This is a genomic window from Enterobacter sp. BNK-14, from assembly GCF_047456095.1.
Lineage (GTDB): Bacteria > Pseudomonadota > Gammaproteobacteria > Enterobacterales > Enterobacteriaceae > Enterobacter > Enterobacter kobei.
The window spans coordinates 114066-228915 of sequence record NZ_CP179897.1 but is presented as its reverse complement, the minus strand read 5'-3'; the positions used below and the strand labels follow the sequence as shown (position 1 = coordinate 228915).

At 55.4% G+C, this 114850-nt stretch carries 108 protein-coding genes and 3 pseudogenes (1 of these 111 running past the window's edge); 70 read left to right on the top strand and 41 right to left on the bottom strand.

Annotated elements, in window-relative coordinates:
- The first annotated feature begins 187 nt into the window (after window positions 1–187).
- Window positions 188–391 carry a putative selenium delivery protein YdfZ gene (gene ydfZ / locus ACMGGM_RS01150; protein WP_014883679.1) on the top strand — a complete coding sequence of 68 codons (204 nt, stop codon included), beginning with the start codon at window positions 188–190 and terminating at the stop codon, window positions 389–391.
- A 43-nt stretch (window positions 392–434) separates the two neighbouring features.
- Here ydfZ and ACMGGM_RS01145 read toward each other — a convergent pair whose 3' ends face one another.
- The 5 genes from ACMGGM_RS01145 to ACMGGM_RS01125 form a co-directional block, all read right to left on the bottom strand.
- The gene (locus tag ACMGGM_RS01145) at window positions 435–1898 is read right to left on the bottom strand and encodes a mannitol dehydrogenase family protein (protein WP_179120815.1); all 1464 of its coding nucleotides are present in this window, start codon (window positions 1896–1898) and stop codon (window positions 435–437) included.
- Window positions 1899–2117: 219 nt separating this feature from the next.
- A complete protein-coding gene (locus ACMGGM_RS01140; RefSeq protein WP_395291704.1) occupies window positions 2118–3485 on the bottom strand; it encodes an MFS transporter in 1368 nt (455 codons plus the stop codon).
- A gap of 70 nt (window positions 3486–3555) precedes the next feature.
- On the bottom strand, window positions 3556–4578 hold the full coding sequence (locus ACMGGM_RS01135; protein WP_047626285.1) for a Zn-dependent oxidoreductase: 1023 nt from the start codon (window positions 4576–4578) through the stop codon (window positions 3556–3558).
- Window positions 4579–4592: 14 nt separating this feature from the next.
- Window positions 4593–5807: a starvation-sensing protein RspA gene (gene rspA / locus ACMGGM_RS01130; protein WP_014883675.1), complete on the bottom strand. Its 1215-nt coding sequence runs from the start codon at window positions 5805–5807 to the stop codon at window positions 4593–4595.
- 110 nt (window positions 5808–5917) lie between these two features.
- The gene (locus ACMGGM_RS01125; protein ID WP_088126814.1) at window positions 5918–6244 is read right to left on the bottom strand and encodes a YnfA family protein; all 327 of its coding nucleotides are present in this window, start codon (window positions 6242–6244) and stop codon (window positions 5918–5920) included.
- A gap of 152 nt (window positions 6245–6396) precedes the next feature.
- Here ACMGGM_RS01125 and ACMGGM_RS01120 point away from each other — a divergent pair, with 152 nt between their 5' ends.
- A complete protein-coding gene (locus ACMGGM_RS01120) occupies window positions 6397–6735 on the top strand; it encodes a DUF1283 family protein (RefSeq protein ID WP_008502414.1) in 339 nt (112 codons plus the stop codon).
- Window positions 6735–7295, top strand: coding sequence for a spermidine N1-acetyltransferase (gene speG / locus ACMGGM_RS01115; RefSeq protein WP_014883673.1), 561 nt, complete (start codon window positions 6735–6737; stop codon window positions 7293–7295). Before ACMGGM_RS01120 ends, speG begins: the two co-directional genes overlap by 1 nt.
- Before the next feature lie 100 nt (window positions 7296–7395).
- Here the strand turns inward: speG and ACMGGM_RS01110 are convergent, their stop codons facing one another.
- Window positions 7396–8106: a YnfC family lipoprotein gene (locus ACMGGM_RS01110; protein WP_014883672.1), complete on the bottom strand. Its 711-nt coding sequence runs from the start codon at window positions 8104–8106 to the stop codon at window positions 7396–7398.
- A gap of 106 nt (window positions 8107–8212) precedes the next feature.
- On the opposite strand from ACMGGM_RS01110, the gene ACMGGM_RS01105 reads away from it, so the two are divergent.
- From ACMGGM_RS01105 to ACMGGM_RS01085, 5 genes are all read left to right on the top strand, one after another.
- The gene (locus ACMGGM_RS01105; protein WP_023330302.1) at window positions 8213–8506 is read left to right on the top strand and encodes a DUF1161 domain-containing protein; all 294 of its coding nucleotides are present in this window, start codon (window positions 8213–8215) and stop codon (window positions 8504–8506) included.
- 131 nt (window positions 8507–8637) lie between these two features.
- A complete protein-coding gene (gene ynfE / locus ACMGGM_RS01100) occupies window positions 8638–11076 on the top strand; it encodes a selenate/tellurate reductase subunit YnfE (RefSeq protein ID WP_014883670.1) in 2439 nt (812 codons plus the stop codon).
- Between the two features lie 93 nt (window positions 11077–11169).
- Complete coding sequence (dmsD, locus tag ACMGGM_RS01095; RefSeq protein WP_014883669.1) at window positions 11170–11784, top strand: Tat proofreading chaperone DmsD; 615 nt, start codon at window positions 11170–11172, stop codon at window positions 11782–11784.
- Between the two features lie 438 nt (window positions 11785–12222).
- Window positions 12223–13341, top strand: a complete 1119-nt coding sequence (gene asd / locus ACMGGM_RS01090; protein ID WP_023338279.1) for an aspartate-semialdehyde dehydrogenase — start codon at window positions 12223–12225, stop codon at window positions 13339–13341.
- Between the two features lie 149 nt (window positions 13342–13490).
- A complete protein-coding gene (locus tag ACMGGM_RS01085) occupies window positions 13491–13715 on the top strand; it encodes a hypothetical protein (RefSeq protein ID WP_045135000.1) in 225 nt (74 codons plus the stop codon).
- A gap of 1 nt (window position 13716) precedes the next feature.
- Here the strand turns inward: ACMGGM_RS01085 and ACMGGM_RS01080 are convergent.
- Window positions 13717–13986, bottom strand: a pseudogene (locus ACMGGM_RS01080) (MipA/OmpV family protein); the annotation flags it as partial.
- 56 nt (window positions 13987–14042) lie between these two features.
- Between ACMGGM_RS01080 and ACMGGM_RS01075 the strand changes: the two are divergent.
- Window positions 14043–14255 (top strand): annotated as a pseudogene (locus tag ACMGGM_RS01075) (sensor histidine kinase); the annotation flags it as partial.
- Between the two features lie 198 nt (window positions 14256–14453).
- Window positions 14454–14933 (top strand): RrF2 family transcriptional regulator, encoded by a 480-nt coding sequence (locus ACMGGM_RS01070; RefSeq protein ID WP_023330297.1) that lies wholly within the window; start codon window positions 14454–14456, stop codon window positions 14931–14933.
- Between the two features lie 66 nt (window positions 14934–14999).
- On the opposite strand, the gene oqxB is transcribed toward ACMGGM_RS01070, so the two are convergent.
- Entirely contained in the window at window positions 15000–18152 is a 3153-nt protein-coding gene (gene oqxB / locus ACMGGM_RS01065; protein WP_032636717.1) for a multidrug efflux RND transporter permease subunit OqxB, read from the bottom strand.
- A 24-nt stretch (window positions 18153–18176) separates the two neighbouring features.
- The gene (locus tag ACMGGM_RS01060; protein WP_045269516.1) at window positions 18177–19352 is read right to left on the bottom strand and encodes an efflux RND transporter periplasmic adaptor subunit; all 1176 of its coding nucleotides are present in this window, start codon (window positions 19350–19352) and stop codon (window positions 18177–18179) included.
- A 336-nt stretch (window positions 19353–19688) separates the two neighbouring features.
- Between ACMGGM_RS01060 and ACMGGM_RS01055 the strand changes: the two genes are divergently transcribed.
- A complete protein-coding gene (locus ACMGGM_RS01055) occupies window positions 19689–20042 on the top strand; it encodes a helix-turn-helix domain-containing protein (protein ID WP_014883647.1) in 354 nt (117 codons plus the stop codon).
- 69 nt (window positions 20043–20111) lie between these two features.
- Window positions 20112–20426: a YebG family protein gene (locus ACMGGM_RS01050; protein WP_014883646.1), complete on the top strand. Its 315-nt coding sequence runs from the start codon at window positions 20112–20114 to the stop codon at window positions 20424–20426.
- An 11-nt stretch (window positions 20427–20437) separates the two neighbouring features.
- Here the strand turns inward: ACMGGM_RS01050 and catA are convergent, their stop codons facing one another.
- Window positions 20438–21112: a type A chloramphenicol O-acetyltransferase gene (gene catA / locus ACMGGM_RS01045; RefSeq protein WP_045134998.1), complete on the bottom strand. Its 675-nt coding sequence runs from the start codon at window positions 21110–21112 to the stop codon at window positions 20438–20440.
- Window positions 21113–21224: 112 nt separating this feature from the next.
- Window positions 21225–22109, bottom strand: coding sequence for a LysR family transcriptional regulator (locus ACMGGM_RS01040; protein ID WP_032636721.1), 885 nt, complete (start codon window positions 22107–22109; stop codon window positions 21225–21227).
- 114 nt (window positions 22110–22223) lie between these two features.
- Between ACMGGM_RS01040 and ACMGGM_RS01035 the strand changes: the two genes are divergently transcribed.
- The 8 genes from ACMGGM_RS01035 (at window position 22224) to clcB (ending at window position 30633) form a co-directional block, all read left to right on the top strand.
- Window positions 22224–23351, top strand: a complete 1128-nt coding sequence (locus ACMGGM_RS01035; protein ID WP_045134997.1) for an alpha/beta hydrolase — start codon at window positions 22224–22226, stop codon at window positions 23349–23351.
- A 50-nt stretch (window positions 23352–23401) separates the two neighbouring features.
- Complete coding sequence (locus tag ACMGGM_RS01030; protein WP_047626300.1) at window positions 23402–24601, top strand: MFS transporter; 1200 nt, start codon at window positions 23402–23404, stop codon at window positions 24599–24601.
- A gap of 169 nt (window positions 24602–24770) precedes the next feature.
- A complete protein-coding gene (locus tag ACMGGM_RS01025) occupies window positions 24771–25514 on the top strand; it encodes a YoaK family protein (protein ID WP_014883641.1) in 744 nt (247 codons plus the stop codon).
- Window positions 25515–25787: 273 nt separating this feature from the next.
- Window positions 25788–26498, top strand: a complete 711-nt coding sequence (osmY, locus tag ACMGGM_RS01020) for an osmoprotectant ABC transporter permease OsmY (protein WP_045134995.1) — start codon at window positions 25788–25790, stop codon at window positions 26496–26498.
- A gap of 18 nt (window positions 26499–26516) precedes the next feature.
- Entirely contained in the window at window positions 26517–27416 is a 900-nt protein-coding gene (gene osmX, locus ACMGGM_RS01015) for an osmoprotectant ABC transporter substrate-binding protein OsmX (RefSeq protein WP_414149083.1), read from the top strand.
- An 8-nt stretch (window positions 27417–27424) separates the two neighbouring features.
- Window positions 27425–28072 carry an osmoprotectant ABC transporter permease OsmW gene (gene osmW, locus ACMGGM_RS01010; RefSeq protein ID WP_014883638.1) on the top strand — a complete coding sequence of 216 codons (648 nt, stop codon included), beginning with the start codon at window positions 27425–27427 and terminating at the stop codon, window positions 28070–28072.
- Window positions 28072–29220, top strand: a complete 1149-nt coding sequence (osmV, locus tag ACMGGM_RS01005) for an osmoprotectant ABC transporter ATP-binding protein OsmV (RefSeq protein WP_014883637.1) — start codon at window positions 28072–28074, stop codon at window positions 29218–29220. Before osmW ends, osmV begins: the two co-directional genes overlap by 1 nt.
- A gap of 102 nt (window positions 29221–29322) precedes the next feature.
- Window positions 29323–30633 carry a voltage-gated ClC-type chloride channel ClcB gene (gene clcB / locus ACMGGM_RS01000; RefSeq protein ID WP_059287935.1) on the top strand — a complete coding sequence of 437 codons (1311 nt, stop codon included), beginning with the start codon at window positions 29323–29325 and terminating at the stop codon, window positions 30631–30633.
- On the opposite strand, the gene bioD is transcribed toward clcB, so the two are convergent.
- The 3 genes from bioD to ACMGGM_RS00985 all read right to left on the bottom strand — a co-directional run bounded on the left by bioD (window position 30568) and on the right by ACMGGM_RS00985 (window position 33640).
- Window positions 30568–31263 carry a dethiobiotin synthase gene (gene bioD / locus ACMGGM_RS00995; protein WP_014883635.1) on the bottom strand — a complete coding sequence of 232 codons (696 nt, stop codon included), beginning with the start codon at window positions 31261–31263 and terminating at the stop codon, window positions 30568–30570. The genes clcB and bioD overlap by 66 nt on opposite strands.
- 130 nt (window positions 31264–31393) lie before the next feature.
- Entirely contained in the window at window positions 31394–32614 is a 1221-nt protein-coding gene (gene mlc / locus ACMGGM_RS00990) for a sugar metabolism global transcriptional regulator Mlc (RefSeq protein ID WP_023330287.1), read from the bottom strand.
- Between the two features lie 120 nt (window positions 32615–32734).
- Entirely contained in the window at window positions 32735–33640 is a 906-nt protein-coding gene (locus ACMGGM_RS00985) for a LysR family transcriptional regulator (RefSeq protein WP_014883633.1), read from the bottom strand.
- A 121-nt stretch (window positions 33641–33761) separates the two neighbouring features.
- Between ACMGGM_RS00985 and ACMGGM_RS00980 the strand changes: the two genes are divergently transcribed.
- Window positions 33762–35015 (top strand): MFS transporter, encoded by a 1254-nt coding sequence (locus tag ACMGGM_RS00980; protein WP_014883632.1) that lies wholly within the window; start codon window positions 33762–33764, stop codon window positions 35013–35015.
- 75 nt (window positions 35016–35090) lie between these two features.
- Here the strand turns inward: ACMGGM_RS00980 and ACMGGM_RS00975 are convergent, their stop codons facing one another.
- Complete coding sequence (locus ACMGGM_RS00975; protein WP_014883631.1) at window positions 35091–36482, bottom strand: APC family permease; 1392 nt, start codon at window positions 36480–36482, stop codon at window positions 35091–35093.
- Window positions 36483–36838: 356 nt separating this feature from the next.
- Window positions 36839–38257 carry a glutamine synthetase family protein gene (locus tag ACMGGM_RS00970; RefSeq protein ID WP_045282043.1) on the bottom strand — a complete coding sequence of 473 codons (1419 nt, stop codon included), beginning with the start codon at window positions 38255–38257 and terminating at the stop codon, window positions 36839–36841.
- Between the two features lie 226 nt (window positions 38258–38483).
- Here ACMGGM_RS00970 and puuD point away from each other — a divergent pair, with 226 nt between their 5' ends.
- From puuD to ACMGGM_RS00930, 8 genes are all read left to right on the top strand, one after another.
- Window positions 38484–39236: a gamma-glutamyl-gamma-aminobutyrate hydrolase gene (gene puuD / locus ACMGGM_RS00965; protein ID WP_197061808.1), complete on the top strand. Its 753-nt coding sequence runs from the start codon at window positions 38484–38486 to the stop codon at window positions 39234–39236.
- Window positions 39237–39261: 25 nt separating this feature from the next.
- A complete protein-coding gene (puuR, locus tag ACMGGM_RS00960) occupies window positions 39262–39819 on the top strand; it encodes an HTH-type transcriptional regulator PuuR (RefSeq protein ID WP_013096835.1) in 558 nt (185 codons plus the stop codon).
- Between the two features lie 155 nt (window positions 39820–39974).
- A complete protein-coding gene (puuC, locus tag ACMGGM_RS00955; protein WP_047626306.1) occupies window positions 39975–41468 on the top strand; it encodes an aldehyde dehydrogenase PuuC in 1494 nt (497 codons plus the stop codon).
- Complete coding sequence (locus tag ACMGGM_RS00950; protein WP_014883627.1) at window positions 41465–42745, top strand: NAD(P)/FAD-dependent oxidoreductase; 1281 nt, start codon at window positions 41465–41467, stop codon at window positions 42743–42745. The genes puuC and ACMGGM_RS00950 overlap by 4 nt, the downstream gene beginning before the upstream one ends.
- Before the next feature lie 25 nt (window positions 42746–42770).
- Window positions 42771–44042 carry a 4-aminobutyrate transaminase gene (gene puuE, locus ACMGGM_RS00945; RefSeq protein WP_063943078.1) on the top strand — a complete coding sequence of 424 codons (1272 nt, stop codon included), beginning with the start codon at window positions 42771–42773 and terminating at the stop codon, window positions 44040–44042.
- A 123-nt stretch (window positions 44043–44165) separates the two neighbouring features.
- Entirely contained in the window at window positions 44166–45653 is a 1488-nt protein-coding gene (locus ACMGGM_RS00940) for a carboxypeptidase M32 (RefSeq protein WP_063943076.1), read from the top strand.
- Window positions 45654–45801: 148 nt separating this feature from the next.
- Window positions 45802–46176, top strand: coding sequence for an acid resistance repetitive basic protein Asr (gene asr / locus ACMGGM_RS00935; RefSeq protein WP_014883624.1), 375 nt, complete (start codon window positions 45802–45804; stop codon window positions 46174–46176).
- Between the two features lie 277 nt (window positions 46177–46453).
- Window positions 46454–47275 carry a trypsin-like serine peptidase gene (locus ACMGGM_RS00930; protein ID WP_014883623.1) on the top strand — a complete coding sequence of 274 codons (822 nt, stop codon included), beginning with the start codon at window positions 46454–46456 and terminating at the stop codon, window positions 47273–47275.
- Between the two features lie 38 nt (window positions 47276–47313).
- Here ACMGGM_RS00930 and mdtI read toward each other — a convergent pair whose 3' ends face one another.
- Together mdtI and mdtJ are read right to left on the bottom strand one after the other, a co-directional pair.
- Entirely contained in the window at window positions 47314–47643 is a 330-nt protein-coding gene (gene mdtI, locus ACMGGM_RS00925) for a multidrug/spermidine efflux SMR transporter subunit MdtI (RefSeq protein WP_014883622.1), read from the bottom strand.
- Window positions 47630–47992, bottom strand: coding sequence for a multidrug/spermidine efflux SMR transporter subunit MdtJ (gene mdtJ / locus ACMGGM_RS00920; RefSeq protein WP_014883621.1), 363 nt, complete (start codon window positions 47990–47992; stop codon window positions 47630–47632). Before mdtJ ends, mdtI begins: the two co-directional genes overlap by 14 nt.
- 423 nt (window positions 47993–48415) lie before the next feature.
- Here mdtJ and ACMGGM_RS00915 point away from each other — a divergent pair, with 423 nt between their 5' ends.
- Window positions 48416–49450, top strand: coding sequence for an AI-2E family transporter (locus tag ACMGGM_RS00915; RefSeq protein WP_063943074.1), 1035 nt, complete (start codon window positions 48416–48418; stop codon window positions 49448–49450).
- 110 nt (window positions 49451–49560) lie between these two features.
- Here the strand turns inward: ACMGGM_RS00915 and ACMGGM_RS00910 are convergent, their stop codons facing one another.
- The gene (locus ACMGGM_RS00910; RefSeq protein WP_014883619.1) at window positions 49561–50586 is read right to left on the bottom strand and encodes an LLM class flavin-dependent oxidoreductase; all 1026 of its coding nucleotides are present in this window, start codon (window positions 50584–50586) and stop codon (window positions 49561–49563) included.
- 195 nt (window positions 50587–50781) lie between these two features.
- On the opposite strand from ACMGGM_RS00910, the gene ACMGGM_RS00905 reads away from it, so the two are divergent.
- Both ACMGGM_RS00905 and yajD read left to right on the top strand, forming a co-directional pair.
- A complete protein-coding gene (locus ACMGGM_RS00905; protein ID WP_014883618.1) occupies window positions 50782–51675 on the top strand; it encodes a PhzF family phenazine biosynthesis protein in 894 nt (297 codons plus the stop codon).
- A 77-nt stretch (window positions 51676–51752) separates the two neighbouring features.
- Entirely contained in the window at window positions 51753–52100 is a 348-nt protein-coding gene (yajD, locus tag ACMGGM_RS00900; RefSeq protein WP_006808895.1) for an HNH nuclease YajD, read from the top strand.
- A gap of 50 nt (window positions 52101–52150) precedes the next feature.
- Here yajD and ACMGGM_RS00895 read toward each other — a convergent pair whose 3' ends face one another.
- Window positions 52151–52918, bottom strand: a complete 768-nt coding sequence (locus tag ACMGGM_RS00895) for an arylamine N-acetyltransferase family protein (protein WP_063943072.1) — start codon at window positions 52916–52918, stop codon at window positions 52151–52153.
- 95 nt (window positions 52919–53013) lie between these two features.
- Between ACMGGM_RS00895 and ACMGGM_RS00890 the strand changes: the two genes are divergently transcribed.
- Entirely contained in the window at window positions 53014–54450 is a 1437-nt protein-coding gene (locus ACMGGM_RS00890) for a PLP-dependent aminotransferase family protein (protein ID WP_063943070.1), read from the top strand.
- A 17-nt stretch (window positions 54451–54467) separates the two neighbouring features.
- Here the strand turns inward: ACMGGM_RS00890 and ACMGGM_RS00885 are convergent, their stop codons facing one another.
- The 4 genes from ACMGGM_RS00885 to ACMGGM_RS00870 form a co-directional block, all read right to left on the bottom strand.
- Window positions 54468–54914, bottom strand: coding sequence for a hypothetical protein (locus ACMGGM_RS00885; RefSeq protein WP_063943068.1), 447 nt, complete (start codon window positions 54912–54914; stop codon window positions 54468–54470).
- Between the two features lie 68 nt (window positions 54915–54982).
- Window positions 54983–56245: a translesion error-prone DNA polymerase V subunit UmuC gene (gene umuC, locus ACMGGM_RS00880; protein ID WP_063943066.1), complete on the bottom strand. Its 1263-nt coding sequence runs from the start codon at window positions 56243–56245 to the stop codon at window positions 54983–54985.
- Window positions 56229–56663, bottom strand: coding sequence for a translesion error-prone DNA polymerase V autoproteolytic subunit (umuD, locus tag ACMGGM_RS00875; protein WP_014883613.1), 435 nt, complete (start codon window positions 56661–56663; stop codon window positions 56229–56231). The genes umuC and umuD overlap by 17 nt, the downstream gene beginning before the upstream one ends.
- Window positions 56664–56772: 109 nt before the next feature.
- Window positions 56773–57651 (bottom strand): aldo/keto reductase family oxidoreductase, encoded by an 879-nt coding sequence (locus ACMGGM_RS00870; protein WP_023337208.1) that lies wholly within the window; start codon window positions 57649–57651, stop codon window positions 56773–56775.
- Between the two features lie 144 nt (window positions 57652–57795).
- Between ACMGGM_RS00870 and tcp the strand changes: the two genes are divergently transcribed.
- On the top strand, window positions 57796–59457 hold the full coding sequence (tcp, locus tag ACMGGM_RS00865; protein ID WP_023337207.1) for a methyl-accepting chemotaxis citrate transducer: 1662 nt from the start codon (window positions 57796–57798) through the stop codon (window positions 59455–59457).
- 43 nt (window positions 59458–59500) lie between these two features.
- Here tcp and smrA read toward each other — a convergent pair whose 3' ends face one another.
- Together smrA and ACMGGM_RS00855 are read right to left on the bottom strand one after the other, a co-directional pair.
- Window positions 59501–60064 carry a DNA endonuclease SmrA gene (gene smrA, locus ACMGGM_RS00860; protein ID WP_014883610.1) on the bottom strand — a complete coding sequence of 188 codons (564 nt, stop codon included), beginning with the start codon at window positions 60062–60064 and terminating at the stop codon, window positions 59501–59503.
- A gap of 340 nt (window positions 60065–60404) precedes the next feature.
- Window positions 60405–61328 carry a LysR family transcriptional regulator gene (locus tag ACMGGM_RS00855; RefSeq protein ID WP_063943064.1) on the bottom strand — a complete coding sequence of 308 codons (924 nt, stop codon included), beginning with the start codon at window positions 61326–61328 and terminating at the stop codon, window positions 60405–60407.
- 175 nt (window positions 61329–61503) lie between these two features.
- Here ACMGGM_RS00855 and ACMGGM_RS00850 point away from each other — a divergent pair, with 175 nt between their 5' ends.
- The 7 genes from ACMGGM_RS00850 to uspE all read left to right on the top strand — a co-directional run bounded on the left by ACMGGM_RS00850 (window position 61504) and on the right by uspE (window position 68678).
- Entirely contained in the window at window positions 61504–62814 is a 1311-nt protein-coding gene (locus ACMGGM_RS00850) for a M20 family metallo-hydrolase (RefSeq protein WP_045134983.1), read from the top strand.
- Complete coding sequence (locus ACMGGM_RS00845) at window positions 62814–64259, top strand: M20 family metallopeptidase (RefSeq protein WP_045134982.1); 1446 nt, start codon at window positions 62814–62816, stop codon at window positions 64257–64259. The genes ACMGGM_RS00850 and ACMGGM_RS00845 overlap by 1 nt, the downstream gene beginning before the upstream one ends.
- A gap of 41 nt (window positions 64260–64300) precedes the next feature.
- Window positions 64301–65827 carry a p-aminobenzoyl-glutamate transporter gene (gene abgT / locus ACMGGM_RS00840; protein ID WP_023330270.1) on the top strand — a complete coding sequence of 509 codons (1527 nt, stop codon included), beginning with the start codon at window positions 64301–64303 and terminating at the stop codon, window positions 65825–65827.
- Between the two features lie 10 nt (window positions 65828–65837).
- Window positions 65838–66353 carry a methylated-DNA--[protein]-cysteine S-methyltransferase gene (ogt, locus tag ACMGGM_RS00835; protein ID WP_014883605.1) on the top strand — a complete coding sequence of 172 codons (516 nt, stop codon included), beginning with the start codon at window positions 65838–65840 and terminating at the stop codon, window positions 66351–66353.
- Between the two features lie 183 nt (window positions 66354–66536).
- Window positions 66537–67289, top strand: coding sequence for a fumarate/nitrate reduction transcriptional regulator Fnr (fnr, locus tag ACMGGM_RS00830; protein ID WP_006174991.1), 753 nt, complete (start codon window positions 66537–66539; stop codon window positions 67287–67289).
- 146 nt (window positions 67290–67435) lie between these two features.
- On the top strand, window positions 67436–67618 hold the full coding sequence (locus ACMGGM_RS00825; RefSeq protein WP_014883604.1) for a hypothetical protein: 183 nt from the start codon (window positions 67436–67438) through the stop codon (window positions 67616–67618).
- A 109-nt stretch (window positions 67619–67727) separates the two neighbouring features.
- On the top strand, window positions 67728–68678 hold the full coding sequence (gene uspE, locus ACMGGM_RS00820) for a universal stress protein UspE (RefSeq protein WP_014883603.1): 951 nt from the start codon (window positions 67728–67730) through the stop codon (window positions 68676–68678).
- Window positions 68679–68717: 39 nt separating this feature from the next.
- Here the strand turns inward: uspE and ACMGGM_RS00815 are convergent, their stop codons facing one another.
- The 3 genes from ACMGGM_RS00815 to pntA all read right to left on the bottom strand — a co-directional run bounded on the left by ACMGGM_RS00815 (window position 68718) and on the right by pntA (window position 72863).
- The gene (locus tag ACMGGM_RS00815) at window positions 68718–69827 is read right to left on the bottom strand and encodes a mechanosensitive ion channel family protein (RefSeq protein WP_045269495.1); all 1110 of its coding nucleotides are present in this window, start codon (window positions 69825–69827) and stop codon (window positions 68718–68720) included.
- Window positions 69828–69934: 107 nt separating this feature from the next.
- The gene (pntB, locus tag ACMGGM_RS00810) at window positions 69935–71323 is read right to left on the bottom strand and encodes a Re/Si-specific NAD(P)(+) transhydrogenase subunit beta (protein WP_023330269.1); all 1389 of its coding nucleotides are present in this window, start codon (window positions 71321–71323) and stop codon (window positions 69935–69937) included.
- A 10-nt stretch (window positions 71324–71333) separates the two neighbouring features.
- Entirely contained in the window at window positions 71334–72863 is a 1530-nt protein-coding gene (gene pntA / locus ACMGGM_RS00805) for a Re/Si-specific NAD(P)(+) transhydrogenase subunit alpha (protein ID WP_023330268.1), read from the bottom strand.
- A gap of 535 nt (window positions 72864–73398) precedes the next feature.
- Here pntA and ydgH point away from each other — a divergent pair.
- From ydgH to folM, 3 genes are all read left to right on the top strand, one after another.
- Window positions 73399–74343, top strand: a complete 945-nt coding sequence (ydgH, locus tag ACMGGM_RS00800; RefSeq protein ID WP_014883599.1) for a DUF1471 family protein YdgH — start codon at window positions 73399–73401, stop codon at window positions 74341–74343.
- Window positions 74344–74528: 185 nt separating this feature from the next.
- On the top strand, window positions 74529–75911 hold the full coding sequence (locus ACMGGM_RS00795; RefSeq protein ID WP_023330267.1) for an amino acid permease: 1383 nt from the start codon (window positions 74529–74531) through the stop codon (window positions 75909–75911).
- Between the two features lie 40 nt (window positions 75912–75951).
- Entirely contained in the window at window positions 75952–76674 is a 723-nt protein-coding gene (folM, locus tag ACMGGM_RS00790) for a dihydromonapterin reductase (protein WP_014883597.1), read from the top strand.
- On the opposite strand, the gene ACMGGM_RS00785 is transcribed toward folM, so the two are convergent.
- Entirely contained in the window at window positions 76671–77006 is a 336-nt protein-coding gene (locus ACMGGM_RS00785) for a GlpM family protein (RefSeq protein WP_014883596.1), read from the bottom strand. The two genes, folM and ACMGGM_RS00785, sit on opposite strands and share 4 nt — an antisense overlap.
- A gap of 128 nt (window positions 77007–77134) precedes the next feature.
- Here ACMGGM_RS00785 and rstA point away from each other — a divergent pair, with 128 nt between their 5' ends.
- From rstA to tus, 4 genes are all read left to right on the top strand, one after another.
- On the top strand, window positions 77135–77851 hold the full coding sequence (gene rstA / locus ACMGGM_RS00780) for a two-component system response regulator RstA (protein ID WP_032636775.1): 717 nt from the start codon (window positions 77135–77137) through the stop codon (window positions 77849–77851).
- A 237-nt stretch (window positions 77852–78088) separates the two neighbouring features.
- The gene (locus tag ACMGGM_RS00775; RefSeq protein ID WP_045134981.1) at window positions 78089–78349 is read left to right on the top strand and encodes a hypothetical protein; all 261 of its coding nucleotides are present in this window, start codon (window positions 78089–78091) and stop codon (window positions 78347–78349) included.
- Window positions 78350–78424: 75 nt separating this feature from the next.
- On the top strand, window positions 78425–79723 hold the full coding sequence (gene rstB / locus ACMGGM_RS00770) for a two-component system sensor histidine kinase RstB (protein WP_063943061.1): 1299 nt from the start codon (window positions 78425–78427) through the stop codon (window positions 79721–79723).
- Between the two features lie 73 nt (window positions 79724–79796).
- A complete protein-coding gene (gene tus / locus ACMGGM_RS00765; RefSeq protein WP_063943059.1) occupies window positions 79797–80726 on the top strand; it encodes a DNA replication terminus site-binding protein in 930 nt (309 codons plus the stop codon).
- Here the strand turns inward: tus and fumC are convergent, their stop codons facing one another.
- Complete coding sequence (gene fumC / locus ACMGGM_RS00760; RefSeq protein WP_414149082.1) at window positions 80727–82121, bottom strand: class II fumarate hydratase; 1395 nt, start codon at window positions 82119–82121, stop codon at window positions 80727–80729.
- A gap of 139 nt (window positions 82122–82260) precedes the next feature.
- Window positions 82261–83907, bottom strand: a complete 1647-nt coding sequence (gene fumA, locus ACMGGM_RS00755) for a class I fumarate hydratase FumA (RefSeq protein WP_014883590.1) — start codon at window positions 83905–83907, stop codon at window positions 82261–82263.
- A 199-nt stretch (window positions 83908–84106) separates the two neighbouring features.
- Here fumA and manA point away from each other — a divergent pair, with 199 nt between their 5' ends.
- The gene (gene manA, locus ACMGGM_RS00750) at window positions 84107–85282 is read left to right on the top strand and encodes a mannose-6-phosphate isomerase (RefSeq protein WP_014883589.1); all 1176 of its coding nucleotides are present in this window, start codon (window positions 84107–84109) and stop codon (window positions 85280–85282) included.
- A gap of 99 nt (window positions 85283–85381) precedes the next feature.
- Window positions 85382–86914 carry a YdgA family protein gene (locus tag ACMGGM_RS00745; protein ID WP_063943056.1) on the top strand — a complete coding sequence of 511 codons (1533 nt, stop codon included), beginning with the start codon at window positions 85382–85384 and terminating at the stop codon, window positions 86912–86914.
- A 104-nt stretch (window positions 86915–87018) separates the two neighbouring features.
- Here the strand turns inward: ACMGGM_RS00745 and ACMGGM_RS00740 are convergent, their stop codons facing one another.
- Entirely contained in the window at window positions 87019–88047 is a 1029-nt protein-coding gene (locus tag ACMGGM_RS00740) for a Mal regulon transcriptional regulator MalI (protein ID WP_014883587.1), read from the bottom strand.
- Window positions 88048–88224: 177 nt separating this feature from the next.
- Between ACMGGM_RS00740 and malX the strand changes: the two genes are divergently transcribed.
- The 3 genes from malX (at window position 88225) to add (ending at window position 92136) form a co-directional block, all read left to right on the top strand.
- Window positions 88225–89817: a maltose/glucose-specific PTS transporter subunit IIBC gene (gene malX / locus ACMGGM_RS00735; protein WP_045269488.1), complete on the top strand. Its 1593-nt coding sequence runs from the start codon at window positions 88225–88227 to the stop codon at window positions 89815–89817.
- 48 nt (window positions 89818–89865) lie between these two features.
- Window positions 89866–91038 carry a MalY/PatB family protein gene (locus ACMGGM_RS00730; RefSeq protein WP_063943054.1) on the top strand — a complete coding sequence of 391 codons (1173 nt, stop codon included), beginning with the start codon at window positions 89866–89868 and terminating at the stop codon, window positions 91036–91038.
- Between the two features lie 96 nt (window positions 91039–91134).
- The gene (gene add / locus ACMGGM_RS00725; RefSeq protein ID WP_014883584.1) at window positions 91135–92136 is read left to right on the top strand and encodes an adenosine deaminase; all 1002 of its coding nucleotides are present in this window, start codon (window positions 91135–91137) and stop codon (window positions 92134–92136) included.
- A 52-nt stretch (window positions 92137–92188) separates the two neighbouring features.
- Here the strand turns inward: add and ACMGGM_RS00720 are convergent, their stop codons facing one another.
- Window positions 92189–93229, bottom strand: a complete 1041-nt coding sequence (locus ACMGGM_RS00720; RefSeq protein WP_048996078.1) for an oxidoreductase — start codon at window positions 93227–93229, stop codon at window positions 92189–92191.
- 243 nt (window positions 93230–93472) lie between these two features.
- Between ACMGGM_RS00720 and blr the strand changes: the two genes are divergently transcribed.
- From blr to gstA, 12 genes are all read left to right on the top strand, one after another.
- Complete coding sequence (gene blr / locus ACMGGM_RS00715) at window positions 93473–93598, top strand: division septum protein Blr (RefSeq protein ID WP_168112406.1); 126 nt, start codon at window positions 93473–93475, stop codon at window positions 93596–93598.
- A gap of 231 nt (window positions 93599–93829) precedes the next feature.
- Entirely contained in the window at window positions 93830–94045 is a 216-nt protein-coding gene (gene ydgT, locus ACMGGM_RS00710; protein ID WP_013096896.1) for a transcription modulator YdgT, read from the top strand.
- An 86-nt stretch (window positions 94046–94131) separates the two neighbouring features.
- Entirely contained in the window at window positions 94132–94572 is a 441-nt protein-coding gene (locus tag ACMGGM_RS00705) for a DUF2569 domain-containing protein (RefSeq protein WP_014883582.1), read from the top strand.
- 76 nt (window positions 94573–94648) lie between these two features.
- The gene (gene rsxA, locus ACMGGM_RS00700) at window positions 94649–95230 is read left to right on the top strand and encodes an electron transport complex subunit RsxA (protein WP_014883581.1); all 582 of its coding nucleotides are present in this window, start codon (window positions 94649–94651) and stop codon (window positions 95228–95230) included.
- Complete coding sequence (rsxB, locus tag ACMGGM_RS00695; RefSeq protein ID WP_023337191.1) at window positions 95230–95808, top strand: electron transport complex subunit RsxB; 579 nt, start codon at window positions 95230–95232, stop codon at window positions 95806–95808. The genes rsxA and rsxB overlap by 1 nt, the downstream gene beginning before the upstream one ends.
- Entirely contained in the window at window positions 95801–97918 is a 2118-nt protein-coding gene (gene rsxC, locus ACMGGM_RS00690; RefSeq protein ID WP_045134975.1) for an electron transport complex subunit RsxC, read from the top strand. The genes rsxB and rsxC overlap by 8 nt, the downstream gene beginning before the upstream one ends.
- A complete protein-coding gene (rsxD, locus tag ACMGGM_RS00685) occupies window positions 97919–98971 on the top strand; it encodes an electron transport complex subunit RsxD (RefSeq protein WP_045134974.1) in 1053 nt (350 codons plus the stop codon). It begins immediately after the preceding gene.
- A gap of 10 nt (window positions 98972–98981) precedes the next feature.
- On the top strand, window positions 98982–99602 hold the full coding sequence (gene rsxG, locus ACMGGM_RS00680; RefSeq protein ID WP_058690708.1) for an electron transport complex subunit RsxG: 621 nt from the start codon (window positions 98982–98984) through the stop codon (window positions 99600–99602).
- A gap of 2 nt (window positions 99603–99604) precedes the next feature.
- Window positions 99605–100291, top strand: coding sequence for an electron transport complex subunit E (locus tag ACMGGM_RS00675; RefSeq protein WP_045134972.1), 687 nt, complete (start codon window positions 99605–99607; stop codon window positions 100289–100291).
- Window positions 100288–100923, top strand: coding sequence for an endonuclease III (nth, locus tag ACMGGM_RS00670; RefSeq protein WP_008500570.1), 636 nt, complete (start codon window positions 100288–100290; stop codon window positions 100921–100923). The genes ACMGGM_RS00675 and nth overlap by 4 nt, the downstream gene beginning before the upstream one ends.
- A gap of 605 nt (window positions 100924–101528) precedes the next feature.
- Window positions 101529–103037, top strand: coding sequence for a dipeptide/tripeptide permease DtpA (gene dtpA, locus ACMGGM_RS00665; RefSeq protein ID WP_045134971.1), 1509 nt, complete (start codon window positions 101529–101531; stop codon window positions 103035–103037).
- Window positions 103038–103142: 105 nt separating this feature from the next.
- Window positions 103143–103748, top strand: coding sequence for a glutathione transferase GstA (gene gstA, locus ACMGGM_RS00660; protein ID WP_014883574.1), 606 nt, complete (start codon window positions 103143–103145; stop codon window positions 103746–103748).
- Between the two features lie 77 nt (window positions 103749–103825).
- Here gstA and pdxY read toward each other — a convergent pair whose 3' ends face one another.
- The 5 genes and pseudogenes from pdxY to anmK all read right to left on the bottom strand — a co-directional run bounded on the left by pdxY (window position 103826) and on the right by anmK (window position 108407).
- The gene (pdxY, locus tag ACMGGM_RS00655) at window positions 103826–104686 is read right to left on the bottom strand and encodes a pyridoxal kinase PdxY (protein WP_045134970.1); all 861 of its coding nucleotides are present in this window, start codon (window positions 104684–104686) and stop codon (window positions 103826–103828) included.
- Between the two features lie 66 nt (window positions 104687–104752).
- Window positions 104753–106026, bottom strand: a pseudogene (gene tyrS, locus ACMGGM_RS00650) (tyrosine--tRNA ligase).
- A gap of 125 nt (window positions 106027–106151) precedes the next feature.
- Window positions 106152–106808 carry a pyridoxamine 5'-phosphate oxidase gene (gene pdxH / locus ACMGGM_RS00645; protein WP_008500575.1) on the bottom strand — a complete coding sequence of 219 codons (657 nt, stop codon included), beginning with the start codon at window positions 106806–106808 and terminating at the stop codon, window positions 106152–106154.
- A gap of 57 nt (window positions 106809–106865) precedes the next feature.
- Complete coding sequence (gene mliC, locus ACMGGM_RS00640) at window positions 106866–107189, bottom strand: C-type lysozyme inhibitor (RefSeq protein WP_023338270.1); 324 nt, start codon at window positions 107187–107189, stop codon at window positions 106866–106868.
- Window positions 107190–107282: 93 nt separating this feature from the next.
- The gene (gene anmK, locus ACMGGM_RS00635; RefSeq protein WP_045134969.1) at window positions 107283–108407 is read right to left on the bottom strand and encodes an anhydro-N-acetylmuramic acid kinase; all 1125 of its coding nucleotides are present in this window, start codon (window positions 108405–108407) and stop codon (window positions 107283–107285) included.
- Between the two features lie 255 nt (window positions 108408–108662).
- Between anmK and slyB the strand changes: the two genes are divergently transcribed.
- Both slyB and ACMGGM_RS00625 read left to right on the top strand, forming a co-directional pair.
- The gene (gene slyB / locus ACMGGM_RS00630; protein ID WP_014883569.1) at window positions 108663–109130 is read left to right on the top strand and encodes an outer membrane lipoprotein SlyB; all 468 of its coding nucleotides are present in this window, start codon (window positions 108663–108665) and stop codon (window positions 109128–109130) included.
- Window positions 109131–109330: 200 nt separating this feature from the next.
- Window positions 109331–110692: a GGDEF domain-containing protein gene (locus tag ACMGGM_RS00625; RefSeq protein ID WP_063943052.1), complete on the top strand. Its 1362-nt coding sequence runs from the start codon at window positions 109331–109333 to the stop codon at window positions 110690–110692.
- A 37-nt stretch (window positions 110693–110729) separates the two neighbouring features.
- Here the strand turns inward: ACMGGM_RS00625 and slyA are convergent, their stop codons facing one another.
- A complete protein-coding gene (gene slyA, locus ACMGGM_RS00620) occupies window positions 110730–111170 on the bottom strand; it encodes a transcriptional regulator SlyA (protein ID WP_021241135.1) in 441 nt (146 codons plus the stop codon).
- A 186-nt stretch (window positions 111171–111356) separates the two neighbouring features.
- Between slyA and ACMGGM_RS00615 the strand changes: the two genes are divergently transcribed.
- Genes ACMGGM_RS00615 through ACMGGM_RS00605 form a run of 3 tightly spaced genes read left to right on the top strand, consistent with a single transcriptional unit; the run spans window position 111357 to window position 114489 of the window.
- The gene (locus ACMGGM_RS00615) at window positions 111357–111593 is read left to right on the top strand and encodes a DUF1656 domain-containing protein (protein WP_014883567.1); all 237 of its coding nucleotides are present in this window, start codon (window positions 111357–111359) and stop codon (window positions 111591–111593) included.
- 2 nt (window positions 111594–111595) lie between these two features.
- The gene (locus tag ACMGGM_RS00610) at window positions 111596–112456 is read left to right on the top strand and encodes an HlyD family secretion protein (RefSeq protein WP_014883566.1); all 861 of its coding nucleotides are present in this window, start codon (window positions 111596–111598) and stop codon (window positions 112454–112456) included.
- A complete protein-coding gene (locus ACMGGM_RS00605; protein ID WP_014883565.1) occupies window positions 112456–114489 on the top strand; it encodes an FUSC family protein in 2034 nt (677 codons plus the stop codon). Before ACMGGM_RS00610 ends, ACMGGM_RS00605 begins: the two co-directional genes overlap by 1 nt.
- Here ACMGGM_RS00605 and sodC read toward each other — a convergent pair.
- On the bottom strand, window positions 114468–114850 hold the 3' portion of the coding sequence (gene sodC / locus ACMGGM_RS00600; RefSeq protein WP_045282018.1) for a superoxide dismutase [Cu-Zn] SodC. It continues 136 nt past the right edge of the window; 383 of the gene's 519 nt are visible here — the last part of the coding sequence; its start codon lies off the right edge, out of view; the stop codon is at window positions 114468–114470. The genes ACMGGM_RS00605 and sodC overlap by 22 nt on opposite strands.

Below are 114850 nucleotides of genomic sequence, written 5' to 3'. Positions count from 1 at the left end.
AAATGAAAATAACGGTCTGCTTTGTAAATTGCTGTCGCGAACCGTCAGCACCTCATGTCATTAAGAAAAAAGTGTGACTTTGATCAAAAACAAAAACATCACTTGCAGACAGGCGTATTTATATGCCCCGTGGACGGTGAAACCTGAAATACCGCCGTAACGGATAAGTTAGAGAGGAGAAAATACCATGATGACATACGACCGTAACCGCAATGCAATTACCACTGGCAGCCGCGTGATGATTAGCGGCACAGGCAAAACTGGCGTGATTAAAGCGATCCACAGCGACGGGCTGGATGCCGCGCAGGTGCGCCGCAGCAAAACGGTGGAAGTGGAAGGATGCGAAGGTAAGTTCGAGCCGATTGAGCTGATTCGTCTGGGTATGCACTAAGTTGTGCGCTGACATGCCGCCGCGCACGGCGGCATGTACTGAATTACCGTTGAGACGCGTACTGCGCCACGGTAGCTTTCGCGCCCTTTTGCACCAAAGACTGGTACGCGGTCATCACCGCATCAACAAAGACCGTCTCACGCGGTAATTCTTTGCCAAAGATAGACTCAATGCCGAGCAGCGCACGCACGCGGCTTTCCCCTTCAGCACTTCCCTTCACTGCCGCCTGAATCACCGCCAGCTGCGGATCGCTCACCTCGATGGCATTACCCTGCTCATCCACTCCGCCGACATAGCGCATCCAGCCCGCCACGCCCAGCGCCAGCAGGGGGAAAGGTTTCTGATGCACCAGATGCCAGCGCACGGAATCTAACATGCGTTGCGGGAGCTTCTGGCTGCCGTCCATCGCGATTTGCCAGGTGCGATGACGCAGAGCCGGGTTGCTGTAGCGGGCAATCAGCAGATCGGCGTAATGTCCTAAATCGACGCCTTTCACCTTCAGGGTCGGCGCCTGCTCGTGGAGCATCAGCGCGTGAGCCGCAACGCGGTAATTCTCATCTTCCATGCAGTCGTTGATATGCTGATAACCGGCCAGATACCCCAGGTAAGCCAGGAAGGAGTGGCTGCCGTTAAGCATGCGCAGCTTCATCTCTTCAAACGGAATGACGTCTGATACCAGCTCGGCCCCGGCTTTTTCCCACGCAGGACGCCCCGCCACAAAGTTATCTTCGATCACCCACTGGCGGAAGGGTTCACAGGCCACGCCCGCCGGATCACGCACGCCAGTGAGCTGTTCGATTTTATCCAGCGTATCAGGCGTGACCGCAGGTACGATGCGATCCACCATGGTTGACGGGAACGTGACGTTAGCCTCGATCCAGTCCGCCAGCTCGCCGTCTACCGCCCGGGCATAGGAGCAGGTTACGTTGCGCATCACATGACCGTTTTCCGGCATGTTGTCGCAGGACATCACGCTAAAAGCCGGTAACCCCGCCGCTTTGCGACGCGCCAGCGCTTCCACCACCACACCCGGCGCGGACGTCGGCTGATGCGGGTTTTGCAGGTCGGCGGCGATGAATGGATGATCGAGCATCAGTTGCCCGGTTGCGGGAGAGTGACAGTAGCCCTTCTCGGTAATGGTCAGTGAAACAATCGCCACCTGCGGTTCGCACATCGCTGCCAGTACGGTCTCCAGCCCGTCAACCTGCGCATGCAGGGCCTTTTTGACCACGCCCACCACGCGGGATGTCCACGCATCGGCGGACATCTCCGCTACGGTATAGAGGTTATCCTGCGCCTTCAGGTCGGCAATCTGCTGCTCGCCGCCAATCAGGTTGACCTCACAGTAGCCCCAGTCGCTGCCATAATCAGACGCGAGGATGTCGGCATACACCGCCTGATGCGCGCGGTGAAAGGCGCCAAATCCTAAATGAACAATGCGTGCTTTAAGGCTGTCGCGATTGTACTGAGGCAGCGTCGCTTTGGCCTGTAATAACGTGTTTTCCATGATTAAGACTCGTTAATTAGAAAGCTGTGGATCGCTGCCGCTTGTTATAAAGCGGCAGCGCCTGCTGACTACACCAACTAGAATGGCAGTTGGGGTAAAAAATCTCTGCCATCCACCATACTGATACTGCCATTTGAGATTTTGATTTATATTAACTTTTGTTCAGGTGGTGTGACACAAAGACAAAGTTGTGTGACAAGTCACGCAGGCTGTGTACCATTACCGCCGTGACGATACCGTGCCGTAGGCCACAGGCTCTTTTGGCGTGGCCTCCGCAGCATCTTCCGCTGCGCTCAAATCACGATCCCGCACTTCGGGCATCAGGCAGGCCGAGACCAGACCAATCACAGAGTAAGCCACCAGCATGGCCACAATCGGCCACCAGGAACCGGTCATGTTACAGAAGATCCCCGCCAGCACCGGACCAAACCCCACTGCCACCAGACCGCCCGCCTCTTTGGAGATAGCCATCCGGGTAAAGCGATTTCGCGAGCCAAACATCTCCGCCATGGTGATATTTTCCAGCGCAAACAGCCCCAGTACCGCGAAATTATGGATAACGATGATCGAGAGCATAATGGTTCCCGGCGCATAGCTTTTATCGACGATGATCGACAGCATCGGGTAGGCCAGAATAATGGCGGAAATATTAAGGATAATGTACAACAGACGGCGTCCCACTTTATCGGACAGCCAGCCCAGCAGCGGGATAGAGATAAACCCAAGAATGGAGCTTATCATCAGCGCGTCGGTGGGAATGGCTTTATCGAACAGCAACGTCTGGACCAGATAACCGGCCAGAAACGTCTGAATCAGACCCGAATTGCCCGCCTGACCGAAACGCAGACCGGTCGCCAGCCAGAAAGATTTACTTTTCACCATGGCACCTAACGATGTGTCCGGCTGCGCGGTTTGAGCATCGTTCACTTTCTCAAAGACCGGGCTTTCCTTAAGGTTCATACGCAGCCAGATGGCAAAGATCATCACCACGACGCTGGCGAGGAACGGCACGCGCCAGCCCCAGGCGAGCAGCTGTTCGCGGTCGAGGGCAAAGAACATAACGGCCCAGATAGCGGTCGCGCTCAGCGTCCCGCAGTTAGTCCCCATCGCCACCAGCGAGGAGATGATGCCGCGTTTACCTTTCGGTGCGTACTCCGCCAGCATGGTCCCGGCCCCGGAGATCTCTGCCCCTGCCCCGAGTCCCTGAATGATGCGCAGCGTCACCAGCAGTACGGGCGCGAAAATCCCGATCTGTGCATAGGTGGGCAGCACGCCAATCAGCGTGGTGCAGATCCCCATCATGGTGATGGTGATAAACAGTACCTTTTTACGGCCAATGCTGTCGCCCATGCGACCAAAAATAAAGGCGCCGACGATACGCGCGATATAGCCTGCACCGTAGGTTCCCATCGCCAGGATCAGTGCCATCGCAGCGGACTGTTCCGGGAAGAAGATTTCATGAAATACCAGGGCGGCACCCAGCGAGTAGAGCTGGAAATCCATGAACTCCAGCGCGGTGCCCAGCCAGCCTGAAACGGCGGCTTTCACCAGATCGGAGGTGGTTCTTTGAGGTTGTGCTTGCGTCATAATGGCTATCTCTGAAAGGTAAGATGCGTACCACATAGAGCCCGTCTTCGCGGGCTCTTCACCGCGTGAATTATTCTGGGTTGAACGTGAGCAGGACCTTGCAGCACTGCCTCTGGTCTTTCTCAAACAGTTCAATGGCGTCTGTTACATGGTGATAGTCAAAGGTATGGGTGATCAGTTTTTCCGGGTCGATCAGTCCTTTTGTCAGCCAGTCGATGACGACCGGGAATTTATTGGCGTTCAGGCGCGAGGAGAAAATCGCCAGCTCTTTGCCGGTGATGCCCTGCTGAACAATCTGGCTCGGTTCGCTGGAGAAGCCCATCAGCACGATGCGCGCCGCCGGCGAGGCCAGGGTTATCGCTTCCTGTAAAATGGACGGATGACAGGCGGCATCAATGATTAACGTCGGTTTGATGCCTTTTTCGTCCAGCGCGGCCTGCAACGACTGCTCGCCGTTATTAAAGACCCAGTCCGCGCCGCTGCGCTGGGCCATTGCCAGGCGTTCGTCTATGCGGTCAACCACAATCACCTGTTTCACCTTATAGACGCCCTTCAGCGCCTGCACGGTGACCAGCCCCATCGGGCCTGCGCCGTAGATCAGCGCCACGTCCTGTTCACCAGGGTTGGCCTGTCCCGTCACGTTGGCGGCAATGGTAAATGGCTCAACCATGACGGCGTGTTTATCCGGGATCGCATCCGGGATGCGCCAGGCATTTTTTGCGGGTACCGTTGCATATTCGCTGAAACCGCCGTCGCGGTGAACGCCCAGCACCACCAGCGAGGTGCAGACGTTTGGTTTCCCGACGGAGCACGGGTAGCAGTGTCCGCAGCTGATCACCGGGTCAACCGACACCCGTTCTCCTGACCGGGACGGATCCACGCCCTCGCCAACGGCATCGATCACGCCAAAAAACTCGTGGCCAATCACGCGCGGATACTTCGCAAACGGGTTATGGCCGCGATAAATGTGGCTGTCCGAACCGCAGATCCCGGCGAGTGTGATTTTGACGCGCACTTCGCCTGCGCCTGGCTGCGGGCGTGGACGCGCTTCAATGACCAGCTGGTTCGGCTGTTGAATGACTATGCTTTTCATCGTTCGCTCCTCGTTTACCAGTTCCACAGCGTACCGTCTTCAAGACGTGCCACCGGCAGGTACGCCGGATCGTACGGATATTTCGCCGCCAGCTTCTCGTCAAACTCAATGCCCAGCCCTGGCTTGTCACCCGGGTGCATATAGCCGTTATCAAAGCGCCAGCTGTGCGGGAAGACGTCGAGCATTTGTTCGGAATAGCCCATATATTCCTGCACGCCAAAGTTCGGTACCCACAGGTCAAAATGCAGCGCGGCGGCATGACACACCGGCGACAGATCCGACGGGCCGTGCGAACCGGTACGCACCTGGTAGAGCGACGCAAAGTCAGCGATGCGACGCATGCCGGTGATGCCGCCCGCATGCGTGATTGTGGTGCGGATATAGTCGATAAGCTGCTCTTCGATAAGCTGCTTGCAGTCCCAGATGCTGTTAAACACCTCGCCCACCGCAATGGGCGTGACGGTGTGCTGGCGAATAAGACGGAAGCAGGCCTGGTTTTCGGCAGGCGTGGGATCTTCCATCCAGAACATGCGGAAGTCTTCGATGCTCTTACCGAAGCGCGCCGCCTCAATGGGCGTCAGACGGTGGTGCATATCGTGCAGGAGGTGTTCATTGAAGCCAAATTTACTGCGCACCGCGTCGAACAGTTTGGGTGTGAAATCGAGGTATTTCTCGGTCGACCAGAGCTGCTCTTCCGGCCAGTCGCCTTTGGTGGCAGGCTCGTAGGCCAGCCCTTTTCCTTTCGACATGCCGTAGGTAGTTTTCATACCCGGCACACCGCACTGCACGCGGATCGCCTTGAAGCCCATCTCTTTATGACGCGCGTAATCTTCCAGCACGTCGTCAATGGTGTGACCGGTCGTGTGGCAGTAGACCATGACGCCTTCACGGGAGGCGCCGCCCAGCAGCTGGTAGAGCGGCATATTGGCCGCTTTGGCTTTGATGTCCCACAGCGCCATATCCACGGCGGAGATGGCCGACATAGTGACCGGTCCGCGACGCCAGTAGGCGCCTTTATAGAAGAATTGCCAGATATCTTCGATACGGTGCGCATCGCGGCCAATTAACTGCGGGCAGAGGTGATCCTTCAGGTACGAAGCGACGGAAAGCTCGCGTCCGTTCAGCGTAGCGTCACCGAGGCCGACAATCCCGTCATCGGTGGTGATTTTAAGGGTGACAAAGTTCCGCCCCGGGCAGGTAACAAACACGTCAGCCGCGACAATCTTCATAATTCCTTTCCTTACATCGTTCGTTGTGATGTCGGAAATTTACTCAATTGCAATACTACCATACAAGTATAATGATCATAAAATCAGCTGGCGATCACAAAACCGGGGGCTCAGGCCCGCCCCCATCCCGCCACGATAATCAGCATCCCGCACAGGGCAATTAGCGCGCCGGCCCAGTCATATGCGCTAAGCCTGACGCCGTCCACCACGCGTAACCACAGTAGCGCGGTACAGACATATACACCGCCGTAGGCCGCGTAGACGCGCCCACTTGCTGCCGGATGCAGCGTTAAGAGCCAGACAAACAGGGCCAGCGCGACGCCCGCCGGGATTAGCAATAATGCGCTACCTCCCTTCTTCAGCCAGAGCCAGGGCAGGAAGCAACCGATGATTTCGCAGAGCGCGGTGGCCAAAAAAAGCAGCGTGGTTTTGAGCATATTTCACTTCAGGTGAGGATTTATTTAAACATCATACCCGATGATGGCGTTAACTTTTCCATACCTGCGCTGCGGGTATGCCGTCTTTTCTCTTTGGTGTAGAATCTGTAAGGGGTTACTTGATTATCTGCACCCATTTAAAAGGAAACGCTATGACAACATTAAGCAAACGCCTTTGTCTGACAGCCCTGCTGGCGCTGTCATCGTTCGCTTTTGCCGCCTCTGCGACAGCCGAAACCAGCAAACTCATTATTGAGTCTGGTGACAGCGCGCAAAGCCGCCAGAACGCCGCCATGGACAAAGAACAATGGAATGACACCCGTAGCCTTCGTCAGAAGGTCAACAAACGTGCTGAAAAAGAGTGGGATAAAGAAGATGTCGCTTTTGACGCACGCGATAAGTGTCAGCAAAGTGCAAACGTCAATGCCTACTGGGAGCCTAACACCCTGCGCTGCCTGGACCGCCGCACTGGCCGTACGGTAGCCCCATAATGTCGGCTTCGTGTGACGTTAAGCTCCGTCCGCTGGAGCGTGAAGACCTGCGCTTTGTCCATCAGCTCGACAACAACGCCAGCGTGATGCGCTACTGGTTCGAAGAGCCTTACGAGGCCTTTGTCGAGCTGTCGGATCTGTACGACAAACACATTCACGATCAGAGCGAACGTCGTTTTGTGGTGGAGTGTGGCGGCGAAAAAGCCGGGCTGGTGGAGCTGGTTGAAATCAACCACGTTCACCGTCGGGCAGAGTTCCAGATCATCATTTCGCCTGAGCACCAGGGGAAAGGCCTGGCCTCACGCGCGGCGAAGCTGGCGATGGATTACGGATTCAACGTTCTGAATCTCTACAAGCTGTACCTGATTGTGGACAAAGAGAACGAGAAAGCGATCCATATCTACCGCAAGCTGGGCTTTATGGTGGAAGGCGAGCTGATTCACGAGTTCTTTATCAACGGTGAATACCGCAATACCATCCGCATGTGCATCTTCCAGCATCAGCACCTGGCCGGGCATAAACCCTCAGGCGCCAGCCTGCTGAAACCAACCGCGCAGTGAGTTTGATGATACCCCCTGTCATCAACAATTGCGCCGTCTTTCTTGCCGGGTGGCGCTGCGCTTACCCGGCCTACATTGTGCAATAATATCAATACATTGCTCAGTAGTATTCAATCGTGTTTTTGATGGTGTACTTGCGCTCAACGGCGGGCTTGACGCTGTCATCGGTGATGATCAGATCGCAGCTCACCGGATTGTTGTGTCGATCGTAGTCGCAGCTCTGCTTCACGTTACCCAGCGGCTTGTCGTTTAACAAACTCACTGCCGAGTAATCCATCCTTTTGCGTACGTCTTTAGACGGTGTCGACTGGACAGACAGATGCTGATCCCCGGAGACGGTGGTTTTGCCCAACGGGTAACCATCGGCATCATAGCGGTATTTCACTTCCATCTCTTTGCCGTGCGCCGCCACCACGAAACCGTTATCGTCGGTATCCCACGTCACCCCGGCTGACGGCAGTTCGGCCAGCTGGCATTTCCCCTGCAGCTTCACTTTGCGCTGCTGGGTTTCGGCATCAATGTAGTAATTCGCATCCAGCACCAGCGCCACGCCGGTGTTGGCCTCCAGGTCGTGCAGTTCCAGCGTATCGAAACACCCTTCTGTCGACACGGTGCCCGTCACCCGTTTAGACACTTCGCCCTTCTCGTTGAACAGCGTCTGGGTAAAGTCTTTAACCGGGCCGCGCAGGGGGTCAAAATCAAATTCGTTCGAGAAACTCGCCATCTCCGGCGTAAACGACAGCGGTGCGGAGTTGTTGTCACACCCCACGAGAGTGGCTGCCAGGAGCGTTATCGCTGCATATTTCTTCACATTGATTACCGTACAGAGAGATTATTCCCAATCATATTAGCAAATACAGTTGTTTACACGAAGCCTGCTAAAATTAATGTCTACACACAGAGAAAAGGAGCGACAGATGAAACGGTTACCCTGGATTACCGCCCTGCTGTTAATGAGTGCTTCAACGGCCGCCCTGGCGGCACCCGATTCCTGCGAGCGCGTGAAAAGCGATATTCAGCAGAAGATCATCAACAACGGCGTGCCGGAGTCAGGATTCACGCTGAACATTGTGCCGAACGATCAGGCCGATCAGCCGGACGCACAGGTGGTAGGCCATTGTGCCAACGACACCTTTAAAATTCTGTACACCCGCACAGGGAGCGGAGCGGCATCCGCCAGTCAGGATAATGCGCCAACTGAACCGCAGTAATTTCCCCTCAATCCCCTTTGATTTGATAAGGATTAATATTTACTACCCCTAAATCAGTAACACTCACCCCACCATTAGCCCGGTTATCATTTCGGGAAAAATAATACGCAATTACATTGGTGGGGTGAGCCATGTCCGATATCGAACATCACGGCGGGATTAGCCGTCGAACACTCGTGAAATCTACGGCGATAGGATCGCTGGCGTTCGCCGCCGGTAGCGTCTCATTGCCTTTTGGCGTGAAACGCGTTGCCGCCGCAGTGCAAAGCGCCACGAAACCTGCTGACGATAAAGTCGTCTGGGGCGCCTGCTCGGTTAACTGTGGCAGCCGCTGCGCATTGCGTCTGCACGTCCGCGACGATGAGGTGTACTGGGTCGAAACGGATAACACCGGCGAGGATATCTACGGCAATCACCAGGTTCGCGCCTGCCTGCGCGGACGTTCTATTCGCCGTCGCATCAACCACCCTGACCGTCTGAACTACCCGATGAAGCGCGTGGGCAAACGCGGTGAAGGCAAGTTCGAGCGTATCAGCTGGGATGAAGCGCTCAACACCATCACCGCCAGCCTGAAAGACGTGGTCGCCAGATACGGCAATGAAGCGGTGTACATCAACTACTCCTCCGGGATTGTCGGCGGCAATATTACCCGCTCCTCCCCTTACGCGTCGCTGGTGGCGCGCCTGATGAACTGCTACGGCGGTTTCCTGAGCCACTACGGCACCTACAGCACGGCGCAAATCGCCTGTGCAATGCCTTACACCTACGGCAGCAATGACGGTAACAGCACCTCGGATATCGAAAACACCAAACTGGTGGTGATGTTCGGCAACAACCCGGCGGAAACGCGCATGAGCGGGGGCGGGATTACCTATTATCTTGAGCAGGCTCGCGAGCGGTCCAACGCGCGTATGATTGTCATCGATCCGCGCTATACCGACACGGCAGCCGGACGTGAAGATGAATGGATCCCGATTCGTCCAGGGACCGATGCCGCGCTGGTGGCCGGTCTGGCATGGGTAATGATTAACGAAAATCTGGTCGACCAGTCTTTCCTCGACAAGTACTGCGTCGGCTACGACGAAAAAACGCTGCCGGAAGGCGCGCCGGCTAACGCGCACTACAAAGCGTATATTCTCGGCCAGGGCGATGACGGAACGGCGAAAACCCCGGAGTGGGCCTCGCGCATTACGGGCATACCGGCCAATCGCATCGTTAAGCTTGCCCGGGAAATCGGTTCTGCGAAGCCAGCCTATATCTGCCAGGGCTGGGGTCCACAGCGTCAGGCGAACGGCGAATTGACGTCCCGCGCCATCGCGATGCTGCCGATCCTGACCGGCAACGTAGGGATCAACGGCGGTAACAGCGGCGCGCGTGAGTCGACGTACACCATCACCATCGAACGGATGCCGCTGCCGGAAAACCCGGTCAAAACGCAGATCTCCTGCTTTAGCTGGACGGACGCCATCGCCCGCGGACCGGAAATGACTGCCCTGCGCGACGGGGTGCGCGGTAAAGATAAGCTGGATGTGCCGATTAAGTTCATCTGGAACTACGCGGGTAATACCATCATCAACCAGCACTCCGATATCAATAAAACCCACGATATCCTGCAGGATGAGAGCAAGTGCGAAATGATTGTCGTCATCGATAATTTCATGACGTCGTCAGCGAAGTATGCCGATATCGTGTTGCCGGATTTAATGACCGTCGAGCAGGAAGATATTATTCCTAACGATTACGCCGGGAACATGGGTTACCTGATTTTTCTCCAGCCCGTCACCGCACCGAAGTTTGAACGCAAGCCCATCTACTGGATCATGAGTGAAGTGGCGAAACGTCTTGGGCCGGATATCCATCAGAAATTCACCGAAGGACGGACGCAAGCGCAATGGCTGCAGTATCTGTATGCCAAAATGCTCGAAAAAGACCCTCAACTGCCGTCCTATGATGAGCTGAAGAAAATGGGCATTTATAAGCGCAAAGATCCGAACGGACACTTTGTGGCGTATAAAAAGTTCCGCGAAAACCCGGAAGCCAATCCGCTGAAAACGCCATCGGGTAAGATTGAAATTTACTCGAGTAAGCTGGCTGAAATTGCAGCGACCTGGGAACTGGCAAAAGACGAAACCATCAGCCCTCTTCCCGTCTATGCCTCAACATTTGACGGTTGGGATGCCCCCGCGCGCGCGCAGTATCCTCTGCAGCTGTTTGGCTTCCATTTCAAAGCCCGTACCCACTCTAGCTACGGTAACGTTGACGTGCTGAAAGCGGCCTGCCGCCAGGAGGTCTGGCTTAATCCTCTCGATGCCGAAAAACGCGGCATTAAGAACGGCGATACGGTGCGCGTGTTTAACGATCGCGGTGAGGTGAGAATTGAAGCGAAAGTCACGCCTCGCATCATGCCCGGCGTGAGTGCCATGGGCCAGGGCGCCTGGCATGACGCCAATATGAATGGCGATCGTATCGACCACGGCTCCTGCATCAACACCCTGACGACCCATCGCCCGTCTCCGCTGGCCAAGGGCAACCCGCAGCACACCAACCTGGTACAGATTGAGAAGGTATAAGGGGTGAAACGGATGGCCGTGGTTTATTCTATGGTGTGTATTACTGATTAACACAGTCGCGCGGGCGTGCCCCGCGCAAGCAAGGAAGGTTTAATGAAAGACGTCTTACAGCGTGAATCGTTCGCGTTCAGCGCCCGGGTGCTGGGCGCGCTGTTTTATTTCGCTCCTGACAGCGAGCAGACTGCGCCCTTAGTACAGGCTCTTATCGCTGGCGAATGGGTTCAGGACTGGCCCCTGTCTCCGGAAACGCTGCAGCCCGTTGCCGATACCTTTGCCACGTCTTCCGATGAGCCGCTGACGGACGCCTGGCAACGGTTGTTTATTGGCCCTTATGCCCTGCCCGCGCCGCCGTGGGGTTCCGTATGGCTGGATCGCGAATCCGTGCTGTTTGGTGACTCAACCCTTGCGCTGCGCCAGTGGATGCGTGAAAACGGCATCGCTTTTGAGATGCAGCAGAACGAACCGGAAGATCATTTCGGTACCCTGCTGCTGCTGGCGGCGTGGCTGATTGAGAATGGCCGCGATTCGGAGTGCGACCAGCTCCTGGCGTGGCACCTGCTGCCGTGGAGTACCCGCTTCCTGTCGGTATTTGTCGACAATGCGGGTCATCCGTTTTACACCGCGCTGGGCAGGCTTGCGCAGCTGACGCTGGCGGACTGGCGATCCGCGCTGGTTATCCCTGTTGCGGAAAAGACGCTGTATCGCTAAGGGATGTGATGAGGTGTTGAGATTGTCCGCTTGCGGTCTTGCTTGTGCCGGAAGCGGATTTTTAAAAAAAGATAACAGATAAACCTCTTCATCCAGGCAGGTGAATTCCTCATTTTTATTTCCTCAACCTTAACCATTCAGAGCCCTTCTTAGCCCTTAATGAAAGCGACGTAATATGTGTGGCTCGTATGTCCGCAATTGTTCTAAATGCTTAACGCTCATTACTTATGTATGACGCGCCAGCCCATGATTATTTATTTAATACCCGGTGAATGTGAATTTTTTGTCTGATTTAGCTATAAAAATCACTGATGCCGTATGAAACATTTTAATAATGATTAAATCTGATGCCATACGTAATGACCTTCAACTTTAGATGCGATATAACGTCCCCCGAACACAAGTTAACAATATCATAACATTACAAAGGTTAAGCAAATGAAGCAGGTTGGCATCGTCGGTTGGCGAGGAATGGTAGGTTCTGTTTTGTTACAGCGAATGGTCGAAGAGAACGACTTCGACGGTATTTCTGTGCATTTTTACAGTACTTCAAGTGCAGGTGTCGCCGGTCCTGTCATTGGTGGCGTCGGCTATACGCTAAAAGATGCTAATTCAATCAATGCCCTGTCCGAAATGGATATCATTATAACCTGTCAGGGCGGTGATTATACTAAAGCAATATATCCTGATTTGATTGATCATGGCTGGAAAGGCTACTGGATTGATGCGGCCTCAGCGTTACGGATGGATGAGAAAGCCTGTATTATTCTCGACCCCGTCAATCGTTCTAATATTGATCGTGCAATCAAAGAAGGAATTAAACTTTTTGTTGGTGGCAACTGCTCCATCACCCTGAGTCTTATGGGGCTTGCTGGACTGATAAAGGCTGACTTAATCGAATGGATGAGCGTAATGACGTATCAGTCTGCATCAGGTGCAGGGGCTAAATATGTTAGAGAATTAATCGCTCAAAGCGCATATATCAGTCAGCATTTATCCTCAGATGAACTCATGTCATCAGGATCGGTGCTTCCTTTAGTCAATAAAGTTAGTGAGCTTATTAACAGTGCTGACATGCCCATCCAGAATTTCGGCGTACCTCTTATGGGCAGCATCATTCCATGGATTGATAGCGATTTAGGCGATGGGAATAGCCGCGAAGAGTGGAAAGGTGAGGCAGAAACGAACAAGATTCTTGGGCTTTCTCCAGGTACAATCCCGGTAAACGGTTTGTGTATTCGTGTCGGCGTGATCCGGTGCCATAGTGCTGCCATCACCCTGAAGCTCAAGCGTGAAGTCAGCGAAAAAGAATTCGCAAGCTTAGTAACGCATTCCCACCCCTGGGTTAACTACGTACCCAATAACAAGGATGAAAGTGTCAGTCGATTGACCCCAGCTTACATCAGCGGTTCGCTGCAAGTTAGCGTTGGCCGTTACAAAAAAATGTCCCTGAATAATGACCCTATTTACTCGGTTCTGACGGTGGGCGATCAGCTATTATGGGGGGCGGCAGAACCGTTGCGCCGGATGTTGAATATTTTGCTTGGCAAAATATAAGTCGAATTTTACGAGTAAAACATCTCGTGACGGAATCACTGCAAATCCACCAGAGCGAAAATGAATATTACCCCTACATTTAGTGGTTGCTATGTGAAGGTAGTTCATCCATCCTGCTTGTAACCGCGGGCAGGACGGAGTCACATTTTGTGGGTAATCCAATCCTTGAGAAAACCATCGTCATCTTTCTTCTCATCTTGTGGATAATCAGTGCATTCAGGGCCAGGAAAAGAAAATGTTCTGACCCCGCTATTGAAGCAGCTGATGCCAGAGAACGCCATGAATGGCGCTATTTCAGATGGGGGTTACGGACGATACAAGTGGCAGCGACAATATATATCTTTGTTCAGCTGTTTCAGGTATTAATGAGATAAGATACGTCACTTTCAAACTCCCCGTGGGTGACGTTTTTCGTTGCACAATCGGGTTATCGCCTGCCTCTCCCGTCAACTGCGTTACGCCCGCTGCGGCAAGCACGCTCCAGCGGGCGGTGAGCTTGTGGTTCCAGTCAAGATCCATCGACCAGGCGTAAATCCCTGCGCCGGCGTCATGTCGGGCAAACCCCGATGCCGCCGACTGGGCATCGCTCACGCCGTAATACGTTTGCATATACTTGCTGGAGCCCCAACTGCCGGTCAGCGCCAGCGCTCCGCATTTTACGCACATCTGACGATCTCTCCCCCTTAAAAGCCGTACCGCAGCATAGTGAGGCGCGCATTGACGCCGCGAAGGAGTCCGTGCCGCTAACGTCGCTCATACCGGAGCGAATGGCCGAGCTGGAACCGTTAGCCTCAGCGCGCAGAATTGAACTGGAATTCTTCGCCGAGGAGAACATCCGGATTAGCGGCGTCAGGCAAAGTTTGATATCGCTGATAGACAATCTGATTGAAAATGCCGTGAAGTACAGCCCTGAGTGCGTCCGCAGAAGGTGGCCTCCTGGTGACGGCTGCCTTCCCGAACCGCACGTTTAGCTAAAACAGAACAGGGTGTTTGATCGCAAATGCCGCAGATTGCTTCAAAAAAATTACCCTGTTTGTTATATTGTTGTTTATTGCTTATTCACCTCTGCGGTGCCAAAAAGAACAAGATTCACCGCGACCCAGGACAGAGAAATGTTAGATTACCGCTTCCCGACAGCTTTGCAGATGGTCCTCAGCGTAGCGATGGCGGAGCAATTAGGTAAACGTTCGACGAGTGGCGTTCTGGCCTACGGCCTGGAAGCCAACCCGAGCTTTATCCGCAAATTGATGGTTCCCCTTACGCGTGACGGAATTATCGTCTCCACGCTTGGCCGCAACGGCTCCATTCATCTTGGGCGCCCGCCGGAAGAGATCACCCTGCGTGACATCTACCTTTCGGTCACTGAAGATAAAAAGTTGTGGGCGTCGCGTCCTGACGTACCGGCTCGCTGTGTGGTCAGCGCTAACGCCTGCTGGTACTTTAAATCGGTATCCGAAGAAGCTGAGCAGGCTTCGCTGGCGGTATTAGCCCGACACACCGTGGCAAGCGCGCTGGAAGAGGTCAAAAAAGCCGATAGCAGCGGCTGCGATCCGGTACCTGAGCTTATGGCCCAGTATAAAGAAACGTTTTAACGGTTGATCTGATGTGAAAAAAAAGCGCCTTACTGTGAAGGCGCTTTTTTGTTTTCTGCAACATCCCTATGCAGGCAGAACCTCCCTTTCCTCTTTACCACGCGTAACGAATTTACGCAGCGTCACGTAAAACACCGGCGTCAGGAACAGACCAAACAACGTGACGCCCAGCATCCCGGAGAAGACCGTAATCCCGGTGACACCGCGCACTTCTGCGCCTGCGCCGTGGCCAAGGATCAGCGGAATGGTTCCGGCGATGAAGGCAATGGAGGTCATCACAATCGGGCGTAAACGCAGGCGGCAGGCCTCCAGCGCGGCTTCCATGATACCTTTGCCCTGAATTTCCAGCTCGCGGGCAAACTCCACAATAAGAATCGCGTTTTTACACGCCAGCCCCATCAGTACCACCAGCCCTACCTGCACGAACACATTGTTATCGCCACCGGTCAGCCAGACGCCAAACAGCGCGGACAACATTGTCATCGGCACGATAAGGATCACCGCCAGCGGCAGCGTCCAGCTTTCATACAGTGCCGCCAGCACCAGGAAGGCCAGCAGCACCGCGACCGGGAAGACGATCAGCGCCGTATTACCTTGTGTCGCCTGCTGGAAGCTCAGATCCGTCCATTCAATATTCATTCCGTTCGGCAATATCTGCTTCGACATACCTTCCAGCTGCGTCATCGCCTGGGCGGAGGAGAGTACGCGCGGGTCGGCATCGCCAATCAGGTCAGCCGCCGGGTAGCCATTGTAGCGGATCACCGGATCCGGCCCGTAGGTGGTGCTGATCTTAACCATACTGCCAATCGGCACCATTTCCCCCTGATTATTACGGGTACGTAAGTTCGCAATATCCTCCACGCTCTCGCGGTACGGTCCGTCGGCCTGCGCCATTACACGCCAGGTACGCCCGAACTGGTTGAAGTCATTCACATAAGACGAGCCCAGATAGGTTTGCAGCGTACCGAACAGATCGGTCAGCGACACGCCCTGCGCTTTCGCCTTGTCACGGTCAACCTGCACGTCCAGCTGTGGAACGTTGGCCTGGTAGGTCGAGATCGGGAAATGCATCCCCGGCGTCTGCATAATCGCACCGGACATGGTATTCACCGCGCTCTGCAATGCGCCATAGCCAAGACCGGCACGATCCTGAATGTACAGGGAATAGCCCGACCCCTGCCCCAGTCCCAAAATCGGCGGCGGCAGAATGGAGAAGCCAAAGCCCTGCTGGATTTGCGCAATTTTCGCGTTGATTTCAGCGTTAATTTCCGCAGCACTGTGTTTACGCTGGTCGAACGGCTTCAGGCCAAAGAAGACCGTCCCGGTGTTCGGCGTATTGGTGAACTGCAGCGCATTCAGACCCGGGAAAGCAACCGCATAGTCCACGCCTTCGGTATTCATCCCGATTTCGCTCATTTTGCGGATCACCGCATCAGTACGCGCCAGCGACGAGCCTTCGGGCATTTTCACGCCACCAATCAGGTACAGCTTATCCTGTGTCGGAATAAAGCCACCGGGAACCGCTTTAAACATGACGCCTGCGGCACACAGCAGCAGCAGATACACCACAAACACCGCGCCACGTCGGCCGAGCGTTTTACCCACCAGCCCCTGATAGCCAGTCGAGCTACGATGGAAAAAGCGGTTAAACGGTCGGAAAATCCAGCCGAACAGACGATCGATAAGCCGGGTCGGGAAATCTTTCGGTGCGCCGTGCGGTTTTAACAGCAGAGCAGCCAGCGCTGGCGAGAGCGTCAGCGAGTTGATAGCGGAGATCACCGTCGAAATGGCAATCGTTACCGCAAACTGTTTGTAGAACTGGCCGGTGACGCCAGAAAGGAACGCCATCGGCACAAACACCGCGCACAATACCAGCGCAATCGCGATAATCGGCCCGGACACTTCACGCATCGCCTGATGCGCCGCCGCAAGCGGAGCAAGCCCCTCTTCGATATTTCGCTCGACGTTTTCCACCACCACGATGGCATCATCCACCACGATACCGATAGCCAATACCAGCCCGAACAAACTCAGGGTATTAAGCGAAAAGCCCAGCAGGTAGAGAACGCTGAACGTCCCCACGACCGAAACCGGCACCGCGATCAGCGGAATGATCGACGCACGCCAGGTTTGCAGGAAGAGGATCACTACCAGTACGACCAGCACTACCGCTTCCAGCAGCGTTTGCACCACCGCACGGATGGAATCGCGCACGAATACCGTCGGATCGTAAGGTGCCGCCCACTTCATATCTTCCGGGAAACGGGTGGACAGTTCCGCCATTTTAGCGCGCACCGCGTTAGACAGATCGATGGCGTTTGCGCCAGGAGACTGGAAGATACCGATCCCGACCGCGTCTTTATTGTTAAGCTGCGAACGCAACGCATAGCTGCCCGATCCCATTTCAATACGCGCCACGTCGCGCAGGCGTACCAGCGACCCGTCCTGAGACGTTTTGAGAATGATATTGCCAAACTCTTCTTCGGTATGCAGACGCCCCTGGGCGTTAATGGAGATCAGGAAATCGCTCTCCTTCGGCAGCGGCTCGGCGCCCAGTTGCCCGGCCGACACCTGCACGTTTTGCTCCTGCATCGCCGTGACGACATCCGAGGCGGTCAGCCCGCGCGCCGCTACTTTATTGGGATCCAGCCAGACGCGCATCGCGTATTCGCCTGAGCCAAAAATCTGGATCTGGCCGACACCGGGCAGACGCGCCAGTTCGTCCTTCACTTTCAGCGTGGCGTAGTTGCGCATATACAGAGAGTCGTATTTACCGCCAGGCGAAAACAGATGCACCACCAGGGTCAGCGTAGGAGACTGTTTCTGCGTCGTGATGCCCAGACGGCGCACATCCTCCGGCAGACGCGCCTCGGCCTGCGCCACGCGGTTTTGTACCTGAACCTGCGCCTGATCCGGGTCGGTTCCCGGACGGAAAGTGACGGTCGTCACCAGCACGCCATCAGAACCCGCGACGGATTTCATGTACATCATGTTCTCAACGCCGTTGATCGCCTCTTCCAGCGGCGTCGCCACGGTCTCAGCAATCACTTTCGGGTTGGCGCCCGGGTACTCCGCGCGCACCTGCACGCTTGGTGGTACGACATCAGGGTATTCGCTCACCGGCAACAGCGGGATGGCGATTAATCCTGTGATAAAAATCAGAATCGACAGGACGGCAGCGAAAATCGGCCTGTCGATAAAAAAGCGGGAAAAGTCCATGGGTAGGATTCTCAGGTCAGATGATCAGTTGAGGGCGGTGCTGGCGGTCATGGCGACGGTTTTCGCGTTAACCGGCATACCCGGCATAAACACTTTTTGTAAACCATCGACGATGACTTTATCGCCGGGTTTCAGCCCCTGCTGCACGATGCGTAAGCCGTCCGCCAGGCGCCCTGGCGTAATATCGCGTCGCTGTGCTTTGCCCTCTTTATCCACGATATAAACATATTTGCGATCCTGATCGGTCAGCACCGCTTTGTCGTCAATAAGCGTGGCCTGGAATTCAGCGCTGCCCGGCAGGCGAACGCGAGCGAAGAGACCCGGCGTGAACTGACGCTGCGCGTTATCCAGCAGCGCGCGCATACGGATCGTACCGGTACTCGGCGCCAGCTGATTATCCAGGAAATCCACTTTGCCCTGATGGGGATACCCTTCCTCACCCGCCAGGCCAATTTCAACCGGTAGTGCAGTGTGATTGCTGGACGCCCCCTGCCCGCTGCGGGCGAGGTTTTGATAGTGGAGGTAGGTTGACTCATCCACGTCAAAGTAGACGTACACCGTCTTCTGCGAGACCAGCGTTGTCAGCACGCTGGCGCTGTCGCCCGCCGTGACCAGATTACCGCTGGTGATCAACGCGCGGCTGGCGCGGCCATCAATCGGTGCCGTTACTTTCGTGAAATCGAGGTTAAGCTGAGCGGCGTCTACCGCAGCCTGCGCGGCGCGAATATCGGCCTGCGCCTGAATGGCGGCCGCACGGCGCTGCTCCCACTCTTCACGGGATACCAGGTTGGTATTGATGAGTTTATCGGTACGGTTAGCCTCGCTTCGTGCCAGGCTGGCCTGCGTTTTGGCTCTCTCCAGCGTCGCCTGCGCCTGCTCCAGCGCGGCACGATAGGTTCTGTCATCAATCGTGAACAGCACCTCACCCTTTTTCACCTCCTGGCCGTCGGTGAAATTCACTTTGTCGATATAGCCAGAGACGCGGGGACGAAGCTGAACGCTCTCCACGGCTTCGATCCGGCCGTTAAAGCTATCCCACTGACTAATGGATTTCACAACCACATCAGCAGCATTGACGGCGGGCGCAGGGGGTGCAGCATTTTGCGCGGCGCTGTTATCACATCCGACAAGCAACAGGGAGAGCAATATCGCTCCCAGCGCATGCAGAGGTTCGTTTCCCCAGGTTTTTTGCAGGCTCATTATTTTTATTCCGGTAATTGTAGCCGCCGGGCAAGACGCGGCAGGAGGCACCGCGCCACTTCCTTTGTCCGGGCTGGCTTAAGGCCATTTGTGTCGTTCATCGCCACAAAACTGTAACAGTTGCGAATACACTATTCGCGGCGATTGTAGGAAGGCGCTTAACTAAGTGCAAGAATAATTGTTGCACTTTATGTGCTATTCGATCGGATGTTAAAAAGGCCCGTTTCAGGTAAGGATTTAAATGCAACAATAAAACTTGCAATTACTGCAAAAACGCGCCACCTTTAAATGCAACAGATAAAGATACCATTTAACAGGCTGCGTGGAGGTAACCCGATGAACACGGGCGCATTTATGCATGATTTACTCGACTGGATTGACAACAACCTTGATAGCCGTCTGGATATTGAGTCCGTCGCCAGGCGCTCCGGCTATTCGAAATGGCACCTTCAGCGACTGTTTAAAGAACATACGGGCTACCCTCTCGCCGGGTACATTCGCGCGCAAAAGCTGCAAAAATCCGTGGAGCGCTTAACCCACAGCGACGAACCGATTCTGAACGTGGCGATCGCGTTGGGTTTTGACTCTCAGCAATCCTTCAACCGCAGTTTTAAACGGCAATATGGCCAGGCTCCAGGCGCATGGCGGCGCAGTGTGGCCTGCCGTGAAACCCAGCAGGCGCACACGTAACGCACATTTTGCTGCAACTTTTTCCGGCCCCTGTTATACTGTACATAAATACAGTATGAGAGGTGCATGATGGCTGTTGAAACAAAATATGTTGTCGTAAGAAAAGGTGAAGAGAAAATGACATTTGCCAGTAAGAAAGAGGCTGACGCTCACGACAAACTGCTTGATATGGCAGAGGCGTTTACCGACTGGCTTTTGCAAAGCGGAATGCAGATGGATGAAACGCAGGCTGAAGATCTTGGCCTGTATCTCGCCGAGCAGAAAGATGCCGTGCAGCATATTTTGCGAACCAGTAAGCTCCCGGCTCTTGATACCCCTGCTGACGATAAAACCGAGTCAGGTGCAGCTGACAGTAAAAAAATCAGGGCGGTTAAAGCGGCCTGATGGCCACATCATCATTCCTGTTGCCCGGTCTGCTGTGGTAACGCATCGCAGACCTCTTGTAACTCATTAAAAAACCTTGCCACATGGAAACCATCGCAGACAGAATGATGTACCTGAACGGCGAGAGGTAATAATACCCTGCCCTCTTGCTCGTAATATTTTCCAAGCGTAAACATAGGGGCAAAAAAGTTTTTCATATTAGCCACGCTAACGCTGAAGCTCGTAAAACTTACCCACGGAATGCCGGATATAAAAAAGATATTTTCCCTGGATTCTTCTTTTGGCCAATACGCAAGTTTATCGCCATAGCGAGCCATGTCTTCAGAATAGGTTTTCTGAAAGTGCTGTATATCGCCATCGTAATGACTCCATAATGATGAAAAGGTCTCTGTTTCATTATGGAAAATCGTATAATTTGGATGAATTTCATTCCATATGACAAGCTCATTGTCCTTCATGGCCATACGGAATTCTGGGTGACGGTTAACGATTTTAGCAACGAGAAAAATAATCGTCGGATAAAACTTCCAGCCAACGTTTTTAATATGGCTTAGCAGCACGGTAATATCGACCAACACAGTCTGGTTAAACGTCGATTGAGCAAACCCCTGAAATACCTCAAAATGCTCCTTTCTTGCCCAACGGGATAAATCAACAGCCGTATATTCCGGGATTATTTTTTCCATTTTTAAGCCTTTGTTGAGCAAGCAGATCTTGACGTTAGCCTAAGTTTTTTTCCTGACTTAAGCAAGCAGGGGCCTGCAGTTCACATGTCGAAGAAAAACACGTTCACAGAAATTACATTTTCAGCGTATCAATAACGGCCCTCAAAGCCGGCGACACGTTGCGGTGGGGATAATAAAGATACAGCCCGTCCATGCGCAGGCTATAGCGCTGCAATACGCGGATAAGCGTTCCTTTTTCAAGATCATCAGCCACCAGCTCAAGTGGAACATAAGCCAGCCCAAGCCCAAGACGGGCGGCTTGGGCTTCCATATAGCTGTCTGACAATGCCCACTGCCCTTCTGGCCGATGGGTGATTTTTTTCCCGTCCTCGACCAGTTCCCACTGATAATCACTTCCATCAGCAAACTGATAGGCAATACAGGGATGCGCCACTAAATCAGCTGGCGTCTGGGGAAAACCATAACGCCTGAAGTGCCCCGGTGCAGCCACTACGGCCATTTCCATATCGGGCGTGATGCGCACCGCAATCATTCCCTGACTGACCTCAGCTCCCAGCCTGACACCCGCATCAAACCGCTCGGTGATGATGTCGACGAAGCGGCTTTCATTTATGAGTTCCAGCCTGATATCCGGGTAACGCTGTTTAAAAATGGCGAGCTTTGGCAGCAGGCATTTGTCGATGGCATGCTGACTGGCGTTAATGCGCACCGTGCCGGACGGTGTCTGACGATAATGTGCGAGGGTCGCCAGACCCGAATCAAGTGCATCGAACGCGGATTCGGCTGTCTGATAGAGCTGCTCTCCGGCGTGGGTTAACGACAGCTTACGCGTGGTGCGAACGAGAAGCTGGACGCCCAACCGCTCCTCCAGCTCGCGCACCGAGCGGCTCACCCCGGATTGCGCCAGCCCAAGCCGCTGCGCAGCCGCGGTGAAACTTCCCTCCCGCACCACCTGCATAAACAGATACAGCTCATTGTAGTTTTCTCGCTTCGCCATTACGCCCCGCAATTCATAACAATTTGATATTAATTCTAGCAGATTATGGCCTCTAATCAGCACTCATTCTGCTAACTATAATGGCCGCAACACAACACCGCAGGGTATCGATACATGAAAACATTCACCCAAAAACTGTCTGTTGCGATGCTGCTATGCGCATCATTAAGTGGAGTGACAACCATGAGTTATGCAGAAGCCACCAATCCTAACGCCCCCGTCTCGATGGTTACAGCCTGGGACAAAACCTTTGCCAAAAGTGACCGGGTTGACCACCGTAAGGTCTCCTTCCAGAACCGTTACGGTATTACCCTGGTAGGCGATCTCTATCTTCCTAAAAACCGTGGCGACCGTAAGCTGGCAGCGATTGCCGTCAGCGGGCCATTTGGCGCGGTCAAAGAACAGTCCAGCGGTCTCTACGCGCAGACCCTGGCGGAAAAGGGGTTTGTAACCCTGGCGTTCGACCCTTCCTGGACGGGCGAAAGTGGCGGCCAGCCGCGCAACGTCGCGTCACCGGACGTCAACACCGAAGACTTTAGCGCCGCGGTTGATTTCCTGGGCGTGCAGAAAGAGGTCGACCGTAACCGCATTGGCATCCTTGGGATCTGCGGCTGGGGCGGTATGGCGCTGAATGCGGCATCCATGGATACGCGCATCAAAGCTGTCGCCACCAGCGTAATGTATGACATGAGCCGGGCGATGGGTCACGGCGTAGGCGACGGCAAAGATCGTTATTCTTCGGCAGATCGCCATGCTGTGCTGCAGTACCTGAATGAACAGCGCTGGAAGGATGCCGGGAACGGCACCTTTGCACAGGGCGGCCATGACATTTATGTTGACGAGAACGGCAAAGTGACCGCGTCAGAACGTATTCTGCCAGAAGCCTTGCCCGCCAACCCGAATCCGGTGCTGAAAGAGTTTTATGACTACTACCGCATGCCGCGTGGCTTCCACGCGCGTTCCGTCAACTCAACCGGCGCATGGACGGCAACTATGCCGCTCTCGTTCATGAACATGCCGCTGCTGAGCTATGCCGGAGAGATCGCTATCCCGACGCTTATCGTGACCGGCGAAAAGGCGCACTCCCGTTATTTCGCCGAAGATGCGTTTAACGCGGTCGGCAGCAAGCAGAAAGAACTGGTGATTGTCCCGGGCGCCAACCATGTCGATCTCTACGACAATGCTGCCGGGAAGATCCCATTCGCTCAGTTTGAACAATTCTTTAAAAACAGCCTGAAATAAACCTCCCTGCTGCCCGTTTCGACGGGCGGCTCTCTTCGCGAAATCAGACGATGTCCACATTAAACCACACCACTTCACAGCATGAGGAACATGCGTACTGGGGAGGCATTTTTGCCATGACCCTTTGCGTATTCGTCCTGATTGCCTCGGAATTTATGCCCGTGAGCCTGCTCACCCCGCTTGCCGCAGATTTAGGCGTGACGGAGGGGCTTGCAGGCCAGGGCATTGCTATCTCCGGCGCGCTGGCGGTACTGACCAGCCTCTTCCTCTCCCGGCTTGCCGGGAATATGAATCGTAAACACCTTCTGCTGGGCATGACGATACTGATGGCGCTCTCGGGGCTCATTATTGCCTTCGCCCAGAACTATCAGACGTATATGACCGGTCGCGCGCTGATCGGCATCGCCATCGGCGGGTTCTGGTCCATGTCGGCGGCAACGGCTATTCGCCTGGTTCCCCATCATCAGGTCACGCGCGCGCTGGCTATTTTCAACGGTGGTAACGCGCTGGCAACGGTCGTGGCCGCCCCGCTAGGCAGCTACCTGGGTGCAACCATTGGCTGGCGCGGTGCCTTCCTTTGTCTGGTGCCCGTGGCAATCGCCGCATTCCTGTGGCAGTACGTTAGCCTGCCAAATATGAGCGGGCGTAAAAACGGTGCGTCAGGTGAAGGCGTCTTTCGGCTATTTCGCCAGCCTGTCGTATCCGTCGGTCTGATAGCCTGCAGCCTGTTCTTTATGGGACAGTTTGCGCTGTTTACCTATGTGCGCCCATTTCTCGAGACCGTCACGCACGTCAGCGCCTCCGGGCTATCGCTGATTTTGCTCGCCATCGGCATTGCCGGATTTGTTGGCACCCTTCTCGTTACTCTGGTTCTGAACGCGGCGTTTTACCTGACGTTAATAGCGATTCCACTGCTGATGGCCGCCATCGCTGGCGCGTTGATTTTGACCGGGCATAACGTGTGGATTGTTGCCCTGCTGTCAGGCTTGTGGGGAATGCTGGCGACGGCAGCACCGACGGGCTGGTGGGCGTGGGTCGCCCGAACGCTACCGGAGGATGCCGAAGCGGGCGGAGGGTTAATGGTCGCGGTGATCCAGCTCGCCATTGCACTGGGTTCAACGGCGGGCGGTATGGTGTTTGATCGCCTCGGCTGGCAGAGCACGTTTGCCCTGAGCGGCATAGTGCTGCTTTGTGCAGCTGCGTTGACGTTTATGCTTTCACGCCTCCGCGAAAGCGCCTCATGGAAATAACGGCGTAGCGTGAGGTTTCAGTTTGGAATACTTTTCGTAAGGATATTTTATTTAATTACTAAACCCTCAACGTCGCCAGAGGGAATAATAATTAAGCAATATCCTGGACAGCCCGTCGACACGCTTTGCTAGCCTGATTATTCAGGCAAAGCTCACCCCGGAGGTATTCTTGCTGATTAAACTCAAGAAAGAACGAACGCACCAGGAGGATCGCCGGCTTGCTCTCTGGCTGGCGACCTCAGCAGGTTTGCTCAACGCCATTGCCCTTGGGGCCTTTGGCTTTTTCCCCTCTCATATGACCGGCAACACCTCACAATTATCCAGCGAAGTCTCCTCCACCGATCTGAGCGATATCATTTTCTTTGGCTCGATTATTCTCTCCTTTGTGGCGGGTGCAATCCTTGCGCGTCTTATCGTGATATGGGGCATTATCCATAATGTCAGGCTGGTTTTTTGCCAAATCCTTTTTGTCGAAGGGATATTATTAACCGGCGTATCTCTCTACGAGATGTATTTCCATGCGCTCACCAGCAACCGCGAGATAATTATTTTCCTGTGCTGTCTGATGGGCATTCATAATTCAACCTCCACACAGCTTTCCGGCGGACGGGTGAGATCGACGCACATTACCGGCACGCTGACGGACGCGGGAATTTCCCTGGCCTCCGTCACGGTTGCCATGCTTCGCAGGGATTACTCCAAAGATACCGCGGCACAAAAAAGTCAGTTGAAAACCCACTTAACCACCCTTTTCTCGTTCATTACCGGGGGTATCGCCGGGTTACTGCTCTTCAGATGGGTTGGCTTCAACGCCATGCTGGCGCTCGGGTTGATGCTCTCCGTTGTCGCGACCGTATCGATTATCAGTATCTCAGTGCGTGTTCGCCGTGTACGCCCCCTACTCAGCAGATAAAGCTCTCAGGCAGGGTGACAGGAACATCGCGATACGTGACCCTGTCACTTTATGGGCTGCGCTTTAGGACTATTCTGCCTGCGCCATATTCAGCCCTTACGCCATAAGGCCTGACTTAAGGTTGTCACGCTTTTCATAGGGTTACTGATTTTCCCCCTTCGCTGGAACCCTTCCCAAACGCTTGCTATAGGTCAATTACCCCTGCCGAAACATGGCATAACAACAGGCAACCGGTGGTTGCTATAACGCATGCGCACAGGGAGACACACCGCAATGCACTCATTACTCAAACGTTCGCTGCTGTTTGTTGGCGCGATTATCATGGTTCTTGCCCTTCTCATCTGGGGGATCGGACTTGAGACAATCAAGGCGCGTCAGGTTGACCTGATTTATCTCGGGCAACAGCACATGATCCTGGTTTTCTCGTCGATGTTTTTTGCCCTGCTGGTCGGTATTCCGGCCGGTATCCTGCTGAGCCGCCCGGCCGCGCGGGGTATCGCCGAATATGTGATGCAAATTTTCAACGTGGGTAACACGCTGCCACCGCTGGCCGTGCTGGCCCTGGCGATGGTGGTGATTGGCATCGGCGATACGCCCGCCATCATCGCGCTGTTTCTTGCCTCGCTGCTGCCCATTGTGCGCAATACCTACGCGGGACTGTGTTCCGTTCCGGCCTCGTTACTTGAAGCCGCAAACGGGATCGGGATGACCAAATGGCAGCGTCTGCGTCAGGTTGAATTGCCCAACGCCTGGCCCGTCATGCTCTCCGGGATCCGCATCGCCACCGCCATCAACGTCGGTACCGCGCCGCTGGCCTTCCTGATTGGTGCCAGCAGCTACGGTGAGCTGATTTTCCCCGGCATCTATCTGAACGATTTTCCGACCCTGATCCTCGGCGCGGCGGCCACCGCCCTGTTCGCCCTGATCCTCGACACCCTGCTGGCGGCGCTGGGTCGCGTGATGAGCCCCCATCTCGCTCAATAACAATAACAAGGAGCTTTTATGAGACTGTTTTCCGGCCTGACGGCGCTGTGCGCCGCGGCGCTCTTCACCAGCCAGGCAATAGCAGCCCCGCTGATCCTGGCAACCAAAAGCTTTACCGAGCAGCATATTCTCTCGGCCATGACCGTGCAGTATTTACAGAAGAAAGGATTCCAGGTACAGCCGCAAACCAATATCGCCACGGTGATTTCCCGTAACGCGATGATCAACAAACAGATCGATATGACCTGGGAGTACACCGGCACGTCATTAATCATCTTTAACCACATCAACAAACGCATGTCGCCGCAGGAGTCTTACGAGACGGTGAAACGCCTGGACGCAAAGTACGGTCTGGTATGGCTTAAACCCGCTGACATGAACAATACCTATGCTTTCGCCATGCAGCGCAAGCGCGCCGAGGCGGAACACATCAACACCATGTCAGAGATGGTGGCGAAGATTGAGCAGATCCGTCAAACCAACCCGGAAAAAAACTGGCTGCTGGGCCTGGACCTGGAATTTGCCGGGCGCAGCGACGGCATGAAGCCGCTGCAGGCCGCCTATAACATGACGCTGGACCGCCCGCAGATCCGTCAGATGGACCCGGGACTGGTCTATAACGCGGTGCGCGACGGCTTTGTCGACGCCGGTCTGATTTACACCACCGACGGGCGCGTGAAGGGCTTTGACCTGAAGGTGCTGGAAGATGATAAAGGCTTCTTCCCGAGCTATGCGGTCACTCCGGTGGTGCGTAAAGACACGCTGGAGGCTAATCCGGGTCTGGAAGAGGCGCTCAATACCCTCTCCGCCCAGCTCAACAACGACGTTATCACCGAGCTGAACAAGAAGGTGGATATCGACCATCAGTCACCGCAGCAGGTCGCCCGTGATTTCCTGCGTAGCAAACAGTTGCTGTAGGAGGCGCTATGGATACCGTTCACTACATCCTGGATAACTGGGACTATCTGTTAACCCTGACGCTGCAGCACCTGTGGCTGGTGGCGCTGGCCGTGGGTTTAGCCATCCTCATCGGCGTCCCGCTGGGCGTTCTGATTGTCCGTCATAAATGGCTGGCAACGCCAGTACTGGGCATCGCTACCATCGTGCTGACCATTCCGTCCATCGCCCTGTTTGGTCTGATGATCCCGCTCTTTTCGCTGATCGGTCAGGGTATCGGCGCCCTGCCCGCGATTACGGCGGTGTTTCTCTACTCGCTGCTGCCGATTGTACGTAACACCCATACGGCGCTCGACAGCCTGCCGCCGGGGCTGCGTGAAGCCGGACGGGGCATCGGCATGACCTTCTGGCAGCGTCTGCGCTGGGTGGAAATCCCGATGGCGCTGCCGGTAATTTTCGGTGGGATCCGTACCGCCGTCGTCATGAATATTGGCGTGATGGCGATTGCCGCGGTAATCGGCGCGGGTGGCCTGGGCCTGCTGCTGCTCAATGGTATTGGCGGAAGTGATATTCGCATGTTGATTGCGGGCGCGCTGATGATTTGTCTTTTAGCTATTGTGCTTGACTGGCTGCTGCACCGTTTGCAGGTGGTTCTGACTCCAAAGGGGATTCGATAATGATAAAACTGGAAAACCTCACCAAACACTTTTCACAGAAGCACGGCCAGACCTTTAAGGCCGTCGATAACGTCAACCTGAACGTCCCCGAAGGGGAAATGTGTGTCCTGCTCGGCCCGTCCGGCTGCGGGAAAACCACGACACTGAAGATGATTAACCGCCTTATCACACCCAGCAGCGGAACAATCCTCATTAACGGTGAAGACACCAGCGGGATGGACACGGTGACCCTGCGCCGCAATATTGGCTACGTGATCCAGCAGATTGGCCTGTTCCCGAACATGACTATCGAAGAGAACATCACCGTTGTACCGCGCATGCTGGGCTGGGATAAAGCGCGCTGCAAAACCCGCGCCGAAGAGCTGATGGATATGGTGGCAATGGATCCGCGTAAGTTTCTTAGCCGCTATCCGCGCGAGATGTCCGGCGGCCAGCAGCAACGTATCGGCGTCATCCGCGCCCTGGCGGCGGATCCTCCGGTACTGCTGATGGATGAACCGTTCGGCGCGGTGGACCCCATCAACCGCGAGGTGATCCAGAACCAGTTCCTGGAGATGCAGCGCAAGCTGAAGAAAACGGTGATGCTGGTCAGCCACGATATTGATGAAGCCCTGAAGCTCGGCGACCGAATCGCAGTCTTCCGTCAGGGGAAAATCGTGCAGTGTGCCAGCCCGGATGAACTGCTGGCAAAACCGGCCAATGAATTTGTCGGCTCGTTTGTTGGTCAGGACAGGACGCTGAAGCGGCTGCTGCTGGTCTCCGCAGGAGACGTCACCGACCAGCAGCCGACCATTACGGCGCGGAGCTCTACGCCGCTTCCTGAAGCCTTTGCCACGATGGACGACAATGATATTCGCGCAATTACCGTGGTCGACGAGCACGGAAAACCGCTCGGCTTTGTGAAACGTCGCGAAGCGCGCAACGCCAGCGGTACCTGTGCCGACATCCTGCATCCGTTCCGCATGACCGGCAAGGCGGAAGACAACCTGCGCGTCGTGTTGTCACGTCTGTATGAAAGCAATACCAGCTGGATGCCGATCGTGGATGAGGACGGGCGTTACAACGGTGAGATTTCGCAGGACTATATTGCCGAGTACCTGAGTTCCGGGCGTACGCGTCGGGCACTGAATATTCATAGCGACAGTTAACCCTTCTGGCCGGGCCTCGCCCGGCGCTTTCGCACGCATACCTTTTGCTAACCCCGCGATTTCCCGCCACAATATTGTATCGTTCCCCTGTAATCGCGACCCATGCAACGTCTTCATGCTTACCCCGACATCCGGGCGATGTTTCGCCGACTGTTGATTGCCACCGTCACCGGCGTGCTGGCGGCGCTGGCCGTTGCGGTGTTTCGTCACAGCATGTACCTGCTGGAGTGGCTGCTTCTCAGCAACGACAGCGGTAGCCTGGTGAATGCCGCCGCATCGCTCTCGTCCTGGCGGCGCGCGCTGACGCCTGCGCTGGGTGGGCTGGCCGCCGGGGTACTGCTCTGGGGATGGCAACGACTGACCGCCCAGCGGCCTCACGCGCCAACCGATTACATGGAGGCGCTGGAGACCGGGGACGGCCAGTTTGATTACGGTGCCAGCCTTGTAAAATCCCTGGCGTCGCTGCTGGTCGTCGCCAGCGGAAGCGCCATCGGGCGCGAAGGGGCCATGATCCTGCTTGCCGCTCTCGCCGCCTCCTTTTTCGCTCGCCGTTTTACGCCCAAATCTGAATGGAAGCTCTGGATCGCCTGTGGCGCCGCGGCCGGGATGTCCAGCGCTTATCATGCCCCCTTAGCCGGAAGCCTGTTTATTGCAGAGATTCTGTTTGGCACGCTCATGCTGGCCTCACTCGGCCCCGTGGTTATTGCGGCGGTGGTGGCGCTTCTGACCACGCGCGTGCTGGCACCCGGCGCCAGCACGCTCTATGAAGTCCATCTGAGCGGCATACTGACCGCGACAGATTATGCCCTGCTGGTCGCCATGGGTCTGCTGGCAGGTCTTTGCGGACCCCTGTTGATGTGGCTGATGACGTTTAGCCACGGACTGTTTCTGCGTCTCAAACTTTCGCCGCCGTGGCAGCTGGCGCTGGGGGGGTTGATCGTCGGGCTGCTGTCCCTCCTCACGCCGAAGGTATGGGGGAATGGCTACAGCGTGGTTCAGGCTTTTCTGCTCGCCCCGCCGCTGCTGTCGGTGATTGCCGGAGTGTTTATCTGTAAATTGCTGGCGGTACTGGCCAGCAGCGGTTCGGGTGCACCGGGCGGCGTGTTTACGCCCACGCTGTTTGTCGGCATGGCGACGGGGATGCTGTTTGCGCAGCTTTTCGCGCTGTGGTTACCGGGTTCTGAGACGGCAATATTGCTGGGACTGGCGGGAATGGCAACGCTACTTGCTGCGACCACGCATGCGCCCATTATGTCGGCGCTAATGGTCTGTGAAATGACCGGACAGTATGTTTTACTGCCCGGTTTACTGGTCGCCTGTGTGGTGGCGTCCGTGCTGTCGCGAACGTTACGCCACGACTCGATCTACGGCCAACACGCCGCCGAGGGCAGAGAGATCGATGTACTGCGCTAACTCGCGCTGCTCGGCACGAGGCAGATAAGGCAGCTCCCCCACCAGCGGCCCAGGCAGTTTGGCGCTCAGCACGTCGATGATCTCCGCGTAGTGCGCCAGGCCCGGGTTGATACGGTTTGCCACCCAGCCCACCAGCGGCAGGCCGTCATTGGCAATCGCCTGCGCTGTCAGTAGCGCATGGTTGATACACCCTTCCTGGATACCCACCACCATCACCACCGGAAGCTGTTCCTGGACGACCCACTCAGAGAGCGGACGCAAATCATTCATCAGGCTGCGCCAGCCGCCCGTCCCTTCGACCACCACGTGATCAACCTTCTCGCTCAGGTTCGCCAGCCCGTCGGACAGCAGGGGATAATTAATCAGACCGCTGTGCGCCACGCTGCTCTCCTCTTCGCTTAAGGCAATGGGATTGACCGCCTGATAAGGCAGTTCCAGCGACGAGACGCTTTGCAGCACCAGGGCGTCTTTATTACGCAATCCCTCTGGCGTCTCTTTACTCCCTTTTGCGACCGGTTTGTACCCTGCCACGCGTTTACCGCTTGCTGCAAGCGCCTGCAGCAATGCGCGGGATACGACGGTCTTGCCGACAGAGGTATCTGTACCAGTAACAAAGAAACGCTTAAGCATGACTCACTCCACCTCTTGGGTATGCTTCGAAAATATAAACCAGGTAAATAATTCAGTGGAGGAAGTCTACGGGATGCGTGCGCTACCCGGCTTGAGATAGCGCAATTTTTCGTACATCTGCGGAAAAGAGTTAACCCTGTAACAGGCGGATAAGCAGCGAGCCGTTATACATGGCATCTTTGACCAGCGCCGCGCCTGCCATTGTGCCCTGGTTAGAGAATTGGGTGCTTTCCACCGCAATATTCTTGCTGTAGGCGGGAAGCGACTGCTGATGGATACAGGCCGAGATCGCCGGAAAGAGGATCTCCGCCGCCTGGCTGAGCGGGGAGCCAATCAGGATTTTTTGCGGGTTAAAGAGGTTCACCATAATCGCCAGGATGCGGCCAACGTTATTCCCCACCCCGGTAATAATATCCTTCGCCAGCAAATCTCCCTGACGCGCGGCGGCGCAGAGGGAATCGACCGTTAAGGGTTGGCCGTGCAGCGAGGAGCTCATGGACTGGCTGAGCCTGACCTGCGCCAGCTCCAGCACGCTTTCTACACTGGCAATAGTCTCCAGGCAGCCATGGTTCCCGCAGTAGCAGCGCTTCCCGTACGGGTCGACCTGAGTGTGCCCGATTTCCACCAGGCTGCTGCTCCCGGCGTGAAGAAGACGCCCGTCGGTGATGACACCCGCCCCAACGTTATGGTCGATCACCACCTGAATCACATCACGCGCACCGCGCGACGCGCCAAACAGGGCCTCCGCCATGGTCCAGGCACTGATGTCATGCTGAATATAGACCGGCACGCCGGTATGGTTTTTCAGCACCTCTCCCAGCGGCATCTCTTTAACATCGTCGTAAAACGGCATGCGGTGCACGATGCCGTTTTCGGTATCAATAATGCCCGGCATGGTGATGGCGATTGCCGTTAAGCGTTCCAGCCGCTGCTGATGGCGGATAAAGAAGTTATCGATATGGGAGACAATGGCATCGAGGAGCGATTGTTCCGCGTTGAGCGGCAGCTCAAGCCGATCCTCCACCACCAGTTTGCTGCTCAGATCGCGCAGCGCGAGGAAGATCTCCCCGCGACTGATGCGCAGTGACAGGTAATGCCATGCTTCCGTCTCAACCACCAGCCCGACCGCCGGACGGCCACGGCTGCCCGGCTCCTGAATTTCCGTCTCCTGGACCAGGTGCGCTTCCAGCATTTCACGGACAATCTTGGTGATACTGGCAGGTGCCAGCTGTGCCAGGCGCGAAAGATCGATACGCGAAACCGGACCAAGCTGATCAATCAGGCGGTATACCGCGCCAGCGTTGGTCTGCTTAATCTGATCAATGTGCCCTGGCTGACTATCAGCAACCACCTCGTACTCCCTTATTTTCGAGCTTCGAAATAAACTTTGGGCTATGGTGAAGCACTTCCATAGCTGTCGTCAAATATTTACTTAGCTCTGTGATTTACCGCACATTTTTATCCCTTTTCCCTACCGGTTTTGCCCACCTGAAGCGCTGATTAACTGCTGTTTGAAGCGCTGCGCGGCGTGGCTCTGTTCACGATGTTTTGACCAGACCAGCCACATCTCGGAAACGGCATCCTCTTCGGCGATGGGAACCCAGCGCATTTCGCGCAGTTGTACCCGTTTAAAGGAGGCCGGAAGAATAGAGACCCCCAGTCCGGCGGCGACCAGCCCAATAATGGTCATCGCCTCGCCCACCTCCTGGGTGATAACCGGAGCAAGATCGTAGCGACGCATCAGTCCCAGAATGTCGTCATACAGGCCCGTTCCGACCTGAGGATCAAAAAAGACAAAGGGTTCTTTTGCCAGCTCTGCCAGCGATACCGCCGGACGCGAGGCCAGCGGGTGGTCAAGGGGGATCATAGCCATCAGGGGTTCATGCAGAATTACCTGCCACGCCAGCGTGTCCGGCAGCTGCGTATTCCGCATCAATCCCAAATCCAGTGCGCCTTCATTCAGCGGTGCAATTTGCTCGCGGGTATTAATTTCGCGCGTCTGAATATGCACATCCGGGAAATGGCGACGGAATGAGGAAAGCGTCTGGGAGACGGCGCTGATAAAGGGCGCGGACGACGTAAACCCGATTCGCAGCTCACCGGCTTCTCCGAGGTAAAGCCGCTCTGCACGGGCGGCGGCGTCATCAACCATGCTCAGGATTTGTCGGCTGTCGGTCAGAAACTGCTTACCCGCCGCCGTCAGGCTCACGCTGCGGTTGGTGCGGGCCAGAAGGCGCGCGCCCACCTGCTGTTCGAGGATTTGAATCTGCTGGCTTAACGGGGGCTGAGAGATATTCAGCCGTGCCGCCGCGCGGCCAAAATGCAGCTCCTCAGCAACGGCGACAAAATAGCGAAGATGACGCAGTTCGATATTCATATTTTTAAAGTATCATTTGAGATTATTAATATATTAGACAGAATATTTACATTTTCCTACCCTGATCGTGTGGTCATACCCGTCACCCGAAATCACGGGGATGTTTAAGCAAGGAAACTGTGTGAGCCGTACAACCTCCATTGATATCTCTCCGGCCAGCGATATCAATGATTTACCCGTAGCATCGCAGCCGGTTCAGTTCATTAAACGTGGTACTCCCCAATTTATGCGCGTTACCCTGGCGCTCTTTTCGGCCGGTCTGGCCACGTTTGCCCTGCTCTACTGCGTTCAGCCGATCCTCCCCGTTCTCTCCCATGAGTTTGGCGTATCGCCCGCCAGCAGCAGCGTTTCGCTCTCGATTTCAACCGCGATGCTGGCAATTGGCCTGCTCTTTACCGGCCCTTTGTCCGACGCCATTGGCCGTAAACCGGTGATGGTCACTGCCCTGATGCTGGCCTCGGTCTGTACGTTGCTCTCGACCATGATGACCAGCTGGCACGGCATTCTGGTGATGCGCGCGCTGATCGGGCTGTCGCTCAGCGGCGTGGCCGCGGTCGGGATGACCTATCTCAGCGAAGAGATCCATCCGAGCTTCGTTGCCTTTTCGATGGGGTTGTACATCAGCGGGAATTCAATTGGCGGCATGAGTGGGCGTCTGCTGAGCGGGGTCTTTACGGACTTCTTTAGCTGGCGTATTGCGCTGGCGGTTATCGGGTGTTTCGCGCTGGCATCTGCACTGATGTTCTGGAAAATCCTGCCGGAATCACGCCATTTCCGCCCGATTTCTCTGCGCCCGAAAACGCTGTTTATTAACTTCCGTTTGCACTGGCGTGACAAAGGGTTGCCGCGCCTGTTCCTGATGGGCTTCCTGCTGATGGGGTCATTCGTCACGTTGTTTAACTATATTGGCTATCGCCTGATGCTTTCGCCGTGGCATCTGAATCAGGCCGTGGTCGGTTTGCTTTCTGTGGCTTATCTCACCGGCACGTGGAGTTCGCCGAAAGCCGGGGCGATGACCGCACGCTTCGGCCGCGGGCCGGTCATGCTGGTCTTCACAGCGGTAATGCTGCTCGGCCTGCTGCTGACGCTCTTCTCCTCACTGTGGCTGATTTTTGCCGGGATGCTGCTCTTCTCCGCAGGGTTCTTCGCCGCGCACTCGGTCGCCAGCAGCTGGATTGGCCCGCGCGCGCGTAGAGCCAAAGGACAGGCATCGTCGCTGTACCTGTTTAGCTATTACCTGGGATCCAGCATCGCCGGGACGCTGGGGGGCGTGTTCTGGCATCACTACGGCTGGAACGGCGTGGGCGGGTTTATCGCCCTGATGCTTTGTGCCGCACTGCTGGTGGGGGCAAGTCTTCATCAACGTTTGAGATAATAAGCGTGCGGGCTGATGTCCGGTAAGACGCACGAGCGACCTAAACGGCACCAGCGTACTGGTGCCGTTTATCGTTCAGGAATCCCAGGCCTGCTCTATCTTACCGGCTTCAAACTGCGGAGGCGGTTTTCGGAAACGGCGCGTTAGCCATGTCAGGTAAAGGATCCCCAGTGCCGCCCAGATGAGGCCAAGCGTCAGGGACGTCGCTTCGAGGTTTATCCACAGCACGCCGACCGTTACCGCCCCAATAAGCGGCAGCAGGAGATAGTGGAAACGATCTTTCCACGTTTTGTTCAGCCCCTTACGCCGCCAGAAATGGTTGTACACCGAGAGGTTAACAAACGTAAACGCCACCAGTGCGCCAAAGTTGATCAGCGCCGTTGCGGTCACCAGGTCAAAGTACAGCGCCGACAGGGCCACTATCCCCACCATAATGACGTTCAGGGCCGGGGTACGCCATTTCGGATGCACATAACCAAACACCCGCTCCGGAAAGACGTTGTCACGCCCCATCACATACAATAACCGCGAGACGCTGGCGTGCGAGGCCAGACCCGAAGCCAGCGTATTGACAAAGGTGGTACATAAAAACACCGACTGGAAGAGCTTACCGCCCACGTACAGTGCTATTTCCGGCAGCGCGGCATCCGGGTTCTTGAAACGCGCGATGGTCGGGAAAAAGAGCTGCATGAAGAACGAGGCAATAATGAATATCAGCCCGCCGTACAGCGCGGTCAGGAAAATGGCTTTGGGAATGACCCGTGCCGCGTTTGGCGTCTCTTCCGATAGCGTGGTAACCGCATCAAAACCGAGGAAAGAGAAGCAGACGATGGTCGCGCCGGTAATAATAGGGATCAGATGTGCGTTCTCGCTGATAAACGGCTGCAGCGACCAGACGGTGCCGACCCCTTCTCCCTTGTGCAAGCCATGCACCACGAGGATGACAAACACCACCATAATCGCGACCTGCACCAGCACAAACAGGGTATTAAAGTTGGCGACCAGGTTAACACTCTTCAGATTCGCCAGCGTCAGGATCGTCACAAACCCCACTACCCAGACCCACGGCGGGACCTCAGGGAACATCGCGGAAAGGTAGATCTTCGCCAGCAGCACGTTGATCATCGGCAGGAAGAGATAGTCCAGCAACGATGACCAGCCGACCATAAAGCCCACGTGGGGTCCAATCGATTTCTGCGTGTAGGTATACGCGGAGCCCGCTTCCGGGAACTGCCGTACCAGTTTACCGTAGCTGATGGCGGTAAACATGACGCCAGCCAGCGCCAGGAGATACGAGGCGGGCACGTGGCCGTTGCTGATACCGGACACAATACCGAAGGTATCAAACACGGTCATGGGGGTGAGGTAAGCCAGCCCCATCATCACCACCTGCCAGAGCTTAAGAGAACTGCGCAGTCGGGTTCTGCCGGCCATGCCCGGCGCGTCAAGAGACGTGTTAGTCGCCATACACCGTCCCCCCCATGCTTACCGTGGTTTGCAATCGCGTTGACCTTAACGCAAACCTGCTTAGCAAAGGGGGAAGTTGTGAAGAACAAACGCGACCGTACCAGCGCACCGTCTCTGGCTCGCATTCACCATGGAAGCCTGACTGGCCCCCTTCGCCCTGCGGATAGTTGAACATCTGCATCATTTCCTACCTCGTCACACAGTGTCGTTAAGAAAGTCCCTGTGCCGCCTGCGCTCCATAACGCGACTCCCGGGAGATAGCTGGCGTGCCAGCGAACAGTTCGGCCAGGCTCCGCGCAGGCCGTATGGTGATACGTATGAGATGAAACAAAGCGGCCCCTTACCGGGGCGCGTTATCAGGCGTTTTTCAGCATCCACTCGATTTCTGTTTCGGTAATCAGGCGTTCAAACTGCAGTAATTCATCATTTTTGCAGGCGTGATACACGTGGCAGAAACGCTCGCCCAGCCGCTCGCGGAGGCGATCGTTTTGCATAAACTCCCACAGCGCATCACTCTGACGAATCGGGAACGGCAGTCCGTCCTGCTCCAGACCATTGCCTTCAACCTCTTCCTGCAGCGGTAAATCGTTATCCAGCCCGTGCAGAATGCCGGCAAAAATCGCCGCCATCACCAGATACGGATTCGCGTCTGCCCCTGCCACCCGGTATTCGACTCGATGGTTATGGCGATCGCCGCAGGGAATACGCAGGGCTACCGTGCGGTTGTTGTGTCCCCATGACGCCTGCGTCGGCACATACATTCCCGGCTGGAAACGGCGGTACGAGTTGACGTTCGGTGCCAGCAGCGCCATGGACGCTGGCATCAGATCGATCATCCCGGCCAGCGCGCGTTTCAGCAGCGCGGAATCCTCGCCGCTGGCGTCCGCGAACACGTTTTCGCCTCTGTTGTTTTGCATACTGATGTGGATATGCATCCCGCTGCCCGCATGCTCTTCATACGGCTTCGCCATAAACGTGGCGTGCATCTTATGTTTTTCTGCCATCTGCCTGACGAGACGTTTTAGCGCCAGTGCATCATCACAGGCATCCAGCACGTTTTCCGTATGGTGCAGATTAATTTCAAACTGACCCGGCGAGGCCTCAGCCACTGCGCCATCGGCGGGGATCAACTGCAGCTGCGCCAGCTCATCAATATCGTTCAGCACGTCAGCAAAGTGGTTGAGATTATCAACCGAGTAGACCTGGCTTTGCGTGTTACGCACGTCGGTGCCCGGCGCGCAGGGTGGCTGCAGATAGCCCTCGGCATCGCGATTCCGATCAAGTAAATAGAACTCCAGCTCTACCGCTACCACGGGGAACAGACCGCGCTGGCGCAACTGCTGCCAGAGCCGGTTGAGTACGTTCCGCGGCTCAACGTCAAAGGGAGCGCCATCTTCATCGACCATGGTGAGCTGCACCTGACCAATGTATTCCGGGTCCGCCGCGGACGGTGTCAGGGTGCCCGGCACCGGCACACAAACACAGTCAGGCTCGCCGAGCTCCTGCCCCAGGCCCGCTTCTTCCACCACGTTACCCAGAATATCCATGGCGAACACCGACGCCGGGAAATAGCAGCCTTTTTCGAGTTTGTTCAGTCCGGCAACCGGAATACGTTTACCGCGAAAACAGCCGTTCAAATCGGTCAGGAGGACATCAATAAACTGGGTGTTCGGATACTGTTCTAAATAGCGCTTCACCTCCTGCGTAAAGGCGCTGCCCCGCCTCTCATCCGTGTAGTGAACAAAGTTCTCAACTTCTACGATATTGGTTTCCATGATTTACCACCGTTATTGGGATTTGCGTTCGCTGCTCAGGACTGTCAAATATAATGTCCACCCTATCGAATCTGTATGCAAATAAATTGTTTGTCAAATGTTAAATTAAGTTTGCAAAAGGCAGATCCCGTTGCTAGATTGAGAAAATATTGAACGAAAAGGCCGTTTTACAGGTGAAACTGGCCTAAATTTAGTCCACTTTGTGAGGGCGATCATGGAAAATATAATGAACAAGCCAGTCATTGGCGTGGTGATGTGCAGAAACAGGCTTAAGGGTCATGAGACCCAGACCCTGCAAGAAAAGTACCTGAATGCCATTATCAATGCGGGGGGCTTACCCATTGCCTTACCGCATGCGCTGGCAGAGCCAGAGTTGCTTACCACTCTGCTGCCAACCCTGGACGGGATTTACCTGCCGGGCAGCCCAAGTAACGTGCAGCCGCACCTTTATGGTGAAAACGGCGATGAGCCTGACGCCGATCCCGGGCGTGATCTTCTGAGTATGGCGCTGATTGCCGCCGCGCTCGAAAGGCGCATCCCCATTTTCGCCATCTGCCGGGGGCTGCAGGAACTGGTTGTTGCGACGGGAGGGACGCTGTATCGTCGCCTGTTCGAGCAGAATGACCTGCTTGAGCACCGGGAAGATCCTGAACTGCCGGTTGAGCTACAATACGCCCCGTCTCATGAAGTTCAGGTTCAGGAGGGAGGACTGCTGTCTCAATTAATACCAGGCTGTAACACATTTTGGGTAAACTCGTTACACGGGCAAGGTGCACGAACGTTAGGATCACGGCTTCGCGTGGAGGCCCGCTCGACGGACGGGCTGGTTGAAGCGGTCAGCGTGCATGACCATCCTTTTGCCCTCGGCGTGCAATGGCACCCCGAATGGAACAGCAGCGAGTACGCCCTGTCACGTATGTTGTTTGAAGGTTTTATCACCGCCTGTCAAAGCCACATTGCCGAGAAGCAACGACTTTGACCACTACCGTAAAGGAAATGCAACTATGAGCGATGACGGACTGGCGCCAGGGAAACGTCTGTCTGAGATCCGCCAGCAACTGGGTCTCTCGCAGCGGCGTGCCGCCGAACTGTCTGGGTTAACACACAGTGCCATCAGCACCATCGAGCAGGATAAAGTCAGTCCTGCCATCAGTACGCTTCAGAAGCTGCTGAAAGTCTATGGGCTGTCGCTCTCGGAATTCTTTTCGGAACCGGAAAAACCTGATGAACCGCAGGTGGTTATTAATCAGGAAGACCTTATCGAAATAGGCAGTCAGGGGGTTTCGATGAAGCTGGTTCACAACGGAAATCCGAACCGTACGCTGGCGATGATTTTTGAAACTTACCAGCCTGGAACCACGACCGGAGAGAGGATCAAACATCAGGGTGAGGAGATCGGTACGATACTGGAAGGTGAAATTGTGCTGACCATTAATGGCCAGCCTTATCACCTGGTTGCGGGGCAAAGCTATGCCATTAATACCGGCATACCGCACAGCTTCAGCAATACCTCGGCAGGCATCTGCCGCATTATCAGTGCCCACACCCCCACCACGTTCTGATGACCACTCAGCCCCGGCGTAAAGACTTACGCCGGGGCAAATAAAAACGATCAATGTCGGCATTTTACGGGTTAATCCCCGGGATGCCTCACGGCTTCGTATTGCCTGAAACGGCCATGCCTTTATTTATCTGATTGCGAAAGAAAGGAGTGAATATGCATTTTCAGCACCTGACTTACTGGCAGGATAAAGCAAAAAACAGTGCCATTGAGACCCGGTTATTTATTAACGGTGCCTATTGTGACGCCGCCGATAAGGCCACGTTTGAAACCGTCAACCCCGCTACCCGTCAGACGCTGGCGAATGTGGCCCGGGGCAAACAGGCGGACGTAGACCTCGCGGTTCAGGCTGCGCGTGAGGTATTTGACCGTGGCGACTGGTCGCAGGCGTCACCGGCGCAGCGCAAATACGTTCTCAATAAGTTCGCCGATTTGATGGAACGCCACGGCGAAGAGCTGGCCTTACTGGAAACCCTGGACACCGGTAAACCCATCCGCCACAGCCTGCGCGACGATATTCCCGGCGCGGCGCGCGCCATTCGTTGGTACGCCGAAGCGGCGGATAAAGTCTACGGCGAAGTGGCGCCTACGGGGCCGGACGAGCTGGCAATGATTGTGCGCGAGCCGATCGGGGTTGTCGCCGCCATCGTCCCATGGAACTTCCCGCTGCTGCTGGCCTGCTGGAAGCTGGGCCCGGCGCTGATCGCGGGCAATAGCGTGGTATTGAAACCGTCCGAAAAATCGCCCCTCACCGCCCTTCGGCTGGCCGGGCTGGCGAAAGAGGCGGGCCTGCCGGACGGCGTGCTGAATGTGATAAGCGGTTACGGCCACGAAGCGGGCCAGGCACTGGCCCTGCATCCGGACGTTGAGGTGCTGACGTTTACCGGCTCTACCCGTACCGGCAAGCAGCTGTTGAAGGACGCAGGCGAAAGCAACATGAAGCGCGTCTGGCTGGAGGCTGGCGGCAAGAGCGCCAACATTGTCTTTGCCGACTGTCCGGACCTGGACAAGGCCGTGAGCGCGACCGCCGCCGGGATTTTTTATAACCAGGGGCAAGTGTGTATCGCCGGGACCCGCCTGCTGCTTGAGGAGAGCATCGCCGATGACTTTCTGGCAAAGCTGAAAGTGCAGGCCCGCCACTGGCAGCCGGGCGATCCGCTCGATCCCGACAGCACGATGGGAATGCTCATCGACGCCGCGCACGCCGATACCGTTCACACGTTTATTCGCGAGGGCGCCCGGAAAGGTACGCTGCTGCTGGACGGGCGGGCACAATCCTGGCCTTCTGCGGTAGGTCCAACCATTTTTGTCGACATCGACCCTACCTCCCCGCTGTGCCGGGAAGAGATTTTCGGGCCTGTTCTGGTCGTCACCCGTTTTAAAACCGAAGAGGAAGCCTTAACGCTGGCCAACGACAGTGAATATGGGCTTGGCGCGGCGGTATGGACACGCGACCTCTCCCGCGCGCACCGCATGAGCCGTCGCCTGAAAGCAGGCTCGGTCTTCGTCAATAACTATAACGACGGGGATATGACCGTACCGTTTGGTGGCTATAAGCAGAGCGGCAACGGCCGCGATAAGTCTCTGCACGCGCTGGAAAAATTTACCGAACTGAAAACCATCTGGATTGCCCTGGAGCCTCAATCATGACCGAACATACCACCAGCTATTATGCGGCCAGCGCGAACGCTTACGAACCATTCCCGACGCTTAGCGAATCAATCAGCTGTGACGTGTGCGTGGTAGGCGGCGGCTATACCGGCCTCTCCTCCGCACTGCATCTCGCTGAAATGGGCTACGACGTGGTGCTCCTTGAAGGGGCGCGCATCGGCTTCGGTGCCAGCGGACGCAACGGCGGCCAGCTGGTTAACTCCTACAGCCGCGATATCGACGTGATTGAGAAAAACTATGGCCCCGATGCTGCCAAAGTCCTCGGGAGCATGATGTTTGAAGGCGGGGAAATCATCCGGGAGCGTATTCAGCGCTATCAGATCCAATGCGACTATCGTCCCGGCGGGCTGTTTGTTGCCCTGAACCATAAGCAGCTGGAGACGCTGGAAGAGCAAAAAGCCAACTGGGAACGCTACGGCAACACGCAGCTGGAGTTGCTGGATGCCAGCGCGATCCGCCGGGAAGTCGACAGCGAACGCTATACCGGCGCGCTGCTGGACCGCAGCGGGGGACATATTCATCCGCTCAACCTGGCGATCGGCGAAGCGGACGCCATTCGCCTTAACGGCGGGCGGGTGTATGAACAATCCCCGGTGACCGCCATTCAGCACACCAGCCCGGCCGTGGTAAGCACGCAGCATGGTCAGGTGACGGCCCGCTATGTGATCGTCGCCGGAAATGCCTATCTGGGCGATAAGGTCGAACCAGAACTGGCAAAACGCAGCATGCCCTGCGGCACCCAGGTGGTGACCACCGCCCCGCTGCCGGAAGAGGTCGTCCGCACGCTGATCCCCAATAACTACTGTGTTGAAGATTGCAACTACCTGCTGGACTACTACCGTCTCACCGCCGACAACCGCCTGCTGTACGGCGGTGGCGTAGTCTATGGCGCGCGCGATCCGGACGATGTCGAGCGTCTGGTGATGCCAAAGCTGTTGAAAACCTTCCCTCAGCTGGCAGGGGTCAAAATCGACTACCGCTGGACGGGCAACTTCCTGCTAACCCTGTCGCGCATGCCGCAGTTTGGTCGTCTGGATAAAAACATCTACTACATGCAGGGCTACAGCGGCCACGGCGTGACCTGCACGCACCTGGCCGGACGGCTGATTTCGGAACTGCTGCGCGGTGACGCAGAGCGCTTTGATGCGTTTGCCAACCTCCCGCACTACCCCTTCCCGGGCGGTCGCAGCCTGCGGATTCCATTTACGGCGATGGGCGCGGCGTATTACAGCCTGCGCGATCGTCTTGGCGTTTGATCATTTCGACAAAAGGGTATCTGACATGAGTAACCAGGAATTTCATCAGCGCAGACTTTCGGCCACCCCGCGCGGTGTAGGCGTAATGTGTAATTTCTTTGCCCGCACGGCGGAGAATGCTACGCTTACCGACGTGGAAGGCAATGACTATATTGATTTCGCCGCCGGGATCGCGGTACTGAATACCGGCCATCGTCATCCTGAAATGGTGGCCGCCGTGGAAAAACAGCTGCACCAGTTCACCCACACGGCCTACCAGATTGTGCCATATGAAAGTTACGTTTCCCTGGCCGAAAAACTTAACGAGCTGGCCCCGGTACAGGGCCCGGCTAAAACCGCGTTCTTCACGACGGGCGCGGAAGCGGTGGAAAATGCCATTAAAATCGCCCGGGCCCACACCGGCAGGCCTGGCGTGATTGCCTTCGGGGGAGGCTTTCACGGCCGAACCTATATGACCATGGCGTTAACCGGCAAGGTCGCGCCTTATAAGCTGGGATTTGGCCCCTTCCCCGGGTCGGTTTATCACGTACCCTATCCCTCCGAGCTGCACGGCATCACGACGCAGGATGCCATCACGGCGATAGAGCGCCTGTTCAAAGCCGATATTGAGGCGAAACAGGTAGCGGCGATTATTTTTGAACCCATTCAGGGTGAAGGCGGATTCAACGTCGCGCCGCCAGAGCTGGTGGCCGTCATCCGCCGCATCTGTGATGAGCACGGGATCGTGATGATTGCCGATGAAGTGCAGAGCGGTTTCGCCCGTACCGGTAAGCTGTTTGCCATGGACCACTACGCTGACAAGCCTGACCTGATGACGATGGCCAAAAGCCTGGCTGGCGGAATGCCGCTGTCCGGCGTGGTGGGCCGCGCTGAGATCATGGATGCACCAGCCCCCGGTGGACTCGGGGGAACCTATGCAGGCAATCCGCTTGCGGTGGCCGCCGCGCACGCGGTGCTGAATATTATCGACAACGAGTCACTGTGCGCGCGCGCCTGTCACCTGGGCGATCGACTGAGCGCCACGCTGGAGGAGATTCAGGGTACCTTCCCTGCGCTCGTGGCGATTAGAGGAAGAGGATCGATGATTGCGGCAGAGTTTTTTGATCCCGAGAGCCGTGAACCGTCGGCCGCCATCGCGCAGGCGATTCAGCAAAAGGCACTTTCCCGGGGCCTGCTGTTACTGATCTGCGGCCAGTACGGAAACGTGATCCGCTTCCTTTATCCGTTGACCATTCCGGATGCCCAGTTCACCCAGGCGCTGGCGATCCTGCAACAGGTTATGCGTGATAAGGCATAAGTGCCCACTGAGAACCGTCTCCCGGACTTCCGGAAGACGGTTTCCACGGAGGAAATGTTGGGGAATTTGGCCTGTTTCATTGTATGCTCCCTGAAACACATCCCTGGCAAGAGGAAATAAGAATTGCAAAATCCATCCGCCTATCAGTCACTTGTGAAAACCTTCCAGCGCCTCTCCCGCTTCTCGCATCTCTCCTCCATCGCCAGCTGGGACATGTTTACCATGATGCCGCCCGGCGGCAGTGCCGCGCGCGGGGAAGCGCTGGCGGAAATGAGCGTCCTGCAGCACCAGCTCCTTACCGATAAAAGAGTGGGCGAATGGCTGACCGCAGCGGCAGAGGAAGATCTGAATGACGTCGAACAGGCTAACCTGCGTGAAATGACGCGCCACTACCAGCAGGCGACCCTGCTGCCGGAATCGCTGGTTGAAGCCAAATCGCTGGCGGGCAGCAAGTGTGAGCACGCCTGGCGTACTCAGCGTCCCGCTAACGACTGGCAGGGTTTTTCCGCCAATCTAAAAGACGTCGTCAAACTCAGCCGTGAAGAAGCCCGTCTTCGCGCCGAGGCCAAAGGCTGTACCCCGTACGATGCCCTGCTGGATATTTTCGAACCGGACATGACCAGCGCGCGCCTGGACGTGCTGTTTGGTGATATGAAAACCTGGCTGCCGGACCTGCTGGCGAACGTGGTGGAAAAACAGGCTCAGCGGTCGTTCGTCCCGCCACAAGGCCCTTTCCCGACGGCTACCCAGCGTGAACTCGGACTGGAAGCCATGAAGATGCTCGGCTTCGATTTTAATGGCGGTCGTCTGGACGTCAGTGCCCACCCGTTCTGCGGCGGCGTGCCGGAAGATGTGCGTATCACCACGCGCTATGACGAGGACGAGCTGCTCAGCGCGCTGTTTGGCGTGATCCACGAAACCGGACACGCGCGCTACGAGCAAAACCTGCCGCGAGCCTGGGCAGGACAACCCGTGGCGCTGGCGCGTTCAACCGCCATCCACGAATCTCAGAGCCTGTTTTTTGAAATGCAGCTGGGACGCAGCGAGGCTTTCCTGAAGCATCTGCTCCCTGCCGTTCACGCCCGCTTTGGTAGCCAGGCCGCCTTCAGCGAAGAGAACTTTATCGCCTGGAACCAGCGCGTTAAGCCAGGTTACATCCGCGTTGATGCAGACGAAGTGAGCTACCCGGCCCACGTGGTGCTGCGCTATGAAATTGAGCGTGCGCTGATTAACGGCGAGATCGAGGTGGACGATATTCCCGCCCTGTGGGATGAAAAAATGCAGGCCTGGCTCGGGTTATCAACCAAAGACAACTATCGCAACGGCTGTATGCAGGATATCCACTGGACCGACGGTGGGTTTGGTTATTTCCCGTCATACACGCTGGGCGCTATGTATGCTGCACAGTTGTTCCATGCCGCAAAAACCGCCCTGCCGGGGCTACAGGCCTCTATCGCCGAGGGCGATTTTTCGGCGCTGTTTGAGTGGCTGCGTCAGAACATCTGGCAGCACGGCAGCCGCTTCAGCACGTCGCAATTAATCACCCAGGCGACGGGCGAAGATCTGAATATCCGCTACTTCCGCGAACATCTCACCTCGCGCTATTTGTAATAACAACGCCGGGGAGGCCCCCCGGCGTTGTACATATGGTTACACGCCGATACCAATCACTCACGGAAACCTCGAATTTACAGGGATATAGTTATTTCAACGGCCCCGCAGTGGGGTTAAATGAAAAACCAAATTCGAGGGTATGAACATGAAAAAAGTATTAGCTCTGGTTGTTGCCGCTGCTATGGGTCTGTCTTCTGCTGCGTTTGCTGCTGAAACCACTGCTGCACCAGCCGCCGCTGCGCCAACTGCAACGACCACTGCTGCGCCAGCAAAAACTGTACATCATAAAAAACACCACAAAGCCGCTAAACCTGCTGCAGAGCAGAAAGCGCAGGCCGCTAAAAAGCACCACAAAAAAGCCGCTAAACCTGCTGTAGAGCAGAAAGCCCAGGCCGCTAAAAAGCACCATAAAAAAGCCGCTAAACCTGCTGTAGAGCAGAAAGCCCAGGCCGCTAAAAAGCATCACAAAAAAGCAGTAAAACACGAAGCTGCTAAACCAGCTGCTCAGCCAGCTGCGTAAGGTACAAGCTTAACCGTGCCCTTCGGGGCACGTTGGTAAACCGGCGCTGAACCGGAAAAGGTTCTGCGCCGTTTTTTTATCCGGAGGGCGTATGCTGCGACGCTATCGGTTTGAGCTCATTCTGTTCCTGCTTATTTTATGCGCGCTCATCGCAAGCCATTTTTATCTTTCCTGATTGTAGCACGCTGATTTTACTCCCACTTTCGTGCTGTCCCGTCTATAGTATTTTCATAGGGTTCACTTTTAATAATCATAATTACCCCCACCAGAGTGTGATATGCGTAAATCTGTTGTGTTGTTGCTGGGAACGTTTGGTCTTTTTTCTGGATTTTCACAGGCGGATGATGGCGGCGATGACGCCATTAGCGCGAAAGAGCTTAAGACGCTTTTTTTCGGTCATGACGATCGTACTCGCGTCACCGACCCAACACAGGCCCCCTGGGATGCTATTGGACAACTGGAAACCGCCAGCGGCAACCTGTGCACCGCGACGTTGATCACCCCGCAATTAGCCCTGACGGCAGGCCACTGCCTGTTGACGCCCCCTAACGGAAAGCCAGACAAAGCGGTAGCCTTACGGTTTGTGTCGCAAAAAGGTGTCTGGCGCTATGAAATCCATGGCATCGAAGGCCGGGTTGATCCTTCTCTGGGTAAACGACTGAAACCGGATGGTGATGGCTGGATAGTGCCGCCCGCGGCAGCGTCATGGGATTTTGGCCTGATCATTCTGCGCTACCCGCCTTCAGGCATTACGCCACTGCCGTTATTCGACGGAGATAAAGCGGCGCTCACCGCCGCGCTGAAAGCCGCCGACCGTAAGGTCACGCAGTCAGGCTACCCGGTCGATCATCTGGATGCGCTTTACACCCATACCGACTGTGTTGTAACGGGCTGGGCACAAACCAGCGTGCTGTCGCACCAGTGCGATACATTACCGGGTGACAGTGGTTCGCCCTTGATGCTGAAAACCGATAACGGCTGGCAATTGATTGGTGTTCAAAGCTCCGCTCCGGCGGCGAAAGACCGATGGCGAGCCGATAACCGGGCCTTATCCGTCACCGGTTTTCGCGATAAGCTGGAAGCGCTGGCTCAAGAGTAAGCCAGCGCGGCTGCGGGAGAAAAAGGGGTAACGGGTTATCAGGCGAGTTTTATCATGACCATACCCGCCAGCAGCAATATCAGTCCTATCCAGCCTTTGTTATTTAACCGCTGGCCGAACAGTACCCAACCGGCGGCAAGGGTGGCGGCGATACCAAAACCGCCCCACAGCGCATAGGCCACCGAAAGATCGATACCTTTGACCGCCTGCGACAGGGCGCTGAACGCCCCCAGAACCGCGGCTATCGACATCAGGCCATAGACTTTACGACGAAAACCGTCGGAGAATTTCAGCAGAACGTTGGCGAAAATTTCCAGCACGATGGCGAAACCCAGCCAGGCCGCATGAACCCATTCAAACTGTTGCATGGTTCTGCTCCTTCTGCTGTTTGGTCGGTTTACGGGTACCTGATTTAATCAGCACAATACCCGCGACCAGCGTCGTTAACCCGGCGACTTTCATTGTTGTTAATGTTTCGTCAAATATCAGGACGCTGAAGAGTGTAATCAATAAAATACCGATCCCTTCCCACAGCGCATACGCCACACCCAGCGCAATTTTTTTCACCGCAAATGAGAGGAAAATATAGGAAAGTGAAATCATCACCAACATTAAAATAAAACCGGTATTGCCATCGCTGACGCTCGCCCACTTCATCGACAGCGTGCCGGTAATCTCAGCGATAATAGCCAGAGCGAGTAAAATCCAGTAAAACATGTTTTTCTCCTGCTTGAGAATATAATCCATCGTGGCCCGCCGCATGCGGCAAACCAAAAAAAATATGAAATTAAATCAGACAGCTAAGCGCGTAGCGCCAGCTCAGGCAGAAGAGATAACTATAGGGCGGTGCGCCAGTGTTGCTCACCAGCAACCAGGCAGAAGGAGGTGGAAAATACAGCGGTGTTGTTTGAAGAATACGTCCTGAACACATTGTCCATAAAATTACAATTATCCGCGTTGTTGCTTCTCGTCTTTGCGGATGAAAATTGTCCTCGGTAGTTAAACACGCTAAATTTGTACCATAAGCCAGGATTTTACTCAAAGTCTTTGCAATTCTTTACCCACACCGTTTGATTTTGGTTAGTTTATTGCAACGCGTTTCACCTTTATTATAAATAAAAAGCGTATTTCGGAGTCACCATGGCTAAACCCATTATTACCCTGAACGGGTTAAAAATTGTCATCATGCTGGGCATGCTGGTGATCATACTGACGGGCGTGCGATTTGCAGCCGACATCATCGTGCCCTTTATTCTGGCGCTGTTTATTGCGGTGATCCTTAACCCGCTGGTATGGCGCATGACGCGGCTACGCATCCCGCGCGTGCTGGCGATTACCCTGCTCATCAGCGTGATTATTGTTGCCATGGTATTACTGGTTGCCTATCTCGGCACCTCGCTGAATGAACTGGCGCGCACGTTACCGAAGTACCGATCGTCGCTGGCGATACCGCTGCTGCAGCTTGAACCCTGGCTGCAACGCGCAGGTATTGAAGTCTCGGTTGAGGAACTCCTTAAATATATCGACCCCAATGCGGCCATGACGATCGTCACCAGCCTGCTGGCGCAGCTTTCGAATGCCATGACCTCCATTTTTCTGCTGTTTTTAACGGTGGTGTTTATGCTGCTGGAGGTGCCTCAACTGCCGGCAAAGCTGCAGCAGATAATGGTCCGTCCGGTTGAGGGCATGGGGGCGATTCAACGCGCGCTGGACAGCGTCTCACGCTATCTGGTGCTGAAAACCGCCATTAGCCTGGTTACGGGTGGTGTCGTCTGGGTGATGCTGCTGGCGCTGGACGTCCGCTTCGCGTTCGTCTGGGGATTACTGGCCTTCGCGCTCAACTACATTCCCAACATCGGTTCCGTGCTGGCAGCGATCCCCCCTATCCTTCAGGTGCTGGTTTTCAGCGGGCTGTATGATGCGCTGGTTCTGCTGGCCGGATATCTGGCCATTAACCTGCTGTTCGGCAATATTCTTGAGCCACGGATGATGGGACGCGGGCTGGGGCTATCCACATTGGTCGTCTTTTTGTCTTTGATTTTCTGGGGCTGGCTGCTCGGTCCCGTCGGTATGCTGCTCTCCGTCCCGCTGACCATCATTGTGAAGATTGGTCTGGAACAGACCGAGGGCGGACAAAGCATCGCCGTGCTGCTGAGCGATATGAGCCAGAAATAGCGCTGACAGGAGGAATGTATAGATCCTCCTGTCTTCGCGATAAGCGCCCGAATAGTTACAAATGAAGATTCACGCCACGTGCGGCGACGGGGCTTATCCCAGCGCGTCGACTACTCGCGCCAGCCCATTGCCGGTGCGACATGTTTGAGAATGGACTCAATCACATGCGCATTGTAATCCACACCGAGCTGGTTCGGTACGGTCAACAATAACGTATCCGCTTCAGCAATCGCCTCGTCTTTTTTCAGCTGTTCGATAAGCTTGTCCGGCTCCGCGGCATAGCTGCGTCCGAAGATCGCGCGCGTTTTCTCGTCAAGATACCCCACGCTATCGCTGTCGTTGCGGCTTGCACCGAAGTACATCCGGTCACGGTCGTCCATCAGGGCAAAAATACTGCGGCTCACCGACACGCGCGGCTCACGCGTATGCCCTGCCTCTTTCCACGCCTGGCGGTACGCGCGGATCTGTTTTGCCTGCTGAATATGGAACGGCTCACCGGTTTCATCGTCTTTCAGCGTAGAACTTTGCAGATTCATGCCGAGCTTAGCGGCCCATACTGCGGTCGCATTCGAACCGGCGCCCCACCAGATACGCTCGCGCAGCCCTTCGGAATAGGGTTCCAGTCGCAGCAGCCCCGGTGGATTCGGAAACATCGGCTGTGGATTCGGCTTCGCAAATCCTTCGCCGCGCAGAACCTCAAGCAGCACCTCGGTATGACGGCGTGCCATATCTGATTCGTTTTCCCCTTCCTGCGGGACATAGCCGAAATGACGCCAGCCATCAATGACCTGCTCCGGGGAGCCGCGGCTGATGCCAAGCTGCAAACGACCGCCGGAAATCAGATCCGCCGCACCGGCATCCTCGGCCATGTACATCGGGTTTTCATAGCGCATATCAATCACGCCGGTACCGATCTCGATGGTTTTCGTTTTGGCCCCAATTGCGGCCAGCAGAGGGAACGGAGAGCTCAGCTGACGAGCAAAGTGGTGCACGCGAAAATAGGCGCCGTCCGCCCCCAGCTCTTCGGCTGCTACGGCCAGGTCGATGGACTGCAGCAGGGTGTCTGCTGCCGAGCGCGTGCCGGACTGCGGAGAAGGCGTCCAGTGACCAAACGATAAAAAGCCGATCTTTTTCATAATTCTGTGTCCTGATAATGCGTTGCGTTCTCCCTACTGTACGCATTACCTGTGGAGAATAAATGGCGTTTCTTTAACGGAATGATTCAAATAAATTGATTGAATTTTTTTCAGGTCCGTCGGGTGAAAAACGGCTGGTTATCGGTTTGATTTAACGTTACATCTCTATATCAGGACTTTTACATCGGACAGAAAATGAAAAGACGCTATGTTGTTGCGGATGTTTTTACTGATACTCCGTTTCTGGGTAACCCTGTTGCCGTCGTACTCGATGCTCAAGGCATGAACAAAGCACAAATGCAGCAGGTCGCCGTTGAATTTGGCTACAGCGAAACCACGTTCGTTTTGCCGCCAGACAATCCTTCCCATACAGCACGCGTGCGAATCTTTACGCCCTCGCGCGAGATCCCCTTCGCCGGGCACCCGAATGTTGGAACGGCTTACGTGCTTGCCCATTACGCCGCGATGAATCATCAGCGCCTGCCTGATACGCTACACTTCGAGGAAATAGCTGGTGTGGTGCCCGTTCGCCTGTTGCGCGACAACGATACGGTCACTGGCGCAGAACTCCTGGTGCCTGAGGCACTCTCGTGCCGCTCTGAAGTCAGCCCGGAAAGCGTGGCTGCCTGCTTATCCCTGAACACGGAAGATATCCGTACCGAGGTACATAGGCCTGTGGTCGCGTCGGTAGGTCTGCCCTTTCTGATAGCCGAGCTGGCTTCTCGTGAGGCGCTTCGTCGATGCGTGCCGAATTTACAGGGTTTTCGCGCGACCTTACCGCTGGATGGCGCCGTTTCCCTCTATGCCTACACCCTGGATACGAATGCTGATGAACCTCATGATGTGCAGGCCCGCATGTTTACTCCCCGCATGACAGAAGATCCTGCCACAGGCAGCGCGACTGCCGCTGCGACAGCGTTGCTGGCGTTGCACCGCAATAAAACGACGCTTAACCTTAACGTCAGTCAGGGCGTTGATATGGGACGAGCAAGCGTGCTGTTCGCGGGATACGATGCCTCGTCGGGAGAGGCGGTGGTTCGCGTTGGCGGAAATTGCGTGATGACGCTTGAAGGCACATTCTCGCTCTAGCGGAGGAAGGTCCTGTACATTTACCGTGCCTGATGGGATATATTGGCACACTATTTTTATCACAGGTAAAACCAGCAATGGCTCTGATCCCCAAAAACTACGCGAGACTTGAAAGTGGCTATCGCGAAAAAGCGTTAAAAATCTATCCCTGGGTATGCGGACGCTGCTCGCGCGAGTTTGTCTATTCCAATCTGCGCGAACTGACGGTTCACCATATCGATCACGACCATACCAACAACCCGGAAGATGGCAGTAACTGGGAGCTGTTGTGCCTGTTTTGCCACGATCACGAACATTCGAAATACACCGAAGCGGATCAGTACGGCACCACCGTGGTCGCCGGGGAAGACGCGCAAAAAGACGTGGGCGTCGCCACGTTTAACCCGTTTGCCGATTTAAAAGCGATGATGAACAAGAAGAAGTAATGCTTCAACCGCGGTGCGGGAGGCTCAGGGGGCACAGGCCCCCTTCTGCTTTACGCCGCGATCAACGCAAAACGCTCTTTCAGAATACGGGGGATGTCGTCCTCCGCCAACTGCCGGGTTTCAGTGCCCTTCGCCGTAATGGTTTTCAGCATATCCCCCAGTAAAATCTCGCGTCCCTCCGGTCGATGCTGCACCACCACACGCTTCTGCACAAAAATGGCATCCGGGTGCGTGGAGTTAAGGTAGTTGGCCGGAACGAAATCAATCCACTCCTGTGGGGTGAGATCAAAGCCGTATTGACTGGCCCATTCTCCCGCCACCTTCGCCTGAAGCAGATATTCGCCCTCAGCGCTGCAGCTAAGCCGGAACGTGTCAAAATCCTGTGCGATATCAACATCAAGCGTGTCCAGAGCCATTGGCGCACGAATGCCATAGCTGCCAAACCCGAGGTCGCAAAGCCACTGTCGGCTCTCCACCTCAGCAATTAACGCCATATGGGTTTTTGGCCGCCGTACGGGGTAGAACATCGGGCGTGCCGCCACAAAACGGTAAGGAATACCTAACGCCTCCAGCGCCATGGCAAACAGCCCGTTCACCTCATAGCAGTAGCCGCCTCGCCCCGGTGTTAACAGCTTATCGGCAATATCGTCAGGTGCCAGCGAGACAATTTTCCCCGCCTGTACATCCAGATTTTCAAACGGGATTGCAAAAAGCTGATGACGCATAAGCGCATGCAGGGTACCCGTATCGGCAGCCGCGGGGCCGGTGTAGTTTATGCGTTTGAAATACGTGGAAATATCAAAAATATCGCTGTGCATAATGCCTCCTTGTCCTGAACATGTCGGACACTATAGATGGCGTGCATTATTGGCTGTATAGTCAGTTTTATCGAAAATTAGCCTGAACAGATACCATGTCTGCCCCATCCCCGTCCTCGCCTCACTATCGCCGTATTGCGGATATGCTGCGTCTTACAATTACGTCTGGCGCGTTGCGAGCCGGTGACAAGATCATCTCCGCGCGTAAACTGGCCGAACGCGAGCATGTCAGTCTTCCGACGGCGCTGGAAGCGCTGCGCTGCCTTGAGGCCGAGGGGCTGATTGTTGCACGTCCGCGTTCAGGTTATTACATCCACCAGACAAGCCTTCCGCAGCCTGTGGAGCCTTCTCGTTCTCCGCCAGGCCCGGTTCCCGTCACCCTGTCGGCTATGGCCCGGTCGCTGTTCAGCAGTTCAGAAGCCCGTCTGGTGCCTCTGGGTGCAGCCCTGCCCGATCCTGCTTGGCTGCCGGGCGAGACGCTACAGCGGGCGTTGCACTCCGCGGGCCGACGTCTGGACGCGCACGGTCAAAGCTATAGCCTGCCGCCGGGAAGGCGTGATTTGCGAAGCAAGATTGCCGCGCGTTCTGCACAGTGGGGAGCCCGTTTCAGCGCGGATGACCTTATTATCACCGCAGGTGCGACGCAGGCGTTGCGCCTTGCGCTACGAGCCGTGTGCCAGCCCGGTGATGTGGTGGCGATTGAGCAGCCAGCCTACTTTGGTACGCTCCTGCTGCTGGAGGATTTGGGGCTGAAGGCCTTATCGATCCCCACCGATCCTGTTGAGGGCCTGCTGCTGGAACCGCTGACGAACGCCATTCGGTGCCACCGCCCGGCCGCCGTTCTGGCCTCCCCTACGGTGCAAAACCCTTTGGGCGCCAGTATGCCCGTCACGCGTAAGCAGGAACTCGTTGCCCTGCTTGACGCGGCAGATATTCCTCTCATTGAAGATGATGTTTACGGCGATCTTGTCGGCGAGGGACAACGTCCCCCAGCCTGTAAAGCGTTCGACCAGAGTGGAAATGTCATTTATTGCAGCTCCCTGTCTAAAACGCTTGCGCCCGGCTGGCGAATCGGCTGGATTGCCGCCGGACGCTACTTTCCGCAGGTTTTACAGGCCCGCATGGCCGGAGACTGGGCAGGCGCTCCGCTGCTGGAAGCCGCAACCAGCGAAGTCCTGGCGAGCGGCGATTACGATCGCCATCTGCGGCGGCTCAAGCGTCGCGTTGCGGAGGGAATAGACGCTGTCGTGGCGCGGGTCGAGGCAAGTTTTCCTCCCGGCACGCGTGTTAACGCGCCCGCCGCGGGTTACTTGCTGTGGGTAGAACTTCCTTTGCAGGTCAACGCGCTGGAGGTACATCGTCGCGCGCTGGCGCTGGGTATTGGCGTCAGCCCCGGCCCGCTGTTTTCCCCTGCCGCAGAGCTGTCTCACTTTTTGCGGCTAAACTGCGCAAACGAACCGACGCCCCGCCTGCTGAATGCCGTGGAGCGGATTGGGGCGCTGTGTTATGAACTGGCGGATGCGCGGCCGTGACGGTCTGCGGTCCTTTTTCACAAATTGAGGATTGCGCGCTCTTTAACGACAGCGTCCGGATTGGCACTTTTTATCGCGGTCAGAAAAGCCGTGAAGTTATGATTCCAGAGGGTGAGATTGTTATAAAACTGCACCTGCTTTTCATTAGCACCGTCACGGTAAATAACAATCCAGACCCGTCGGCTATTTATCTCGATATTCCCCGGCCCGATTTTAATGATAGTAGCCAGCGCAATCTTACGGGTGGCGTTGTTTTTAACTTCATATAAAAACTGGTCATCATAAAACCATGTTTTACCTGCATTCCCGCCAAAAATTGAGGGGTTAGCAGATATCTTTTTCATCCCGTTATGATCTGAAATAAGGCGCTTTGCCTGGCGAATACGTCTGACAACAAATCTTAACAGGATGAAAAGCGCAATGAGGGGCAGCGCGACTGATATCATTTTTAGGCTCTCGTACATATCCCTGCCCCGTCATACATTCTTATTAACGCCGTGAGTATAACGCGGCGATCGTTTATGACAATATCCTACCTTGCCACCGGCAAATCTGCGTACCGCGTCGTATACGCCGGTGACAGCATCTCACGCTTCATCGCCCAGGATTTCTCAATCCCCTGCCCGGCAAACCATATCTTCCCTTTGCCGGAATGGTTTACGCTGTCGATTATCTCCATCAGCGCTGCGCTATTGGCACACAGGCGGTTATCATCAAACAAATTCAGCTGGGCGACGCCGCTGCTGAAAAAATCCGCCAGCATCACCCCCGCTTTCATATAGCGATACCCGTCAAGCCATATACGCCCCAGCGCCTCCGTGGCAGCACGGATGATATCGCGCGTGTCATTAGTGGGTGTCATCAGGGTGACTGAGGCCTGGTTGCCGTAATAAATTTCGTTGTCGGCATGCGGGCTGGTGCGCACAAACACGCTGATAAAGCGGCAATACTGATGCTCGCCGCGCAGTTTTTCGGCGGCACGCTCCGCGTAGGCACAAATGGCCTGGTGCATCTCTTCGTATTGCGTAATACGGTGTCCAAACGAACGACTACAGATAATTTGCTGCTTCGTCGGGGTAAACTCTTCCAGATCAAGACAAGGCTCACCGCGAAGCTCGCGCGCCGTGCGTTCCATTACCACGTTAAAATGTTTGCGAATGACCCAGGAGGATGCTTCCGCCAGCTCCAGCGCCGTGGTAATCCCCATGGCGTTGAGTTTTTTCGTGATGCGTCGCCCGACACCCCACACTTCCTCTACCGGCACCTTCGCCAGCAGCTTACGCTGCCGTTCGCGATCCGATAGATCGACCACGCCGCCGGTGGCAGACCACCGCTTCGCCGCATAGTTGGCCAGCTTCGCCAGCGTTTTGGTCGGGGCAATACCGACCCCAACGGTCAACCCCGTATTTTTAGCGACCTGGTTGCGCATCTGATGGCCAAAAACCTCCAGCGACATGCAGCGGCTGACGCCCGACACGTTCACGAAGGCTTCATCAATCGAGTAGATCTCAATTGCCGGAGCAAGATCGGTCAGCGTTTGCATCACCCGGCTGCTGAGATCGGCATACAGCGCATAGTTCGAGCTAAAAACATACACCCGCGCCGGATAACCCTTCTCCTTGAATTTAAAGTAGGGCTCACCCATTTTTATGCCGAACTGTTTGGCCTCCCGCGACAGCGAAATAATGCAGCCGTCGTTGTTCGAGACCACCACGATGGGTTTGCCCTCCAGATCGGGGCGAAACACCCTCTCGCAGGAGGCATAAAAGCTATTCACATCAACCAGTGCGAACATGTTTATACGTTTTGAGGGTGTGAGTGACAACGCCGAAGATTTGTAGCTCCTCTTCTGACTGGAAGGTAATCGGCTGATAGCGGGCATTATGCGGCAGCAACCTCAAAACCGGACGGGTCTGTAGCTCTTTCACCGTAAACTCACCGGCAACCGACGCCACGACGATATCCCCATGTTCGGCATTTAACGAACGATCGACCACCAGCAGATCGCCGTCGCCGATCCCAGCCCCAATCATCGAGTCACCACTCACTTTTATAAAGTAGGTCGCACTAGGGTGCCTGACCGCCAGCCGGTTAAGATCGAGACGATCCTCCACATAATCCTGCGCCGGGCTGGGGAAGCCGCAGGCGACGCGCTCCAGAAAGAGAGGTAATTCAATGACTTGATTAGAGTGATAAGAAAAGAGAGTGCCCATAAATGCTTTCCTGCCGTAATACTGTATATAAATACAGTATTACGGATTATGGGCCAGGATCAAGATGCTTTCCGGCGGTGAAGCCGAACGTATTGAAGTTTGAACGGATTTAGTTCAACGATCGGCCTACCAGCGTATTCAGCGTTTCCAGAGCGTCAGGCGGCAGTTGCAGTTCTCCTGCTGCGAGATTTTGCCGCAAATGCGCCACGGAAGAGGTGCCGGGGATCAGCAGAATATTCGGGGAACGTTGCAGCAGCCATGCCAGCGCAACCTGCATCGCGGTTGCGCCAAGGGAATCCGCGACGGCCTGCAGATCGCTGGATTGCAGTGGCGTAAAGCCGCCCAATGGGAAAAACGGCACATAGGCAATCCCCTGCTGCGCCAGTAAATCCACCAGCGCATCGTCGCCGCGGTTCACTATGTTGTACATGTTCTGCACGCAGACAACAGGCACCATCTTCTGCGCTTCCGCAACCTGAGTGGCCGTGACATTGCTCAGACCAATGTGGCGTACCAGCCCTTGCTGCTGTAACTCTGCGAGGGTGGAAAGCGGTTCAGCAATCGATCCTTCTGCCGGGCCATGAGCGCTAAACATGATCCGCAGATTCACCACATCCAGTACATCCACCTGCAGATTACGCAGGTTATCATGCACCGCCTGAGTCAGCTCCTGCGCGGAAAAGGCCGGCAGCCAGGCACCTTTATCGTTGCGGCGGGCCCCGATCTTGGTGACGATAGTGAGATCGTCCCGGTACGGATGAAGCGCCTCGCGGATCAGCTGATTGGTCACATGGGGACCATAAAAATCGCTGGTATCGATATGATTCACCCCCGCCGCCACGGCTTCGCGTAACACCTCCAGCGCGGCATTTTTATCTTTCGGAGGGCCAAATACGCCCGGTCCGGCAAGCTGCATCGCGCCGTACCCCAGTCGTTTAACCGTCCGCGTACCGAGCGCGTACGTCCCGCTTTTATCAATGCTGCTCATGTTGACCTTCCTCATAAAAATGATCCGGATTTACAACAGGTTCCTGACCGGAGCCCTTCGTTAAGCGCGAGTTAAATTAAAGTTTAAATTCTATACGACGATAGTATTGGTGTACCTCTGCCTCTTCTCTAACGGACGACCGCTATGCTGAAAAATCTGCACGTGATTACCGGTATTATCTTTGCCCTCACCATATTCTGTCTGCTGCAAGTTGTCACGGGAGGGTTGTTCTACTCCGCCGTCAGCAACGATCGCCATAACTTCCAGAACTCCGGCGTGCTCAATGCCCAGCAGGAAAATCTGAGCGACAGCGTAAACACGCTGGTAAAAACGCGCGTCACCGTGACCCGCGTGGCGATCCGCTACCTGAAAAACCAGCGCGATCCGGCTTCCCTTGCCGCGATCAACAAACTGCTTGATACCGCAAGTAACTCGCTGGCTAAAGCAGAAACCTATAACAAAGCGTGGCAGAAACTGCCGCAGGTTAACGGCCAGAATGCGGCGTTAACTGACGAGATGCAAAAATCCTGGAATCAGATGCATGAGGTCATGCGTTTGTCGATTCAGTATCTTCGCGCCGACAACTACCAGGCCTATGGCGATCTGGATGCTCAGCAGGCTCAGGATGATATGGAAGCGGTCTACAACCGCTGGCGCGCCGAAAACAACACGCTGCTGAAAGCGGCAACCGAAGAGAACCAAAGCAGCTTTACGCAAATGCAGTGGACGCTGGCAGTCATTTTCCTGGCCGTTATCGCCGTGCTGGTGGTCATCTGGCAGGGGTTACAACACCTGCTGTTAAAACCACTCAACACCATTATGAACCATATTCGCGCCATTGCGGGGGGCGACCTGACGCAGAATATCGCGCTCTCTGGCCGCAATGAAATGGGTCAACTGGCCGCAGGCCTGCATGAGATGCAACAATCTCTGGTGACTACCGTCAGCGCCGTGCGCGGCAGTACCGACTCCATCTACACCGGCGCAGGTGAAATTGCCGCAGGCAGCAACGATCTTTCCGCTCGCACCGAAGAGCAGGCCGCCTCGCTCGAAGAGACGGCCGCCAGCATGGAAGAGCTGACCGCGACGGTTAAACAGAACTCCGATAACGCCCGTCAGGCTACGTTACTGGCGAAGAATGCCTCTGAAACCGCAGCACGTGGTGGCCACGTCGTGGATAACGTGGTTCGCACCATGACCGAAATTGCCGACAGTTCCCAGCAGATTGCCCACATTACTGGCGTGATTGACAGCATCGCGTTCCAGACCAATATTCTGGCGCTTAACGCCGCGGTAGAAGCCGCACGCGCCGGGGAACAGGGGCGTGGTTTTGCGGTCGTCGCAGGCGAAGTCCGTACGCTGGCGAGCCGCAGTGCACAGGCGGCGAAAGAGATCAAAGGGCTTATCGAGAACTCCGTCAGCCGGGTGAATACCGGTTCTGAGCAGGTTAGCGAAGCGGGCGCGACCATGAAGGAGATTGTCGCCGCCGTGACCCGCGTAACCGATATCATGGGTGAGATTTCGTCGGCCTCCGATGAGCAGAGCCGCGGTATTGAACAGGTGAGCCTGGCCGTTTCGCAAATGGACAGCGTGACGCAGCAAAACGCCGCGCTGGTGCAGCAGTCCGCGACGGCGGCGGCGGCACTGGAAGATCAGTCCGAACAGCTGCGTCAGGCTGTGGCCGCGTTTCGTCTGAACGGAAAAGAACACGCGGTCGCCTCACGTCCGGCAAATGTGAAAACGCCGCAGCTACTGCGTCCGGCAACGGCTAACGCCACGCCTGACAGTCACTGGGAAACCTTCTGAGTCACAGGCGGGCGATCGCCTCGCCTCGCCCGCGAAAACCGCCTTAACGGCTGCGCTTGGCGTGCCGTTCCCAGTTCTCCTGTTTCGCTTCATCGGATTTCCGCAGTGAAACGTAACATGCCCCGCTGCCGCCGTGATGCGGCAGCGCCACGCAGAAAGCCTGCACTTCCTCGAACTCAGTTAACCAGCGTGCCAGATAGCTGCGCACCACATTGGGATGCGAATTCTGTTCGCGCCCTTTCCCGTGAATGATGATCAGGTTACGTAATCCGTCACGACGGGCCTGACTGATAAAGGAATACAGCATCTGTCGGCAGCGTTCGGCGGGCTGACGCAACAGGTTTAAGCTGGCCTGTCGGTCGTATTTCCCCGAACGCAGCTTCTCTATAACGCCCTGCTGTACCCCTTCGCGCTGGAACGCCAGCGGTTCTTCAAGGGGCAGGAGTTCCAGAAACCCCAGCGTCAGAAAGTTGTCCAGCTGTTCAGTATCCATCTCCTGCCGCGCCCGTGCGTTTCTCATCGGCTGCCAGTGGATATCCGAGCAGCGCTTCATGGGCTGGACATCCTCCATGGCGTCAAGAAAAAGTGATTTGTCGTCAGGGTTCATGGGGATCCTCCGGCTACTTCTGAGGGAGGTACTATACCTGTGCCAGACATGTGTCTCAATAACCGTCATCGGCCCACTCACGGCATATATATTTACCCGGCGAATATATAATAAGGGTGATACGCACTTAAACCAGACTTAACTAAAACTTCAGTGAAGGTAAAATAAGTGATTTACGTTAAAAATTCGTGAAATCAATCACTCGTCAACCTGTCTTTTTTCGGAAAAGGTGTTATAACTAAATAAACCTGCCCCATGGAAATAATACTCAGGACTGGCAAAAGGACGTACTGCTGTGTGTACTGTAGGGTCTGTCTGATGTCGGGCAGACTCTGTTTTTTTATTTTGAATTTTCCGCTGCATCTATTTTTCTCGCTTCCCTTCTGAATTGCGTAATTAAGGATTCGGCAAGAGGTGTCTGACGTGAATCACGTCGCTGAATTAAATAATACGCGGCTTTTGGAAGCGATTCGACAACCGGCAGAATGACGAGACGGTGCGCCAGAAGCGGGTCAGAGCCCAACTCCTGCGGCAGGATACTTAAAAAATCACTTTGCGCAACCAGGCTTATACAGGACGAAAATGTTTCACACACCACCCCAATTCGCGGTATTTGCGAGCGGTGGCGAAATAGATCTTCTAATTGCTTATAATAGCTTCCCCGCGGCGTCGGCATTGTCCAGTTATAATGCAAAAGTTCATTAATGGATGTTGCCCCTGTCGCCGGATGCCCTTCCCGGCAAAATACCGCAAACGGTTTTTCAAACAACTTTTCGAACGTAAATTCATGGTCGTAAGGCCCCTGATAATAGGTGTTAATGGTGAAATCCAGCTCACCCTGGCGTAATTCATTGATCATCGACACCAGCTGCCCTTCCATAATCCGCACCTTGACCTGGGAGTGTTGTGCATGAAAGCGCGTAATAACGGCGGGCATCAGGCTGCGTGAAACGCTGGCGCCCATCCCGATATTGATCTGCCCGGCCAGTTCCCCCTGCCGCTGGCGAATATCATCCTGCGCCGCACGCAACTCTTCCAGAATCAGTCTGGCGCGCTGGTAGAAGCCCTCGCCACACTCGGTCAAGGCAACACCTTTACTCCGGCGCACAAAAAGCTGTGCCGCCATACCCTCTTCCAGCTCTTTGATCGATTTGGTCAGCGCTGGCTGCGAAAGATTCAGCGTCCTGCTGGCACCGCGAATACTGCCCTGACGCGCGACTTCAACAAACGCCCGGATTTGATGAAATTTAATCTGAAATGTCATAGCCCGACCGATAACCGTTGTTTATCAGAGTAAAGAAACTGTCATCTACTTTAATGGAAAGGGATGTGCGAGGGTAATTCCTGAACGGTTAAAACTGTGAAAAATCGGTTAGTGATAAGTAAAAACTATCACAGCGTGAAGCAGTTCACATTTTTTAATGATGACGGGAAGAGATATGGACACACTGGCGCAGTACATCCAGACATTAACGCCGCAGCTGAGCGCGTGGCGTCGCGATTTTCACCATTTTGCGGAATCCGGCTGGGTAGAGTTTAGAACTGCAGCGAAAGTCGCTGAAATTCTTGATTCGCTGGGGTACAAACTGGCGATGGGGCGTGATGTGGTGGATGCCGAAAGCCGAATGGGATTGCCCGATGACGCAACGCTGGCGCGAGAATTTGCCCGAGCGCGTGCGCAAGGCGCACCCGAAAAATGGCTGGCACCGTTTGAAGGCGGATTTACCGGCATTGTGGCGACCCTTAAGACTGGCCGCCCGGGGCCAACCCTGGCGTTTCGCGTAGACATGGATGCCCTTGATTTAAGCGAAGCGCAGGACAACAGCCATCGCCCGTTCCGCGACGGTTTTGCCTCCTGCAACCCGGGAATGATGCACGCCTGCGCGCATGACGGCCATACCACCATTGGTCTGGGACTGGCGCAGGTGCTTAAGCAGAATGAAGCGCAGCTCAACGGCACCATCAGGCTCATCTTTCAGCCTGCCGAAGAAGGGACGCGCGGCGCACGCGCTATGGTTGCCGCCGGGGCGCTGGATGGCGTGGACTATTTTACTGCCATCCATATCGGTACCGGCGTGCCTGCCGGAACGGCGATCTGCGGCAGCGATAACTTTATGGCGACCACCAAGTTCGACGTGAATTTTACGGGCGTTGCCGCACACGCAGGCGGAAAACCGGAGGACGGGCGAAACGCCCTGCTCGCCGCCGCGCAGGCCGCTCTCGCCTTACACAGCATCGCACCGCACAGTGAAGGGGCTTCCCGCGTCAACGTCGGGGTCATGCAGGCCGGAAGCGGCCGCAACGTGGTGCCCGCGAATGCGCTCATCAAAGTGGAAACCCGCGGGGAAAGCGAAGCCATAAATCAGTATGTCTTTGAACGCGCGCAGGCCGTCATTACCGGGGCGGCCGCACTCTACGGCGTGAAGGCGGAGATGCGTCTGATGGGGGCCGCCACCTCCAGCGCGCCCACACCGGCCTGGGTTGATTATCTGCGCGAACAGGCGAGCCAGGTTTCCGGCATTGATCGCGCTATCGATAAGGTCAAAGCCCCCGCCGGCTCCGAAGACGCCACGCTGATGATGGCCCGCGTGCAGCAAAACGGCGGCATGGCGTCGTATATGGTATTCGGCACGGATTTGAGCGCTGGCCATCACAACGAAAAATTCGACTTCGATGAACAGGTTATGGCTATCGCCATCGAAACGCTGGCGCGGACTGCGCTCAATTTTCCGTGGACGCGAGGTGTGTAATGCAGGAGAACTACGCTTTTATTGCCGATGCCATCGATACGCGATGTCAAACGCTAACCGATATAGCCGATGCCATCTGGGATCACCCTGAAACCCGCTTTGAAGAATTTTGGTCCGCCGAACGACTCGCCGGCGCGCTGGAGGCCGAAGGCTTTACGTTGACTCGCGAGGCGGGCGGTATTCCAAACGCTTTTATTGCGAGCTACGGCAGTGGGAAACCGGTTATCGCCCTGCTCGGTGAATACGATGCGCTGGCCGGGCTAAGCCAGCAGGCGCATTGTGCAACCGCGCAATCCGCCACGCCGGGAGCGAATGGTCACGGCTGCGGGCATAACCTCCTGGGCACCGCGGCGCTGGCCGGTGCGGTGGCGGTAAAAAGCTGGCTTGAACAGCATGGCGGTAGCGGAACGGTGCGTTTTTACGGCTGCCCCGGGGAAGAAGGCGGCTCCGGCAAAACCTTTATGGTGCGGGAAGGACTGTTTGATGACGTCGATGCCGCCGTCACCTGGCACCCGGAAGCCTTTGCCGGCATGTTTAACGTCAGCACCCTGGCCAATATTCAGGCCGCCTGGCGTTTTCACGGCGTGGCGGCGCATGCGGCCAACTCCCCTCATCTGGGACGCAGCGCGCTGGATGCCGTGACGCTGATGACGACCGGCACCAACTTCCTTAATGAACACATCATTGAGAAAGCACGTGTCCATTACGCCATCACCGATACCGGCGGGATTTCGCCCAACGTTGTGCAGGCCCAGGCCGAAGTGCTGTACCTGATCCGCGCCCCGGAGATGGCCGATGCGCAGCAGATCTACGAACGCATTGAGAAAATCGCCCAGGGCGCGGCAATGATGACCGAAACCACCGTGGAGTGTCGCTTTGATAAAGCCTGCTCCAGCTACCTGCCGAACCGCACGCTTGAGGCGGCAATGTACCGGGCGTTACAACACTACGGCACGCCGGCGTGGACTGCTGAAGAGCGCGACTTTGCCCGTAAGATCCGCGCTACGCTCACGCCCAACGACCTGCAGAACAGCCTCAAAAATATAGCCGCCACGGGCGGAGACGCCGGTAAAGCCTTTGCCCGCCGTCATCAGGAGACACTCCTGGTGGATGAGATTGCGCCCTATGCCATTACCGATAACGTGCTGGCGGGTTCAACGGATGTGGGTGACGTCAGCTGGAAAATGCCGGTCGCCCAGTGCTTCAGCCCCTGCTTTACCGTGGGAACGCCGCTGCATACCTGGCAACTGGTGGCTCAGGGGCGAACCTCCATTGCTCACAAAGGCATGCTGCTGGCCGGGAAAGTCATGGGCGCCACGGCACTGAATCTGCTGCAGGATGCAGCCCTGCTAAAAAAATGTCGTGAAGAGTTCGAACAACAAATACAAGAAAAACCGTACGTGTGTCCGATCCCACAGGGCGTGACACCGTCACCTTTAAAATAAAAAAACACAACACAACAACACAACACTCCCGAGGAACGCCCATGAGTATGTCATCCATACCTTCGCATTCCCCATCCGGTAAGCTCTATGGCTGGGTTGAAAGGATCGGCAATAAAGTGCCACACCCTTTCCTGCTGTTTATCTATCTGATTGTCATTTTGATGGTTGCCACCGCCGTGCTCTCCGCCTTTGACGTGAGCGTGCGAAGTCCGGCCGATGGCAGCCTGGTGGCGGTGAAAAACCTGCTCAGCGTTGACGGGCTGCACTGGTTTTTACCTAACGTCATCAAAAACTTCAGCGGCTTCGCCCCGCTTGGCGCCATTCTGGCACTGGTATTAGGGGCCGGGCTGGCAGAGCGCGTGGGTTTGCTGCCTGCATTGATGGTGAAGATGGCATCCCACGTCAGCGCGCGTTACGCCAGCTATATGGTGCTGTTTATCGCCTTCTTCAGCCATATCTCCTCCGACGCCGCGCTGGTGATCATGCCGCCAATGGGGGCGTTGATCTTCCTCGCCGTCGGGCGGCACCCGGTGGCGGGCCTGCTGTCGGCAATTGCGGGCGTGGGCTGCGGATTTACCGCCAACCTGCTGATTGTCACCACTGACGTATTGCTCTCGGGCATCAGCACGGAGGCGGCGAAAACCATTGACGCAGCAATGCACGTCAGCGTAATCGACAACTGGTACTTTATGGCCAGCTCAGTGATTGTTCTGACGATTGTCGGCGGGCTGATTACCGACAAGATCATCGAGCCGCGTCTGGGCAAATGGGAAGGCCGTAGCGATGAAACGCTGGAGACGCTGAGCAAAGAGCAGAAATTCGGCCTGCGCGTGGCCGGTATTGTCTCGCTGATATTCATCGCCATGGTCGCGCTGATGGTGGTGCCGGAAAACGGTATTTTGCGCGATCCGGTTAAACATACCGTCCTGCCCTCGCCGTTTATACAGGGTATTGTGCCGCTGATCATTCTCTTCTTCTTTGTCGTTTCGCTCGCTTATGGTATCGCCACCGGCAAAATTCGCCGTCAGGGCGATCTGCCGCAGCTGATGATCGAACCGATGAAAGAGATGGCGGGTTTTATCGTCATGGTGTTCCCGCTGGCGCAGTTTGTGGCGATGTTTAACTGGAGCAACATGGGCAAGTTTATGGCCGTGGGCCTGACCGACGCGCTGGAAGCTGCCGGGTTAAGCGGCGTACCGGCGTTTGTCGGCCTGGCGCTATTGTCGTCCCTGCTGTGCATGTTCATCGCCAGCGGCTCCGCCATCTGGTCGATTCTGGCCCCGATCTTCGTGCCGATGTTTATGATGCTGGGCTTCCATCCGGCGTTTGCGCAGATCCTGTTCCGCATCGCCGATTCGTCAGTGATCCCGCTTGCACCGGTTTCGCCGTTTGTCCCGCTGTTTTTAGGCTTTCTGCAGCGCTATAAACCCGAGGCAAAACTGGGTACCTACTATTCGCTGGTTTTGCCCTACCCGCTTATCTTTTTAGGGGTATGGCTGGTGATGCTGGTGGCATGGTATCTTGTCGGCCTGCCGATTGGGCCGGGGATCTACCCGAGGCTGAACTAAAGGAATGAGGATGCTGAGATTACTCGAAGATAAAATTGCGACGCCGCTTGGGCCGCTGTGGGTGATCGCGGACGAGCAGTCTTGTCTGCGCGCCGTTGAATGGGAAGAGCACAGCGACCGCATGGAAGAGCTGCTGAACATTCATTATCGGGCGCAAGGTTTTGAACGTATCCGCGCCACCAATCCGGGTGGGCTGAGCGATAAGCTTGCGGCGTACTTCGAGGGCGATCTCAGCATCATCGATACACTCCCCACCGCCACGGCTGGCACCCCTTTCCAGCGTGAAGTGTGGCAGGCGCTGCGGGCCATTCCCTGCGGGCAGGTCATGCATTACGGCCAGCTCGCGGAGCAGCTGGGCCGCGCAGGCGCCGCGCGTGCGGTGGGGGCCGCCAATGGCTCTAATCCCGTTAGTATTGTCGTTCCCTGCCATCGCGTCATCGGACGCAACGGTACCCTGACCGGCTATGCCGGTGGCGTGCAGCGCAAGGAGTGGTTGCTGCGTCACGAAGGATATCTTCTGCTGTAGATCCCAGGCTTTTTGTGCTTAATTTTCTACCGGTTAGGCTAAAAATCCATAATCAAGCTGTGGAATTTCAAGAAGATGGCGACACATTGCCGTCTCTTGTCCTTATTGATGGTTTGTCAGGCTTACGTACTTACCAAAAAGATGTTAAAATTGACCAATATCAATTAAGGCTTGAGCAAACCTATGATCCCGGAAAAGCGAATTATACGACGCATTCAGTCTGGCGGTTGTGCTATCCATTGCCAGGATTGCAGCATCAGCCAGCTCTGTATCCCGTTTACCCTGAATGAGCATGAACTCGATCAGCTTGATAATATCATCGAGCGCAAAAAGCCTATTCAGAAAGGGCAGACGCTGTTTAAAGCCGGAGACGAACTGAAATCGCTCTATGCTATCCGCTCTGGCACCATCAAGAGCTATACCATCACCGAACAGGGTGATGAGCAGATCACCGGCTTCCATCTGGCGGGTGACCTGGTGGGCTTTGATGCCATCGGCACAGGCCATCACCCGAGCTTTGCTCAGGCGCTTGAAACCTCTATGGTTTGCGAAATCCCGTTTGAAACGCTGGACGACCTGTCCGGTAAGATGCCTAACCTGCGTCAGCAGATGATGCGTCTGATGAGCGGTGAGATCAAAGGCGATCAGGACATGATTCTGCTGCTTTCTAAAAAGAATGCAGAAGAGCGCCTGGCCGCGTTTATCTACAACCTCTCCCGCCGCTTCGCCGAACGGGGTTTCTCGCCGCGCGAATTCCGTCTGACCATGACCCGTGGTGATATCGGTAACTACCTGGGCCTGACCGTGGAAACCATCAGCCGTCTGCTGGGTCGTTTCCAGAAAAGCGGGATGCTGGCCGTTAAGGGTAAATACATCACTATCGAAAACGGTGAAGCACTGGCCGTGCTTGCCGGTCATGCCCGCAACGTGGCATAACTCTCCGCATGTTGATCACCAGACTGATAAATTCACATGATTTATTAGTCTGGTATAATCACTTCCGCTTTAAGCCGTCTTCACCGTAGCACATCCCCACACAGCGCCTGAAAGGTTGTCGTTGAGGTTATGAATTGAGAGAAAGTTTGTTTTTCGTTTCAGTCGTGATTGCCTCAGTGACCTTTATCTTCATCTGGATCATGCTTGTCGGCCCAATGAAGGGGGAGGAAAAAACCTACGTGCAGGACTCCACGACGTTTGCAATAGCGGTGATGGTGCTGCTGTTTATTGCGTTTATCGCGGTGACAACCACGGTGCTTTTCCTCTGATAAATTTTCATGAATTATTGATCTGACAAAAGCTCTCCTCTGTTTCATTCAGGATATATAGGTTACTCTTTTACTTACAGACTGTGGTGACAGTAGTAAGGAGACCTGTATGGCCAAGTATCAAAACATGCTGGTAGCTATCGATCCTAATCAGGACGATCAGCCGGCATTACGACGTGCTGTGTATCTACATCAACGGATTGGCGGCAAAATCAAAGCGTTTTTGCCGATCTATGACTTCTCGTATGAGATGACCACCCTTCTGTCGCCTGACGAGCGCACCGCTATGCGTCAGGGCGTCATCAGTCAGCGTACCGCGTGGATCCGTGAACAGGCGAAGTATTACCTTGAAGCGGGGGTTCCTATTGATATCAAAGTGGTCTGGCATAACCGACCTTTTGAAGCCATTATCCAGGAAGTCGTTGCCGGTGGACACGACCTGCTGCTGAAGATGGCGCACCAGCACGACAAGCTGGAATCCGTGATCTTCACCCCAACCGACTGGCACTTGCTGCGTAAATGCCCTTGCCCGGTCTGGATGGTGAAAGACCAACCGTGGCCGGAGGGCGGGAAAGCCGTGGTGGCAGTAAACCTCGCCAGCGAAGAGGATTATCATAATTCACTCAACGAGAAGCTGGTGAAGGAAACCATCCAGCTCGCTGACCAGGTCAATCACACTGAAGTGCATCTGGTGGGCGCCTATCCAGTCACCCCAATCAATATCGCCATTGAGTTGCCTGAATTTGACCCCAGCGTCTATAACGACGCCATTCGCGGCCAGCATTTGCTGGCCATGAAAGCGCTGCGCCAGAAGTTCAGCATTGACGAGAACATGACGCACGTAGAGAAAGGGCTGCCTGAAGAGGTGATCCCGGATTTAGCAGAACATTTGCAGGCCGGGATTGTGGTCCTGGGGACCATTGGCCGGACCGGTATTTCTGCCGCGTTCCTCGGCAATACCGCCGAACAGGTGATCGACCATCTACGCTGTGACCTGCTGGTCATTAAGCCAGATGAGTTCCAGACGCCGATTGAGCTGGACGATCCGGAAGACGATTAATATAACCCTGTCAGCCCGCCGCTCCGGCGGGCTTTTTTTTCAGCTCTCCATCACCGGCTTCGGCTGTTCACCCGCCTCATCCTGCATCCACGGCGCGTGCAATACCATGCTCGGCAGTGCCAGCTTAATCTCCTGAGCATTCAGCCCTTCAAGAATACGGATATTGATCTCCTGCTGGATATCCATGTATTTGTTGTAATCCGCAGTATTGACGATATGAACGACTTCAAACGTCAGACGGTCGCGGTCAAATCCGAGGAAATGGGCACGATCGAATTTTGTTTCACCCACATCGGTGATGATTTGCCTGACCATATCCCCCACGTAGCGCAGCTTATCGGGCGGCGTGTCGCTGGCCACGCCAAAGGTAAAGACGATACGACGTGTCTGCATACGTTTGTAGTTGTGGAGCGTTTGCTGGAGCAAAATGGCGTTGCCGCAGACGATCTGCTCCCCGCTCAGGCTGCGTATGCGGGTCGTTTTAAGGCCAATGTGCTCTACCGTTCCCGCCACGTCGTTGAACACCACAAAATCACCAATTTCAAACGGCTTATCAAAACCAATGGACAGGGAGGCAAACACGTCGCTCAGGATCGTTTGTACGGCGAGAGCGATGGCAATCCCCCCCACCCCAAGGCTGGCAACCAGAGCAGTGATGTTGACGCCCGCATTAGCAAGAATAGACAGCAGCATCACTGACCAGACAATGGCACGGAGAATAAGCCCCGTGATCACCAGCGTAACCGGGTTTTTATGACTTCCCGGTGCCAGCATGACGTGACGTAGCCACGACACAACGCCCTGATCCATCCACAGTGCCACCTGAATCGCGAAAACCAGGAACCAGGCATGGCTGACCGTGCCAAAAAGATGATCGGGTAAGTCAACAAAACGCAGGCTGAACAGAAGTGCTACGACAAAAAGCAGGATCCGACTCGTCCTGTTAAGCATATCGCTCAGGATAAAACGCATCCGGTTGGTGGTCGGGTGTTTGTCGCCCCAGGTGGTGATCCCTTTCTTAACGAACGCGATCAGGCGCGTCAGCAGCCAGTACACCAGCAGCGTGACAAAGACAACCGTGGCGACGCCTACCCAAAATGTCGGCGTCATCATCAACGCGATGATGTCGAAGCGGGACAGAAATTGCATTACACCTCCTCGTCTTACACAAAGGGTAAAGTATAGACAGAGGAGAAAAGCTGACCGCAGAAATAAGAAAACCGCCCCGAAGAGCGGTTTGTCAGGGTGAAGCGAAATTACAGTGCTTTCAGAATCGCATCCACGCTGGCTTTGGCGTCGCCAAACAGCATGTGGGTGTTCTCTTTGAAGAACAGCGGGTTCTGCACGCCAGCATAGCCGGTGTTCATGGAGCGTTTGAAGACAATCACGTTCTGCGCCTTCCATACTTCCAGAACCGGCATACCCGCGATTGGGCTGCGCGGATCGTCCTGCGCCGCCGGGTTAACGGTGTCGTTAGCGCCAATGACCAGCACGGTGTCGGTATCGGCGAAATCATCGTTGATCTCGTCCATCTCCAGCACGATGTCGTAAGGCACTTTCGCTTCCGCCAGCAGCACGTTCATGTGGCCTGGCAGACGTCCCGCCACCGGGTGAATACCAAAGCGAACCTTGATCCCACGCGCGCGCAGCTTCTCAGTAATTTCTGCGACCGGATACTGCGCCTGCGCCACCGCCATGCCATAGCCCGGGGTGATAATGACCGAGTGCGAGTTTTTCAGCATCTCTGCGGTATCTTCCGCGCTGATCTCACGGTGCTCACCCACTTCTTCATCAGAACCGGTAGAGGAGCCGTCAGAACCAAATCCCCCGGCGATAACGCTGATAAACGAACGGTTCATCGCCTTACACATGATGTAAGACAGGATCGCACCAGATGAACCCACCAGCGCACCGGTGACGATCAGCAGGTCGTTGCTCAGCATAAAGCCTGCCGCCGCCGCCGCCCAACCGGAGTAGGAGTTCAGCATGGAGACCACCACCGGCATATCCGCACCACCGATAGACGCCACCAGGTGCCAGCCAAATGCCAGCGCGATGAGGGTCATCACCAGTAATGCCAGCACCTGCAGGCCCACGCTTTCGGTACGCACGAAGATGACCATCAGTACAAACGATACCACCAGCGCCGCCAGGTTCAGCTTGTGACGGTTTGGCAGCATCAGCGGTTTAGACGAAATCTTACCGCGCAGTTTGCCGAACGCCACAATTGAGCCGGTGAAGGTCACCGCACCAATAAAGATGCCGAGGAACACTTCGGTCAGGTGAATGTTGACCAGAATCGGTTCCAGACCCGGTTCGTGATACAGGTAGCTGTTGAAGCCCACCAGCACGGCCGCCAGACCCACAAAGCTGTGCAGAATAGCAACCAGCTCCGGCATCTCGGTCATTTCAACGCGTTTCGCCAGGCGAATACCGATCGCGCCGCCGATGATCATCGCCACCAGGATCCACGCTACGTTGCCGGTGTCCGGCCCGAAGATGGTGGCGATCAGCGCAATCGCCATCCCGGCGATACCAAAGTTATTCCCCTGCTGAGACGTTTCGTGTTTGGAAAGCCCCGCCAGACTGAAAATAAACAGGATTGCAGCAACAATGTATGCGGCTGTGACTAATCCTCCAGACATATGCTACCCCTTAGCCTTTACGAAACATTTTCAGCATGCGCTGAGTCACGGTGAAACCACCGAAAATATTGATACTGGCGATCAGCACCGCAATAAAGCTCAGGAAGCTGATCCAGCCGCCGTGACCAATCTGCAGTAACGCCCCGACCACGATAATCCCGGAGATGGCGTTGGTCACCGACATCAGCGGCGTGTGCAACGCGTGGGAGACGTTCCACACCACGTAGTAACCGACCACGCAGGAGAGCGCGAAGACGGTAAAGTGGCCGAGGAACTCTTTCGGCGCGACGTCAGCCAGCCAACCGAACAGGATAATGACCAACGCCATGATGGCGTATTTACGCCATGGAGACGCCGGTTTAGCGGGTTCTTTTGGCTCTGGCGCCGCTTTCGGCGCGGCCTGAGGCTGAGCAGAAACCTGAATCGGCGGTGCCGGCCAGGTGATTTCACCATCACGGACAACGGTAACACCACGCACCACGACATCGTCGAAATCAACGGTGACGTTACCGTCTTTCTCTTTACACAGCAGCTTCAGCAGGTTAACCAGGTTGGTGCCGTACAGCTGAGACGACTGCGTTGGCAGGCGGCCTGGCAGATCGGTATAGCCGATCACCTTCACGCCGTTGGCGGTGGTCGTCACCTGATTAGCAACGGTGTACTCACAGTTACCGCCGTTTTGCGCCGCCAGGTCGACAATCACGCTGCCCGGCTTCATGGAATCCACCATCTCACGGGTGATAAGCTTCGGCGCAGGTTTACCCGGAATCAGCGCGGTGGTCACAATAATGTCGACATCTTTCGCCTGAGCGGCGAAGAGTTCCATTTCGGCTTTGATAAAGGCTTCGGACATGACTTTCGCGTAACCGTCACCGCTGCCCGCTTCTTCCTTGAAGTCCAGCTCAAGGAATTCGGCACCCATACTCTGGACCTGTTCCTTCACCTCCGGACGGGTATCAAATGCGCGCACGATAGCGCCGAGGCTGTTTGCCGCACCGATTGCGGCAAGCCCTGCCACACCCGCACCAATCACCATGACTTTTGCCGGAGGGACTTTCCCCGCCGCGGTGATCTGACCGGTAAAGAAGCGTCCAAATTCGTGAGCCGCTTCCACAATCGCGCGATAACCCGCAATGTTAGCCATGGAGCTTAAGGCATCCAGCGACTGCGCGCGCGAAATACGCGGCACGGAGTCCATCGCCATCACGGTCACGCCACGTGCAGCCAGCTTCTCCATAAGCGCTGGATTTTGCGCAGGCCAGATGAAGCTCACCAGCGTGGTGCCCGGATTCAGCAGCGCAATCTCACTCTCTTCCGGTGCGTTAACCTTCAGAATAACCGGCGACTGCCAGACTTCAGCACCGTCCACCACTTCCGCACCCGCCTGGATAAAGGCCTCGTCATCGAAACTCGCCAGTTTGCCTGCGCCGCTTTCAACCGCGACGGTAAAACCCAGCTTAAGCAGTTGCTCCACCGTTTTCGGTGTTGCCGCTACGCGGGTTTCATTGGCTAACCGTTCTTTTGGTACCCCAATACGCATAGTTTTCCCTTCCATCGGTTTTTGATGATGGTTTGTCGATAAATGCCCGCGGTTTGTATCAATTTTCGCCATTCTCATAGCGATGAGAGATGATTAACCCCGGAAAATAAAACAGTAACAAACTGTCTATAACCTACTGAAAATAGCGCCCGTGATCTACCGCCAGAAAACACTATTTCTTACTTTATCTGTGAAAAATAAGCGATCGGCGTCACTGACAGTGATATTTACCTTAAATTCATCGCCAGAACCGATAAATAGCGCAAGCGAAGCGGTAAAAACATGATATAGCGCCATAAGAGAACAAGTTATTAACATTAAATTAACTTGTAAAAGTCATATGCTTTATCAGTTTTACTTGTCAAACGCCTGTTTTTTCAACATATCACTAAATGTTATCGAATTCGTTAATTCAGTGAGCACAGGCAGTGAAAAATGGCGCAGACAGCGACGGGTTTTAAATGCCATAATCGGGGCCGTCTCAAATTAACAACAATACCAGTACATGGTTTGCGCAAGGCGAAGGATTATTTTTATGAAGCTTAAGAACACACTCCTGGCGTCCGCACTTCTCTGTGCGACCGCCCTGTCTGCGAATGCCGCAACAGAGTTAACGCCAGAGCAAGCGGCAGCGTTAAAACCTTTTGACCATACGGTCATTGTGGGTCGTTATAATTCTATTGGCGATGCCGTCGCCGCCGCATCAAAAGCCGCTGATAAAAACGGGGCGGCCTCGTTTTACGTTGTTGACCAGTCTGATTATGGCAACAGCGGCAACCAGCGCGTAACCATTGCGCTGTATAAAGACAATGCGCCAAAAGCAGACGCACCGAAAAACCGTGTGATTAACGGTATCGTTGAGCTGCCAAAAGATCAGGCAATTGAGCTGGAACCGTACGACACCGTTACCGTTCAGGGCTTCTATCGCAGCCAGCCTGAAGTGAACGATGCCATCACCAAAGCCGCGAAAGAGAAAGGGGCCTACTCGTTCTATATCGTGCGCCAGGTGGATGCTAACCAGGGCGGCAACCAGCGTATTACCGCATTCATCTATAAAGAAGATGCGAAGAAACGCGTTCTGCAGAGCCCGGATGCCATCCCTGCTGACTCCGAGGCGGGTCGCGCGGCGATAGCGAAAGGCGGCGAAGAAGCGAAGAAAGTTGAAATTCCAGGCGTAGCGACGACTGCGGCACCAAGCGCTGAAGTGGGCCGTTTCTTTGAAACGCAATCCACGAAAGGTGGCCGCTATTCCGTGACGCTGCCAGACGGCACCAAAATTGAAGAGCTGAACAAAGCCACTGCTGCACAGATGGTGCCGTTCGACAGCATCAAGTTTACCGGCAACTACGGCAACATGACGGAAGTCTCTTACCAGGTCGCGAAGCGTGCGGCGAAGAAAGGGGCGAAGTATTACCATATCACCCGCCAGTGGCAGGAACGTGGTAACAACGTGACCATCAGCGCCGATCTGTACAAGTAACAAAATCATTGACCAAAGGCGGCGCAATGCCGCCTTTTTTTGTTACTTTTTTCGAATTTCTGCCACACATCATTGCATGCTTTCGTGACACTCCGTAAAATCCCGCGCCTTAGTGTAATCCACCATTTTTATGCGCCGCAGCGAAATAATTATTCTGGATTGGGACTTTTCATAACAGGAAGCCAATGGAAAAGAAACTTGGCCTGAGTGCTCTGACTGCACTCGTTTTAAGCTCAATGCTGGGTGCGGGCGTATTCAGTTTACCGCAGAACATGGCTGCCGTCGCAAGCCCCGCCGCGTTACTCATCGGCTGGGGGATTACCGGCGTCGGGATATTGCTGCTGGCGTTCGCCATGCTGCTGCTCACCCGCATTCGCCCCGATCTGGACGGCGGTATTTTCACCTATGCGCGTGAAGGATTTGGCGAGCTGATCGGCTTCTGCTCCGCCTGGGGCTACTGGCTGTGCGCGGTGATCGCCAACGTCTCCTATCTGGTGATCGTTTTCTCAGCGCTCAGCTTCTTTACCGATACGCCTGAACTGCGTCTGTTTGGTGACGGCAATACCTGGCAGTCAATTGTCGGTGCCTCGGTGCTGCTCTGGGTAGTTCACTGGCTGATTTTGCGCGGCGTCCAGACTGCCGCCAGCATCAACCTGGTGGCAACGCTGGCGAAACTGGTGCCGCTCGGCCTGTTTATCGTACTGGCCTTTATTGCGTTTCGTCTTGATGTGTTTACGCTTGATTTCAGCGGCATTGCGCTGGGCGTTCCGGTCTGGGAGCAGGTGAAAAACACGATGCTGATCACCCTGTGGGTATTCATCGGTGTTGAGGGGGCAGTCGTGGTCTCTGCCCGCGCGCGCAACAAACGTGATGTGGGCCGTGCCACGCTGCTGGCCGTCCTGGCGGCGCTGGGCGTGTATCTGCTGGTAACGCTGCTGTCGCTGGGCGTGGTGGCGCGTCCTGAACTGGCCGAAATGCGTAACCCGTCAATGGCCGGGCTGATGGTGAAAATGCTTGGCCCGTGGGGTGACGTTGTGATTGCCGCGGGATTGATCGTCTCCGTCTGTGGCGCGTACCTGAGCTGGACCATCATGGCGGCTGAAGTGCCGTTCCTGGCCGCGACGCACAAAGCGTTTCCACGCCTGTTTGCCCGTCAAAACCAAAATAATGCCCCTTCAGCGTCTCTCTGGCTGACCAATATTAGCGTTCAGGTCTGTCTGGTGCTGATCTGGCTCACAGGTTCAGACTATAACACCCTGCTGACCATCGCCTCAGAGATGATTCTGGTACCCTATTTCTTAGTGGGCGCGTATTTGTTAAAAATCGCCACGCGTCCGGCGCATTATATCGTGGGTATCGGGGCCTGTATTTACGGTCTGTGGTTGTTGTATGCTTCCGGGCCTATGCATCTGCTGCTGTCGGTAGTGCTGTATGCGCCGGGTCTGCTGGTGTTTATCTACGCCCGCCGCACGCATCAGCTGGAGAACGCGCTGAGACGGCGTGAGATGGCCTTAATCGGACTGTTACTGGTTGCTGCCGTTCCGGCAACCTGGATGTTAATGGGATAGCCCTCGTCTTTCCCATTGTTGAACTGTAAAGGAGAATACGATGGGAAATACACCGCTTCGCCCAATACTGATCACGGGTGGAGGCCGCCGTATCGGCCTCGCCCTCGCCCATCATTTTCTCAACCTTCGCCATCCGGTCATTGTCAGTTACCGTACGGAATACCCGTCAATTGAGGGTTTGCGCAAAGCCGGAGCCGTCTGTATTCAGGCCGATTTTTCCACTGATGAGGGCATTCTGGCCTTTGCGGAGAAAGTGAAAGCCACCACCACGGGGTTGCGCGCCGTGATCCATAACGCCAGCGCCTGGCGGGCCGAGAAACCCGGCACGTCACTCAGCGAAACGCTCTCCGCGATGCTGCAGATCCACGTCAATGCCCCTTATCTGCTTAACCACGCCCTGCAGGATCTGCTGCGTGGCCATGGTCATGCTGCGGGGGACATTATTCACTTCACCGACTATGTAGTGGAACGCGGCAGCGACAAGCACATCGCCTATGCGGCCAGTAAAGCCGCGCTGGATAACATGACGCGTTCGTTCGCCCGCAAGCTCGCGCCTGAGGTGAAGGTGAATGCCATCGCTCCGGCGATGATTTTATTTAATGAAAACGATGATGCGGAGTATCGCCAGCAGGCGCTCAATAAGTCGCTCATGAAAATAGCCCCAGGCGAGAAAGAGGTGATCGACCTTGTGGATTACCTGCTCACCAGTTGCTATGTCACCGGCAGAACCTTTGCCGTGGACGGCGGCCGCCCGTTACGCTAGTGAAAGCGGCTCCAGAAGAAAATTAACACCCAGGCGCTGAGCCCCCAGCAAACCACTGCCCCGCCCAGCGCCAGGGGAAGCCGTAGAAAACCGGTGAAATACCATAACGAAAGCAGGTAGAGAAAATAGGGGATGATAGACCACATACCAAACACAATGGTGGTGCGTAGCGCCTCGGTTCCCCTTTCAGACGCCACAATATAATGGGCAATAAGCGCAAAGGTCGGGAACAACGGGATCAGCCCGGCAATATAGTAGTTTTTGGTTTTTGCCAGAATGCCTATCAGTAACACCACCAGCGCTCCCAGCGCCGCTTTGATCACCAGCCCCATACTTTTTCCTATAACAATCAAATAACAATATGAGCCAGAATAACGGAAGCGGCGTTAATTTTGAAAGATTAATGGAAGGTTAAGGTTCCGCGGTGTATGTTGGCTTTTTTCACGAAAACAGACGTTGTATGAATAAGATTGTTTATGTTGAAGACGAACCCGAAGTCGGGCAGTTGATCGCCGCCTATCTGGGCAAACATGATATGGACGTCATTGTTGAGCCTCGCGGCGATCGGGCCGAAGAGGTGGTCGTCCGTGAAAACCCGGACCTGGTGCTGCTGGATATCATGTTGCCTGGCAAAGACGGCATGACCCTCTGCCGCGACCTGCGCGCCCGCTGGGAAGGTCCTATCGTGTTGCTCACCTCTCTGGACAGCGATATGAACCATATCCTGTCGCTGGAGATGGGTGCCAACGATTACATTCTGAAAACCACACCGCCTGCCGTTCTGCTTGCCCGTCTGCGCCTGCATTTGCGCCAGCACGCAAGTGTCGAACGCGAATCGCCCGCCCCCTCTCTGACGCCGCACAAAGCGATGCGTTTTGGTACGCTGTCTATCGATCCGATCAACCGCCAGGTGCTGCTTTCCGGCGAGCTTATCGCCCTCTCCACCGCCGATTTTGACCTGCTGTGGGAACTGGCAACGCATGCCGGGCAAATCATGGACCGTGACGCGCTGCTGAAAAACCTGCGTGGCGTGAGCTATGACGGCATGGACCGCAGCGTCGACGTTGCGATTTCGCGCCTGCGCAAAAAGTTGCAGGATAATGCCACCGAGCCCTACCGCATTAAAACCGTGCGTAACAAAGGTTATCTGTTTGCCCCGCACGCCTGGGAAACCTGATTACGCTCACCGGCTAACCAAACATGCTCGAAATGAAGGCATTACACCGCGATGCCTTCTCTTTCTCGCGTTTAATTACCCGTTTGCGCAACAAATACTTGCTAAGCACGCTATCTAATCCATAATTAAAGTTCAATTGTCTCTTCTTCAGGCCGCACCGGCCCCGCTACCTGCTCACACCTGTTCCGCACATTCCCTCCCATGAAATCTTGAAATGAGGATTTAAGCCTATGAAATATGTATAGCTACCATGAAGTAGAAGCCATCAAAACCAATCTTGAATGGATTGTTAATCAGCTAACCTTTAAGCAATCCTCCCCCTCAGGTACCGACCTAAAAGCGCTCTTTGACCTGCTGGAACTGATTCAGTCTTACGAAATGCTCCTGGACTTAATCAGGGACTTCGGAACGGATGTGATTGATGCGCACATTGCGGAAGGCCTGGCCGTTACGGAAAAACTCATCGCCAAGGTTAAAAGAAGTGCGCATGCAATGTAAGAGGCGTCACAGACATGAAAACAGGTGAGGTTTTTCATGTATATTCTGCCTATCGCGTTTTTCCGGTGAGATGGAATGAAAAAGCTGTTTGTGCAGTTTTATCTTTTACTGTTTGTCTGCTTCCTGGTCATGACCATGCTGGTCGGGCTGGTCTATAAATTTACCGCCGAACGTGCGGGCAGGCAGTCGCTGGACGATTTGATGAAAAGCTCGCTGTATCTGATGCGGAGCGAACTCAGAGAGATCCCGCCGCACGACTGGGCGAACACCCTCAAAGAACTCGATCTGAACCTGTCATTTGATTTACGCATCGAGCCATTAAAAGATTTCGAGTTAGATCCGCCCGCAATGCAGCGCCTGCGCGATGGCGATATCGTGGCGCTGGATGAGAAATACACCTTTATCCAGCGTATTCCGCGCAGCCATTATGTGCTGGCTGTCGGGCCGGTTCCTTATCTCTATTATCTTCACCAGATGCGCCTGCTGGACATGGCGTTGATGGCCTTTATCGCCATTTCGCTCGCGTTTCCGGTCTTTATCTGGATGCGTCCCCACTGGCAGGACATGCTGAAGCTGGAATCCGCCGCACAGCGTTTTGGCGAGGGGCATTTCACCGAGCGCATTCACTTCGACAGCGGTTCCAGCTTTGAACGGCTGGGCGTGGCCTTTAACCAGATGGCCGATAACATCAATGCCCTGATCGCCAGTAAAAAACAGCTAATCGACGGTATTGCCCACGAGCTGCGCACGCCACTGGTTCGCCTGCGTTATCGTCTGGAGATGAGCGAGAATCTGACAGAAGCGGAGTCACTCGCACTAAACCGCGATATTGGTCAGCTTGAAGCGCTGATTGAAGAGCTGCTCACCTACGCGCGCCTCGACCGCCCACAAAACGAGCTGAACCTCAGTACGCCAGATCTGCCCGCCTGGCTGCAAACCCATATTGATGATGTTCAGAGCGTGAACCCGCAACGCACGCTGTTGACGCGCGTCACGCCCGGCGATTACGGCGCGCTCGATATGCGGCTGATGGAGCGCGTGCTTGATAACCTGCTGAACAACGCCATGCGCTACAGCGAAAGTACGCTACAGATTGGACTGGATTTGCAGGGTAACCAGGCAAGCCTGACAGTTGAAGACGATGGACCGGGAATTGCACCGGAAGCACGCGAAACCGTATTTGAACCGTTTGTCCGCCTCGATCCCAGCCGCGATCGCGCCACCGGCGGGTGCGGACTGGGGCTGGCCATTGTTTACTCTATCGCGCAGGCCATGGGCGGCACGGTGCATTGTGAGGAGAGCGAACTCGGCGGCGCACGCTTCTGCTTTAACTGGCCGGTGTACCATAACATCGCCCTTCCCGTCCCTGTCTGACCTTAACCGCACGCTGGCCTGACCCGGCGTGCTGTGCTATATGATAAGTATGTTGTAACTAATGAGAGTGCTTATGGCAACCTACGATCTCATCGAACGGCTGAACAGCACGTTCCGCGAAATAGAACACGAATTGCTAACGCTGACCGCGCGTTTACAAACCTGCCGCCTGCTGGCCGCGCGCGTCTTTACCCTGCCCGATATCGCCAAAGGCGCGGAGCACGATCCGCTCGACGCCATTGAGGTGAAGCAGCATATCGGCAGCGCCGCGCTTGAGCTGGCCCTGAAGCACTACCGCCACCTTTTTATTCAGCAGCAGTCGGAACAGCGCAGCAGCAAGGCGGCGGTGCGCCTGCCGGGCGTGCTCTGCCTGCAAACCGATGCCACCACGCGCGAGGCGCTGGAAAACCAGATTGCGCATATCAACGCCCTGAAAGCAACGTTTGAGAAGATAGTGACCGAAGAGTCCGGCCTCGCTCCGGCCGCCCGGTTTGAGTGGGTGCACCGCCAGCTTCCGGGATTAATTACCCTTAATGCCTACCGCACGCTGACCGTACTGCGTCACCCTGCCACGCTACGCTTCGGCTGGGCGAATAAGCACATCATTAAAAACTTCACCCGGGATGAGGTGCTGGCGCAGCTGGAAAAAAGTCTTAAGGCACCGCGTACCGTTGCACCGTGGTCGCGTGAACAGTGGATTGAGCGTCTGGAGCAGGAGTATCACAGCATCGCCTCGTTACCGGCGGATACGCGCCTCAAAATTAAGCGTCCGGTAAAGGTGCAGCCTATCGCTCGCGTCTGGTATTCCGGTCAGCAAAAACAGGTACAATATGCCTGCCCGACGCCGCTGATTGCGCTTTATGATGCCGATCAGGGCGCCATCGTGCCGGATATTGGTGAGCTGCTGAATTACGACGCTGAAAATGTTCAGCACCGTTATCGGCCTCAGGCGCAGCCGCTACAGCTGATTATTCCGCGGCTGCACCTGTATGTGGCGGGATGATTATTTCAGACTGCCGACCATCGCTTCCGGGCGAACCCAGGCGTCAAATTCCGCCTCCGTTAGATAACCCAGCGCCAGAGCGGCAGCTTTCAGCGTTAGCCCCTCTTTGTGCGCCTTTTTGGCGATCTCGGCGGCCTTGTCGTAACCGATATGGGTATTGAGTGCGGTGACCAGCATCAGAGACTCATTCAGCAGCTGGCTGATGCGCTCGCGGTTTGGCTCTATGCCCACCGCACAATGCGCGTTAAAGCTCTCCATCCCGTCGGCCAGCAGACGAACAGATTGCAGCACGTTGTGAATCACCATCGGACGATAGACGTTCAGCTCGAAGTTGCCGGACGCGCCGCCCAGGTTAACCGCCACGTCGTTGCCCATCACCTGACAGCAGAGCATGGTCATGGCTTCGCACTGGGTCGGGTTGACTTTACCCGGCATGATAGAGCTGCCCGGCTCGTTTTCCGGAATGCTGATTTCACCGATACCGCAGCGCGGCCCTGAGGCCAGCCAGCGGACGTCGTTGGCAATTTTCATCAGCGAAGCCGCCAGACCTTTCAGCGCGCCATGGGTGTGAACCAGCGCATCGCAGGTCGCCAGCGCTTCGAATTTATTGGGCGCCGTGACGAATGGCTGGCCGGTAATGGCCGCAAGCTCCTTCGCCACGCGCACCGCGTACTCAGGATGCGTATTTAACCCGGTACCGACCGCCGTGCCACCGAGCGCCAGCTCCGCCAGATGGGGCAAGCTGTTCTCGATATGCTTCAGGTTATGTTCCAGCATCGCCACCCAGCCGGAAATCTCCTGACCGAGCGTCAGTGGCGTAGCGTCCTGAAGGTGAGTACGGCCAATTTTAACGATGTTGCGGAAGGCCTGCGCTTTCTCGTTGAGCGTGGTTTTGAGCACGTTGAGCTGCGGAATAAGCTGCTCGCGGATCGCGATCACCGCCGCTACGTGCATCGCCGTCGGGAAGACGTCGTTGGAACTCTGGCTTTTGTTAACGTCATCGTTCGGGTGGATCTTACGCTCCATGCCGCGCACGCCGCCCAGCAGTTCACTTGCCCGGTTCGCCAGCACTTCGTTCATGTTCATGTTGCTTTGGGTACCGGAACCGGTTTGCCAGATGGCGAGGGGAAATTCGTCGGGATGTTTACCGGCCAGCACTTCGTCGGCGGCATTAATGATCGCGGTGGCTTTATCTGCGCCCAGCAGGCCTAAATCCTGATTTACTTTTGCCGCTGCACGTTTGGTGAGTGCCAACGCCTGAATCAGCGAGACGGGCATTTTTTCGGTCGAAATACGGAAGTGCTCCAGCGAACGCTGGGTTTGCGCACCCCATAGCTTGTCAGCCGGAACCTCGATTGCGCCCATAGAGTCTTTCTCATGGCGTACCGTTGTCATTACTTTCTCCTTGATAACACTGTCGGGATTGCTCACATGCTTAAGAGATAAGTATTGATGACTTCTGAGAAACGATATGGCGCTTTGTGCGCTCTTTTTGGATTCGGGTGGCGCTAACGCCACCCGACAAGGTTTTAACTTACTTCACACACGCTGAACACTGGGACGACTGGATTTGCTTGAAGAAGTCGTTACCTTTGTCATCCACCAGGATAAACGCCGGGAAATCTTCCACTTCAATTTTCCAGATGGCTTCCATACCCAGTTCCGGGTATTCCACGCATTCCAGGCTCTTGATACTGCCCTGCGCAAGGACCGCCGCCGGGCCGCCGATGCTGCCAAGGTAGAAACCGCCATGCTTATGGCATGCGTCCGTTACCTGCTGGCTACGGTTGCCTTTTGCCAGCATGATCATGCTGCCGCCGTTGGCCTGCAGCTGGTCAACGTAGGAGTCCATACGGCCCGCCGTGGTAGGACCTAACGAGCCGGAAGCATAGCCTTCAGGCGTTTTGGCCGGTCCTGCGTAGTAGATCGGGTGATCTTTAATGTACTGCGGCAGCCCTTCACCGTTATCCAGACGCTCTTTCAGCTTCGCGTGCGCAATGTCACGGCCGACGATAATAGTGCCGTTCAGAGAGAGGCGAGTCGACACCGGGTACTGAGAAAGCTGGGCCAGGATCTCTTTCATCGGACGGTTAAGGTCAACGCGAACCGCTTCCCCCTCACCCGCTTTACGCAGTTCTTCCGGGATGTATTTGCCTGGGTTGTTTTCCAGTTTTTCGATCCAGATGCCTTCGCGGTTGATCTTCGCCTTGATGTTGCGATCCGCAGAGCAGGAAACGCCCATGCCGACCGGGCAGGATGCACCGTGACGCGGCAGACGGATCACGCGCACGTCGTGAGCAAAGTATTTACCGCCAAACTGTGCGCCGAGCCCCAGGTTACGCGCTTCTTCCAGTAGCTCCTGCTCAAGCTGCACGTCGCGGAATGCCTGGCCGTGTTCATTACCTTCCGTTGGCAGACCGTCATAGTATTTGGTTGAGGCCAGTTTGACGGTTTTCAGCGTGCTCTCAGCCGAGGTACCGCCAATCACAAACGCGATGTGGTACGGCGGGCATGCAGCCGTACCGAGAGTACGCATTTTCTCGACCAGGTAGTTCTTCAGCTTGCCCGGGGTGAGCAGCGCTTTGGTTTCCTGGTAGAGATAGGTTTTGTTGGCCGAACCGCCGCCTTTGGCGATGCAGAGGAATTTGTACTCATCACCGTCGACGCTGTAGAGATCTATCTGTGCGGGCAGGTTGGTGCCGGTGTTGACCTCTTTGTACATATCCAGCGCCGCGTTTTGCGAGTAGCGCAGGTTATCTTCGGTATAGGTGTTGTAAACACCGTGGGCCAGCGCCGCTTCATCACCGCCGCCGGTCCAGACGCGCTGGCCTTTTTTACCAACGATAATCGCCGTGCCGGTGTCCTGACAGGTTGGCAGAATGCCTTTCGCCGCGATATCGGAGTTACGCAGGAACTGCAGGGCAACGTATTTATCGTTCTCGCTGGCTTCCGGGTCGCTCAGAATATCGGCTACCTGCTGCTGATGCGCAGGACGGAGCATAAACGAGGCGTCGTGGAAAGCGTGCTGCGCCAGCAGCGTTAGCGCCTGCGGATCCACCTTAAGGATCTCTTGTCCTTCAAACTCAGAAACGGAGACGTGATCGCGGGTTAACAGGTAATACTCGGTCTGATCCTTACTGAGGGGGAAAGGATCCTGATAATGGAAGGGTTTATTCGACATTGTTCTCTCACTTACTGCTTCGGTCTGTTTATTCAGGGCAGATGTTCCGCTGCCCGGCTTAAAAGCGAGTCAGCTTATCCTACACAATTTTTTAACAAAAACTGAGACTAGTACGACTTTTTACATCCACAGGTTACTTCCATGTGGTTTATTGCTTTAATACCCGGAGTTAATTCCACAATTGAATCAGGGCTTGATAATGCAAAAACTCATTAACTCAGTGCAAAACTACGCCTGGGGAAGTAAAACTGCGTTAACGGATCTCTACGGTATCGCTAACCCCAACAACCTGCCGATGGCAGAGCTGTGGATGGGGGCACACCCAAAGAGCAGCTCAAAAATTGCAGACGCCAGCGGCCAGGTACGCAGCCTGCGTGACGTGATCGATGCCGATAAATCCGCGCTGTTGGGCGACAACGTTGCTCAGCGCTTCGGTGAACTGCCGTTCCTGTTTAAAGTCCTGTGTGCCGACCAGCCGCTCTCCATCCAGGTTCACCCGAACAAAAAAGCCTCTGAAATCGGCTTTGCGAAAGAGAACGCGGCGGGTATCCCGTTAGATGCTGCCGAGCGTAACTACAAAGATCCGAATCACAAGCCGGAACTGGTCTTTGCGCTGACCCCGTTCCTGGCGATGAACGCATTCCGCGAATTTTCCGAGATCGTTTCCCTGCTGCAACCGGTCGCGGGTGCTAACAAGGCTATCGCCCACTTCCTTGAAAACCCGAATGCCGACGCGCTGAGCCAGCTGTTTGCCAGCCTGCTGAATATGCAGGGTGAAGAGAAATCTCACGCGCTGGCGGTTCTGAAAGCGACGCTGGACAGCCAGCACGGTGAACCGTGGGAAACCATCCGTCTGATTTCCGCGTTCTACCCGGACGACAGCGGCCTGTTCTCTCCCCTGCTGCTGAACGTGGTGAAACTGAACCCGGGCGAAGCGATGTTCCTGTTCGCGGAAACCCCGCACGCCTACCTGCAGGGCGTGGCGCTGGAGGTGATGGCCAACTCCGATAACGTGCTGCGCGCGGGCCTGACGCCGAAATATATCGATATTCCTGAGCTGGTTGCCAACGTGAAGTTTGTGGCAAAACCGGCAGGTGAGCTGCTCACCCAGCCTGTCAAAACAGGTGCAGAGCTGGACTTCCCGATCCCGGTGGACGATTTTGCCTTCTCCCTGCACGACCTGAGCCCGACCGAAACCACCATTGCGCAGGAGAGTGCAGCAATCCTGTTCTGTGTCGAAGGCGAAGCCACGCTGCACAAAGGTGAACAGCGTCTGGTACTTAAGCCCGGTGAGTCAGCGTTCGTTGCAGCGAATGAGTCTCCGGTTAGCGTAAGCGGCACCGGTCGCCTGGCGCGCGTTTTCAATAAGCTTTAAGCACTTACTGAATTTTTTAACAACTCTTGCTAAGCTAGTTGCAGGCTTAATATCTCCGGGCGGTTTTTACCGCCTGGTTTCATTTTAGGGATAGTCGCAATGAAAAAATCGGTCGTAGCGGTTGGAGTGATTGTAGCGTTAGGCGTGGTCTGGACGGGTGCCTCCTGGTTTACCGGGAAACAGCTGGAAGGCCGTCTGGCTGAGATGGTGGCACAGGCTAATGGAGAGATTAAGCGCAGCGCGCCGGAAGCAGGTCTGGAACTGAGCTATCAGAACTATCAGCGCGGCGTGTTCACCAGCCATATGCAGCTGGTGGTGAAGCCAGTGGCCGGTAATGAAAACGGCTGGCTGAAGCCAGGCCAGAGCGTGGTGCTGGATGAAGTGGTCAGCCACGGTCCGCTCCCGCTGGCACAGTTGAAATCGTTTAATCTGATACCGTCCATGGCATCAGTTCACACCGTGCTGGTGAATAACGACGTCACTAAACCGTTGTTTGACCTGGCAAAGAATGAATCCCCTTTCGACATTAACACCCGCATCAGCTACTCCGGTGATACCAGTTCCGATATTGCCCTAAAAGCGCTGAACTATGAGAAAGAGAATGAGAAAGTCGCCTTCAGCGGCGGCAATTTCAAAGTCGACGCGGATCGGGATGGCAATGTCTTCTCCCTGACGGGTGAAGCGGAAAGCGGCCTGGTCAACGCCGTAAACGAATACAACCAAAAAGTTCAGCTCACCTTCAATAAGCTGAAGGCCGACGGCAACAGCCGTATGACCGATTTTAAAGAGCGTATCGGCGATCAGACGCTCTCCGTTGATAAGATTGCTATCGCGATTGAAGGTAAAGAGATGGCTGTGCTGGAAGGCATGGACGTCAACGGCAAATCCGACGTTTCCAAAGACGGGAAAAGCATCAACACCCAGCTGGACTACACGCTGAAAAGCCTGAAGGTACAGAACCAGGATCTGGGCACCGGCAAACTCTCGCTGAAGATCGGCAATATCGACGGCCAGGCGTGGCATGAATTTAGCCAGAAATACAGCAAAGAGAGCCAGGCGTTGCTGACCAATACCGCCCTGCAACAGAACCCGGAAGCGTATCAGCAGCAGGCGATGGCGGTGCTGTTCAACAACCTGCCGATCCTGCTGAAAGGCGAGCCGGTGGTAACCGTTGCACCGCTGAGCTGGAAAAACAGCAAAGGCGAAACCAACTTCAACCTGTCTCTGTTCCTGAAAGATCCGGCAACCGCAACGGGTGAACCGCAGACGCTGGCGCAGGAAGTGGATCGCAGCGTGAAGTCCCTCGACAGCAAGCTGACTATCCCGATGGATATGGCAACCGAGTTTATGACCCAGATTGCGAAGCTGGAAGGCTACGGCGACGAAGACGCCGGTAAACTGGCGAACCAGCAGGTGAAAGGCCTGGCGGCGATGGGCCAGATGTTCCGCATCACGAAGGTGGAAAACAATACCATCTCCACCAGCCTGCAGTACACCAATGGTCAGGTTACGCTCAACGGCGACAAAATGCCGCTGGAAGACTTCGTCGGCATGTTTGGTATGCCGACGCTGGGGATGCCGGAACCGGCTGAACCCGCAGCGCCAGCCGAACCGGCGGCACCGCAGCAGTAAACGTCAAAACCCCTCTCATGAGGGGTTTTTTATTGCCGGGTGGCGCTGACGCTTACCCGGCCTACGATCGGGGGTCGTTGCCGCCGGGCGATGTGCAGAGGCGTCTATTTCACGGTGACCAGGCGCGCCGCCACAATCTGGTGCCCGGCCTGGACATCCGTATTCTCGATGCGCTGCATGATTCTGTCCGCCAGCGTATAACCCATCTCCCGCGCGGGAGTGGTGGCCCAGACGATCGGCAGGTCATCCAGCGCGTTTTCACCGACGTCGGCGAACGCCCCCAGCGAGACCTGATGGCCAAAGAAAGTTTCCACCCCGCCCTCACCGCTCTGCCGCCCGGCGCGGATCAGGCCAAACCAGGCCCCCATAGCAATCACATCGTTGTAGCAAATCACGGCGCTGATCGTCGGGTTGCTTCGCAACAGCGCATTTATCGCTTCAGCCGCTTTCTTCTGGCTGGACTCACATTCAACAACCCATTCACTGTGGAACGGCAAACCGTATTTGATCAACGTCGCGCAGTAGCCGCCGACCCGTTCGGCGCGGGTCAGGGACGAACTTTTACCCCCCAGCCAGGCAATGCGCTGATGACCGCGACGAATAAGATGCTCGGTCAACATTTGCGCGGCCTGCATGTTATCCGGGCGCAGCGTATCCGCTTCGTCCAGGTAGCTGGCGCGCGAAGCAAAGACCAGCGGCACGCCTTTTTCGGCGGCACGCTCGCACAGTTCGCTACCCACGCCCGACGCCCCGGCGACGATCACCCCGTCCACGCCCTGGTTGAGCAGCATATCCAGCCGGGAAAGGAGCTGATCGGCTTCGCGTCCGCCGTGCAGCAGAAAGACCATCCGCCCCTGCGCTTCAAGCGCTTCGGTTAACCCGGCGGTCAATTCTGCATAAAACGGAGACGTCAGATCCCGGACAATCAGGCCAATCACCCCGCTTTGTCCACCGCGCAGCGCCGACGCCTGGCGGTTACGCACAAAGCCTAATTGTTCAACCGCCTCGTTAACTCGCTGCCCGGTGGCAGGCGAGATGCGCCCTTTTCCGCTCAGCACCAGAGAAACGGTACTGACGGAGACCCCCGCCGCCAGCGCGACATCGTTGATGGTGATTTTTTTCGCTACAGCCATGTGTCGGCGTGACTCCCTGAAATGAGATCGGTAAAACGTTTTATCAATACGTTATCTTTATACTACCAGTCAAAGCCTGAGAATGTGATTTAGCGCGCACTAAACTTTGATAAAACGTTTTATCTTCTCGCAGCATTGAAGCAGATAAACTGATTTTAACAATAAAGGAGTCGTTTTATGACGGCGAAAGCAGCACAAAAAATATCGCTGTGGGAGTTTTTCCAGCAATTGGGTAAAACCTTTATGCTGCCCGTGGCACTCCTCTCGTTCTGTGGGATCATGCTCGGGATCGGTAGCTCACTGAGCAGTAAAGACGTCATTACCCTGATCCCGTTCCTCGGTACCCCCGTACTGCAGGCGATCTTCATCTGGATGAGTAAAGTCGGCTCCTTCGCATTTAGCTTCCTGCCTGTGATGTTCTGTATCGCTATCCCGCTGGGTCTGGCGCGCGAGAACAAAGGTGTGGCGGCGTTTGCCGGTTTTGTGGGTTACGCAGTGATGAACCTGGCGGTTAACTTCTGGCTGACCGCGAAAGGTATTCTGCCGACCACCGACGCTGCCGTGCTGAAAGCCAATAACATTCAGAGCGTGATTGGTATCCAGTCGATTGATACCGGGATCCTCGGCGCGGTGATCGCCGGGGTGATTATCTGGATGCTGCACGAGCGCTTCCACAATATTCGCCTGCCGGATGCCCTGGCCTTCTTCGGCGGTACCCGCTTTGTACCAATTATTACCCTGGTGGTGATGGGTCTGTTTGGTTTGATCATTCCGCTGATCTGGCCAGTCTTTGCGATGGGCATCAACGGTATTGGCCGCATCATTAACGGCGCGGGCGATTTTGGTCCGATGATCTTCGGTACCGGTGAGCGTCTGCTGCTGCCGTTTGGCCTGCAGCATATCCTGGTCGCCCTGATTCGCTTCACCGAAGCGGGCGGAACCATGGAGGTGTGCGGTCACGATGTGAGCGGCGCGCTGACCATCTTCCAGGCGCAGCTGAGCTGCCCGACCACTCATGGCTTCTCTGAAAGCGCCACCCGCTTCCTGTCTCAGGGTAAAATGCCAGCCTTCCTTGGCGGCCTGCCGGGTGCGGCACTGGCGATGTACCACTGCGCGCGTCCGGAAAACCGCCATAAAATTAAAGGGCTGCTGATCTCCGGCGTGATCGCCTGCGTCGTCGGCGGGACCACTGAGCCTATCGAATTCCTGTTCCTGTTTGTTGCGCCGGTGCTGTATCTCATCCACGCCGTGCTGACCGGTCTGGGCTTTACCGTCATGGCGGTGCTGGGCGTCACTATCGGTAATACCGACGGCAACGTGATTGACTTCGTGGTGTTCGGTATCCTGCATGGTCTTTCCACCAAGTGGTATCTGGTACCGGTCGTGGCGGCCATCTGGTTTGCGGTGTACTACGGCATCTTCCGCTTCGCCATTACCCGCTTCAACCTGAAAACGCCAGGCCGTGATGTTGAAACAGCCACCAGCGTCGAACAGGCGGTTGCAGGAACCGTGGGCAAATCCGGCTATAACACCCCTGCCATTCTGGCGGCGCTGGGCGGTGCGGATAACATTACCTCGCTGGATAACTGCATTACCCGCCTGCGTTTGTCGGTGGCGGATATGTCAAAAGTGGACACCAACGCCCTGAAAGCCAACCGGGCGATCGGCGTGGTACAGTTAAATCAGCACAATTTGCAGGTGGTTATCGGCCCGCAGGTACAGTCGGTGAAAGATGAGCTGGCAACCCTGATGCGAACAGTAGAAGCCTGATGCCCCGCCCCCTCGCTCTGAGGGGGTTTTACTTTAAGGACTCACGTGATGTTTGATTTCTCTACCGTCGTGGATCGTCACGGCACCTGGTGTACACAGTGGGACTACGTCGCCGACCGTTTTGGCGCGCCCGACCTGCTGCCCTTCACCATCTCGGATATGGATTTCGCCACCGCCCCCTGCATTACTGACGCGCTGCATCAGCGCATCAACCACGGCGTGTTTGGCTACAGCCGCTGGAAAAACGATGAATTTCTCGCCGCCGTCGCGCACTGGTTCCGCCAGCGCTTTAACAGCCACATTGATACCGAAACCATCGTGTATGGCCCTTCCGTCATCTACATGGTGTCCGAGCTGATTCGTCTCTGGTCCGCTCCTGGCGACGGCGTGGTGGTGCACACCCCGGCATACGATGCGTTTTACAAAGCCATTGAAGGCAATGGGCGTCATGTGGTGCCGGTTGAGATGGAAAAGCATGCTTCTGGCTGGCTGGGCAATATGGCCGCTCTGGAAGCGGCACTGGCGAAACCGGAAAATAGAATCCTGCTCCTGTGCAGCCCGCAAAACCCAACCGGTAAGGTCTGGACCCGCGAAGAATTGACCCACATGGCAGAGTTGTGCGCGCGCCATAACGTTGCGGTCATCAGCGATGAAATTCATATGGATATGGTGTGGGGTGCGCATCGTCACACGCCGTGGAATGAGGTGGCGCGCGGCAAATGGGCGCTGCTAACCTCCGGCTCGAAAAGCTTTAATATTCCGGCGCTGACGGGCGCTTACGGCCTGATAGGTGAAGAAGAGAGTCGTAACGGCTATCTCGGCGCCTTAAAAGGCCGGGACGGACTCTCTTCCCCCTCCGTACTGGCACTAACGGCGCATATCGCCGCCTACCAGCAGGGAGAGCCGTGGCTGGATGCCCTAAGGCACTATCTCGAAGAAAATCTGCTGTATATCGCGCAGGAATTAAACAGTGCTTTTCCGAAACTGAACTGGCAGCCGCCGGAGGCCACCTATCTGGCCTGGGTTGATCTGCGCCCGCTAAATATTGATGACCGCGCGCTACAAAAAGTACTGATTGAGCACCAAAAAGTGGCCATCATGCCGGGATATACCTACGGAAACGAAGGTAACGGTTTCGTGCGCCTGAACGCAGGCTGCCCGCGCAGCAAGCTGGAACAAGGGGTGAAACGCCTCATTGCCGGGATTAACACGCTCGTGTAATCAGTTTGCGCAACGGAATATTCCCTTGCGCAAATAGCTTTTTACCCCGTTTTGTTTTTATAATATGGCGCACTTTAACCAGAAAAGAGTGCGACCATGATTGATACACGCCTGCCTTTAACTGATATTCATCGTCACCTTGACGGTAACATTCGTGCCCAAACCATCCTCGATCTTGGCCGCCAGTACAATTTAACGCTTCCCGCTCAAACGCTGGAGTCATTGATCCCGCACGTTCAGGTCACCTCAAATGAACCTGACCTCGTCAGCTTCCTGAGCAAACTCGACTGGGGCGTGAAGATGCTGGCCTCGCTGGATGCCTGCCGCCGCGTGGCGTTTGAGAACATTGAAGATGCGGCCCGTAACGGCCTGCACTACGTTGAGCTGCGCTTCTCGCCGGGCTATATGGCGATGACCCACAACCTGCCCGTTGCAGGCGTGGTGGAAGCCGTGATTGAAGGCGTCCGCCAGGGCTGTGAAACCTTCGATGTCCAGGCCCGTCTGATTGGTATTATGAGCCGTACGTTTGGCGAAGCGGCCTGCCTGCAGGAGCTGGAGGCGCTGCTGGCCCATCGCGATGCCATCACTGCCGTCGATCTCGCCGGTGATGAACTGGGCTTCCCGGGCAGCCTGTTCCTCTCTCACTTCAACCGCGCACGCGATGCCGGCTGGCACATTACCGTTCATGCGGGTGAAGCGGCAGGTCCGGAAAGTATCTGGCAGGCCATTCGTGAGCTCGGCGCCGAGCGTATCGGTCACGGCGTGAAGGCGGTAGAAGATCGCGCCCTGATGGATTTCCTCGCAGAACAGCGTATCGGGATTGAATCGTGCCTGACGTCCAATATTCAGACCAGCACCGTGGCAACGCTCGCGCAGCACCCGCTGAAAACCTTCCTGGAACACGGCGTGCTGGCCTCGCTGAACACTGACGATCCGGCGGTACAGGGCGTGGATATCATCCACGAATACAATAACGCCGCACCGCAGGCGGGTCTGAGCCGCGAGCAGATCCGTCAGGCGCAGATCAACGGTCTGGAAATTGCGTTCCTGACGCCGGAAGAGAAGCAGGCTCTGCGGAATAAAGTGGCAACCGCGTAAGCCTTTTTGCCGGGTGGCGGCTGCGCCTTACCCGGTCTACAGTATCTGAACCCTATGCCAGACAGAGCGTGGCGCGATGTTTGGCAGATTCGATACCCAGCTCAATCAGCTCCATAATCTGAATCGCCTGGCTGGCCGGAACCGGATTTTCTCCTGTTCCGTTCAACGCATCGCGAATAGCCGCATAATAGGCCGGATAGTTGCCCGGCATCGTCAGCAACGTTTCCTCAACCAGTTCCTCACCTTCAACCCGCGTGACCACGCCGTCGCGCATATCATAGCCCCAGTCTTCCTGAGGCAAACGCTCACCGTTTTTAAGACGGTCTTCCTGTGGATCGAGGCCAAACTTCACATAGCTTCCCCGCGTGCCGTGAATGATATAACGGGCAGATTCCGCGGCCGCGACCATCGTTCCATGCAGCACGATGCGGCGCTGCGGATAACTTAACACCGCGTGGAAGTAATCGGTCGTCTGCGCCCCGGGTCTGAGCTGGGCCAGATCGACCGTCATGCTCACCGGCAGACCAAACAGGTTGACAGCCTGGTCCAAAAGATGAGGGGCTAAATCGTACCAGATGCCGCTCCCCGGACCGGCCTGCTCCCGCCAGCGGTGTCTTACCTGCGGGCGAAAACGGTCAAAGTGCGACTCAAAAAAGAGGATCTCGCCTAACGTACCTTCGCTGAGCAGCGTTTTTACCGTCAGGAAGTCGCTGTCCCAACGGCGGTTATGAAAAACGGAAAGTAGTCTGCCCAGGCCTTTTGCCAGCGCGTCCAGTTCACGCGCCTGTGACAACGTCACCGTGAAAGGTTTATCAACAATGACGTGCTTTCCTGCTTCCAGCGCGGCTTTTGCCAGGGGGAAATGCGTGTCGTTAGGTGTAGGGATGACAATTAAATCAATATTGGGATCGTTGAAGAGATGTTTTGGCTCAGAGACAACCGGCACGGAAGGCCAGTCGGCATGGACTTTGGTAGCATCGCTACTGGATACTGCTGCCAGCATCATTCCGGGCGTTCCGGCTATCAGAGGTGCATGAAACGTTTTGCTCGCGTACCCATAACCTATCAGACCGACGCGGATATTATCACTCATAGTGCCGTCCTCTTTTATGACGTTCTTATTTCACACTGGCAAGCCTGGCATAAGCGCAGATTAATAATGTGCCGTATGACTTAAAATAGCAGGTTGTGGCGGTTGTTTTCGTTACATAGTATTAACCTTCTGATTTTGTTTAAGGGAACCGTTCCCAAAGCGCTTGCCGTTGGTGAGGCCTCGCTGTAACATTTGCGCCCTGTATTTATGGATAAAGTACAATTACGAGTCATGACATCAATTATTAATCGAATCATTGAATTAGCGGGATGGATTGTTCTTGGGGTATCGGTCATTTTGCTCGGCGTTGCCAGCCACATTGATAACTACCAGCCGCCGGAGCCTGTCACAGTCGCCCAACCTAAGTAACCGGTTACTGCAATACCGAGTGACATATTATGTCAGTTACGTATTGCCAGCCCAGGTGAACACGGTTAACCTTCTCTTCCAGGCATCGTCTGATGCCTGAATTTCAGCAAAGAAAACTCCTAATTTCGTCGCGTTACCTGAGTGGGCTGTTTACGTCTTTATTAATCCGTTTATTATTCGAACGAATTACCTTAACGGGTATTACTCACTTTTATATGGAAACTTATTAATATGACAGTTCAGGACTATTTATTAAAATTTCGCAAGATCAATTCGCTTGAGAGCCTGGAAAAACTGTTTGACCACCTGAACTACACCCTGTCGGATAATCAGGACATCATCAATATGTATCGCGCCGCCGATCATCGCCGTGCGGAGCTGGTCTCCGGCGGTCGTTTGTTCAACGTCGGTGAAGTGCCTAAGTCTGTCTGGCGTTACGTTTTATAAGAAAGTAGCCATCCGCGCGAAATGTTATATACTCTCCGCCCTGCAAACTGGCTGTACAACATTTCGCGCAGATTATGGGAGAGTTCATGACCGCAACGCCTGGAGAACGCATTGGAGGCTGGTTAATCGCCCCACTGGCATGGCTGCTGGTTGCCTTGTTAAGCGCATCGCTTGCGCTGCTGCTTTATACTACCGCACTGATCACCCCTCACGCTATTCAGACCCTGATGTCGCAAAGTGTGCTTAATATTGCGATGTGGTTTGTGTCCTTCGTTTTCGCGATCGGCATGTGGTACTACACCCTGTGGCTGACCATCGCCTTCTTCAAACGCCGCAAAGGGGTGCCTAAGCACTATATTATCTGGCTGTTAATCTCAGTCCTGCTGGCAGTCAAGGCGTTTGCGTTCTCGCCGGTGTCTGACGCGCTTGCGGTCCGCCAGCTACTTTTCCCGTTACTGGCCGCGGCGCTGCTGGTGCCCTATTTCAAGCGGTCGACGCGGGTGAAAAACACCTTCGTGAACCCGTAATAACCTTACAGATAACCTGTTGTCGCCTGACCCGGTTTGTCCGATAATAGGCGGCTTTTTTATTTCAGGCTAAATAATGACCGATTACTTACTGCTCTTTGTCGGCACTGTGCTGGTTAACAACTTCGTTCTGGTGAAGTTCCTTGGCCTGTGCCCGTTTATGGGCGTTTCCAAAAAGCTGGAAACGGCGATGGGCATGGGGCTGGCAACCACCTTCGTCATGACGATGGCATCGATTTGCGCGTGGTTGATTGATACCTGGATCCTCATCCCGCTGGGGTTAATCTATCTCCGTACGCTGGCCTTTATTCTGGTCATTGCCGTTGTTGTGCAATTTACCGAAATGGTGGTGCGTAAAACCAGTCCGGCGCTCTATCGCCTGCTCGGTATCTTCCTGCCGCTGATCACCACCAACTGCGCGGTACTCGGCGTGGCGCTGTTGAACATCAACCTTGGCCATAACTTTATGCAGTCGGCGCTGTACGGTTTTTCCGCCGCCGTCGGTTTCTCGTTCGTAATGGTCCTGTTCGCCTCGATTCGCGAACGTCTGGCCGCTGCGGATATCCCTGCGCCTTTCCGCGGTAACGCGATTGCGCTGGTCACCGCGGGTTTAATGTCTCTGGCCTTTATGGGCTTCAGTGGTCTGGTGAAGTTGTAATGAATGCTATCTGGATTGCCATCGCCTCTATTAGCGTCCTGGGGTTAGCGTTTGGCCTTATCCTCGGTTACGCCTCCCGCCGTTTCGCGGTAGAGGACGATCCCGTTGTAGAAAAAATTGATGAGCTTCTGCCGCAAAGCCAGTGTGGGCAATGCGGCTACCCTGGCTGTCGCCCTTACGCTGAAGCGGTGGGCATTCAGGGTGAGAAAATTAACCGCTGTGCGCCCGGCGGCGAAGCGGTGATGCTGAAAATTGCGGCCCTGCTTAACGTTGACCCACAGCCCGTTGATGGCGATGCGGATGTGCAGGAGCCGGTCCGCGCCCTCGCCGTGATCGACGAGGCAAATTGCATCGGCTGCACTAAATGTATTCAGGCCTGCCCGGTTGACGCCATTGTTGGTGCCACCCGCGCCATGCACACCGTCGTGGCGGATCTGTGCACCGGCTGTAACCTCTGCGTAGCCCCCTGCCCGACGCAATGTATTACGCTGCGCCCGGTTGAAGCGACTACCGAAAGCTGGAAGTGGGATCTTCAAACCATTCCGGTTCGCAACATTCCTGTGGAACAACATGCTTAAGTTATTTTCTGCTTTCAGAAAAGAGAAGATCTGGGACTTTGACGGCGGTATTCATCCGCCGGAGATGAAAACCCAGTCTAACGGCACGCCGCTGCGCCAGATTCCGCTGGCGACGCGTTACGTCATGCCGCTCAAGCAGCATATCGGCGCGGAAGGTGAGCTGTGCGTAAAAGAAGGTGATACCGTCCTTCGCGGTCAGCCGCTGACCTTTGGTCGCGGACGTATGCTGCCTGTACACGCCCCAACGTCCGGTAAAGTGATCGCGATTGCCCCTCATACGGTGGCGCATCCGTCGGCACTTTCAGAGCTGAGCGTGATCATTGAAGCCGACGGCGAAGATCGCTGGATCGAACGTGACGGCTGGAGCGACTACCGCAGCCAGAGCCGCGAAGCGCTTATCGAGCGCATTCACCAGTTCGGCGTTGCCGGGCTGGGCGGCGCGGGCTTCCCTACCGGCGTCAAGCTGCGCGGCGGTAGCGATAAAATCCAGACGCTGATTATCAATGCCGCAGAGTGCGAGCCGTATATCACCGCCGACGATCGTCTGATGCAGGATTGCGCCGCTCAGGTAGTGGAAGGCATCCGTATCCTCGCGCATATTTTGCAGCCGCGAGAAGTGCTGATTGGCATCGAAGACAATAAACCGCAGGCTATCTCCATGCTGCGCGCCGTGCTGGCGGGTAGCCATGATATCGCCCTGCGCGTTATTCCAACCAAGTACCCGTCTGGCGGCGCAAAACAGCTGACGCAAATCCTCACCGGGAAGCAAGTGCCGCATGGCGGACGTTCTTCGGATATCGGCGTGCTGATGCAAAACGTCGGCACAGCTTATGCCGTGAAACGTGCGGTAATTGACGGCGAGCCGTTAACCGAACGAGTCGTGACGCTGACTGGCGAATCGGTCTCCCGTCCGGGTAACGTCTGGGCGCGCCTCGGTACGCCGGTGCGTCATTTGCTGGAGCAGGCTGAATTCTGCCCGGGTACCGATCAGATGGTGATCATGGGTGGCCCTCTGATGGGCTTTACCCTGCCATGGCTGGATGTCCCGGTAGTCAAAATCACGAACTGCCTGCTTGCTCCCTCTTCCACCGAGATGGGCGAAGTGCAGGAAGAGAAAGGCTGCATCCGCTGTAGCGCCTGTGCCGATGCCTGTCCGGCGGATCTGCTCCCGCAGCAGCTTTACTGGTACAGCAAAGGCCAGCTACACGATAAAGCCAAAGCACATAACCTGGCCGACTGCATCGAATGCGGCGCCTGCGCCTGGGTCTGCCCAAGCAATATTCCGCTGGTGCAATACTTCCGCCAGGAGAAGGCCGAAATTTATGCCATCTCCATGGAAGAAAAACGTGCAGCAGAAGCCAAAGCGCGCTTTGAAGCACGTCAGGCGCGGCTGGAACGTGAAAAAGCGGCCCGTCAGGAGCGTCATAAGCAGGCCGCCGTCCAGCCTGGCGAAAAAGATCAGGATGCAATTAACGCCGCCCTGGCACGCGTTCGCGAGAAAAAAGCCAATGCTGCCCAGACGGTGGTGATCCCTGCAGGTGAGAAGCCTGACAACAGTGAAGCCATCGCCGCGCGTGAAGCACGCAAGGCTGCGGCTCGCGCACGTCAGGCAGAAAAAGCGCAAACAGCGCAACCGGATGGGGAGGTCGATCCACGCAAAGCCGCTGTCGAGGCGGCGATTGCCCGTGCCAAAGCCCGTAAGGCCGGGGATCAGCAGGTGATGGTTGAACAGGACGCGGTCGATCCGCGTAAAGCCGCTGTTGAAGCCACGATTGCCCGCGCCAAAGCGCGTCAAGCAGCGCAGCAGGCACCTGCAGCAGAACCAGAAGCACCGGTTGATCCGCGTAAAGCCGCTGTTGAAGCCGCGATTGCCCGCGCCAAAGCGCGTAAAGCGGCGCAGCAGGCACCTGCAGCAGAACCAGAAGCACCGGTTGACCCGCGTAAAGCTGCCGTTGAAGCGGCGATAGCCCGCGCCAAAGCGCGTAAAGCAGCGCAGCAGGAAGAGCAGCCGCAGGCCGCTAACGATGACCCGCGCAAGGCCGCCGTCGCTGCCGCGATTGCGCGCGTTCAGGCGAAGAAAGCCGCACAGCAAGCCGTTAACGAGGATTAAATGGTTTTCAGAATCGCAAGTTCCCCTTACACCCATAATCAGCGTCAGACATCGCGTATTATGATGCTGGTTTGCCTGGCCGCGCTGCCGGGCATTGCCGTTCAGTGCTGGTTTTTCGGCTGGGGAACCCTGTTCCAGATAGCCCTGGGCTGTATCAGCGCCGTAGCGGCAGAGGCGCTGGTGCTGAAGCTTCGCAAGATGACGGTCTCCCGCATTATTGCCGACAACTCCGCGCTGCTGACCGGCCTGCTGCTGGCCATCAGTATTCCGCCGTTTGCCCCGTGGTGGATGGTCGTCCTCGGTACCGTTTTTGCCGTGATTATTGCCAAACAGCTGTATGGCGGGCTCGGCCATAACCCGTTTAACCCGGCGATGATCGGCTATGTGGTGCTGCTGATCTCCTTCCCGGTACAGATGACCAGTTGGCTGCCACCGCATGACATTGCCGCCACGGTGCCAGGCTTTATGGATGCCCTGCACGTGATCTTTACCGGCCATACGGCGCTCGGCGCGGATATGAACGCGCTGCGTATGGGCGTGGACGGCATCAGCCAGGCGACGCCGCTCGATACGTTCAAAACGTCCCTGCATGCCGGGCACAGCGTCGAGCAAATCATGAAATCCGCCATCTACAGCGGTATGCTCGCGGGCGCAGGCTGGCAGTGGGTTAACCTGGCGTATCTGCTGGGTGGCCTGTTCCTGCTGCAGCAGAAGGCCATCCGCTGGCATATTCCGGTCAGCTTCCTCGTGACGCTGGCGGTTTGTGCCACCCTTGGCTGGGTCTTCTCCCCTGAGTCGCTGGCCAGCCCGCAGATGCATTTGCTCTCCGGTGCAACGATGCTGGGCGCGTTCTTTATCCTGACCGATCCGGTGACGGCGTCTACGACTAACCGTGGCCGCTTAATCTTCGGTGCGCTGGCAGGACTGCTGGTCTGGCTCATCCGTAGCTTTGGCGGTTATCCGGACGGGGTGGCGTTTGCCGTCCTGCTCGCCAACATCACCGTTCCACTCATCGACTATTACACGCGCCCGCGCGTGTACGGCCATCGTTAAGGGTGTCGCGATGCTGAAAACAATGCAAAAACATGGCGTCACGCTGGCCGTTTTCGCCGCCGTACTCACCGGAATGACGGCGCTGGTGAATGAGCTGACCAAATCGACCATTGATGAACAGGCGGTGAAGCAGCAAAAAGCGCTGTTCGATCAGGTGATCCCGTCGGATTTTTACGATAATGACCTGCAAAAGAGCTGCTTCGTGGTAGACGCGCCGCAGCTTGGAAAAGGCCCACACCGCCTGTTTATCGCCCGCAAAGGGGATAAACCGGTCGGCGCGGTAATGGAGGCGACGGCGCCCGACGGCTATTCCGGCGCCATTCAGCTGCTCGTCGGCAGCGATTTCTCCGGCACCATACTGGGCACCCGCGTGACGCAACATCATGAAACGCCGGGTCTGGGCGATAAAATTGAAACCCGTCTGAGCGACTGGATTTTGCACTTTGCCGGTAAAGTGATCCATGGTGAAGATGACACCGCGTTTGCGGTGAAAAAAGACGGCGGCGAGTTTGACCAGTTCACGGGCGCGACCATCACGCCGCGCGCGGTGGTGAACGCCGTAAAACGGGCCGGGCTGTATGCTGAAACGCTACCCGCGCAAATCAACAATCTTCCGGCCTGTGGAGAGTGATCATGAACCAGGTTAAAGAGGTTATTGTCCAGGGACTGTGGAAGAACAACTCCGCGCTGGTTCAGCTGCTGGGGATGTGCCCACTGCTGGCCGTGACGTCAACGGCCACCAATGCGCTCGGTCTCGGTCTGGCAACGACGCTGGTGCTGACCCTGACAAACCTTTCCATCTCCGCCCTGCGCCGCTGGACCCCGTCGGAAATCCGTATTCCGATTTACGTTATGATCATTGCGTCGGTGGTCAGTATCGTCCAGATGCTGATTAACGCCTACGCCTTCGGTCTGTATCAGTCGCTCGGAATTTTTATCCCTCTGATCGTGACTAACTGTATTGTGGTCGGCCGTGCGGAAGCCTTCGCCGTGAAAAACAGTCCGGCCATGTCGGCGCTGGATGGTTTTTCGATTGGTATGGGTGCGACCGGTGCGATGTTCGTGCTCGGCTCACTGCGCGAGATCCTCGGCAACGGGACGCTGTTTGACGGTGCCGATGCGCTGCTGGGCGGCTGGGCCAAATCGCTACGTATCGAGGTGTTCCATACCGATACGCCATTCCTGCTGGCGATGCTGCCACCTGGCGCGTTTATTGGCCTTGGCATGATGCTGGCAGTAAAATACCTGATTGATGAAAAACGTAAGCGCCGCGCAGCAGAGCGTAGCGTCCAGGAAGGGATACCCGAGAAGGCCTCATGAATAAAGAAAAGCGCATTGCGATCCTGACCCGTCTGCGGGACGAGAACCCGCATCCGACGACGGAGCTGAATTTTACCTCCCCGTTTGAGCTGCTGATCGCCGTGTTGCTCTCTGCACAGGCTACCGATGTGAGCGTCAATAAAGCGACCGCCCTGCTCTATCCGGTCGCTAACACGCCAAAAGCGATGCTGGAGCTCGGCGTGGAAGGCGTGAAGTCTTATATCAAAACCATCGGATTGTTTAACAGCAAAGCAGAGAATGTGATTAAAACCTGCCGGATCTTGCTGGAACAGCACGGCGGTGAGGTGCCGGAAGACCGCGCAGCGCTGGAAGCGTTGCCGGGTGTAGGACGCAAAACCGCGAACGTGGTGCTTAATACGGCGTTCGGCTGGCCGACGATCGCCGTGGATACGCATATCTTCCGAGTTTCTAACCGCACCAACTTCGCCCCCGGTAAAAACGTTGAGCAGGTTGAAGAGAAGCTCTTAAAAGTGGTGCCCGCCGAATTCAAGGTTGACTGCCATCACTGGCTGATTTTGCACGGCCGTTATACCTGCATCGCCCGTAAACCTCGTTGCGGCTCCTGCATTATTGAAGACCTCTGTGAATACAAAGAAAAAGTTTATCCCTGAATTGCTGGTCTGAACAATCGCAATCCCACATCAGGAGAAGGCCTTCCAAACGTCCCTCTCCTGACCATAAATCATCCGCCTCTTGCCCCTGCTGACTTATCACTTGTTCGGCGCGTTAACGCTCAAACAGGTTAATACTTTTTTCATAGCCAAAAATTTCTATACATCTGTGATCGCGATCACTCTGATAACTTCATGTTGATTTTTTGTTGTCAAAATCATCCCAAAGCCTTTGCCAGACAAGATATAACCGATCAGAACCGGAAGATAAGACCAGCTATTTTTCAGAATATGGGCTATATCACTGCCACAAACGGCAAATAGCAGAACATATCGCCAAAAGCCGATCGGAGAGGGGGAATACCAGTTGAAAAAACTACCTTTACTCACCGTATGAAATTTAACGCTGAATAACATTTGCATGAACCGACGATTATACCACCCCAGATAAATGTAACAGATTATTACAAACGTATTGCCAGACGGGTCAGGATAGTGAACATTACCCGCCGTTTCTCCTCCCAATATAACTATAAGGCGGATGGACTACGGCCATCACGCTATGAACACCCCCGTTAATATGGGATGTAAAAAAAGAGGTATATGTGTCGACTGCAAACAATAAACCAACAGATGAAAGCGTGAGTCTTAACGCTTTTAAACAACCGAAAGCGTTTTATCTCATCTTCTCTATCGAGTTATGGGAGCGTTTTGGTTACTACGGCCTGCAAGGGATCATGGCGGTTTACCTGGTAAAACAGCTGGGTATGTCCGAAGCCGATTCCATCACGCTGTTCTCCTCCTTCAGTGCCCTCGTATACGGCCTGGTTGCTATCGGCGGCTGGCTGGGTGATAAAGTTCTCGGCACCAAACGTGTCATCATGCTGGGCGCCATTGTTCTGGCGATTGGCTATGGGCTGGTCGCATGGTCTGGCCATGACGCCGCAGTGGTGTATATGGGTATGGCGACCATTGCTGTCGGTAACGGATTGTTTAAAGCGAACCCGTCTTCCCTGCTCTCTACCTGTTACAGCAAAGATGACCCACGTCTGGACGGTGCATTCACCATGTACTACATGTCCATCAACATCGGTTCATTCTTCTCCATGCTGGCAACACCATGGCTGGCCGCTAAATTCGGCTGGAGCGTGGCGTTTGCGCTGAGCTTCGTGGGCATGCTGATCACCGTAGTGAACTTCTTGTTCTGCCGCAACTGGGTCAAAGACTACGGTTCAAAACCCGATTTCGAACCCGTCCATATAGGCAAACTGCTGGCGACCATCGTGGGCGTTGTGATTCTGGCGGCAATCGCCACCTGGCTGCTGCACAACCAGGGTATCGCACGTGCGGTGCTGGGCGTGGTTGCGCTGGGTATCGTGGTTATCTTCGCGAAAGAAGCGTTCGCGATGCAGGGTGCTGCGCGCCGTAAGATGATTGTAGCCTTCATTCTGATGCTGGAAGCGATTATCTTCTTCGTACTGTACAGCCAGATGCCAACCTCTCTGAACTTCTTCGCCATTCGTAACGTTGAGCACTCTATCCTGGGTATCGCGTTCGAGCCGGAGCAGTATCAGGCGCTGAACCCGTTCTGGATTATGATTGGCAGCCCGATTCTGGCAGCTATCTATAACAAGATGGGCGACCGTCTGCCAATGCCGCACAAGTTTGCGATTGGTATGGTGCTGTGCTCCGGTGCGTTCCTGGTGCTGCCGCTGGGTACGAAATTTGCGACCGACGCTGGTATCGTCTCCGTAAACTGGCTGATTCTGAGCTATGCGCTGCAGTCTATCGGCGAACTGATGATCTCCGGTCTGGGCCTGGCGATGGTGGCACAGCTGGTTCCACAGCGTCTGATGGGCTTCATTATGGGTAGCTGGTTCCTGACCACTGCCGGTGCAGCAATTATCGCAGGTAAGATTGCGAACCTGATGGCCGTGCCGGAAAACGTCACTGACCCACTGGTCTCCCTGAATGTCTACGGCACCGTGTTCATGCAGATTGGTATCGCGACAGCGGTGATTGCAGTTCTGATGCTGCTGACCGCGCCGAAACTGAATCGTATGACTCAGGACGACGACAAGACGGCCAAGGCAAGCGAAACCGCGACTGCGTAAGATTATTGAGAAACGACTGTTGAGAAGCCGCTAATGCATTAGCGGCTTTTTTTTTGCCTGTTAGCGCACTAACATAGCTGAAACCTCAGCAAAAAGGAGTTACCGATGAAACTGTTCTACAAACCGGGCGCGTGCTCTCTTGCTTCCCATATCACCCTGCGCGAGAGCGGCAAAGATTTCACGCTCGATGGCGTTGATCTGATGAAAAAGCGTCTGGAGAATGGCGATGATTTCCTTGCCATTAACCCGAAGGGACAAGTTCCAGCGCTGTTGCTGGATGACGGAACTCTGCTGACAGAAGGCGTTGCCATCATGCAATTCCTGGCGGACAACGTACCGGATCGCCAGCTTCTTGCCCCCACCGGCAGCATTGCACGCTATAAGACCCTGGAGTGGTTAAACTATATCGCTACCGAGTTACATAAAGGCTTTACTCCCCTGTTCCGCCCGGATACGCCGGAAGAGTACAAACCGACCCTGCGCGCGCTTCTTGAGAAAAAGCTGCAGTATGTAAACGCGTCGCTGAAAGACGATCAGTGGATTTGTGGTTCCCGTTTCACGATTGCCGATGCCTATCTGTTTACCGTGCTGCGCTGGGCACGGGCGGTTAAGCTCAATATGGAAGGGTTAGACCATATTACATCGTATATGACCCGTATGGCGGAGCGTCCTGCGGTGGCTGCGGCGCTGAAAGCGGAAGGTCTTAGCTAATATCGCCCGGCGGCGCTTCGCTTGCACGGGCCTACGGATTTTGTAGGCCGGGTAAGCGCAGCGCCACCCGGCATCGTTTAAAGCCGGGTGGCGCTGAAATAGTGCTCCGGCTTCGCAATACGATCCTGTGCCGCGACTACCTGAAGTTCATATTCCTGCATCTCTTTCGTCGCAATCATGATTTCGTACACCGCCGCAGTCACATGCTCAAGCGCGTCTCTGACCGTTGCACCCTGCAGCAGTTTCACCAGCAGTAGACCGCTGGTCACATCCCCCACTCCCACTGGCTGACGCAGGCTAAAATCCACCAGCGGACGGCTAATATGCCAGGCGTCATCTTTCGTCACCAGCAGCATCTCAAAACGCGACTGGCTCAGCCCGGCGCGGGCGAGATGTTTTACCAGTACAATCTCTGGCCCCTGGGCTATCAGCTCGCGAGACGCGCTTACCGCCTCTTCTACGCTGTTAACCGGGTGCTCACAGAGGATCTCCAGCTCAATAAGGTTTGGCGCAATGATATCGCTGGCAGGCAGCGCATGGCGAACGTGAAACTCTGCAACACCGGGCGCTACGATACAGCCTTTCTCCGGGTGTCCCATGACGGGGTCGCAGAAGTATTTTGCCGCCGGGTTCGCTGCTTTCACCTGACGCACAATGCCAAGGATGTGCTCCCCCTGCTCGGCTGAGCCCAGATAACCGCTCAGAACGGCGTCACAGCGTTTGAGCTGGTCAATATCCGCAATGCCCTGAACCACCTCGGTGAGGTGCGAGGGCGGCATCACGCAGCCGGCCCATTTACCATACTGCGTGTGGTTGGAAAACTGCACGGTGTTGAGGGGCCAGACGTTAGCACCGAGGCGGCGCATCGGGAATTCCGCTGCACTGTTGCCCGCATGGCCAAAAACAACGTGGGACTGAATGGCGAGGATGTTCTTCATCTTTTTCTTACCAAACCCTGAAAAAACAAAAAGGGCGTGGTTTCCCACGCCCCTGGAGACTGTTAATTATTTCCAGCAAACAAGGCAGTAATTTTTCTTACCGCGGCGCAGCAGCGTGTAGCGTCCATACAGACGGTCGCCGTCAACGAAGGTGTATTCCGGGTCAGCCTGTTTCTCACCGTTGATGGTGATCGCGTTAGACGCGATGGTTTTACGCGCCTGTCCGCGAGACGGCTGCAGCTCGGAGTCCACCAGCGCCTGCATCAGGTCAGCCCCTTTTTCCATCTCAACCATCGGCACACCGTCCTGCGCCAGCTGTTCGAAGTCCGCTTCGCTCAGATCGCTCAGCGTACCGTTGAACAGGCTTGCCGTAATGCGTTTCGCCGCCGCCAGACCTTCTTCACCGTGAACCAGTTTGGTCACTTCATCGGCCAGCACATACTGTGCACGCGGTGCTTTACCGCTGTTTTTGTCTTCTTCTTCCAGCGCGTTGATGTCTGCAATATCCATGAAGGTGAAGAACTCAGGAAGCGGTAAACATCGGCGTCCGCCGTGTTGATCCAGAACTGGTAGAATTTGTACGGACTGGTTTTCTTCGGATCCAGCCACACCGCGCCGCCTTCCGTTTTACCGAATTTGGTGCCATCTGCTTTGGTGATCAGTGGAACCGTCAGGCCGAAGACCTGGTTCTGGTGCAGGCGACGGGTCAGGTCGATACCGGACGTGATGTTACCCCACTGGTCAGAACCACCAATCTGCAGGGAAACGCCATGCAGTTTGTTCAGGCAAGCAAAGTCATAGCCCTGCAGCAGGTTATAGGAGAACTCGGTAAAGGAGATACCCTGATCGTCACGGTTCAGGCGCTGCTTCACCGCTTCTTTGTTAATCATCTGGTTAACAGAGAAGTGCTTGCCAATATCACGCAGGAAGGTCAGCACGTTCATGCTGCCAAACCAGTCATAGTTGTTGGCAGCAATGGCAGCGTTATCGCCGCAGTTGAAGTCAAGGAACGGTGCAACCTGTTTGCGGATCTTATCCACCCACTCCTGCACGGTATCTTCGGTATTCAGTTTACGCTCAGCGGCTTTAAAGCTTGGGTCACCAATCAGACCGGTTGCACCACCCACCAGAGCAACAGGCTTATGGCCCGCCATCTGGAAGCGTTTCAGGCATAACAATGGAACAAGATGCCCCAAATGCAAGCTGTCAGCGGTGGGATCGAAGCCGCAATAGAGCGCGATCGGGCCTTGCGCCAGTCGCTCTGCTAACGCTTCCTCGTCCGTCACCTGGGCCACGAGGCCCCGCTCTTGCAATTGTTTAATCAAGTTACTGCTTGCCATCAAATTCTCCATGTATAAACGACTGCACCTTTGCCGGTACACGACTTTTCGCCTGATGCGAAAGGACCATAGAATAAAGCGCAAGCGCGGTGTGCGCTAGCGCTTAAATCAACAAATTTCGGGGATTACGGTGCCAGTCTGTCGATTTTCCAGCCGCCGTTCTCGCGCTGGTATAAAAAGCGGTCGTGCAGGCGATGTTCACCGCCCTGCCAGAACTCAATCTGCTCAATCGGGATGCGGAAGCCGCCCCAGAAGCTTGGCAGTGGGATTTCCCCCTGCTGGAACTTCTGTTTCAGTTCCAGGAACTTGCTCTCCAGGACACCGCGTGCAGAGATTCGGCTGGACTGTTTTGAAACCCAGGCACCAATCTGGCTGTCACGCGGACGGCTGTGGAAATATTTCACCACCTCAAGGGTCGAGAGACGTTCCGCTTTGCCGGTGACCATGACCTGACGTTCCAGCATGTGCCATGGGAACAGCAGGCTGATGCGCGGATTGTTTTCTAAATGGTGCGCTTTGCGGCTGCCGAGGTTGGTATAAAACACCAGCCCTTTCTCATCATAATGCTTGAGCAGGACGATGCGCTGATACGGTTGACCGTTTTCATCTACCGTTGCGACAACCATGGCCGTTGGGTCGGCCAGTTTCGCTTCACAGGCCTGTTTCAGCCAGCGTTCAAAAAGCACGAGGGGTTCAGCGGGAAGATCCTGGCGACGCAGGCCGCCTTTGGTGTATTCACGGCGCAGATGCGCAATTTGCTGCAGTTCGTCGTTATCTGACATGGCGTTAGCTGACGTTGAGATTGGGTGGCGCTATTGTGCGCCGCCCCTGTAAAAATCTCAACGCTTCGGATTTTCAAGCTGGCAATTGTTCAGCACGATGCGGTCGCGTTTGTAGACCGTGGCGCTATCCCCTTTCGACCAGAAGACGTAGATACCGTCGGAATAACGTGCCCCGGAGGCCGACATGCCCTGCTTGAGGGTCAGCAGTTTATTGTCATAAACAAAACTGGCTTCCTGACGTGGATTATTCAGCTTCACGGTCAGCGGTTTTTCATCGCAGTGATACTCCAGCGTATCGGTCTGCATACGCTCAAGGAACTGGTTGTAGACGCTGCATCCTGACAGCAATAAAGGCGCGACAATAAGAAGAATTTTTTTCATGGGCGTATTCCGAAGACTTTCCTGGTCCTGGAGGGCATGGCTGCCCTCCTGTTTCATTCCATTCTAACGACGAGACGCCGCGCTGAATTTCAGTTAACTCTGATTATGACGAGGATTTGCCGGGTAAATCGCCCCGAGGACGCTGGCCTCGCGCGCGCCGGTCACCGACGGTAAATTACCCGGAAGCCCGGCGATGGTGCGCCAGGCAAGCCAGGCGAAAGCCAGCGCTTCCATATCATCCCCACTGATACCCGCCTCGTCTGTCGTGGTCACTTCCGTACCCGGCAGTAACGCGGCCAGACGCGCCATCACCAGCGGATTTCGGCTTCCACCGCCGCACACCAGCAGACGTTCGCATCCGCCGCTGAGAAGTACCTGCTCAGAGATCGACACCGCCGTTAATTCGGCAAGCGTCGTCTGCACATCCTGCGGAGCCAGTGCCGGGAATGGCGCCAGCTGACGTTCAAGCCAGCCAACGTTGAAGTATTCACGCCCCGTGCTTTTCGGCGCCGGTAAAGCAAAGTAGGGATCGCTGAGCATCGACTGCAACAGCGGGAGAATCACTTTACCCTCGCTCGCCCACTCGGCGTTTTTATCATAGGGTTGCCCGCACTGCCGCCAGATCCAGGCATCCATTAACATATTACCTGGACCGGTATCGTAGCCGCGGACAGGCTGCCCGGGAATGAGCATTGACACGTTGGCAATTCCGCCGATATTCAGCACCATCCGGCGTTCTGAAGGGTGTGCCAGTAGCGCCTGATGGAACGCCGGCACCAGCGGTGCCCCCTGGCCGCCAAGCGCAATATCGCGACGACGGAAATCGCCGACGACCGTGACGCCCGTCTTCGCCACAATCTGGTTGTTATCACCGATTTGCATCGTATGCGGCGCATCACCAACCGGCTCATGCCAGACGGTCTGACCATGGCATCCGATGGCAACCACATCCTGCGGTCGAAGATTTTCTTTTTGCATTAACGCCTGTACCGCATCAGCAAACAGTGCTCCCAGGCGGACGTCAAGTTGCCCTAGCTGAGAGAGCGTCAATTGCTGCCCCTGACAGATACTCAGAATATCCTCTTTCAGTGAAATGGGAATGGGCCAGGTCAGGCTCGCCTGCTGAGCGACCATACGTTCATCAATGGCGGCCAGAACGACATCTACCCCATCCAGACTGGTGCCCGACATCACACCAATGTAGCGACCCGATTTCATGCGCTTTCCTTACGTTGCGTGGGCTAAGGTTATCCACTCAACCATAAACAGCACGGCTTTGCCATCCAGCGATAATATTTTTTAACAATGTCATGCGGGTGACATGAGCAGAACCTGTTTATGTCTCGTTAAGTCAAATTCAAGTACAATTTTCTTATTGTTAGTGCAAAGATATGAACTATGGCCCCTTATGCCATATAATTTAGCCATAACGGATGCCTCCAATTGGGCGTTTTTGGTGAACAGGAGATTCAAATGATTGTACGTGTACTGGGCGTTTCGCTGATTGGTTTAACCCTGGCTGGCTGTGTGAATGACAGCTCACTGTCTGGCGACGTTTACAGCGCTTCTGAAGCAAAACAGGTTCAGAGCGTGACTTACGGTACCGTTGTTAACGCCCGTCCTGTACAAATTCAGGGTGGCGATGACAACAACGTTATGGGCGCAATCGGCGGTGCTGTTCTGGGTGGTTTCCTCGGGAATACCGTTGGCGGCGGTACAGGCCGTTCTCTGGCGACCGCTGCGGGCGCTGTGGCGGGTGGTGTTGCAGGCCAGGGCGTTCAGGGTGCAATGAACAAAACGCAGGGTGTTGAGCTGGAAATTCGTAAAGACGACGGCAGCACCATTATGGTTGTTCAGAAACAGGGGAATACCCGTTTCTCTGCTGGTCAGCGTGTCGTGCTGGCAAGCAACGGAAGCCAGGTGACCGTTTCCCCACGTTAATTAAAACGGGATGTGGCTATCAGGCCACATCCCTTTACAATATATATCATTTTCATGAATATATTTACAAAATATATTCACCCGCCCATTACTTACCCCATCGTATATTGTTTCTGCGCAAAGTAATTATTGTTTCAATTGATTAGACTCTTCGCTATTACCTCCTGTTCATTCATTTTTAATTATTTAAAAAAATTTATATGCTTGCGAATAGTCTTACTGTAAAAGGTCGTTATCTCTCGTTCTGTTTCGGTTGTGTTGTTGTCATCGGAATATTACAGGGTTTATTTTCAACACTGGTTGAATGGGTTCCTTCCTTTTCGCCGCTGTTGTTCCCTACGCTCACCATTTTTCTACTGGTATTTCACCTGTTTATTGCCTGTTTTATGGCAATGAAATACTGGTGTGATAAGAGGCGTCTGTATCTGGTTGCCATCGCTTTTGCCTTTGCCGGTTCGGCATTGCTGATGGTTGGAACGCTGTCCAGTTTTCCCGCCTGGCTGGATCTCTACCAGTTCAACGTCGTGAACTATAACGATGCGATGATCTACTATATGTTCCGCCATCTCATCATGGCGGTCCTGTTCATCGCTTCGGCCCTGCTGTTTCCCCTGCGTAATCAGCCCCTTTCGCGGCTGACGCATATCGCTATCGTCAGCACGACATTTCTTTTTACTGCCGGTGGCGTGATGGTGGCGTGGATGTATTCCAGCCATTTTGATTTTTTATCCCTCGATCTAGTTGATAATGAAACGCGTCAGTTTATGGTTCTCTGGAGCCACAGCATTAATATTTCTTTAATTGTCCTCTGGGTGGTGACATTAGCAACGCTGATGTTTATGACGCGCGTACGTAATCTGTTCTGGGTGACCGGTAATTTTCTTTGTGTCTGCTATATCGTCACGCTCTTAATGCTGTTATTGGGTGGGCATGCCGAAGACATATCGTGGTATCGCGCCCGGTTATTTGAAACCGTCGCCACGCTGCTGATTATTTTTGTTCTGCTCTGCGATGTCTTCAGCTTGTACCGTGAATCGCATTCAAAGTATCAACAGTCGTATCAGAATTCGATTCGCGATCCGCTTACGCGCCTGTATAACCGCAGCTATTTTTATGAATCGTTAAATCAGGCGCTGGCTGTCGCAAAATCCAGCCGCCCTGTTTCGGTTATCGTCAGCGATCTCGATCGCTTCAAGCGCATCAACGACAACTACGGTCACCTGCAGGGGGATAAAGTCTTACAGTTTGTCGCCAATCTGCTGGTGGATTCCGTGCGCCCGCAGGACATCGCGGCGCGTATCGGTGGTGAAGAGTTTGTCCTGATGCTGGCAAATACCCCTTCAGACGCAGCATGCCAGGTGGCGGAACGCATACGGCTGAAGCTGAGCAGCTTTGATAAAACCACCAGCGAAGGTCAGCTACCGGAGCCCATTACCATCAGCATGGGTGTGTTTACGGCAACATCATCGTCCGTGACCGCAGAAGAGTGCGTGGAAAGCGCCGATAAAGCGATGTATGAAGCGAAAGAGACTGGCCGAAACCGCGTCGTTGTCTTTAGGTAGGAAAAAGGCCTTGCAGATGCAAGGCCTTGTTGTCTGGTCAGTCGCGAGACTGCAGCTCGTGGATGTTCTGCTCAAGGCGAGCAATGAGGCTGATGAGCATTTCCAGCTCCGCCGGTGAAACGCCTGAAAGGATTTCACCGCGCGTTTTGGTAATCACAGCTTCCATTTCGGTAATAATGGGCGCTGCTTTCTCGGTGAGTTTAATCCGCTTGGCGCGACGATCGCTGGCGCAGGTTTGCCGGGAGATCAGCCCCTTCTCTTCCAGTTGATCAAGCGTACGCACCAGCGACGGTTGCTCAATACCTATCGCTTTTGCCAGTTGAATTTGCGACTGGTCAGGCGGCAACTGATGAATGTTGTGCAGCGTGACCCAATGCGTCTGTGTCAATTCCAGAGGTTTCAGGCGATGGTCAATCAGAGCACGCCAGACGCGTACCAACCTTGCCAGATCAGAACCTAATGGCGATTCCAATTTCATCTCCTTATAATTAGCTTGCTAAGTTATTATACTGATTTTAGAATAGTGTGCAGCATTTGTATTGGCAAAACAAATGCAATACTGCATTCATCTAACTCAAAAGTATGACTTACACTGAATTCTGATGCTTCTTTATACTCAGACAAGCCAACGCGGCATTCTGTTCACTGCAAAGGATCTCTGCTTGTGACCTTTTTTCATCGCTCAGAGGGTTTACCCCTCCAGGACCTGATCTTCGGTGCGTCAGTCTACTTTCCTCCCCTGTTTAAAGCCGTGCTGGTGGGCTTTATCCTCTGGCTCGTTGCGCACCGCCTGCTTCGCGACTGGATGTATTCCGGCGAAATCTGGCATCCCATGTTGATGGATCTCTCCCTGTTCGCCCTCTGTGTCAGTCTGGGCCTTGCTGTTTTGACCGTGTGGTGAATATGCCTCTGAAAACGCTGAAGTACTTTTCCACCCTGTTTGTCCTGGTCCTCGCGCTGATCGCCGGCTGGTGGCTCTGGAATTTTTATATGCAGTCCCCCTGGACGCGTGACGGCAAAGTTCGCGCCGAGCAGGTCAGCATCACCCCGCAGGTGTCGGGAAGTATTACCACGCTCCTGGTGAAGGATAACCAGTATGTTAAAAAGGGAGAGGAACTGTTCCGTATCGACGATACCCCCTACCATATTGCCGTTCTGAATGCCCAGGCGCAGCTGGCGAAAGCCCAGTCAGACCTGGCGAAGGCCAATAACGAAGCCAATCGCCGCCGTCACTTATCTCAAAACTACATCTCAGCGGAAGATTTGGATACCGCCAACCTTAACGTCAAGGCCATGCAGGCAAGCGTCAACGTAGCCCAGGCGACGCTTAAGCAGGCACAGTGGGAACTGACCCAAACCGTGATTACCGCACCTGTAGATGGATGGGTGACTAACCTCTCTGCCCGGGTGGGTAACTACGCCACCACCGGCCAGCCTGTTTTTGCCCTTGTCGACAGCCACTCCTTCTACGTGGTGGGCTATTTTGAAGAGACCAAGCTTCGCCACATTCGCGAGGGTTCACCTGCGGCCATTACCCTTTACAGCGGTTCGCAAACGTTACAGGGTCACGTCTCCAGCATCGGTCGCGCCATTTACGATCAAAGCGTTGAAACGGATTCCGGCCTCGTACCGGACATAAAGCCGAACGTCCCCTGGGTGCGCCTGGCTCAACGTGTGCCTGTGCGCGTGGAGTTTGACCGTTTACCCGAGGGCATCACGCTGGTATCCGGCACCACCTGCACCGTCTCCATCGGAAGCCGTTAATGAAGCTGCAGGCGCTCTCCTGGCAAAACACGCCGTGGATGAAAGCGACGCGTCCTCAGTGGCGCTACGCGCTGCGTAATGGCATCGCCATGTGTCTGGCGCTGACGGTCGCCTATTACCTGAATCTTGACCAACCCTACTGGGCGATGACCTCAGCCGCGGTGGTGAGTTTCCCTACCGTTGGCGGAGTGATCAGCAAAAGCCTTGGGCGCATCGCAGGGAGTCTGTTAGGCGCCACCGCGGCGTTAATTATCGCGGGGCATACGCTGAACGATCCGTGGCTATTCCTGCTGAGCATGGCGGCGTGGCTGGGATGTTGTACCTGGGCCTGCGCCCATTTTACCAATAACGTGGCCTACGCTTTCCAGTTAGCGGGCTATACCGCGGCCATCATTGCCTTCCCGGTCGTCAATGTGCTCGATACCACCGAACTGTGGGATATTGCACAGGCGCGCGTCTGTGAGGTGATTGTCGGGATCCTCAGCGGCGGGTTTATGATGATGATCCTGCCCAGCACCTCCGACGGTACGACGCTGATTACCGCGCTGAAGACCATGCATACCCGGTTGCTGGAACATGCAAGCCTGCTGTGGCAACCGGATACCAGTGATGACATCCGTCTCGCGCATGAAAAGGTTATCGGGCAGATCCTGACCATGAACCTGTTGCGCATACAGGCTTTCTGGAGTCATTACCGTTTTCGTCGTCAGAACACGCTGCTCAACTATTTGCTGCACCAGCAGCTGCGTATGACCAGCGCCATCTCCAGCCTGCGCCGGATGCTGCTCAACTGGCCAACGCCCCCTGAAAATACCCGCGCCGTCATTGAGACGCTGCTCGCGACGCTTGCGCGTCCTGACGCGGATATTTACACCGTCGCGAAGATCATCGCCCCGCTCGCCCCGACGGATGAGTATGATTATCGCCATCGCGCATTCTGGCAGCGCCTGAATTACTTTTGCCGGTTATATCTGCGCAGTAGCCGCTGGATTAACGCCGTCGAGAATGCCACGCCGGTAACGGAATTTAATGTTCCCGGCAGCCCGGCTCTCGCCCGGCATACCGATTATCTGGAAGCACTGTGGAGTGGTTTTCGCACTTTTTGTGCGCTGACGCTGGTTGGGGCGTGGAGCATCACCACGCAGTGGGAATCCGGTGCCGCGGCCCTGACGCTTGCCGCCATCAGCTGCGTGCTTTACTCCGTCGCGGCCTCGCCGTTTAACTCTCTTACGCTACTGCTGCGCACGCTGGTACTCCTGTCATTGTTCAGTTTCGCCGTGAAGTTTGGCCTGATGGTGCAGATAAGCGATCTCTGGCAGTTCCTGCTGTTCCTGTTTCCGCTGTTAACGACGATGCAACTCCTCAAGCTGCAAATGCCGAAACTGGCGGGCCTGTGGGGCCAGCTGATTGTCTTTATGGGCTCGTTTATCTCCGTGACGAATCCGCCGGTGTATGATTACGCCGATTTTCTCAATGATAACCTGGCAAAGATCCTGGGCGTGGGGCTGGCATGGCTCGCATTTGCGGTATTGCGTCCCGGCTCTGATGCACGTAAGAGCCGACGACATATCAGGGAATTACGCAGAGGGTTTGTCGACCAGCTCAGCCGCAAACCGCATCTGCGTGAAAGCGAGTATGAATCGCTGGTGTATCACCATGTCAGCCAGCTCAATAACAGCCATGACGCGCTTTCCCGCCGCTGGCTGCTGCGCTGGGGCGTGGTGCTGTTGAACTGTTCGCATGTGGTCTGGCAGCTTCGCGCATGGGAAACGCGGTCCGACCCGCTGTCGCAGGTGCGCGATGTTTGCATTTCCCTGCTACGCGACGTGATGAGTGAGCGCGGTGTCCAGCAGCGGCCTCTGGAGGTCACGCTGGCTGAACTGCAACGGATCTGCGATACCCTCGCGCATCACCATCTTCCCGCAGCCCGTGATTTAGCCTCAATCATCTGGCGCCTGCACTGCTCGCTGTCGCAGCTGGAACAGGCTCCCCCACCGGGCACCATTGGGGATCAGATCACGCCGCAGGCATAACGTGCCCCGCCGCCGCCAAGCGGTTTAGGCTGATCGGACATGTTATCGCCGCCCACGTGGATCATCAGCGCTTTGCCTTTTACTTCATCCAGTTTTTTCAGGCGCGGGGCCATGACCGGATCGGTGGCTTTACCGTCATTGTTCACCACCAGCACTGGCAGATCGCCAAGGTGCCCCATACCGTCTGGCCCTTCATGTTTGCCTGAATGTTGCGGATCGAGATGCCCCCCGGCGGCTTCCGCCGCGGACGGTTTACCCTCTTTCATGGCAGGCTGGCAGCTTCCTTTGGCATGAACATGAAAGCCGTGTTCGCCGGGCGGGAGTGCTTTGAGATTGGGCGCGAATTCCAGCCCCTTGTCGG

Bases quoted from the DNA above. Each gene is read 5' to 3' on its own strand.
- ACMGGM_RS00605 (WP_014883565.1), top strand. From the start codon at position 112,456: ATGAAGCTGCAGGCGCTCTCCTGGCAAAACACGCCGTGGATGAAAGCG.
- dmsD (WP_014883669.1), top strand. From the start codon at position 11,170: ATGAAAGACGTCTTACAGCGTGAATCGTTCGCGTTCAGCGCCCGGGTG.
- malX (WP_045269488.1), top strand. From the start codon at position 88,225: ATGACGGCGAAAGCAGCACAAAAAATATCGCTGTGGGAGTTTTTCCAG.
- anmK (WP_045134969.1), bottom strand. From the start codon at position 108,407: ATGAAATCGGGTCGCTACATTGGTGTGATGTCGGGCACCAGTCTGGAT.
- ACMGGM_RS00775 (WP_045134981.1), top strand. From the start codon at position 78,089: ATGTATAGCTACCATGAAGTAGAAGCCATCAAAACCAATCTTGAATGG.
- folM (WP_014883597.1), top strand. From the start codon at position 75,952: ATGGGAAATACACCGCTTCGCCCAATACTGATCACGGGTGGAGGCCGC.
- ACMGGM_RS00730 (WP_063943054.1), top strand. From the start codon at position 89,866: ATGTTTGATTTCTCTACCGTCGTGGATCGTCACGGCACCTGGTGTACA.
- rsxB (WP_023337191.1), top strand. From the start codon at position 95,230: ATGAATGCTATCTGGATTGCCATCGCCTCTATTAGCGTCCTGGGGTTA.
- rsxC (WP_045134975.1), top strand. From the start codon at position 95,801: ATGCTTAAGTTATTTTCTGCTTTCAGAAAAGAGAAGATCTGGGACTTT.
- mliC (WP_023338270.1), bottom strand. From the start codon at position 107,189: ATGAAAAAAATTCTTCTTATTGTCGCGCCTTTATTGCTGTCAGGATGC.
- ACMGGM_RS01050 (WP_014883646.1), top strand. From the start codon at position 20,112: ATGGCTGTTGAAACAAAATATGTTGTCGTAAGAAAAGGTGAAGAGAAA.
- ACMGGM_RS01135 (WP_047626285.1), bottom strand. From the start codon at position 4,578: ATGAAAAGCATAGTCATTCAACAGCCGAACCAGCTGGTCATTGAAGCG.
- ACMGGM_RS00720 (WP_048996078.1), bottom strand. From the start codon at position 93,229: ATGAGTGATAATATCCGCGTCGGTCTGATAGGTTATGGGTACGCGAGC.
- asr (WP_014883624.1), top strand. From the start codon at position 45,802: ATGAAAAAAGTATTAGCTCTGGTTGTTGCCGCTGCTATGGGTCTGTCT.
- slyB (WP_014883569.1), top strand. From the start codon at position 108,663: ATGATTGTACGTGTACTGGGCGTTTCGCTGATTGGTTTAACCCTGGCT.
- ACMGGM_RS00845 (WP_045134982.1), top strand. From the start codon at position 62,814: ATGCAGGAGAACTACGCTTTTATTGCCGATGCCATCGATACGCGATGT.
- pntB (WP_023330269.1), bottom strand. From the start codon at position 71,323: ATGTCTGGAGGATTAGTCACAGCCGCATACATTGTTGCTGCAATCCTG.
- pdxH (WP_008500575.1), bottom strand. From the start codon at position 106,808: ATGTCAGATAACGACGAACTGCAGCAAATTGCGCATCTGCGCCGTGAA.
- ACMGGM_RS00870 (WP_023337208.1), bottom strand. From the start codon at position 57,651: ATGAGCAGCATTGATAAAAGCGGGACGTACGCGCTCGGTACGCGGACG.
- mdtJ (WP_014883621.1), bottom strand. From the start codon at position 47,992: ATGTTTTACTGGATTTTACTCGCTCTGGCTATTATCGCTGAGATTACC.
- ACMGGM_RS01060 (WP_045269516.1), bottom strand. From the start codon at position 19,352: ATGAGCCTGCAAAAAACCTGGGGAAACGAACCTCTGCATGCGCTGGGA.
- nth (WP_008500570.1), top strand. From the start codon at position 100,288: ATGAATAAAGAAAAGCGCATTGCGATCCTGACCCGTCTGCGGGACGAG.
- ACMGGM_RS01125 (WP_088126814.1), bottom strand. From the start codon at position 6,244: ATGCTCAAAACCACGCTGCTTTTTTTGGCCACCGCGCTCTGCGAAATC.
- fnr (WP_006174991.1), top strand. From the start codon at position 66,537: ATGATCCCGGAAAAGCGAATTATACGACGCATTCAGTCTGGCGGTTGT.
- osmY (WP_045134995.1), top strand. From the start codon at position 25,788: ATGCACTCATTACTCAAACGTTCGCTGCTGTTTGTTGGCGCGATTATC.
- ACMGGM_RS00915 (WP_063943074.1), top strand. From the start codon at position 48,416: ATGGCTAAACCCATTATTACCCTGAACGGGTTAAAAATTGTCATCATG.
- rsxD (WP_045134974.1), top strand. From the start codon at position 97,919: ATGGTTTTCAGAATCGCAAGTTCCCCTTACACCCATAATCAGCGTCAG.
- rstB (WP_063943061.1), top strand. From the start codon at position 78,425: ATGAAAAAGCTGTTTGTGCAGTTTTATCTTTTACTGTTTGTCTGCTTC.
- ACMGGM_RS00610 (WP_014883566.1), top strand. From the start codon at position 111,596: ATGCCTCTGAAAACGCTGAAGTACTTTTCCACCCTGTTTGTCCTGGTC.
- ACMGGM_RS01105 (WP_023330302.1), top strand. From the start codon at position 8,213: ATGAAACGGTTACCCTGGATTACCGCCCTGCTGTTAATGAGTGCTTCA.
- ACMGGM_RS01140 (WP_395291704.1), bottom strand. From the start codon at position 3,485: ATGACGCAAGCACAACCTCAAAGAACCACCTCCGATCTGGTGAAAGCC.
- ACMGGM_RS00910 (WP_014883619.1), bottom strand. From the start codon at position 50,586: ATGAAAAAGATCGGCTTTTTATCGTTTGGTCACTGGACGCCTTCTCCG.
- ydgH (WP_014883599.1), top strand. From the start codon at position 73,399: ATGAAGCTTAAGAACACACTCCTGGCGTCCGCACTTCTCTGTGCGACC.
- abgT (WP_023330270.1), top strand. From the start codon at position 64,301: ATGAGTATGTCATCCATACCTTCGCATTCCCCATCCGGTAAGCTCTAT.
- rstA (WP_032636775.1), top strand. From the start codon at position 77,135: ATGAATAAGATTGTTTATGTTGAAGACGAACCCGAAGTCGGGCAGTTG.
- tus (WP_063943059.1), top strand. From the start codon at position 79,797: ATGGCAACCTACGATCTCATCGAACGGCTGAACAGCACGTTCCGCGAA.
- mdtI (WP_014883622.1), bottom strand. From the start codon at position 47,643: ATGCAACAGTTTGAATGGGTTCATGCGGCCTGGCTGGGTTTCGCCATC.
- oqxB (WP_032636717.1), bottom strand. From the start codon at position 18,152: ATGGACTTTTCCCGCTTTTTTATCGACAGGCCGATTTTCGCTGCCGTC.
- pdxY (WP_045134970.1), bottom strand. From the start codon at position 104,686: ATGAAGAACATCCTCGCCATTCAGTCCCACGTTGTTTTTGGCCATGCG.
- rsxA (WP_014883581.1), top strand. From the start codon at position 94,649: ATGACCGATTACTTACTGCTCTTTGTCGGCACTGTGCTGGTTAACAAC.
- ACMGGM_RS00740 (WP_014883587.1), bottom strand. From the start codon at position 88,047: ATGGCTGTAGCGAAAAAAATCACCATCAACGATGTCGCGCTGGCGGCG.
- ydfZ (WP_014883679.1), top strand. From the start codon at position 188: ATGATGACATACGACCGTAACCGCAATGCAATTACCACTGGCAGCCGC.
- umuC (WP_063943066.1), bottom strand. From the start codon at position 56,245: ATGTTCGCACTGGTTGATGTGAATAGCTTTTATGCCTCCTGCGAGAGG.
- fumA (WP_014883590.1), bottom strand. From the start codon at position 83,907: ATGTCGAATAAACCCTTCCATTATCAGGATCCTTTCCCCCTCAGTAAG.
- speG (WP_014883673.1), top strand. From the start codon at position 6,735: ATGTCGGCTTCGTGTGACGTTAAGCTCCGTCCGCTGGAGCGTGAAGAC.
- ACMGGM_RS01070 (WP_023330297.1), top strand. From the start codon at position 14,454: ATGTTAGATTACCGCTTCCCGACAGCTTTGCAGATGGTCCTCAGCGTA.
- ACMGGM_RS00625 (WP_063943052.1), top strand. From the start codon at position 109,331: ATGCTTGCGAATAGTCTTACTGTAAAAGGTCGTTATCTCTCGTTCTGT.
- puuR (WP_013096835.1), top strand. From the start codon at position 39,262: ATGAGCGATGACGGACTGGCGCCAGGGAAACGTCTGTCTGAGATCCGC.
- ynfE (WP_014883670.1), top strand. From the start codon at position 8,638: ATGTCCGATATCGAACATCACGGCGGGATTAGCCGTCGAACACTCGTG.
- ACMGGM_RS00785 (WP_014883596.1), bottom strand. From the start codon at position 77,006: ATGGGGCTGGTGATCAAAGCGGCGCTGGGAGCGCTGGTGGTGTTACTG.
- ACMGGM_RS01040 (WP_032636721.1), bottom strand. From the start codon at position 22,109: ATGGCGAAGCGAGAAAACTACAATGAGCTGTATCTGTTTATGCAGGTG.
- ACMGGM_RS01055 (WP_014883647.1), top strand. From the start codon at position 19,689: ATGAACACGGGCGCATTTATGCATGATTTACTCGACTGGATTGACAAC.
- bioD (WP_014883635.1), bottom strand. From the start codon at position 31,263: ATGCTTAAGCGTTTCTTTGTTACTGGTACAGATACCTCTGTCGGCAAG.
- manA (WP_014883589.1), top strand. From the start codon at position 84,107: ATGCAAAAACTCATTAACTCAGTGCAAAACTACGCCTGGGGAAGTAAA.
- fumC (WP_414149082.1), bottom strand. From the start codon at position 82,121: ATGACAACGGTACGCCATGAGAAAGACTCTATGGGCGCAATCGAGGTT.
- ACMGGM_RS00885 (WP_063943068.1), bottom strand. From the start codon at position 54,914: ATGTACGAGAGCCTAAAAATGATATCAGTCGCGCTGCCCCTCATTGCG.
- ACMGGM_RS00985 (WP_014883633.1), bottom strand. From the start codon at position 33,640: ATGAATATCGAACTGCGTCATCTTCGCTATTTTGTCGCCGTTGCTGAG.
- ACMGGM_RS01035 (WP_045134997.1), top strand. From the start codon at position 22,224: ATGAAAACATTCACCCAAAAACTGTCTGTTGCGATGCTGCTATGCGCA.
- ACMGGM_RS00815 (WP_045269495.1), bottom strand. From the start codon at position 69,827: ATGCAATTTCTGTCCCGCTTCGACATCATCGCGTTGATGATGACGCCG.
- ACMGGM_RS00705 (WP_014883582.1), top strand. From the start codon at position 94,132: ATGACCGCAACGCCTGGAGAACGCATTGGAGGCTGGTTAATCGCCCCA.
- pntA (WP_023330268.1), bottom strand. From the start codon at position 72,863: ATGCGTATTGGGGTACCAAAAGAACGGTTAGCCAATGAAACCCGCGTA.
- ACMGGM_RS00675 (WP_045134972.1), top strand. From the start codon at position 99,605: ATGAACCAGGTTAAAGAGGTTATTGTCCAGGGACTGTGGAAGAACAAC.
- puuE (WP_063943078.1), top strand. From the start codon at position 42,771: ATGAGTAACCAGGAATTTCATCAGCGCAGACTTTCGGCCACCCCGCGC.
- ACMGGM_RS00890 (WP_063943070.1), top strand. From the start codon at position 53,014: ATGTCTGCCCCATCCCCGTCCTCGCCTCACTATCGCCGTATTGCGGAT.
- umuD (WP_014883613.1), bottom strand. From the start codon at position 56,663: ATGGGCACTCTCTTTTCTTATCACTCTAATCAAGTCATTGAATTACCT.
- osmV (WP_014883637.1), top strand. From the start codon at position 28,072: ATGATAAAACTGGAAAACCTCACCAAACACTTTTCACAGAAGCACGGC.
- ACMGGM_RS00855 (WP_063943064.1), bottom strand. From the start codon at position 61,328: ATGACATTTCAGATTAAATTTCATCAAATCCGGGCGTTTGTTGAAGTC.
- ACMGGM_RS00970 (WP_045282043.1), bottom strand. From the start codon at position 38,257: ATGGAAACCAATATCGTAGAAGTTGAGAACTTTGTTCACTACACGGAT.
- gstA (WP_014883574.1), top strand. From the start codon at position 103,143: ATGAAACTGTTCTACAAACCGGGCGCGTGCTCTCTTGCTTCCCATATC.
- rspA (WP_014883675.1), bottom strand. From the start codon at position 5,807: ATGAAGATTGTCGCGGCTGACGTGTTTGTTACCTGCCCGGGGCGGAAC.
- ACMGGM_RS00850 (WP_045134983.1), top strand. From the start codon at position 61,504: ATGGACACACTGGCGCAGTACATCCAGACATTAACGCCGCAGCTGAGC.
- ACMGGM_RS00950 (WP_014883627.1), top strand. From the start codon at position 41,465: ATGACCGAACATACCACCAGCTATTATGCGGCCAGCGCGAACGCTTAC.
- puuC (WP_047626306.1), top strand. From the start codon at position 39,975: ATGCATTTTCAGCACCTGACTTACTGGCAGGATAAAGCAAAAAACAGT.
- add (WP_014883584.1), top strand. From the start codon at position 91,135: ATGATTGATACACGCCTGCCTTTAACTGATATTCATCGTCACCTTGAC.
- yajD (WP_006808895.1), top strand. From the start codon at position 51,753: ATGGCTCTGATCCCCAAAAACTACGCGAGACTTGAAAGTGGCTATCGC.
- ACMGGM_RS00905 (WP_014883618.1), top strand. From the start codon at position 50,782: ATGAAAAGACGCTATGTTGTTGCGGATGTTTTTACTGATACTCCGTTT.
- ACMGGM_RS01120 (WP_008502414.1), top strand. From the start codon at position 6,397: ATGACAACATTAAGCAAACGCCTTTGTCTGACAGCCCTGCTGGCGCTG.
- clcB (WP_059287935.1), top strand. From the start codon at position 29,323: ATGCAACGTCTTCATGCTTACCCCGACATCCGGGCGATGTTTCGCCGA.
- smrA (WP_014883610.1), bottom strand. From the start codon at position 60,064: ATGAACCCTGACGACAAATCACTTTTTCTTGACGCCATGGAGGATGTC.
- ydgT (WP_013096896.1), top strand. From the start codon at position 93,830: ATGACAGTTCAGGACTATTTATTAAAATTTCGCAAGATCAATTCGCTT.
- rsxG (WP_058690708.1), top strand. From the start codon at position 98,982: ATGCTGAAAACAATGCAAAAACATGGCGTCACGCTGGCCGTTTTCGCC.
- ACMGGM_RS00795 (WP_023330267.1), top strand. From the start codon at position 74,529: ATGGAAAAGAAACTTGGCCTGAGTGCTCTGACTGCACTCGTTTTAAGC.
- ACMGGM_RS00930 (WP_014883623.1), top strand. From the start codon at position 46,454: ATGCGTAAATCTGTTGTGTTGTTGCTGGGAACGTTTGGTCTTTTTTCT.
- osmW (WP_014883638.1), top strand. From the start codon at position 27,425: ATGGATACCGTTCACTACATCCTGGATAACTGGGACTATCTGTTAACC.
- slyA (WP_021241135.1), bottom strand. From the start codon at position 111,170: ATGAAATTGGAATCGCCATTAGGTTCTGATCTGGCAAGGTTGGTACGC.
- ACMGGM_RS01030 (WP_047626300.1), top strand. From the start codon at position 23,402: ATGTCCACATTAAACCACACCACTTCACAGCATGAGGAACATGCGTAC.
- osmX (WP_414149083.1), top strand. From the start codon at position 26,517: ATGAGACTGTTTTCCGGCCTGACGGCGCTGTGCGCCGCGGCGCTCTTC.
- catA (WP_045134998.1), bottom strand. From the start codon at position 21,112: ATGGAAAAAATAATCCCGGAATATACGGCTGTTGATTTATCCCGTTGG.
- uspE (WP_014883603.1), top strand. From the start codon at position 67,728: ATGGCCAAGTATCAAAACATGCTGGTAGCTATCGATCCTAATCAGGAC.
- ogt (WP_014883605.1), top strand. From the start codon at position 65,838: ATGCTGAGATTACTCGAAGATAAAATTGCGACGCCGCTTGGGCCGCTG.
- ACMGGM_RS00895 (WP_063943072.1), bottom strand. From the start codon at position 52,918: ATGCACAGCGATATTTTTGATATTTCCACGTATTTCAAACGCATAAAC.
- puuD (WP_197061808.1), top strand. From the start codon at position 38,484: ATGAACAAGCCAGTCATTGGCGTGGTGATGTGCAGAAACAGGCTTAAG.
- asd (WP_023338279.1), top strand. From the start codon at position 12,223: ATGAAGCAGGTTGGCATCGTCGGTTGGCGAGGAATGGTAGGTTCTGTT.
- ACMGGM_RS00745 (WP_063943056.1), top strand. From the start codon at position 85,382: ATGAAAAAATCGGTCGTAGCGGTTGGAGTGATTGTAGCGTTAGGCGTG.
- tcp (WP_023337207.1), top strand. From the start codon at position 57,796: ATGCTGAAAAATCTGCACGTGATTACCGGTATTATCTTTGCCCTCACC.
- ACMGGM_RS00975 (WP_014883631.1), bottom strand. From the start codon at position 36,482: ATGGCGACTAACACGTCTCTTGACGCGCCGGGCATGGCCGGCAGAACC.
- ACMGGM_RS01145 (WP_179120815.1), bottom strand. From the start codon at position 1,898: ATGGAAAACACGTTATTACAGGCCAAAGCGACGCTGCCTCAGTACAAT.